This window comes from Candidatus Ozemobacteraceae bacterium (genome assembly GCA_035373905.1).
Classification (GTDB): Bacteria; Muiribacteriota; Ozemobacteria; order Ozemobacterales; family Ozemobacteraceae; genus MWAR01.
Genome location: DAOSOK010000025.1, coordinates 1 through 84,252 on the forward strand (window position 1 = coordinate 1; position 84,252 = coordinate 84,252).

Below are 84,252 nucleotides of genomic sequence, written 5' to 3' on the forward strand. Positions count from 1 at the left end.
AATCAGTCAAATGTCCGACGGAAAACCGCTTGGGTACTCAAAGTGAGAATTGCTGAACCAAACTCGAACCTGCGTTTGCAGGTGAGGGTTTGAACCGGGTGTGCGTAGGGGCGGGTTTGAAACCCGCCCTGCAGAACATCTATTTTGTGAAAGTGATGGATTCGAAGAATTCTTTCACCCAGGGTTCGTCGCGGGCGGGCTGGTCGGTGGCGATGTTGACCTGGTAGTAGCGGTTGGGGGTGACGGCGTAGTAGTTGGTGAAGACGCCGGCTGCGTCCTCGACGACGAACCATTCCGTTCCACCCATCGTCACGGGTTTCGGGGCGCCCAGGCCGAGCATGGCGTAGACCTTCATATCGGCCGGGATGCGCTCGGCGAGCAGGCGTTCGCGATCGGCTCCGGGCACGTCGAAGGCTTTCACCGTAACCATCCAGCTGTCGCGCATGACGTGGCCCTTGATGAAATACCCAACGCCGATTCCCGGCCAGACGACCTTGTCGGCCCGCGAGAAGCACTCGGGAACGGTAAACGCGAAGCCGCCCTCCCTCGACTCGACCCGGTCGCCCTTCGTCGGACTTTTCGATTTCGTGACCTCGGCGTCGGAGATCGGTTTCAGTGCAGTGTTCGTATACGCCGGCACAAAGGCGGTGAAGACGGAAACGCCTTCCACATTCTTGTCAGCGCCGTATCTGAACTCGAGGCCGATGCTCGTCACGGCCTTGACCCCGCCCCAGTCCTTCGCGGCTGAACGGTAGAAATACGTTTCAGACCGGCCGTCGTTCACGGTCATGTCCGGCTTGCGGTAGACCTGCCTGACGCGGGATTTCGGCGTGCCGATGCCGACGCCGCGGCTCGTCATGACCCGGGTTCGTTTCGCGCCGAAAAGATCGATGCGTCCGACGGCGGTCGCATCCATGAACGACTGGGTGACGAGCGCGTCGTCGCCGTATTTCTGGTACTCGGCGAACTTCGGCGAGACGGACGTCGAGAAGAAACTCTCTGCCCGCGCGAGCGGGTCGCCAAGCCGGAGCCAATTTTCCCCGACCAGGATGCCGGCTTCCTCGGGAACGATCAGCAGGGGCTCGTCGGCCGGCGCGGCTTTCCACTCCGGCGGCGACGGGTCGGCAGGCGGAACGTAGGACGAGTAGTCCTTGAGCGACTTCTGGAGCGCCTCCGGGTTGTCGTCGGCACGCAGGGCCCGACGAAGGACGATCTCGGGCATCTCGAAGGATGGCAGAGGCGTTTCCGGCTTTTTGTGCGGGTCGGCGAGGTAGTTCACAACGTCCTGCGGCGTCGGGCGGTCGTACAAGACGACAGGGTGGGTGACGATCTTCCCGTAGAGATCATAATCGAGCCACGCCGTGCCGTTATCGCCCCATTCCGTGCCCCAGGAGTTGTACAGCTTGAGGGCGTGGCGTTTGTCATCATACCCGACGATGACGAGGTAGTGGACCGAATCGATCGTCGTGTCGGTGATCTTCTTCAGGATCGGATTCTTTTTGTTCAGTTTATAGAACTCAGAATATATATCCATCGTGCAGACGACGGGGTCGCCGCCGGCGAGGATCGCCTTGAGCGTCGGAATATCGCCGTACGGCAGGCGCCGGAAGGTGAGGTTGCGGAAGGCGCGCGCGAATGTGCGCAGGTCTTCGGACGGCACCGTCTCGTCATCGGGAATATACGGAAAGAGCGAGAGGGGAACGCAACCGACGTCGATCGAGAGGAAGAGGGCGTTGTGGTCGCGGAACCCGTTCTCGTCAGGGCTCTTGTATAACAGATTCGTGATGAACGTCGGGCTGAAGATGTGATTCGGCCCGTAGTTCCAGCCGTGTTCGAGTTTCTCGTGGTAGCTCTTCACCGCGTAAGCCACCGCCCAGCCGGGGCATGTGTTGTCGAACTGCTTGCCGACCGGAGGAAAGTCGGGCGAGAGGTCGACGGCCGGCGGCAGGTTCACGTCGGGCTTTCCCGACAGCGTCGTGAACTTCCGCACCATCCGGACCTCCTGGATGGCCAGGAATTGTTCGTCCGTCATCGGCACCACGCCGGTGAACTGGGTTGCGGAAGCGGTTGCGCCAAAGGCGGGCATGCCGGGAGCGAGCGGGAGAACCGCCAGTGCGACCGCAAGAAACGCCGTTCGAACCGTTGAACTCATGACAGCCGTCACATTCCTCTCATCCGGATGAGTATATATCAGTATCTACGCATGCGCAACCGCGCGTGAAAAAGCCGTACGCAATGAAAGGGCGGTTCTCGGGTCAGAGTTCTTCCGCGGCCTGAGTTTCGGAGTCGAAGATCGTCGACAGGCCGGAGAGGCCGGTGACCTGGAAGACGTCGCGATACAGGTCTGACACGCCGACGAAGCCGAGGGCGGCCTTGTGGGTCGCGGACAGGTCTTCGGCGACCTCGAGCAGTTTCGTGATGCCGGGACTGTTGATGACCGTCACCCCGGCGAGATCGATCAGCACCTTTCGGGAGCCACGATCGACGGCTTCCAGGAGAAACAGCCTGAGCCTCTCGCAGGTCTCGCCGTTGAGGTACCCGGCCGGGCGAACGATATATATATCACCAGATATTACGAAAGAAAATGCGTTCTCTGTCATCCTTCGACTATATGCTGGGGTGGATGTGAAAGTCAAACATCGAACAGGGCGGGAATGACATACGGGGCTGGTGTAGGGGCGGTTCGCGAACCGCCCCTACGGAAGCATGGCGATCGTCTTCGTGGGGAAGGGTTTCTGGATATCTGTGATTCGGTTGTTGGAAAACTGATGCGGTCCTTTGACAAGTTGTGCGGAGTTCTCTACTCTGAGAAAAACGAGTTTCGACCGAACGGGCGGATGAGAACGTTTTTATCAAAACTGCTGGTGATCTTCATCTTCGGATTTCTCCCGGCGGTCTCGGGGTATATCGCCGTCGGGAAGCTTCTCGAACATGGGGCATCCTCGCGGGTCGACCGACTCGGGAACCGGCTGCGGGAGCGGCTGATCCGGATCGCCGACGCCAGTTCGGACGAGAGTTTCTATTTCACGGTTTTCAACCGCCTGTTTTCGACCATGCGCGCCAGCTCCGGGAACGATGATTCGTCGCTCTCCGCGAATATCGAAAGCGTGCGCAGGCTTTGCGGTGGAGACGTCTCGGTCTTCCGGTTCGATGGGAACGGGGAGTATCTTCCGATTCCCCGATACGCTCCGCCCAACCGATATATCGTGGGCAAAATATGGGACATCCTCGCGGAAACGGCTGCATACCGCGAAGGCGACGAGCAACGATTGCAGAAAAAGATCCAGACGCTCCTCGGCTCAGAAGCAAACGCCGGCGGCATGAAGAAGAGCGAGGGACAGCCGATCAGCCTGAAAAAATCGGGAACGAGCGGCTATTTCTACTGGCGCCGATTCACGCCGCGAAGCAAGGCCGGCATCGCGATCGTCGCGTTTCCGATTCTGAAAACCCACCAGATTCTCGCGCGGCTTCGCGGAAGAACCGGTCCGATGGGCCCGGGAGATTTGAAACTGGCCTACTGGAGCCATGATTCGAACAAGCCTCTTTTCATTTCGGGGTCCGAGGCGAGGTTCTCCATCGTCCGCGACAGCATGGAAAAGAGTTCCGTCGAGACGCTCGTCGAGAACGGCCGTATCTGGAGCCACCTGACGACGGTCTCCGGGGTCTTCCTCGCGTCGTTCCCTCTCGGCGATGCCGGCAAGGGGGTCGGGCACGGCATGCTGAACCTGCTCATGACGCTCGTCATGGGGCTTCTGCTGATGTTCCTGTTCCGGCCCGAGTTCGATCTGAAGCGGATATACCTGAAAATCGGCAACAAGCTTCTCGCCATCCTCCTGGTCGCGATCGCCTTTCCGACCGTCTGCCTTCTGCTGGTGGGCGTCATCGCGATCGACGCGCACGAGCGCGTCCTGCTTACGCGCTTGAAAAAAGACCAGGTCGTCCGGCTTTCGGCGATCGAGGATGATTTCAGAAGCGAGTCGAAAGTATTCGCCGAGAATTGCCGGGCGCTGCTCGGAAAAAGCATCGAATCCTGGTCGCCGGAATCGTTCGCGGCGCATTGCGCGAGTCTGATGGAGGCGGGAGAAGCGGTCAGAATCGAACTGCGGGCGCTCGATGGCGAGCCGCTGTTCATACGTGATACGGGGGGCTGGTTCGCCGGTCTCGAGAAAACACAGGATGCCTACAGCAGGCATCAGATCAACAAGACGCTCTCGGACCGGCAAAAGCGTGAAGGAATCCCGCTGAAGCGGCCACTCGACAACTTTCTGTCGGATGCGTTCGAAACGGAAGGCTTCGGGTTTGAAAGAATCACCAGGGCGCCCGACACCGTTCATTCGTATAAAGTCGGCCTGAACGAGATGTTCTGGTATTGGTCCCCGATCGACGTTCCCGGCCACCCGGCCGCCATGCTGAACATCTTTCAGGCGAAAAACCTCGCGCGCGCCAGGTTTCTGCAACGGGTAGTGCGAAGGGCCGATCCCGACCTCGGTATTCTCGGCGCCTACGATGAGAACCGTCGGCAATGGCTGAATCCGACCATCACGAGACTGGCCGACGTCGATGCCGCGATGCGGGCGGCGATTCTCGAAGGAAAGCCGCGTATGCAGACGATTGCCGGGAAGAACCGTCGATATCACGCGCTGGCATTTCCCGGCACGGTTCTTTCACCGTTCAGCATGATCGTCCTGACCGACGAACGGCTCATCGGCGACAGGATCCGGGCCATGCATCTCTCGCTTGCTCTCGGCATGCTCGCCATTTTCGCCGTGGCGATCGCGATTGCCCGGCTTCTGACGCAGGCATTTCTCGTGCCTGTCCTAGAGTTGGACCGGGGAATGCAGAGGCTCCAGCAGCATCGCTCGGATGCCGCGGTATCGATCGAAGCCGGCGACGAGTTCGGCGAACTGGGCGTTTCGTTCAACCGGATGGTCGAGGATCTCAAGGAGATGAACCTCGCCAAAACCATCCAGGAGTCGCTTTTCCCACAGCAAAAGCAGGACATCCCCGGATACGGCATGGGCGTCTTCAATCTCGCCGCCACCGACCTCGGCGGCGATTACTGCGATTACGTCCGGATCGGCCCCGACCGGTTCCTGTTCCTGATCGGCGACGTCAGCGGCCACGGCACCTCGGCGGCGCTGTGCATGGCGATGGCTAAGGCGGCCGTTTTCAAGGCCGGCCGCGAAGGGCTCGCGTTTTCCGAGATTCCGAAAACCATTTCCTCGCTGCTGCTGCGGATTCTGCGGCGCAAGAAGATGATGACGATGCTGTTCGTGCTGCTCGACACCGCCACCGGCACTCTTGAAATGATCAACGCCGGCCACAACTGGCCCGTCATCGTGCGTCGCGACGGCAGACTCGAGGAGTTCAAGATCATCGGCCTGCCGCTCGGCGTGCGCGAATCCGTCAAGAAAGAGCAGGTTCAGACGGCCGTTCTCGAGCCGGGCGATTTCCTGTTCGCCTACACCGACGGACTCCCCGAGTGCCATGACCCGAAAGGCAACCAGTTCGGCCACGAAGCCATGTATCTGGAGTTGTCGAAACTCGCGGGGCTCGGGCCGGAGAAGGTGATCGCTCGCATGGAAAGCGTGTTTCGGCAGTTTCTGGCCGGCGGTGCCCAGCAGGATGATATGACCATACTGGTGGTCAGGCGCGACCACGCCGTTCCGGAAAGGAGGAGCGATGACTGCTGACATCGCGTCTCCCGCCTCGCGTCCGAAAGGCTCTCTGCTGAGCCGCCTGGCCGGCATTCTGCTTCTGCTCGTCATCCCGACTGCGACGGCGTGGGTTTTCGGCAACGCCGTCATCGCGCAGAAGCTGGCCGACCAGAAGGCTGCGGCGGTCGGCCTTCCAGACGCACTCCCGGCACCGGGAGACGTGGCCGGCCGCCTGGATTCACACCAGGCGAAAGCGGCATTGAATGCGTTCGTGCTCTTCCTGGGCCTCCTTCTCGTCTTGGTTGTCAAGGAAACCGACTTTGGAAACCGGTTTCGCATCGTTTCCGTCCGGTACAAGCTTATCGGCCTCCTCCTGTATGCCGTTATTCTGCCTATCTCCGGGCTTTTGTTCTTCGGCTGGAAATACGTGGCGGAGTTCAGGGAACTCCTGGTTCAGGAGGCATACATCGCCTGCCAGGCGAGCATCAACGACGTCGAAAACGGCTTCGAAAAGGAAAAATCCAGGCTGCTTCAACGGTTCAGATCGTATCGGAATATGCCGGAACTCCAGGCGGATCCCGGATCGTTGTACAAGAAATTTCGCGACCTGGAGCGGAACAAGCAGATGACGTGGATCGAAGTGCGCGATATGAACGCCAACGTTCTGCTGACCACCCAGTCGGACAAGTCGAACAAGCTTTCCATCATCTGCAAGGCGATCGCCCGGCTCGGCATCACCCGGTTCCTCGGCCATCGGCTTGCGATGATGGCGCCCCAGAGACTCAACGCATCCGAAGTGCTGATCCAGGAGTTTTTCGAAAGCCCGCTCGGCGGCTGGGGCAGGGTGTTCGAAAGCCCCAACGAACTGCACAGGGCCAGTTTCGCCGGCCAGGACATTCTGTATTACTGGGACGTCTTTCAAGAGACGGATATCAAACCCGCCTACCTCGTCGTGGATCTGCACATGAAGTATGCGGTCAGATCATATCTCCTCGAATCTCTCGACAAGCGCATTTCGAGCGGTCACGGCGCACTTCGCATGCTGGCCTGGTCGATTCCCTTCAAGACGTTTCTCCAGGAGAAGCCGCCGGAAGACGCGACGATCAAGCAGTTCGTCGATCGCGTCATTCTCGCGAACGCGCCGCTGAATGCCGCCATCCGCTGGCAGAACGACGAATGGCTGGCCGTCGGCACCCCGGGGAAGAAGCTTCCCGAGAGCGTTCTGCAGAGCCTGTACCCGGTTGGCGAAATCGACCGTCAGATCGCGGCCATCAGGTCGGATCTGTTCTGGGGCGTCATTCTCGCGGTGATCATCGCGGTTCTGATCGGCATGCTGTTCTCGCACACGCTCATCAGGCCCGTCGCCAACCTGATGGGCGGCGTCCAGGCCCTGCGCCGTCGCGACACCTCGCACCGGCTCGAGATCCTCCAGAACGATGAGCTCGGAAAACTCTCGGCGCGGTTCAATGCCACCAGCGAAACGCTGGCCGACGTGATCTACGCCAAGGACATCCAGGCGCTGATGATTCCGGAGAAAGCGCCGGAGATCAAGGGATATGCAGCCGATCTGATCAACATTCCCGCTGCCGATCTCGGAGGAGATTTCTGCGATATTCTCCCGGTCGGGCCGGACAAATGGCTGATGGTGATCGGCGACGTCACCGGCCACGGCGTCAGTTCGGCGCTCGTGACGGCGATGACGAAGACGATCGTCTCGGAATACGCGCGGAAAGAGCAACTGGAACTGAGCGACATGCTCGCGTGCCTGAACGACATGCTCTATAGCCAGTTCCAGCGCAAAAAATGCATGACGTTCTTCGCGGCGATGCTCGATACGCGCGACGGGACAATCGAGTGCGCCGCCGCGGCTCATCCCCTTCCGCTCCTTTTCCGCGGCGGGCGACTCGAGGCGTTTCCGAAAATCGGCTGCCCGCCCCTCGGGTTCAGCCAGGATCGGAAGGAGTTTCCCCGGACGACGATCATGCTCGAGCCCGGCGATTGCCTGGTCCTGTTCACCGATATCCTGATCGAGCTGCATGACAGAACGGGAAAGCCGCTCGGAACGAAAGGCTTCGCGGCCATCTGCGAGAGACATGTCGCGCTCGAACCGGCCGCCATGCGCGCCCGGATTCTCGAGGACGTGACCGCCATCGGGGGAAGCGAACTGGACGACGACCTGACCATGATCGTCCTGAAACGGGGAACCGCCGTCGCGACGGCTTCCTGAAGCCTGCGGAATCCCTGCCGTTCGCCCTGCGCCTGTTCAAGGGCGAGAACGTTCGTGCTTCGACGGGCTCAGCGGGAACGGGAATGTGAAATCGTCTGTTGTCGTGCTGGCTAATGGGTGATCGGGAGATAGGCACTGACGGCGGCGCGGTTTTCCGGAAGGCTCTGGAGGTAGACGAAGCGCCTGAAGCCCTGTTCTTCCCTGTTGTTGGGGGGCGTGCCGACCTCGAGGCCCGTCAGCATGACGACGGTGTTGCGGGGAGGGACGGTCAGTCGCCTGAACTCGAGCGAGATCGTCCGGTCGGGAAAGAGAACGTGCTCGCGCCCGCCGGCGGTTCTCGAGACGCCCAGCCGGTTGTCGGTCATTCTATAGTATATCGTATCTATTCCGGCGGTTGCGCCGCTCTCGTCCCATGTCAACCGTTCGAGAATCAATTCGCCCTTCGCCAGGTCCTCGTCGGTCGAGAGGATTGTCTTCGCCTGCCCGAGGTCTTCGAGGAGCTGGCCCATCACGATGTCGGCTGCGAGCAGGTTCGTCAAGTGACCGGTGCCGGAACGGAACGAATGCATCGCACCGACCGTCATCCGGCTTATGACGAGGATCAATAGGGCCGAAATGGCGACAGAGGCGACTGTCTCGACGAGCGTGAGGCCGCGCGATGTATGTCGCATCGTATTATTTCGGTGCATATACGAGTCCCGTCAGTTTCAGACTTCTCGGTCGCGTTTCGGCCGTCCATGTCACGACAGCGGTGACGGAGCGATACCGGCAGGGCCACTCCGAATTGCCAGTTTCTATCGGTTTGACGATCAGTTTCCGGGAGAATCTGGTCGAGTCGATGGAGGTCTGCACGCCGCCGATGTCGATCGACGGATAGTTTAGTCCGTCGTCGCCGGTTTCCTCGAGGCCTTCGAATCCGCGGGCCATCGCGTAATCGACGAGTTCAGACGCATACTGCCATGCCATGGCATCGTCTCGGGTTTTCATGGTGCCCACGTTCGTTCGGGAGAAAAGCCAGAGGATCGGAAGGAGGCCGACGGCCAGCACGAAAGCCGCCACCATCAGCTCGGTGAATGAGAACCCCAATCGTTGGCCCGCGTTTCTCTTCATTTCAGCTCCTGTGGATACTGGTCGAAACAGTAACTGAGCAGACCTTCGTCGCCGGAGCGTTTGTCGTTTCCGGCAGGCAGGGCGGCGAGGGGGGAGAAATACGTGAGTTCCGTCCCCTTGAACCCGGCGGCCTCGTCGCGGCTGGACACGAGTTTTTTCATGGCCAGGGCCCCCCTGATCGATTTCGGGGGGCGCCGGAAGAGGACCCGGCCCTTGCCTGGCTTCTCGGAGTCGGCGATGACGGATGCCTGGACGGTATCGCCGGGATTGCAGTCGAAGATGACGTTCCCGTCGCGGGCGATCAGATAGAGCAGGCAGTTTTCCTTTTCGAGGTGCGGGGTAATCTTCGCGGAAATGACGATATCGCCGTGCTCGACGATCAGTCCCGCGCCGGATTTGTAGGTGAGAGGCCGGTCGATCCGGATGTCCGAGGCGAACGTCACCCATCCGTTCACGGCGAGCGCGTCGTTGAACAGGAGGTTTTGCTTCTTCAGGAACGCCGCGGCGTCGGTGTCGCCCGCGTTTTCGAACCGGTAGGAGATGCGCGAAAGGCTGACCGCCGGGCTCAGGAGATCAGACAGGTCCTTCAGGTCGGCGACGTCGGGATAGATGGCCGCGAAGACGCCGGGGGCCTTGTGGAAGGCGGGAACGCCGGATGTGGGGTTGTTCCCGGGTTTCGCGTAGATGCTGATCGGATCGGCGTCGTCGAATATCTGCGGAGCGTCCGGGTCGTTCGGCTTGTCGATGTACCCGAGAGCCTGGTTGTAAGGGCGATGTCGGATGCGAGGCGAATACTGTTGTATATATTTCGAATAGGATTCATACGATCCGTCGAGAGCGAACCCTTCCCTGAGCGGCGCATACGCGGGCTGGGCGATGAGATCTGCATAGTAGGGCGGGGGCTCGAGAGGAGCTTTGAACGTGAGGTTCTGTAGAATCTGGGGAACGAACGTGCCGTCCGCTTCGACCGAGAGCATCGAGAGGGAGAGAAACCGGGCGTAGACGTTTCCCAGGACGAGGGTGGGCGAGGGACGGCGCTGAACGCCGAACAGGCGGAAGATCGAGGCAAGCTCCATCCTTCCCGTCTCGACGAGGGCTTTCCCGGGCTGGCCCGCAACGATGGGGGCGAGAAACGACCGGCTGCGCGGATCGGGATCGTCAGAGACGCCCTGGTCCATGAGCGAGATGAAAACCTTCTTGCCATCGGCGGTGCGGCCTTCCGGATACGGTGTGTAAAATCCGTCGCCGGTGAGGGGAACGCGGAAAAACTGGAATCCTTCGCCCGAGTTCGCGTTGGGCGCGTTGACGTCGGAGCGGGCAAGGTTCAGGAATATCCTGCCGGTTCCGCCGAGATACACGAGGCCGCGCGCGTCCTCGACGAAGTTTCGAAGTTCGCGCTTCATGGGAAGATTCTTCCTGTCGTCATTGTTCAGAACGAGCGGGACGGGTTTCACGCCCGACTCATCGTGATTTCCCATGCGGTTGACGCCGACCTGGTTGTAGTCGGTTTCGGTATCGCCCGGAGAGAGCGTGGCATCCTCGACATACAGGTTGAACTTCGAAAGAACGGGGGCGTGAACCGTGCAGATCCTGACAGGGCATGCGTAGTCAAAATCGACGGAGGAAACGACATGCTCGCCGTTCACCATTTTCAGATTGATGCTGATCCTGATGTTGCCGGCTTTTTCGCGGGTATACGAGTCACGCGCGGGCCCCGTGGCCTGGAAATCGCTGTTGCAGACGATGACCCTGATCTTCTCGACCGGCTTGTCGGCTTCCGAGTAGCCAGCCGCCGTCATGAGGCTGCCGAGCATCATGCTGAAATGCGCCGTATCGTCCTCGTCGAGCGGCAGGTCGAACTCGTGCAGGGAATCGAACTCGTGCAGGGGCCTGGCGAGATACTCGAACAGTCCCATCAGGGCCGGGCTCTGAGACGGCCGGGAAGGCATGGCCGCGGCAGACGGAAGGATCTGGGACATGAACTGGAGCTTGTGGGCAGCCAGGGTCGCGATGGCCGAGGCCAGTTCACCGAGTTTCTGACGCTTGATCATTTTGTCGGCCATGGCGCTCTGTTTGCTGAGAAAGCGGGAATAGCCGAGAGCGAAAATGAACAGGCAGATGAGCGTTCCGGCCGCGATCAGGAGGATCGAGCCGGCACGATTGCCGCTTGGATCAGCGGCCGGACGGCATCCCGGAGGATGAGGCCGTGTCGTTCTGTTCAAGAAGCCGGCGCCTTTCTTCGAGCATTTTCACGCGCGTCCATGGTTCCGCCTTGAGGACGAGTTCTTCGAGGGGAACCGCGATCGTCGGATTCCCCTGGCCTGTCGAGGGGGTTTCCGGATCGACGAACCTGACGTAGGTGCCGTAGACATACCCGGTCATCGGTGAAGATATCTTGTACCATGCCCCTTCGGTGGCCTCGACCTGGACGAAGGTTCCGTTGATGACGTGGCCGAGAATCGTCGAGTTCGTGTTCGGCCCGTCGCGGACCAGCAGACATCCGTTCCACGGCGTGGCGAGGGGAACGTTCTGAACCAGACCTTTCCGGGGAGTCGCGAGATCCTCTGCGGCAAGCTGCGTCGTGACGCCTGACGCCAGGGCGTAGACGAGGGCAAATGATATTATAGCATGCACGATACTTGTGAACGGCGCCAGGAGTTTCCGGGATGATGCTCGAAGCATGAAATTCCTCCGTCGGACTCACTTTCGGTTTGAGTCTATCAGATCGCTTTCAACGAGACCGTTCGATGTTTTCGTGATTCTGACGCGGGCGTTGTAATGATCGTTTACCAGCTTCAGGGGTCGCTTTCCACACCTGATGAGCACCTTTTTCTGAAACGCCGGGCTGTGAATGACGATACCGTTCTCGAACACCTTCTCGACTCTTCCGAAAACGACGCGTTCCTCGCCAGTTCGGGGGGGCTTCCGAACGGCGGCGAACCTGGCGATTTCCTTCGGCGCCGCCGTTTCAACCGAAAGCGAGAGAACCGGTTGCCCGGATTCATCACCGGACGGCAGGAGGGCGAACATCGCCACGATGCAGATGCAGGCCACAACGGCGTATGGAACCCAGGGGACTGCGGAGAGTCTCATTTGAAGGCCGTGTCCGGCCGTGGGGGCCGGCCGTGAGATCACCCCGGCAAGCTTCGCATTGATGCAGACTTTCACCGAGGTGAGCAGGGCGACGATCTCGGCCGATCTGTCGTTCATCAGCTCGGGAATGGCGGCTCCGAGTTCCTCCGGGTTGATGCGCTCGAGACAGCGGATGGCGCAGTATCTGACCTCCGCCTGCGGGTGTTTGAGAAGGCCTGCCGCTGGTGCGGAGAAGTGGGCGAGGCCGGAGCGGCCGGCGAAGTCGAGAACGACTGGCAGGAGCTCGGAACGCCACGACGACCATTTCCGGCCCTGGATGAGAGGCGCGGCGAGGCGTGCCGCCCGGTCGTGCAAGGAAGAAAGTCCGGCAGCCACTTCGATCCAGTTGGGATGCAGCTTTGCAAGGTTTTTCCGAAGCAGATCGACGGGGGAGAAGCCCGCCTGGCCTGAAAGGGCGCGTCGCAGGGCGAGCGCTTCGATCAGGAACCTGACGAATTCGTTTTTTTCCGACGTCTGGAGTTCATCGAGGTGTTCTTCCAAAGGGTTTCCCCCCGTGGGTACGTTCAGCAGGAGGGCGATCTTTTCGAGGGCGGAACAGGAGCGGAAGGATGAAACGCAGACATCGGTTGCGCGATCCGGTTTTTTCGGCGCCGCCGTTTCGGGGGCCGGCCGGGCGGCGGGCGCGGGGACCCTGGCGACGATTTCGGCCCTGTTCACCATGACGTTTTCGAGCGTGAAATCGGCATTCCGGCTGGATCTGGCGATCAGCTCCGAGATGCTCACCCGCTCGCGAACGCAGAGGCTTTCGAGGAAGGGCAGGCGCGCCTGGTGGCTTTCCGGGAACAGCAGGGATTCCTTCACGAGGGCGACCAGGCCGGCCTCCCCCAGGGGGCGGGGCAGGCGCTCGGCAAACCAGGACAGCAGGTCCGGTTCCTGCTCTCGGGCGAAGGACCGGACCATCAGCGGGAAAGCGAAGGCGCGCTCGAGAAGGGAAAGAACGTGGAACCCCGTTTTCCGTCTCTGTGAAACGGCGGAAAACAGATACTGCTCGAGAAGTTTTTCCGCCTGGACGGGGGATAGGCGCGTCAGGGCCGTCAGGCCGGCGACCTGGACGGCGAGGTGCGGAGAACGGAGGAGTTCCGGGAGATGCGGTCTCAGGAATTCGGGTTCGAGAATCGCAAGATGCTCCGTCGTTGCCGCAAGCAGGGAAGCCGGGAGGTCCGGCCGGAATGTCCGTTTCAGGTGCTGGACGGCCCCGTCGGGGTTTTCAGCGACCAGTTTTCTGAGATCTGCGGCCTGCCGATCGGGGTCTTCGACCTGTTCGTGCCTGCTCTGGCGGCGTCGGACAGCTTCGCCGAGGAGGCGCTCGAGTTCTTCCGCCGGAGATGATTTGACAATGCCGGCTTTGACGAGAAATTCGACCTGCTGTTCGAGAATCTGCCGAAGAACGGGTGCTTTTTCTGGCGTGGCGTTGATCGCGATGGAAGCGGTCACGCGTGCGACTTCGGGATCGGGGTTGATGATCAGGAGGTTTCCGGCCTGAAGCAGGAGGAGAGGCGACTCTTCGCGGATAATGAACCGCAGGATTTCGAGCTTGATCGAGTCGAACGGCAGGAAGAACGCGTTGGCAAGAGCGGCACGCCGGTCGTCAACGAGCTCCGAATCGAGCATTTCCGCGAGATGGTGGGGGGCCTCGTCGGGATACCATCGATACAGGAGGCGGATCGCCCGCGAGCGGATTCCTGGGGATGGGTTCGCCAGGAGCGGCAGGAGGAGCCCCTTGAGACAGTCGGGCTGGATGCGGCTCAGCGCCTCGATCGCGAGGGACATGACGATGGGGTTCCCGTCGGAACACCATGCGATCAGCCGTGGCGTGTCTTCCTTCGTGCCATGTCGCTGGTAAAATCGCACCAGGAGAGGCAGCAGATCCGCGGGGAGCCTGGTCGGATCGAGCCTGCGGATATGCGGAAGAATCTCCGCCGCCGATTTCCTGTCTGCCCGATGCAGACGGTAGAATACGGACACCCAGTCCGGCTCCGGCTGTTCGAGCAGGGAAATGCACGACCGGCTGGCGTCGTCAGGGACCGAGGCCCCCGAGTCAGCCAGCCAGGTTAGATACAGCTTGAGAGACGGGTCGGTTTCTTTTTCGGATGCGGCTTTGAGCCGTGCGGTCAGGCCGGGTTCATCCCGTTTGTCGTGCAGCGTCAGGATCGCATAAAGCCTGATCGACAGATCTTCTGCGGAAAGATCACTGATGAGTGACTCGAGCGATGCCAATCGAGGGATTCCCGGTCGGAAGGATCAGAAGAACTGGCCCAGTGTGATCTTGATGAGCATCATGACTTTTCCGATGAGGTCATCCAGTTCTTTCTGGGAAAGCGGTTCCTGTTTCTGTGCCGGAGCAGACGTCGGGGCGGGTTTCCCGGCAGACGGAGCACCGGAGGGTTTCGTCGAGGCGGGGGGCTTCGTCGCTGAGCCTGTTCCCTGGCCGGCGGAGGGCGTCGGCTTGGTCGTCTGCCCCTGGCCCTGCGTGGCAGCGGGCGTTGAAGGCTTCACACCAAGGGCGTCTTCCACGGAGTAGATGATGCTGATATCGCTGACTTTTCTCTCTGCGAGCTTGACGGAATCCATCCCAGCGTTGCCGTTGATGGTCATCATGGTGTTGCCGTTGATGGACTTGACGATACAATGATGGTAGAGGGGTTGCTTGGGCTTTTCGCCGGGTTTCGGCGGGGGCGCGGGCTTGTCGGTCATGACAACGATGTCGCCGGGAGCGAGCCGGTCCTTTTTGCCATGGTATTTGCAGCCCATGATCTTGGTGTTCCAGTAGACAGGGATTCCGGCGCTGCGCCAGGCCCAGGTGCCGAAAATACCGCACCACTCGTTCACCTTCTTGCCGACGCCCTTGATCAGGGGCATCCACTGGGGCTGGGCTTTTTCGAGGTCGTCGTATCGGTAGGCGACTTCGTAGAACTTCTTGAGATGCTGCCAGCCGACCTTGTTCCCGTCTTCACCGGCATCGTTGACGCGGACCTTGCCAAGCATGGTTTCGGCAATCTCGATGATTTTTCGGCGATACGACTCGACGTCGGTTGCCGGCTCGTTCGTCACCGTCGCGGCCGGGGCGACCGGCGCCTCCTGAGAACCCGACTGCTGAACGGCGGGCGGTTCGTCAGCCGGCCGGTTCTGGATGATGTCTTCGAGAGACTGTGAGAATGCCGGGCTGCAGAGCAGGAACATCAGGGCGATCGCACACCCAAGAACAGACCGGAACAGCGTCTCGTTTTTCATGTCATTTCCCTTCGATGGTTCTTATTGAGTCCTGCATATCAAATACCAGTTTCGTGTCTCCGTTCGTGCTGAGCTTGTCGAAGCACGAACAGCCAGTTGCAGATGATTCCTCATTTCGCCCTTCGACAGGCTCGGGGCGAACGGGGGGCTTTCATTCTGCAGGATTCGATATATCAGTATACCAGAAGAATCGGCGGCCGCATGTCGCAAGCGTCACAAGAAAGGCCAACGGCTCACATGTCCACTAGTCGATATATATCTTTCATTGTATAAAAAGCAATGGAGGCGGAGCATCTCGAGCGACAATGACTGCAGCGCGGACAAAAACGGGCGCGGGAAAAGAACTGACGCCCACGCCCGCACGATGATGGGAAGGTCTGTTCGTTCGTCAGGGCGTCGTCGTCCCGGGGATGCCGGACTCGGAAGGAGTCAGGGGTTGTGTCTGCCCTTCGGCGGATGTACCGGTCGTGGCGGTATCGGTCGTGGGTTTCACGGTTTCCCTGATCGTCTGGTTTTCCTGTTTCTGTTGTTGCTGGAACGCCTGGCGCTCTTTTTTCAGGCCTGAGAAAAATTCCTGGATGGCCGTTTTGCGTTGTTCGGGCGTCATGGTCTGGTCTGAACCGATCCTGCCCATGAACTCCGCGATCTTCTTCTGATTCGCATCGTTGTAGGCGACGGTCTCGTCCTGCTGGGCCTGGAAATGCGAGACGATCTCATTCCTCTGCTCGTCCGTCAGCTTCGGGTTCTGTGCGAGTCGCTCTTTGAGCATGGTCAAATTTTTGGCGCGGCGCTCGGCGTAGAAGGCCTTCTTCTCGGCCAGTTGCTGCTGGTTGAACTGCTGCATTGCCGTTTTGCGCTCTTCGGGCGTTTTCTCTTTCAAAGAGGCTTTGAATTCTTTTCGTTCGGTCTTCTGCTTTTCCTTGAAGGCCTTTCTTTCTTCTTTGCGTTCCTTCCGCTGCTCGGCGTTCCCGGAACCCTTCCCGCCGCCGCTCTTTCCGCCCTTTGCGAAAACCGCAGGTCCGCTCAGGACAAGTCCGCCCGCCAGTACCAACGCCAGAATCGTTCTCATAAACGTCTCCCTCTCATGTATAAATTCGGATGAAAAACCTCCTTGAATGATACTCCGCGGCGACTTCTCCTGTAAAATATCCATGGCGTTGGGTCCCGAGCCGTTCAAAGGGCGGGAGTATTGGTATTTCGACTGAACCAGCACGAACGGGGAACGCTGGCGGCTCGAGAGGCCTGTTGCGTTTCAATAACCGGTGAAGAGGGAAAGAAAGGAGCGCCGGGGCAGGGGAACGGGTTTCCCGTTTTCAAACCGGCATCTCCGGTGCGCCGGAGCCGCGATGCCGTCGATTCGACCGCGAATATCCGCTACGGGAACGGTTTTCAGCGTGCGTCCCCACCAAAGGTAGGCGATATTGTTCGCGGGAACGACGACGGACGTCGTCACCTCAGGCGGTGATCGCCAGGCCCAGTCAGGCATGTAATGGGAGCCGACGGGGGAAAGCGGCATGCTGTATGTACCGATAACGGGCGTTCCGTTGCGGATTATTCCGTTTCCCTCGATGGCAACGGTGTCGCTCGCAATACCGAGAACCCGCTCGCAGAGGGTATTGCTGATCATCACGAGATCGCCGGGCCGGATGCCGGAGGAGGAAACAGGATGAACGACGAGACGGTCGCCTGGGATCAGAACGGGGCCCCACAGATTGTTTCCATGCAGGTAGACGTGATTTCCCAGGTGGCCGATCGGGCCGTAGAGGAGCCATCCAAGAAGGGAAAACTGGAGGCCGAGGCCGATCATAATGACGAGAACCGCCGTCGATTGCGGCATGCATCGTCCAGCCCAGTTCCTCAGACGGGCTCCGGTCGACCAGGCGTGCATGTGGACGATGCCGAGAAAGATTCCGACACAGGCCAGAGGAATGGTGATGTCGGAGTATTCGTCAAGGGCCAGGATGAGCAGGCCGGCAAGGAGCGCGGCCGTCACGGCGAAAAGAGCGACGCCGACGAGGACCCGGCCGAGGTAATACTGGCCGGCGCCCGGAACGGCAAGCGACAGCCAGAGTTCCGGCGATGCGAACAGTCGCTCGAGTCTGTTCGCGAGGGACATGTCGGCTGCCGGGCCGGCACTGAAGAGACGGCCGACGGCCCGGACGAATTGAGAGAGGCGGAGCGACAGGCTCGTCGAAACATCGCGCTGAGAGGCGCGCGGCGGCATGACGCCGCCGAAGCCTGCGTCGGTCGAAGCCTGGCAGTTCGGACACCTGGTCGCGATCTCAGGGACCGACTGGCCGCATTTCGGACATTTCATTCGGGCTTTGCCATGAACGCGTTGATGTTCGTCCGGAGGTCGTCGAGTTCGGATCTGATCTGCGCGTGGTCGAGCTTGCGGCCGGAGGTCAGGTTTCGGACCTGGGAGCGAATCTCGACCTGGACCATGTCGATGCGCTGGACGAGCGACTGGCGGATGAAATCGACGGCGTATTCGACCTCGAGGCAGACTTTTTCGGAAAGGTCGGCTTTCACATCGAGCAGCGTCTCTTCGCTGACGGTGGCGTTCATGAAGAATTCCTTCACCGACCGCTTGTTCGCGATCACCTGGGAGGCGAAGTAGGCGGCACCGGCGAACATGCCGACCGAGACGCCGAAGAAGATCGCGGCGAGATAGGCGAAACTCAGCGACGAGACGATCTTGCCCGGCACGTCGCTCAGATCATACTGGATGCTGAGACTGCGCTGTTCGACGAACCGCTTGTCGTCGAGGACCGCATCGAACGAGCGACCCAGCTCGCCATACAGCTGGTCGAGGGTGCATTTCATTCTTGTCGTTATATACTCGTACAATTCCTTCAGCCGCGTGTTCACGATCGCGGGGTCGCGCTGGAGGCGATTGACCGAGACGAGTTCGCCGATGGTCTTGTCGATCTGCTCTCTGAACGTCTGTTTCAGGTCCGCCTCGGCGGCGGCGATTTTCGTCTCGGCGGTCTTGAGGGTGGCGCGGAGTTTCCCGAGCCGGAACGCGCTTTCCTTCAGGCGGCCCGTCACGGCGGCCTTTCCGACGGTTTCGGCCTCGACGCACTCGTCGAGGGCGTGTTCGATCCGAAGAACGCCGCGCCGGAGAAAATGGTGCAGCGTCGCTTCGATCTCGACGTCGCGTTTCCTGCCGGAAACTTCGATGATGCGTTTCCAGAGTTCGCGGTTCGCTTCGCAGAATGTGCCGGCATGCCTTTTCCCGACGTCGAAGCCGATCCCGTGTGATGTGCCCGAACCGTCGAGCGGCGCCTTCTCCTTCGCGCAGACGGCGAACAGCTCGACGTCCATCACAGGAAGGAACAAGGTTTGGCCGAGGCGGGCATTTATTTTATCGTATGAAGTATTCAATGCCTTGACAAGACTCTGTCTGATATCCGAGATCAGCGCCGGACGTTCGTCCTCGTCGATTTCGTCGATGCGGTTCACGACGAACAGGAGTTTCTTCAGGTCGTCGGCGAGGAGACGCTCTTCGAGGAAGATGCGCTCGGACTCGGAGAACGGCTTGAGCGCCGAGATGACGAACACGACGATGTCGGCCGTCGGAATGAGGCCATACACGATTTCGGCGCGCGATTTCGCGATGTCGTTGATGCCGGGCGTGTCGACGATGGTGAGCGCGGGCGGGACCTTCGGATGCGAGACCCGCACAAGTTCGATACGATCGATGTTCTCGGGAGCGGTCAGCAGTTTCGCGAAGGCGTTCCAGTCGAATTCGCCGCCGGGAATGCCGTAGCCGGGCGTCGAGGCTTTACCGGGTTCGATCTTGATGGGGTCCCTGGTGCCGATCGGTTTCACGTTCACGTTGAACGGGCCGGATTCGAGGATCGTCACCAGGCTCGTCGTCGGGGTGACACCTGTCGGGAGGATGTCTTCGCCGAGCATCGAGTTGACCAGCGATGATTTACCGGTGTTGAACTCGCCCACGATCAGCACGTGAGGCCTCGCATCGATCCGGTTGAGGACGAGGCAATGATCGCCGATATCGACCAGCATCTTCTCGGCGAGTTGTTTGAGCGGGGGAAGGAGCTTCTGAAATCGTTCGGCGGGATTACTGGCGTTCATAGATTTTCCTGAGAACGTAGCGTTTGTCCTCAGCCTCCACTTTGACCCGGTCGTGCGCAGCGAGCGTCCGTTCGAGCACCGCATCGGCGATCAGTTCCTCCAATTTCTGGACGATTCGCCGCATCGGGCGGGCGCCGAACTGGGGGTCGAAGCCGGTGTCGACGGCGAGGGCCACAGCGGAGTCGGAGACGGTGTATTCGATCTGCTTCTGTTCGAGAATGCGCGCCGCGCTTTCAGCCGCGAGTTTTCTGAAGATGAGCCGCAACTCCTCCTTCGTGAAGGGGGTGAAGGGGATGATGCTCTCGATGCGGTTGATGATCTCGGGCCGCACCTGGCGTTTCATCTCTTCGAGAACTTTCGCCTGGATGGTGTCGAACTTCTTCTCGAAATCATGTTGTTCGAGGCCGGCGTAGTATTGCGTGCCGACGTTGCTGGTGATGATGATCAGAGCGTCCCGGAAGCTCGCGGTGTTGCCCTTCATGTCCTTGACGTACCCTTCATCGAGCATCTGCAGGAAGATGTCGAAGAGTTTCGGGTCGGCCTTTTCGATCTCGTCGAACAGGACGACCGAGAAGGGGTTTTTATTCATCAACTTCACCAGCAGGCCGTCCTCGTCGCTGCCTATGTAGCCGGGCGGCGAGCCGACGAGCCGGGCCATCGTATGGTCGTCGTAGAACTCGGACATGTCGAACCGGATCAGGCGGCGCTCATCGCCGAAAAACTCCGAGGCGATCGTCTTCGCCGTTTCGGTCTTGCCGGTTCCAGAGGGGCCGAGAAACAGGAAGCTTCCGATCGGCTTGTTCGGTTTTCTGATGCCGGCGCCCAGCATTTTGAACGAGGAGAGGATCGCCTCCTTCGTGCGGGCCTGGCCTATGATCTTCGTTTCGAACGCCGCCTTCAGCAGTCCGATGCGGCGGGCCACCTCGTCGAGTTGGCGATCGCCGATGACGGCGCCGGTGCGGCGGGCAAGGGTGTTCGAAACATCTTCAGGTGTCAGGGCGGTGTCGAAAAACGTCGCTTTTTCTTCGTCCCACTGGCGGAGCGTCTCATCGAGCCTGTCGATCTCGTCGCGTTCGATGCAGGAGATTTCGCGAGCGAGCACATCGTCGAGGATGGTGAGATCGCGGCGGAGCCGATCGTGACTTTCGCTGAACCGCTTTTCGGCGATGGCTTCCTTCATCAGATCGAGGGCTTTGTCAGGGAAGAAGCGGTCGCGGATATACTGATCCGCCACCGAGATCACGGTATCGATCGTATGGTCGGGCACGACGATGCGGTATCGGGAGCCGATGCGCTTGCTCATTCGCGTGAGAAGAAGTTTCAGCTCGTCGCGGGGCGGTTCGCCGACGTTGATGCGGATGAACCTGCGGGCGAGGGCCGGGTCCGCCTCTTCGATCCAGCGCTTGAACTCGGGTTCGGTCGTGGCGCCGATAACCTGGATGTCGCCGCGTGCCAGGAACGGCTTGAGGTAGTTTGCGAAATCGAATCCGCCGGTGGAGTGGGTACGGGTCAAGAGGTGAAGTTCATCGATGAACAGGATCGTGTTCTTCGACGAGAGGAGTTCCTCGACAAGTTTCTGGACACGCTCTTCGAGCATTCCCCGGTAGATGGTGCCGCTGGAGATTGCGGCAAAATCGATCTGGAAAATGCGTTTTCCCTTGAGTTTTTCGGGAACGCGACCCGCGGTGATTTCCTGTGCGAAGCCTTCGACGATGCATGTCTTGCCGACCCCGGGAGGGCCGATCAGAACGGGGTTGCTTTTTCCCTCGAGCGTCAGCGCATCGGCCATTCGCCGAATTTCCGCCGCTCTGCCGATCAGGGGCTCGAGCGCGCCCATCGCCGCGAGCACGGTCAGATCGCGACCGAATTCCTCTATCATGCCGGGGATCTCCTCTCACCGGTGGAATGTATGGGTCATGGTAACACAAAATGATATTATTGGCCCGTACCCTACCCGACGCCCTGTTTTATCCGTATAATTGACAGCATCGAATCACTATTTATGGAGATAAGCATGCATAAGCGTTCATGGGGACTCTCCGCCATATTCGCCACATTCCTGACCGCTTCCGTCTGCTTCGCCGGCGAGCCGAACGCCTCTCAGCCGATTGATCCCTGCGAACGGGTGCATAAGGAGACCGGCAGACTTCTCGAATCCGTCGAGGCGGTTCATCCCGATGCGTCGCCGCAGATCGTGAAGATTCGCGAGCGGCTCAACTACCTGTATAAGCGAGCACAAAGCGAATCTGCGCCGAAGGATGGGCTCGTTCCCTCCCTGGAGGCGATGGAACGTACGGCCTCGAAGAGAAAGCGATTCAATAGCCGGAGCGAGGATCCGTTTGCCGGGCTCGGGCAGCTTTCGAACGAAGCGCTCGTGGAAGAGCTCAACAAGCGTATTTCAATGAACACCCCGTTCGAGTATTCAGCCTCCCGGCGGATCGTCTTCCTGACCCTCGACAATCTGGACGGATTCGTGGAATGCGTTTACACCGGCCGCTCCGAACACGTGACGCAGATGCCGAACGACCGGGACATGAACATCGAACACAGCTGGCCGCAAAGCCTGGGAGCCACCGGCATCGCCAAAGCAGATCTTCATCACCTGTTCCCGGCCGACAGCAAGGCGAACAGCACCCGCGGAAGCCTTCCATACGGCATCGTGAGCAACCCGAACTGGGAAGAAGGCGGCAGCAAGTGCGACGGCGAAAAGTTCCAGGTGCGGCCGAACTTCTGCGGCAATATCGCCCGCGCGCAATTCTACTTCTCCGTTCGCTACAACAAGCAGATTCCGAACGAAGTCGAAAAAGTGCTGAGAGAATGGCACAAGGCCGACCCGGTCGATGCCCGCGAACTTCAACGAAACAACAAGGTCGATGAAATCCAGCACAATCGCAACCCCTTCATCGATCACCCGGAATTCGTCGACAAGATCGCCGATTTCTGATCGCCAGACACCACGAATATCACGTCAGCCGGCCCAAAAGGCCGGCTGATGGTGTATTCGGGGCTGGCGCATGGCAAACCATGGGATTCGCTTACGGATCGGTTCGGCCGGCTCCAAGAGTGTCACTCTGCGAATTTCGAAAAACTGTTTCGATCAATAGCCGGTGTGGTGTTTGGTGAAGGTACCATTCAAGAGTACCCCGCAGTGGGGAAAAATCAGGGTTTGAAACCTCCCCCTACAGGCGATGAAGGAAGAATCGTGATAAACCCGGTGGGGGAGTTTTGTGAAAATCTCTCATCCTGAGAATTATAGTAGAAGTTTCGGGGCTTTGTTATAATGTGTTCTCGAGCCATGTATCATACGAATTTCGTACACCTTCACGTTCACAGCCATTACAGCATTCTGGACGGTGCTGCATCGATCAAATCGATCATCGAGACAGCCCGGCGGAATCGCATGCCGGCCATTGCCATCACCGACCACGGCAACATGTTCGGTGCGATCGATTTTTATCAGAACGCCATAAAAAAAGGCGTGAAGCCGATTCTCGGGTTCGAAGCCTATCTGACCGGCGGCAGCAGGCTCGATAAGGAGCGGTCGAAAGAGAAACCCCTCCATCACCTCGTTCTTCTCGCAAAGAACCACGCGGGGTACAAAAACCTGGTGAAACTCTCGTCGCTGGGATACACCGAAGGGTTCTATTACAAGCCCCGCATCGATTGGGAACTCCTCGAAAAGTATCACGACGGGATCATTGCGCTCGGCGCCTGCCTTCAAGGTGAGGTTCCCTGGAAGCTGAATCACGGCGACGAGGAAGGGGCGAGGAAAGCCGTCCGACGATATCAGGACGTCTTCGGCCGCGACAATTTTTACCTCGAAATACAGAACCACGGTCTTGCCGAGCAGATTGACGTTCTTCCGAAAATCGTTTCGATGGCTCGTGCCTGCGACGTTCCGATTGTTGCCACGAACGACAGTCACTACGTCGGCGCCGAGGACTGGGAAGCGCACGACGTGCTTCTCTGCCTTCAGACACAGACCCAGATGTCTGATCCCAAGAGAATGCGGTTCGGAACCCGCGAGTTCTATCTGAAGACCTCCCAGATGATGAATGATCTGTTCAAGGAGTTCCCCGACTCGATTACCAATACGCTCCGGGTCGCCGAGCGGTGCAACGTGCAACTCACTCTGGGAAAGTCGATCCTTCCGAACTTCCCGATTCCCGCCGGCAAGACGTCGGAGAGTTATCTCGAAGAGCTGTGTCGCGCGGCCATTCCGGTTCGTTACCCGGAATCGGAGAGGGAAACGGCAACCAAGCGTCTCGATTTCGAGCTGAGCGTCATCCGCCGGATGGGTTTCTGCGACTACTTCCTCATCGTCTGGGATTTCATCAAGCAAGCGCGGGAGATGGGCGTTCCCGTCGGTCCGGGGCGCGGTTCGGCGGCTGGGTCGATCGTCGCGTATCTGCTCTGGATCACGGACCTCGACCCGATCAAGTATGCCCTCCTGTTCGAGCGGTTCCTGAACCCCGACCGCATCAGCATGCCCGATATCGACATCGACTTTTCGGACGAAGGGCGCCAGAGCGTCATCGACTTCGTCGTCCAGAAATACGGCCGGGACAAGGTTTCCCAAATCATCACGTTCAACCAGATGCTCGCGAAGCAGGCGATACGCGGCGTCGGCAGGGTATTCGAAATGCCGCTTCCCGAGGTCGACAAGATCGCGAAGCTGATCCCGGAAAAGCCGGGAACGCACCTGAAAAAGGTGCTCGACGAGGTTCCCGAGCTGAAGGCGATCGTCGAGAACGGAACCGAAGATCAGAAGCGGCTGCTGAAGATCGCGAAAACCGTCGACGGCGTTGTGAGCCACACCGGCATCCATGCGGCGGGCGTCGTCATCTCGCGCGACCCGCTCGACGACATCGTTCCGATGTTCCGCGACAAATCGAACGAAATCGTGACGCAGTATGAGAAGAACGCAATCGAGAAGATCGGTCTTCTCAAGATGGACTTCCTCGGCCTCAAGACGCTGTCGGTCATCCAGCGCGCACTCGGTTTCATCAAGCAGACCCACGGGGTCGATGTCGACCTGAACAGGCGGACGTTCGACGACCAGCCGACCTACGACCTGCTGTGCCGGGGTCTCACGAAAGGCGTGTTCCAGCTCGAATCGGACGGCATGCGCTCGCTCATCATGCGGTTGAAGCCGAGCGTGTTCGAAGACATCGTCGCGCTCCTGGCGATGTACCGGCCGGGCCCGCTCGGGTCGGGCATGGTCGACGATTTCGTGGAATGCAAGCACGGCCGGAAGAAAATCGAGTATCCGCACCCAAGCCTCGAGCCCATCCTGAAAGACACCTACGGCGTGTTTTTATATCAGGAACAATGCATGATGACGGCGAACGTGATGGGCGGTTTCACCATGGGGCAGGCGGATCAGCTGCGGAAGGCCATGGCGAAGAAGATCGCCGGCGAGATGGAGCGGCTCGGCAAGCTGTTCGTGGAGGGGGCGATCAAGAAGGGGATCGATCAGAAGCTCGCGCAGCACGTGTTCGACCTGATGGCGAGCTTCGGCGAATACGGCTTCAACAAGTCTCACTCGGCTGCCTACGCCGTCGTGACGTATAACACGGCCTATCTGAAGGCGCATTACCCGAAAGAGTTCATGGCGGCGGTGCTCTCCTCGGAAATCAACGACACCGATAAAATTGCGGAATATATTGAAGAGTGCGAGGAGATGGAGATCGGCATTCTTCCGCCCGACATCAACAAGAGTTCCGTGCTGTACGGCGTCGAACCGGAAGGGATCAGATACGGTCTCGCGGCGATCAAGGGCGTCGGGACATCCGCCGTCGAAGGGATCATCGCGGCCCGGGCCGACGGTCCAATCAAGAGCCTGAGTGATCTCACGCGCCGGGTCGACACGAAGCTGCTGAACAGCAGGGTGCTCGAATCGCTCGTGAAGGCCGGGGCGCTCGATACGTTCGGCCTGCACCGGAGCCAGTTGCTGGCGATGGTCGGCGACTCGCTCAAGAGCGGCCAGAAGGTGCAGAAGGACAAGTCGGCCGGCCAGGCCACCTTCTTCGATCTTCTCGGGAACGATGCAGCCGAGGTCCTCGAGGCCGAACCGGCGCCGCCGGACATACCCGAAATGGGCGAGCGGGAGCGGCTGGCCGCCGAAAAGGAAGCGCTCGGGTTTTACCTGAGCGGGGACCCGTTCTCCGAGATCGCGCCGATCGGCAGACTGTTCGCCAACAGGCGCCTCGACCAGTTTGAGACGGCCGGCGACGGGGCCGTCCATCGCATCTCGGCGATGTTGATGAACGTCAAGCGCATCACCACGCAGAAGGGCGATATCATGGCGTTTCTGACGATGGAAGCGGAAAATGCGTCCCTCGACGTGACCGTCTTCCCGAAGCTGTATACCGAGACGTCGAAGTTGCTCGTCATCGAGGAACCTCTGTTCATGGTCGTCAGGAGCGAGTTGAAGAACGACGAGATCAAGGTGAACGCCGAGCAGATCCTGACGCTGGCCGATCTGAACCGCGACGGGGCCGCCTCGCTCACGTTCACGATTCCGCCCCATGCGGCGACGAAGGAGACGTACGAACGGCTGTTGAAACTGCTTCGCGCGAATCCCGGACTTATCGCGTTCAAGCTCAAAGTGACGACGCCCGAAAAGGACATCGTCACGATCCAGCCGAAAGCCGGGTTCCGCGTCTCGATCGCGCCGTCCCTGATCAAGGGATGGGAAGACATCTGCGGCAGAAACAGCGTGAGCGCCGAGTTTTTCGGGCTCGTCGAGGGCAAACGAAGCAACGGAAGAAACGGAGCCTGGCGACAGAAACAGGCAGCGGGCTGAGGGGAGACACTCGAGGAAACGGCATGAGTCTTTCTGGAAGGCTGAAGCGGGATGTTTTGCCCGTTCTGTTTTTCGCACTGACCCTCCTGGCCTGTTCGATGCCCGCGGGATCGGTCGAACTCAACGACGTTTATCGCATGAGCGGCACGTATCGCGTGACGACGTGCAAGGGGATCCGGGTATATTACCCCGAACGGTGCCATGCCGTGATGCCGCGGGTCATGTCGACGCTCAGACGAGTCAAGGAGCGTATGACGGCCCAGTTTCCCAGTCTTGCGACGTTCGAGGTCGCGGTCATTCTCATCGATCACGACGATCGCGAGACCAGTGCGGCAGACCCGAACTTCGATACGATCACTCTCGGCCTGACCGAGGAGATCGGCGCCCTGAGCACGCGCGGCTACTCGTTCGAAGACCGGTTCGCCCTTCGGCTCGCTCACATCATGATCCTCCGGACGCTCGGCCCGGCGAAGACGGCGATCCGGCGGCGTCTTGGCGTTCTCTCGATGCCTCCGTGGTTCATCGAGGGTATGGCGCTGTATAACGCGTTTCCCATGGACTCGCTCCATGTCAGCCGTCTCTACGACATGGCCCGCACGGGCCGTATGTATTCCATGAATGATCTGGCGCTCATCAACAGCCGCGAGTCTCTCGTCCGCGAGGAGATGAGTTTCCAGGCGCACGCGATGATGAACTTCCTCCACAGCCGTTCGAAACCCGATGCCGGATACCATCTCCTGAAGCGGATCGCCGGAAACCCGGCCAGGTTCGACGAGATGTTCCGCGAAGCGTTCGGGATGTCTCTGAAGGATGCGTTCCGCGAGTTTTCCGAGTTCGTGAAACTCGAATGCAAAAAGCGCGATCTTCCCGGTTCCGCGGGGACGTCGCCGGGTGAGTTCGGCGAAGGCGGTTTTTACCAGGGACTTCGAAGGCTTCCTGGAAATGAAGGCTGGGTCTGGGTCAGTTCGGCGAAACGCCGCGAGGAGGTCTACGATCTCTGGCGGCTCGGGCCCGGAAAGACGGCCGCGAAAGGCAACGCCCGCGCCGTCCTCGAAAACGTTCATCCAGCTCTTCTCGTCGACCCCGATTCGGGGACGACGTATATTGGCAAATATATCGTCAATGATATGCGCCAGAGGCGGCTCGTCCTCTGGGCGGTGCCCGCGAAAGGCAGGCCGTTCCAGGTCGTCGACGAACCCGGGAGTTTCAGGCCGCTTCGCGTTTCGGCGGGCAGACTCTGGTATCTCAGCGTCGAAAACGGCATGACCCGCGTCCGGTCCGTGCCGGTTCCGGACGTCACAACGCCCCCTCGTGCCGGGCAGCGTCCGCCCTCCCGCATCGAATACGAGTTCGCCCCTTCTCTGAGACCTCTCGACGTCGCCCTCGACGTTCGCCGCGGTCGCCTCCTCTACATCCAGCAGGAAGGGATGATGCGCCAGCTGATGAGCGTCGGCCTTCCCGACGAGGGCTCCGGCGGCCGGACGGCGTCGGAGAGGGGCTCTTCACCGGTCGTGCTGTTTGCGAACTGCGGCATCATGCGGTATCCGAGCGTTCACGGAGACGACATTCTGTTCTGTGCCGAAACGCAGAACCGCACCCTCCAGCTGTTCCGCATTCCGGCCGGATCTTCGACGGCGGTCCGACTGACGCGGCTTCCCGGCGGCGTCTGGGACTACGACCTCATGGAGGATGGAACGCCTCTCGTCATCACGTTACGGAACGGCGGATTCCGCCCCCTCGTCGTCGACTTGTCGGCGTCGCTGGCGCCGCTCATTCCGGAAGCCCCGACGTCCCCCCGCGACGCGACGTGCTCGGCCACCCCCGATATCGCACTCGGCATGTTCGCCCAGGGCGGTGTTTCCGCGGGCGTGGCGTCAGATGACGCCGTTTTCCCCGAAAGTCTCGACAGCCGAATGTATACTCCAGAGTATAGAAGTTCGTTCTGGCTGCCGAAAATGAATCGGGACGACCAGGGAGCCGTGTTCGGCGTGTACAGCTACCGCGCCGACCGGCTGGACCGCAACAGGCTCGAGTTTTCCCCGACCTACGGCTTCAAGAGCAGGAACTGGGGATACGCGGGCAATTATCAGCACCGGTTCGACCTGTTCAAGGTCGGCTTCGCTGCGGAAGACCGCGTCGTGCGGAAGAGTTACCTGTCGAACTCCTACTACGAGCGGATCCGTTCGCAGGATCTCAGCCTCAGTTACCCCTTCAGTCTTTCCACGTCGCTGACCGCCGGAGTGAACATGACGCACCGCGGCATCGCCGAATACCCTGACATTGGCGACGTCCCCACGGTGGGCCGGGATCATTCCCTGTATGCCGAGCTGTATCACCGCGCGATACGGACCGAGCCGTTCTGGGACATTTTTCCGAGAAGGGGGCGCGTCGTCACGGCATCATGGCGCCGCGGCTCGAACATGGCGGGCGGCGAACTCATCTACGATTCGCTCGGCATCCGGTGGAACGAATACGTCCCTCTCGGGAATACCGGGTGGGTCGCGACGTTGCGGGGCTGGGCGGCGGAAGACGACAAGGAAAACGACATCAGGCGGCCGGACGACCTGAATCTCGGCGGCACGGATTTCCTGCGCGGGTACGAAGGCTCGGTCCGTTTCGGCGACTCGCTGCGCGCGGCCGCGTTTCATATCGGGCGGCCGATTCCCGTCGAGATTCCATGGATCCAGTCCTGGGTCCACAAGGAACTCGTCGTCGCCGAGGCGTTCTGGGAAATGGGCGACGTGAGAAACACGGGCCGGAGATACCAATATCTGTTCGACCACGGTTTCGAGATACGGGGCCGGGTGCTGCTGTTGCGCCGTATTCCTCTGACGTTCCGGACGGGCGTCGGCTGGCCTCACGACGGCGGCGAAAAGCACTCGTATGCCACCGTCGACATCACCACCCTGACGGGGCTTCTCCAGTGAGCATCCTTCGCCATCTGACGCCCATGAGGATGTTCGGTATATCGGTTATTATATCATTATCCGGATATTCCTATATCCGGTATGAGATATCGAGGTCGCACAATTCGATCGTCGACTTCGCGATCACCTGCATCGTGTTGCGGATCGTCTGCATCCTCTGCCTTCCCATCCTGAGCGTCGGCGCGTGCCTCGCGTATCTCGAAGATGCCGCTGACCGGAAGTCCGCCGCCCTCCGTTATCTCAAGATGCTGCTGAATCTCTTCCCGCTCGCTGGGATGCTGTATCTGTACAGCACGCTTCCCCGGCACTGATGAAAGGCGAAGGGTTCCAATGACTCACCACGGCGTTGCTGTTCCGAACCGAAACGCAATCGTCCTGCTGACGATTCTGTTCATTCTGCTGCAGTATCAGCCGGCCCCGTGCCAGTCGTTGAAACAGTCGGTGAGAGGCTTCCTCGGCGAACTTTCCCAGGCGGTCGGCGGCGAGGTCGGATCCCTGCCGGCAGGCATCGACAGGATCAACCTTCCGGGCGTAAAAGGGCTTCGCGTTTCTCAGGGAATCGGCAAACTGGATCTGCATGCCTGGAACGGCGAACCGGGGCTTCTGCACCAGTTCAGAACGGCCGTTGCTTCAGACGGAAGCCTGGTCGCCGCGATCAACGGCTCGTTTTTCGGCACGCAGGGCGTTCTCGGACAACTCGTCGTTTCCGGGAAGCGGCCGCCGAACGTCCGTCAGATGCCGGCTTCCTTTTCCCGGTGTTTCATCGCCGTTCTCAAAGGCCCCGGTTTCCCGAGATGGGTTCTCGGCGAGACGGCGGTTCACGGGGCATCTCTCTGTCTTCCCGAGTTCTTCACGTCGAGCCGCTTCAACCGGCCGATCAGGGACAGCGACCGACTCGAGCACCTTCTCGGGGGCGGCGGCTGGATCATCCGGGACCGGAAAGACGTCCACATGGAGGCCTACGGACGGCAGAAATTCCGGTTCCGGAAAGAGGATCAGGACTCCCGGCATTCCGTGGTCGCGATGGATTCCGAGGACAACCTGTATCTTCTCGTGTTCGAAACGGGTGCGAATCTCGCAGCCGTCGCGAAGATGCTGCGAACCAGGCCGGAATTTCGAGATGTGACGGACGCCATCTTCCTCGACGGCGGCTCCTCGTCAGTGATGGTCGCGAACGGCGCGTATCTCGTCCCGCCTTTGTATCTCGTCGACAAGGCCCGCTACACAGCCATCTTCGTGCGGCTGGCCGGCTGGACTCCCGGGAAGCCATGAACGGATCAGGCTATCCTCCCATCTCCGCTCTCGGCAGGATCGACATGCAGGGCCGATCGGGGCCGTTCGATGTCATTCTCGTGAGCGGCGACGCCTACGTCGATCATCCGGCGTTTCCTGCAGCGGCAGTCGCCAGGCGGCTCGAAGCCCTGGGAGCGAGCGTTGCGGTGATCGCCCAGCCCGACTGGAAATCGACCGACGCGTTCACGGTCTTCGGCCGGCCGAACCTGTTTTTCGGCGTGACGGCCGGGGCGATGGACAGCATGGTTTCGAACTACACCTCGATGAAGATGCCGCGCCGCGAAGACCGATTGTCCCCGGGCGGCCGGACGGGGCTGCGGCCGAAACGGGCCGTCCAGGTCTACACGCAGCGGCTCCGCGAGGCCTTTCCCGGCGTGCCGATCGTGCTCGGCGGCATCGAGGCGTCGCTCAGGCGTTTCGCGCATTACGACTTCTGGGAAGACAAGATCCGGGATCCGATGCTCGTCGATGCGCCCGCAAGCCTTCTCGTCTACGGCATGGCGGAGTCGGTTCTGGGCGCCGTCGTCGACTGGTACCGGTCGCAGGCGAGCCGCGAGCGGGGCGCCTGGCCGACGATCCCGCAGACCTGCGTCCGGGTTCCGCACGACTCGTGGCGCGAGCGCCTGAGGGGGAACATCAGGGTGCTGCCGACGGTCGACGCGTGCCGGAAGGAACCGGCACGGTTCATGGAACTTTCGGTCATGCTCGATACGTCAGTTCGTCCCGATGCGCCGATTCTCGTTCAGCCGCACCCGAAGGGCGACGTCGTCTCCTTCCCGCCGTCCCCCGACGGCATGGCGGCCGAACCCGGGCTTCTCGACCATCTCCGGTTCCAACGGCGCACCCACCCGGTCTACGGAGAGCCGGTTCCCGGCCTCGAACCGGTCCAGTTTTCCGTCGTGTCCCACCGTGGATGCCTCGGCGCCTGCGCGTTCTGCGCGCTGGCGGCACATCAGGGCCGTATCATCCGATCGCGGACTCCCGACGAGATTCTGAAGGAAATCCGATCGTTCACGCGCCATCCCGACTTCCGCGGCACCGTTCCCGACGTCGGCGGACCATCGGTGAACATGTATGGCTGGGAATGCGGCGTCGGCGGCTGCGCGACCGGCGTCTGCACCTCCCCGAACCTATGCGGGAACGTCCGCGGCGGTCTCTTCCCCCTCGCTGACCTGTTGCGGAAGGCGCGCGAAATCCCCGGCATCAAGCACGTGTTTCTCGGCTCCGGCCTCAGATACGACCTGATCAGGAATGAAGACTGGCCCGCCTTTCAGGAAATTATACGGCACCATATATCCGGCCAACTCAAGGTGGCTCCCGAGCACGTCGACCGTGACGTCCTGCGCCTCATGAGGAAAGGTGCCGATGCCGATTTCGCGGCGTTCGTCGACAGGTTCAAGCGTGAGACGGCAGCGGCAGGGCTCAGATTGTATCTTGTCCCGTATTTCATGACCGCTTTTCCCGGTTCGGCGGGAAAGGACGGCGCAATCGCCGAAACCGTCCGCAGACTCCGTCTCGTGCACGAGCAGATCCAGGAGTTCACGCCGACGCCCGCGACGATCGGCACGGCGATGTATGCAACCGGCCTCACGCCCGACGGGCAGTCCGTCCGCGTTTCCCGGAGCGTTGAGGAACGCGGAACCGGACGACGTGAAATTCAGTCGGGGAACCGGCGTGACCGAAAACGCTGAACGGCGCCGGGCTTGGCTCGAGTTTCTCGCCGGGCATGAAGAGGCGTTCAACGAAGAGTTCCATCTCCTGACGACTGGCAGAAAACACGTCGAATGCCTGCCGCCTGATGGCGTGCATGCGGGGGCGGGATGGTTTCTCGTGCATGCCGACACGCAGGCCGGCGAATGGAACCTCGCGCACGCGTTCGGCCGGCCGACGGAGTATCTGGAACATCTCCGTCTGTACCCGCCGCAAGTCGAGTTCCATCTGCTCGTTCCGCTCACGGATGCACCCGCCGTTTCGTCATATCTCGGGACCGACTCCATCGAACACCTGACCTGGTTTCGCGACGCGGGAACACCTTGGATGCCTTCCACCACAGCCGGTCATGGTTCTTCCGCCGACGGCCTTGAATTTCTTCACAGGGCGGAAAACGCCGACGGACTCGCCGCCGGGACCGAGGATGCCCTGTACGAAGCCATCTACGCCCGAGAACACGGCTCCGTCGTCGGCCTCGTGAAATGCATCCATCTCACCCCGCATACCGCAGAAGTGTATATCGAAACGTCGCCCGGCTGGCGCAACCGGGGTATCGCCAGCCGGTTGCTCGGGGAAATGCTCAGACGCATGCGCCGCCGCGGTCTGAGGCTTCTCTACGTCGTTTCCGCCGAGAATGCCCCCTCCCTCCGTCTCGCAGAAAAAGCCGGCCTGAAGGCGTTCCAGACGCTGAGCCGCTTCCCCTTCACGAGGCGCGCCTAGGGAGCAATCGCAGACATCCGCCGCAGGGGCGGATGTCGCACCGTCCATCGCGGTTGGAGAGCGGTTATGAAACCGATGCGCCTGCCCTGACTCTTTCCGTTTGACGGAAGTGATGGGGTAGCCTAGAATATGAACCTGACACAGCGCAATAGAAGCTGCAGAACAGGAACGGACTTGGAAAGGAAGACTCGAACGATGAACGCTGTAATCATGGCAGGTGGGTTCGGAACCCGGCTCCGGCCGATCACGTGCAATGTTCCCAAGCCGATGGTGCCCCTGGCGAACATGCCGATGATGGAGCACATCGTCAATCTACTGAAAAAATACGATCTGAAGCAGATCGTATCGGTTCTCTACTTCCAGCCGGAAGTCATCACGAAGCATTTCGGCGACGGATCGGACTTCGGCATCAAGATGGACTACGTGATGGCCACGGCCGATTACGGAACCGCGGGCAGCATCAAGAATTCCGAAGAGTATCTCAAGGGGAAGCGGTTCATCATCATCTCCGGCGACGTTCTCACCGATTTCGACCTCTCGGCCGCCATCAAGTTCCACGAGGAACGCAAGGCGATGGCGACGATCGTGCTGACGAGGGTCTCGAATCCCCTCGAATACGGCGTCGTCATTACCGGCGCCGACGGCAGGATCGAGCGGTTCCTCGAAAAGCCGAGTTGGGGCGAGGTGTTTTCGGATACCATCAATACCGGCATCTATATTCTCGAGCCGGAGATCCTCGAGCATATCCCCTCGAAGACCGAGTTCGATTTCAGCAAGAACCTCTTTCCGCACATGCTGAAAGAGAAACTGCCGCTGTACGGATACATCGCCGAGGGCTACTGGAAGGATATCGGCGACATCAACGAATACCGGCTGGCCCACAAGGACGTCCTGAACGGAAACGTCCAGATCCAGATCCCGGGCGAGCGCCTGAACGTGATCGGCCGGGACGCTTGGGTCGGCGCCAACACGAAGATGGGGCGGCGCGTGAACATGAAGGGCGGTGTCATCATCGGCGCCAACTGCGTGGTCGAGGACGGCGTCGAGCTCGAGAACTGCATCCTGGGCGACGGCTGCGTCGTGAAGGGCGGCTCGAAAATCGTCGATTCGATTCTCTGGGAGCGCGTCTACGTCGGCAACAAGGCCCACATCACCGAGGGCATCGTCGGGGCGGACACGCACGTGCGCGACGGCGCGACGCTCGAGGCGGGCGTCGTCGTCAGCGAGGAGTGCCGCATCGGCGACCACGCGACCGTGCGCAGCAACGTGAAGATCTGGCCCCGCAAGGTTGTCGAGGACGGCTCGACGGTCTTCAGCAGCATCGTCTGGAGCGACAAGTGGACGAAGAGCCTGTTCTCGAACTACGGCATATCCGGCCTCGGGAATCTCGAGATCACCCCGGAACTGGCCGCGAAGGTCGGCGCCGCGTTCGGCAGCACACTGCCCAAGGGCGCGAGCGTAAACTGTTCGCGCAGCAGTCATAAAATATGCAGAATTATAAATCGAGCGCTGATCTGCGGCATCACCTCTTCCGGCGTGAACGTAGCCGACCTGCGGGTCATGCCGAGTCCGGTCGCGCGGTTCAAGCCGACCGCGTTCAGGCGGGCGGGCGGTATCCACGTCGGCATGGTCGCGAATGACCCGAACCAGATCGAGATCCGCATCTTCGACGCCGAGGGCCGCGAACTTGCCCCGACGAGCCAGAAGTCGATCGAGCGGCTGTTCAACCGCGAGGACTTCCGGCGCGTCTCGATGCAGGACGTCGGCGACATCGTGTTTCCCCCGCGGGTCGCCGAGTTTTACAGCAATGAACTGCTCAACAACGTCGACACCGAGATCGTTCGCAAGCGCGCGCTGAAAATCGTGGTCGATTTTGCCTACAGCGGCGCCAGCGGCATCTTCTCGGCCTTCATCGGCAAGCTCGGCTGCGAGGTTATCTCGCTCAACACCTTCCAGGACGAGGAGAAAGTCCACAAATCGGGCGTCAACCCGAAGACCTCGCTCGAGAACGTCTCCGAGATCGTCAAGTCGCTCCGGGCCGACCTGGGGCTGCTGCTCGACTCGGACGCCGAAAAGATCACGATCATCGACGACAAGGGCCGCCCCCTGGTCGGCGAGGTCGCGCTCGTGGCCTGGGTCAAACTGATCCTCGACATGATCCCGAACGCCCGGATCGCCGTGCCCGTCTCGGCGACGGACGCGATCGACCTGCTCGCCAAGAAGACCGGCGGAACCGTCATTCGCACCAAGACCAACGGCCGCGCCCTGATGACTGCCGCGGTCTCGGACAACGTCTCGTTCTGCGGGAACGGTGACGGCTGCACGATCTTCCCGGCGTTCCAGCCGGTGTTCGACGGCATGATCTCGACCGCGAAGCTTCTCGAGATTCTGGCCAGGGCCGGGAAGCCGCTCTCGGAACTCGTCGACGATCTGCCGAAATTTCACACCCGCAGCAAGAACATCCCCTGTCCCTGGGAGGCCAAGGGAAAGGTCATGCGCCACGCGATGGAGTTCGCCAAAGACCGCCAGACCCAATTGATCGACGGCGTCAAGGTGCTTCTTGGCGAGGGCGAGTGGGCGCTCATCCTCCCGGACCCCGACAAGCCTTTCGTCAACATCACCGTCGAAGCCGGGTCGGAGAAGCGCGCCGACGATCTGCTCTCTCGCACCGTGAACGACGTCGACCACTGGAAGGCCGCCGATTCCTGAACACTAGTCGTCCAACGAAATTCAGGGGCGGGCTTGAGGCCCGCCCCTGAATCGTTATAGTGATGTATATATATCAGACGGTCATGGAATTGCGGAATTTTTCGAGTCGGGAGCGGAGGCCGGCGATCGCTTCGACGGATTGGGTGAGGGCGAACCGAACGTAGCCCTCGCCGTGTTTTCCGAAACCGGTGCCGGGTGTCGTCACGATTCCCGTTTCCTCCATGAGTTTCATCGTGAACCCTTCTGATGTCGTGCCGGGTGGACAATTCGCCCAGAGATAAAAAGCCCCGCGGGGCGGATGGAATTTCAGGCCGAACTCGCCGAGAATCGAAACCATGGCATCCCGGCGCCGGGTGTATGTCGCGCGAAGGCTGTCGAGATGGGGACCGACGTGCGAGAGTCCGGAAACGCAGGCAAGCTGAATCGCGTCGAAGACGCCGGAATCGACGTTGGTCTTGATCTTGAGAAGACCGGCGATCAGGGCTGGATTTCCAACGGCGAATCCGACGCGCCAGCCGGTCATGTTGAAGATTTTACTGAATGAGTGAAACTCGATCGCGACATCTTTCGCGCCCGGAATCGAAAGGATGCTGCGCCGGTCGGACGGATCGTACGTCAGTTCAGCGTATGCGGCATCCGAGACGATGATGACTTCGTGTTTCCGGGCCCATTCGACGATGGCGGCGAGCTGCTTTTCGGATGCGACAGCCCCGGTCGGATTATTCGGGTAATTGATATACATCGTTTTTGCCCGCCGCGCGATCGAATCGGGGATTCTCGACAGATCGGGAAGAAAGCCGTTTCGCTCGAGGAGCGGCATGATGTGCGCTTCGCCTCCCGAGAACTCCGTCGTGGTTTTGTATACCGGATATGCCGGGTCGGGAACGAGGGCGACGTCGTTCTCGTCGATGTATGCCCAGGCGAAATGCGCCAGTCCTTCCTTCGAGCCGATCAGGGCCATCACCTCTGTTTTCGGATCGAGGTCGACCCCGAACCTGTCGAGCATATACCTGGAAACGGCCTCACGGAACTGGGCGCATCCCTCATACGCGGGGTATTTCTGGTTCGAGGTGTCTCGCATGGCGCGATCCATCGCTTCGATGACGAAATCCGGCGTCGGAAGATCCGGATCGCCGATGCCGAAATTCAGGAGATTGAAACCCGCGGAGGTCAACTCGCGTTTTCGGTCGTCGATACGCTTGAACACATAGGGCGGAAGCTCGAGAATGCGTCTTGCGGGCTTGAGTTTCGTCGTCATCGTTCGTTCCTTTGGCCTTTCATCGTTTTTCAGGGAGCGGACACAACCGGAGCCGTCGCAGGGATGAGTTCGCCGACGGCCGGCGCGGGAGGTTCGCTCAGATGTTCTGCCGGAAGATGGCCGGAAGCGCCAGACGGAGCGGAGTTCTGCCGGCGGAGCGACTCGAACTGCAGTTTCGTGAACTCCAGAAACTCCTGAATGTCGTCCGCGTCGAACCGGATGAAATTGAGTTGCCATGGTGCGTTTGGTTCCGGCTTGTAGAACGTGAATTCCCATGCCACGGGCATGCGCGGATGGAACGTGAGGAAATAGACCACGAAGTATCGTTGCGTTGAGCCGAACGGCCTGTAGCCGATGAACTCGTGGCCTGTCGGTGTGCCGAGTTTCGTCTTGAGGTTCGTAACGTCGATCACGAACGCATCCTGCGCCTGCTGATTGAGGGGAAATATCGCGAAGAGCGCTTTCATCGCGGTCTGAACGTCGAGCGTCTCGAACTTCGAGAAAAAATCCTCCGCGATGGCACAGATCTCGCTCACGGCCGGGGTGGTCGTTGTGGAGAGGGGCGTCTGCGCATCGACGCAGGGCGTCGTCCAGAACAAGGCGATCGCAACGAGTATAGGTAAATATCTCATGATATTTCGCATCCTCCGACGAAGGTTCGCGCGACCCGGACGGTTCGCAGCTCGCGCGGATCGATTTTGAACGGATCTCTCGACACACAGACGAAATCGGCTCTGAACGACCTGCGGAACCGACCTCGATCGGGGTGGGAGACGGCGAACGCATGGGGCTCAACGATGAAGGCACGCAGTGCTTCGTTGAGCGTCGCGCGCTCGCCCGCGTTGGGGTGATTGAGGAACCCGTGGATTCCGAGAAAGGGGTCCACGGGAGTGACGGGACTGTCCGAGCCGCCAGCGATTCGCAATCCGGCATCGAGAACGGATCTGAACGGGTTCGTCATCCGGTGCCGATCGCCCAGACGAAGGGCATACATCCCGGAGTCGCCTCCCCACAGCACTTCGAAGGCCGGCTGCATCGATATCAGCAGTCCTGCGTCCTTCGCGCGGCGTATCGTTTCCCGGCCCGGCAGTTCGAAATGCTCGATTCTGTGTGGAACGGGGGGCGGGGCCGATCGATCGCGCCACGCAAGGTGGGCGTCGACGAGCGAGGCGATCGCACGGTCGCCGATCGCGTGCATCGCGAGTTGAAGGCCGTGCGTGGCGCATGTTCCGATGAGCGATTCGATGTTCGCGGCATCGCGGTAGACGACGCCGCTTGTCGAGGGATTGTCGGCATAGGGAGTCGTCAGGGCAGCCGTGCGGGACCCGAACGAACCGTCGATGAACAGGCAGCCGCCGAGACGCGGCCAGCCGCGCTCAAGTGCGAGCGAGGGGTCTTCCGTCTGATGATACACGTGGCCGTGGAACCCCGGCCTGGCGAGGAAGTCGGCGATCATCGCCACATCATCTTTCGACGCGCTCCAACCGCCTTCGAGCGCATGAACGGAGGTGACGCCTGCGGACAGACAGTATCGACGCGCCTTTTCCAGTGCCGCCCGTTTCATGGCGGCCGGTAGTGAGCCGATGACGAGCGTTGCAAGACGGTTGTAGGCATCCCTGATGAATCGGCCGTTTTCAGGCAGATACGCGGCATCGATGTTCCGGGCCCATTCCACCGTGGCGGAGCTGGGAATCGCCGAGTGAAGGTCGATGCGCGACAGCCAGAGCTTGCGCGGGCCGACGATGCGGTCGAGTTCGGCGATCGTCGGAAGCCGGCCTTCCTTCAACTGCGTTTCGTCGAGATTCCAGCCGAAGATCCAGTCGTGACCGTCGGTTCTGACGAACGCGGCGAGAGCGTCGAAGACGTCCCGGAGGGACCTGCATGCGTCGAAACAACATCCCATCAGGGTCAGGCCGGTCTGCATGAAGTGCACGTGGGCGTCGGCGAACGCCGGCAGGACCGTCGCGCCCCCGAGATCGATCCGCTCGAGACCTGCGTATGCCGGGTTCGCGTTCAGTCCGGTACCTATTTCGGCGAATACGCCCTCGTCGACGACGAACGAGTCGAACGCGGTCTTCGCATAGTCGGGGCCGTCACGGCCGTCGCAACGAACGAACAGGCGAGGGGAGGAGTTCATCAGGTGCGGAACCGCCGCCGCAAACGGTCAGAAAAAAATGTCATCCCAGGCGGTTTTCAGGCGCCACAACGCCGTCAAGACCCATTGGAAGGGAGGCCAGAGAAGGCCGCCGAAAAAACCGAGCAGCCGCGACAGCCGGGTGACGCGCAGCAGCCACCAGGCGACGATGAACGCCCCGGCGACGGCGCCCGCGAGGCTCGTGTAGAAGAGCCACACGCCATGCTTTCCGGCGGGCCGGCAGACGGGGTCGAGCTTGCACGGCCCCGTCTCGTTGCCGAGCACGCGGCAGGCGACCTGCGCGGGTATGGCTTGTGACACTGGCCGGGCCGCGCATTCCCGATTCAGATGATCGAGTCTGACCATGAGAAAACTATACCAACAACCCCGGAAAGAAGCAAACGCCCCGATCTCATCATCTCGTCGCGAATCTTGGATATGCCGGCAACGATATCGCGGCTGCAGACAATGTTGCTGACCTTCGCGTTCAATTGGGCGTTGGTGCTGAAGTGCTTGTAGCAGGAATCCCAGTGTATCTCGACTGTGAAACCGCCCTTGGGCGTCATTCCCTGGAACGTGTAGGTGATCAGGACGGGCAGGCCGCCGCGCTTGCGGCAGAGGGGCTCCATCGCATCGGCGCCGAGGGTTTTCAGCTTGAGCATGAGCGGAAACTGCTGGGTTCCGAAGATCGGGCCGGCGCCTTCCCTGGGCGGGGCCTGGTCGAGCATCTCGCCGCCGAGATCGTACACGGTGACGAGCGCGCTCTTGAGCTGGAGCGGCGACAACGTGATCTTCTTCGAGGGGTCGGACAGGTTGACCGCGTCCTTTATTGAGTTCTACATATCAAAAACCAGCTTCGTGTCTCCGTTTGTACGGAGCCTGTCGAATCACGAAGGCTCTCGCCCTTCGGGAGGTGCGAGACGATCGGTTGATTTCCATTCTGCAAGGCGCATGACGGTGTTCCCGGCGAAAAATTATCGGGTCGTCGGATCGGAGACCTGTGGTATACTTCCGCGAACCCGTGGGCCGCCCCGCCACTGTATGGGAACAAGCGGGACGGCTCGCACGGCCGGTTTCCAGAGACCCATTCCAAGAGAAGGAAGCATCGATCGATGGATTCGACCCACGAGAAGAAACTGACTCCCGAAGAACTCGAACTGAACTGGTACAGGAACGTGTATCAGGGCGACGACATGCCCCAGCTGACCCTGCGCGCCATTATCATGGGCTCGCTGCTTGGCGGCTTCATGTCGCTGTCGAACCTGTACGTCGGTCTCAAGACCGGCTGGGGCCTCGGTGTCGCAATCACGGCGTGCATCCTCAGTTTCGCGATCTATAAAACGCTCAGAACCCTTTTCCCGACATGGTTTCCGACCGACATGTCGATTCTCGAGAACAACTGCATGCAGTCGACGGCCAGTTCGGCCGGTTACTCGACGGGCGGCACGATGTGTTCGGCGATCTCGGCGTATCTTCTCGTGACCGGCGCCCACATGTCCTGGCCGATTCTCGCCGCCTGGACGTTCTGCCTCGCCGCTCTGGGCGTGTTCATGGCGATTCCGATGAAGCGACAGATGATCAACATCGAGCAGCTCAAGTTCCCGAGCGGCATCGCCGCCGCCGAAACCCTCAAAAGTCTCCATGCGGCCGGCCAGGACGCGGTCGACAAGGCCCGCTCGCTCGGGATCGCCGGCCTGTTCGGCGGCGTGATCGCCTGGTTCCGCGATGCCGCGCTTCCGGCGTCGATGGCGATTCCGAGCCATGCGCATTTCCCCGGCAGCCTTCTCGGCCTGCCGCTCATCCGCTGGACGATCGGGTTCGAGATGAGCGCCATCATGATCGCCGCCGGTTCGATCATGGGCTGGAAGATCGCCTGGTCGCTCCTCGGCAGCGCCGTGATCAACTACGGTTTTCTCGCCCCCGCCATGGTCAATGCCGGCGCGATCGATACCGTGAACACCAGCCTGCCGGTCCTGATGCCCGCCCTGCTCGGAAAGGGCTGGCAGATCGTCGCGACCCTGCCGGTGATCGGCGACTCGATCAACACGGGGATCGCCGCGTTCTGGGCTCCCTGCCAGGACCTCTACGACGTTCTTCTGCTCAAGAAGGCCGGCTTCATGGCCCTGGTCAATCAGACATTCGTTCCCCTGCTGGCCTCCGCAGACGGCGGCGCTGGCGCGCTCAAGCTCGGGTATCGTTCGATCGTGAGCTGGAGCACCTGGACCGGCGCCTCGATCATGGTCGCCTCCGGCCTTCTCGCGTTCGCCCTCCAGTGGAAGACCGTTCTTCGGGCCTTCAGCGGCCTGTTCGACGTGTTCTCCCCGAGAAAATCAGCCACGGAAGATCCTCTTGCCGCGATCGAAGTGCCTTCGTCCTGGTTCGTCAGCGGCATGCTGCTCTCGGGGCTCGGCTGCATGGCCGTTCTCCATTACGCCTTCGACACGACCTGGTCGATGGGCTTCATCGCCGTTCTGTGCACGTTCTTCCTCTCGATCGTCGCCTGCCGCGCGACGGGCGAATCCGACATGACCCCCGTCGGCGCCATGGGCAAGATCACCCAGCTCGTCTTCGGCGTCCTCGCCCCCTCGAACCTCGTCACGAACCTGATGACCGCCAGCGTCACCGCCGGCGCCGCCGGCTCGTCGGCCGATCTTCTCACCGACCTCAAGAGCGGTTATCTTCTCGGCGCCAACCCGCGCCGCCAGTTCATCGCCCAGTTTCTCGGCATCTTCGCCGGCACCCTCGTGGTCGTACCGGCCTTCTACCTGCTCGTGCCCGATGCGAGCATCCTCGGCACCGACAAGTGGCCGGCCCCCTCAGCGCAGGTCTGGGCCGCCGTCGCCCGCCTCCTCGGAAGCGGCCTCGGTGCTCTTCATGAAACCGCCCGCTGGGGCATGCTCATCGGGTGTCTGATCGGCGTCGGCCTCGTGTTGCTGGCCGAATACGCCCCGAAGAAACTCAAACCGTTCGTTCCCTCAGCGACGGGTGTGGGGCTGGCGATGGTCATCCCGTTCTTCAACTCGCTCTCCATGTTCATCGGCGCCGTGATCGCCATGGTCCTCGAAAAGCGCTCCCCGGCATTCGCCGAGAAATACATCATTCCCGTCGCATCGGGAATAATCGCCGGCGAATCCATCATGGGAATCGTCGTTGCCCTGCTCACTGCCGCCGGAATCATCGGTGGATGAGTATTTCCAGAAAATAGACGATCAAGGAGAAGAATGATGCGTATCTGGCTGACCCTTGCATTGATGCTCGCGCCGTTCGCCCTGTCCGCGGCCGAGTCGACCTTCGAACCGCTTCCGGGCGATGCCCGCAGCACCTACAAGTTCGACCTCAAACGCTTTTATGCCGACGAGGCTTCCTGGAAAGCCGAGATGGAAAAAGCCCGCGCGGCCGCCGCAACCCTCGAATCATTCAAGGGAAAGGTGCTTTCGGACGCGAAGACCCTGTTCCAGACGATGGAAGCCAAGCGTGCTCTTCAGGACATCCAGGACGCGCTCGGGGCCTATGCCGGCTTCAAGCGCGCCATCAACACGGCTGACAGATCCGTCTACGAGGCGCAGGAAAAGCTCGACGCCGAACTCGCCGCCAGAACCAGCTTCCTCAAGGTCGAACTGAAATCGCTCACCGAGCAGAAGCTGAAGCAGTTCCTCGCCGCCGAGCCCGGCCTCAACAAATACACGTATTTCCTCAACGACATCGCCAGGTTCGCGCCTCATCTGCTATCCGAAGAGAAGGAAAGCATTCTGTCCGAACTGGCTCCCGATCTCACGGGCTGGCAGAGCGATATGTTCCAACGCGTCTTCGACCGGTATCCCTTCCCCTCGATCGAGTCGGAAGGCAAGAAGCAGAACATCCACATCGGCTTCGAAGGCCTCATGCGAGCCCCCGAGCGGAAAGTGCGCGCCCAGACGTTCCGGATGTACTACGATTTCTTCCGGCGCCATGCCGACCTGCTCGCGTTCGCGCTCCGACGGGAAATGAAGGCCCTGAACGCCGTTTCCAAGATGCGCGGTTTCGAGACGTATTACCACCAGTCCCTGTTCGGCATGTACATGAGCCGCCCCGAGATCGACGCGTTCTACGGCCGGCTCGAAGAGAACCTGCCGCTCTACCACAAGTATCAGAACTGGCGTATCGAGAGCCTGAAGAAAGACCTGGGCGTCGACGATGTCGACATCTGGGACATGGAAATGACCCCCTCGGAAGCCACCCCTCTGCGCCTCACGATCGACGAGGCGTGCGACGCGCTGAACAAGGCGCTCGAGCCGCTTGGCACTGAATATGCATCCGAAGTGAAGAAGCTGCTCGATCCGAAGAACGGCAAGCTCGACGTTTGCGGCGGCCCGAACCGCGACCAGGGTGCGTTCTGCATCGGCAATTTTGGCTACTTCATGGACAACTTCCAGGGCTTCCTGAACGACGCGTCCACGCTCGCCCACGAGGCCGGCCACGTCATTCACTACCAGCTCGTGAAGAACCGCCACAACTCGCTGATGTTCGGCGAAGGCCCCTCGTTCATGACCGAATCGTTCGCCATGTTCAACGAGTGGATGCTGCGCGACCACCTGCTCGCCACGGTGAAGGATCCGTCCGTGCTGGCAGGCATCCGCTGGGACATGGTCAACGAGATGATGTATCTGTGGGAAATCGCGCGCCGCGCAAAGTTCGAAATGGTCTCCTACGACCGCATCGCGACCGGCGAGATCACCGACGAGAAGGGCTTCAACAAGGCCTGCACCGACGTCGGCAAACAGTACGACATCTTCTTCGCGAAGCACCCCGAACTCGACTACCACTGGATCCGCAAGCACCACTACTGGTCGGTTCCCGGCTACTACATCAACTACGTCGTGGCGCATATGCTGGCCCTCAAATACTACTCGATGTATAAGGAAGACGCGGCCGGCTTCGCGCCGAAATACGTCGCCATGGTCTCGAACGGTTTCGATCGCCCCGCGACCGCCCTGCTCAAGGATTTCCTGGGCATCAGCCTCGACGACCCGAACCTGCTGAAGGGCGTCTGCAACGTGATTTCCAGCCGTTTTGAAGAACTTGCGAACCAGGAGAAGTGAGCGATGACGAACACCTGCGGTGAAATCCTGAAAAAGTCCGTTCTCGAGCGGTTCTGTCGCTACGCCTCCCTCGGCACCCAGTCGAAGGAAAACGTCGAGACGCTTCCGAGCACTCCCGAACAGTGGGAACTCGCGAAGATGCTCGAACAAGAGATGAAAGACCTGGGACTGAAGGATGTCAGACTCGACAATCAGTGTTACGTATACGGAACTATACCAGCAAATATAGATGAACCTTCGGCCGAAAAAATCCCCGCCGTCGGGTTCATCGCTCATGTCGACACCTCGCCCGCCGTTCCCGGTATGCTCGTGAAACCCATCGTTCATACGGGCTACAAGGGCGGTGATCTGAAGTTGCCCGGCGATCCGACCGTCGTGATCAGCGCCGAAAAGAACCCGCGGCTGAGTCAGTATATCGGTCGAGATATCATCACGTCCGACGGCACGACGCTGCTCGGGGCCGACGACAAAGCCGGCGTCGCCGCGATCATGGCCGCTGCCGAATACCTGATGGCGCACCCCGAGGTGAAGCACGGTGCGATCAAGATCTGTTTCACCCCCGACGAGGAGGTCGGACGCGGGGCGGACGGCTTCGACGTGGCAGGCTTCGGCGCCGCGTTCGCCTACACGATCGACGGCGAGCAGGAGGGGGAGCTGAGCGACGAAACGTTCAACGCCGCATCTGCAACCGTCACATTCCACGGGAAGAACGTCCATCCCGGCTTCGCGAAAAACGTCATGATCAACGCGCAGTATGCGATGGCGCATTTTTTGTCCCTGTTCGCGATGGAGCCCCGCCCCGAAATCACCTCGGGCCGCGAGGGATACCTGCACCCCTACGATTCGACCGGCAGCGAGGAACTCTCCGTCGTGAAGGTTCTGATCCGCGACTTCGAACTCGATTCCCTCGAGGCCCGCAAACGGCGCATTCAGGAGATGGCCGAGGCGACGCGGAAGGCGTTCCCGAAGGTTCGGGTCGACGTCGAAATCAAGGACAGCTATCGGAACATGAAGGTCGCGCTGGTCGACCACCCGCACGTCGCCGACATCGCCCGCGAGGCGATGACCAAGCTCGGCATCGAGATCATTTACCGTCCGATCCGCGGCGGAACCGACGGGGCAAGGCTGACCTTCAAGGGCCTTCCATGCCCGAACGTCTTCTGCGGCGCCGAAAACGCCCACAGCCGCGAAGAATGGGTCGCCGTTGACGCGATGGCCCGATCGGCCGCGATGGTCCTCGAAATCGTCGGCATCGTCCGGGACAAATACTCCGCGTAACCGCTCCGCCGAATCGATCAAAAAACCGCTCGGATGACCGGGCGGTTTTTTGATCGAAACCTCATGCGTTCAGGTATAGAAAATGAACGGATTTCTCCGATGATAGACTTCGACGAACTGCGAGCGCTCGTCGTTCGTGGTGGCGGAGCGGAGTTCTTCGAGGAACGTGTCGACCGCTTTCTTTCCTTCTTCGCCCTGCGTGGCGCGCTGGATCTCGGAAATGGTGTTCATGACGCTGCCCGTGAGTTCGGTGCGCCTGGCGTTCGTTCCCTCGGTTTTCATGATGTCGGAGATGGACGCCACGAAGGCCGACTGCTGTTCGGGTGTGTTCAGGGAGGTGAGGGTCTTCATAAACGACGTGGCATTGCCGCCGGCGCTCGCGACATGGCCGGCCGTCGCGAAGGCGGAAGCGAACAGGCTGGTATCGTTTTCCTGGAGATCGCGAAGCCCCTTCATGATCGCGGGAGTGTCTGTGCTGTACCAGTTTTTCGTCAACTCGGTCGTGAACGCGCGAAGGCCCGCCTGGGCTTCTCCGTTGGTGCCGAGGGCGTTCGCGAACTGGCTTACCTGCGTTCCCGCGGCCGACAGGGACGCGAGCGCGCCGCCGGACGTGAAGGAGGTTTCGAGCAGGGAACCGGCCTGTGACTGTTGTGCCGGGGAAAGGGACTGGATACTGCCCGAGAGCCGGTTTTGCTGCATGGCGGAACTGCCGCTCAGCGTTGTTCTCTGGATCGTGAGCGTCTCTTTGAGTCCGGTCAGCAGTGATGCCTGTTGACGATACCGTTGGAGCAGAATATTCGTCATCGCATCCATAGAAATTTCCTCTCTCTTCCTATAAATATATGTAAATCCCCACGTCTTGTCTATCCGGGAAGGTAGGAGAATAGGACGAAATCGTACCCGGCGTAAGCCTCAGCTGGGTCGAAATCTCCCCAGAGATCTGGGACGGCAAACGACATGCCAAGGGGGGTGTCCGGAGACCTGACTGAAAGAGTTGCCGAAGTGGCGTGGCAAGAAATTTGAGGGGTTGATATACTGTCTTGGGGCGCCTCACCCTCGTCAATCTGGAACCCGGGGTGCTTGGAGGGCTCAAACGATACAAAACGGACAGTGAGAGGTTGGCATGAGCAACAGAGACGTCATTTCCGGCGCAATTCGTGATTCGGGGCTGATTTTTCTGGTTCTGGGCACGGTCTTTCTCCTCGTTGGAATTCTCCTGTTGATCATCGGAGGCGTCGGTCTCTACGAACAGCACCGCAGCGGTTCCTGGAAACCAGTTCCGGCCGTCGTCGAAAAAGTCGACTGGCACGAGGAAGACAGAGATGACGGAACCGCGTATAGCGTCACCGGGACGTATCGGTACGAGTGGGAAGGCAAGACCTATCGGAGCGAGCGGATCGCCTTCAGTTCCGGGAGTTCCAGCGACAGATCGTCATGGCAGCCCATCTACGATTCCTTCAAGATGAGCAGGGACAGCGGGACACCGATCACCGTCTACGTCGATCCCGAAGCCCCGGCGAATGCGGTCGTCAGCCGCGACGTGACGATGGGAATGATCCTGTTTTCCTTCATCGGATCGATCTTTTTCACCCTCGGTACGGTGTTCGCCGCAGCGGGCGTCTGGAGTTATCTTCAGAAACGGGCTCCGGCGGATCCGCATCGTCCCTGGATCGGCGACGGACCGTGGCAGGGATTTCAGATCAGGAGCGGCGACTGGGTCGATGTCCTGCTGTCCTGGGTGATGGCTATCTGCGTCTCCCTCTTCGCGAGCATCTTCGTCTTCCTGATGCTGAAGGAACCGTCGACGCCTCTGCCGGTGAAAGGATTTCTCGGCATTTTCGTTCTCGTGGCGGCTCTTTTGCTATATAATGCCATGTATATTACTATGCGCCGGCTGAAATACGGCGACTCGATTCTTTTGCTCTCGCAGATGCCGCTCGTGCCCGGCACTCCGTTCGACGCCGTCGTCGTGACGAAGCGGGCGCTGAAGCCGGAAGACGGCTGCAAGGCGACATTGCGCTGTGTCGCGGTCGTGCGAAAGGAAAAATCGACGGGCACGGGCAAAAAGGTGACATACACCGAAGAAATCATGTATGAGAAAAGCGTCATCGTCCGGGTTGATCTGAATGCCGTTCGCGGCGACCGGTCCGCCATTCCCGTTCACTTTGAAATTCCCGGCCATATCCCTCCCCGGATCCTCAGTGTTTATCCTCAGATCCGTTGGAGACTGGTCCTCGAGGCAGAGACGGCCGGAATCGATTATTTCGCCGAATTCGATCTGCCGGTCTATCTCGCTCCGGATCCCACGTTGATCCAGTACAGAACGACCGAAACCTGATTTTCTGCGAAGAGCTCCCCGAATGTGTTACATTGCAGTCATGGAACCGAACGTTGAATCCCGAACCGACGGAACGTGCCCGGACGATTACGGCATTCTTCCGGTCGAATTCCGGCCGGGGTTCCTGAAACAGCTTCTTGGCCGAACCGGATTCACCGTCGGGCCAGAGCATCTCAGCCTGCATGCTGGTTCGGGCGACGGCCGGATTCCATACCGTGACATCCGGGATGTTACGCCCTCTGGCACATCCGTAACGCTTGATATTGTGCGAAATGACCGCTCAGCCAGCATCCGCCTCCGCACCGGAACCTCGCAGGAAGCCGAGAAGGTCGCGGCCCTCATCCGGCGCCTCACGGATGAATCGAAGCGGCTTCTCGAGATATTTGAGGCCGACTTTCCCGTAACCGCCCTCGGGAGCCTGATCGACGAATGCCTCGGCTTTCGCGGCAGTCCTTTCGTCGCGGCAGCCGACGCCCTCCTCGTGCATGCGATGAAGAAGAACGCTTCGGACATTCATCTCGAACCGCTTCCGGGCCATGTTCGGCTCACAGTCCGGATCGCGCGCGAACTGATAGAGGCGGGCACCTATCGTCAGGCCTTTCACGAGGGGCTCTGCTCGAGACTGAAGTTTCTGGCCGGTTGTCATTCGCACCGGACGGGCATCACCCAGGAAGGCGCGTTCAGCCTGGCTGACGGCGCCGGCGAAGCGAGACTTTCCGTGTATCCCGCCGCCGATGGCGAGCGGGTCGCGCTCAGGTTCATCCGGCCGATCGCCTTTCCCGATCTACCGTCGCTCGGCTGGCTGCCGGAAACCGTCGCGGCATGGCGACGTCTGCTCGCGGACGGCCCTGGACTCGCCCTCATCGCCGGCCCGGTCGGCAGCGGAAAAACCACGGCGTTGTATGCGACGCTCGCCGAACTGTCCCGCAGCGATGCTTCCGGCTTGCGGCGGGTGGCGACCATCGAAGACCCGATCGAAGGACGGGTTCCCGGCATCTGCCAGTCGTCGCTTTCATCCGAGACCGGCGCCAGTCTCGACGCCGCGTTCAAGCATCTTCTTCGCCAGGATCCCGACGTCATGGCCCTCGGCGAGATCAGAGACGCAGCATGCCTGCGCGAGGCGCTCCAAGCGGGGCAGGCGGGGCATCTCGTCCTGGCGACGTTCCATGCCGCGGATGCGGCCGGAGCGATCGAGCGTCTGAAGAAACTCGGCCTCGATCCCGGCCTCGTCAACGCCTCCCTGAAAGGCATCCTGTCCGTGCGCCTCGACAAGGGGGCGAAACCCTCCGCAGCCGTCTGGCAACCGGAACTGTCATCGGAGAGGTGACGAGTATCATGGGCATCGATATCATGACCGTCTTCACCTTCATTTTTCAGCCGCAAAAACGAAAGCGGCTCCAGAACGAGTCGATGGGCCTCTTCGCCGTCAATCTCGCGTCGGGCGTTCCCCTTCTGCAAACGCTCGACATTTCTCGCAAATCGATGCCCTGGCAGCCCTACCGCATGGCGATGAACGCGCTGTATTCCGCCCTGGGCAAGGGGCAGCCGCTGATCGAAGCTCTGAAGATGCAAGAGTGCAGGTCCCTTCCGACCTTCGTTCTCGTCATCATGGCATCGGACCTGACCGACGTCGAGAAGGGCAACCTGCTCCGCCTGCGCTATGCGAAAGCCGAAAGCGAAATCCCGTTTCTCGCCGGCTCCCTGGGATATCCCCTCGTGGAGCTCATGATCGCCATTCAGACGTGTTTCGCCCTCGTCATGTTCGTTCTTCCGCAGTTCAAGGAGATTTTCACGGGACTCCACGTCGAGCTCCCGTTTCTGACGCAAATACTGCTGAACGTATCCGACTTCATGGTCAACTGGTGGTTCATCGTGATGCCCGTTTTGCTTTTCATCGTCATCACCGGATTCATTCTCTGTGGTAAACCCGTGGTCAAGCGCATATTCAGGCGGCTTGCCGGCATTCATCATCTGGATTTCGTCGAAATCCTCCGGATTCTCGCCGAAATTCCGCCGGATGACATTGATCGCGTACTCGGAACGATTTCGTTGCCCGTCATCATGCCGTATTCGTCCGACATGGTCGGTGATTTCAAGGCTGCGCTCGGGTCAGGCCAGCCCGTGGACCAAATGCTTGCGCGGCATCATTTCGATCCCCAGGTCGCCTGGATGATCCGCCTCGGCCTTGAAGGGAAGGGAACCCGCGAAAACTTCAGCCTTGCCGCCGATCTGATCGAAGCCCGCGTAACCGGGACCCTGAATCGAAGCATCATTTTGATCAATACCCTGGCGCCTCTCCTGGTCGGAACGTTCGTCGGGTTCATCACGATTTCCGTGTTTCTTCCTATGGTCAATTTGTTGGAGCGCATATAGATGCTTGCCGACGCGAAAAATACAAATCCGTATGCCGACGACCTGATGACATTCACCAGGCTGATGCAGGCAGCCGAGGCATCGAAGCTGAACTTCCCGAAGGCACTTCGGGAACTGGCTTCCAGGCTTCCGGACGGCCAGGCGCAGCTCTGGGCGAATACCCTCTCTGACCGCATGGCGCGAGGTCATTCTCTCGCGGAGGCGGTCAGGAGCCTCGAAGGCATCGACCAGACGCTCGCGGCACTGCTTTCCGTTCCGGGCGGGTTCGGGTTCGAATCTCTCCTCACGGCATATTCGCGGTATCTGCTCCTGTTCGCCAGGCTTGCCGAACAGATCAGGACGGCGTTGCTGTACCCTCTCATCATCCTGTGGATCGCCCTGATGAACGTCGTCATTCTGAACGCGTATGTGTTCCCGGCGATGAAAGCCATGTTTCTCGAGCAGAAACAAACCGTTCCGGTCGTCATCCGGCTCCTGTATTTCCTGGATCCGGCGATGTATCCGTTCGCCCTGGCGCTGCCTCTATTCATAGCGTTTCTCGCAATCACCGGAACGAAAGTCTGGCTCACGGCCCCGGCGCACGAAATCCCCGCGACGTTGTTCGGAAAACTTCTGCTGCTCTCCCAGATTGCACGAGCAGAGCGTATCGGACGATTCCAATTCCTGCTCGCCCTCTTCATTCGGGCCGGATTCCGCCTGACAGACGCCATCCGCTTTTCGGCAGGGCTCGGCACCGGCATCCTCGCGGCCGGGTTGATCGATAAAGCCGAACGACTCGAACGCGGCGACAACGTCGCCTGCGTTGTTGGCGATGACGCCGTTCTCATGCCGATCTGCGGCTGCATTCAGTCGAAAAGCGACCCGGACGACCTCGCCGATCTTCTCGAAACGGCGTCGTCGACCAACATCTCCCACGCGGGGCGTCTGATCGGGCGCATCGAGCGTTTCGGCATCGTCATCGGCCTGGCGATCGCCGCCGTGATCGTTCTGATCATGACCATCGCCTTCTTCGATCCGTATTTCACGTTGATCCGAGGTGCGGTCTGATGAAACGCGGCGCCACTCTCGTCGACATTCTCCTGACGATCTCGCTCGCCGGCCTCCTCTTCGCCGGCGGCTACCGGCTCGTTTCCGCGGAGCGTCGCGCCCTTCGCATCGCCCGCGACAATAATATCGCCCTGTATGCCCTCGAGGGACTTCGCAATAGAATAATATATGATATAATGGCGAACTATTCGTATGACGCCGATCGCGTGGCGAAATACGTGAAGGATTTGGATCTTCCGTATCCCGTCGAGCTGAAAATGGCGGACGGGGCTCCGGAATCCGCATCTCAGAAAAGACTCGAGATACGGATGACCGTTCCCCGGCGCATGTACGACCCTGAACGGACCTATATCCGGGAGGTGATCCTTCCGTGACCAGGCGCATCGGATTCACCCTGATCGAACTGATGATCGTCATCGCCGTTCTCGGCGTTGTCCTGGAATCGTTCTTCGTTCCCCTCCACGGACTGATTCGCGACATCAGGTTCAACCGGACGGAGATTCAGGCGCAGGAAAGCCTGACGACCGGCTTCGTGCTCCTCGAGAAAGCGTTCGCCGCCTCGTCCGGCCTGGTCGTCAAAGGCGATGACGAACTGTCCCTCGTCGGGGGCCCCTGCACGGGCATCAGGCGAATAGAGGACGGGCGAGCCCTCGTCATCACGAAGCAGGGCGCCGAGATGCGGATCGATTTTTCCGGGGGAATCACGTTCGGCCCCTTCCGGCCGGCCGACGGGAAGACGACATGGTGCCTTGCGCATACGTCCGAGGCGCGCTTCCCGATGTTCTGGAGGTGCAGGAAATGAGCGGCATCTCGAAAAACGCTCGTCGCGGCGGCGTCATTTTGCTCGTCGTGATCGGCATCCTCATGATCGCAACCTGGGTGAGTCTCGATCACACCGGGAGGCTCCTGAAACTCGTCTCCTTCCAGCGCGAGACGATGCAGCGGCTGAGATCGTCCGACGTCCCGGCCCGCTCTGAGGTGCAGCCCCCCTGCAAGGCTTCCAGACCGAAATCGTATCACGCCGAACAGGCCTCCGGAACGGAATGAGGTTGTCACGCTCCCGATTCGGGGGTAATATGGGGAACACAACTTCCGGCGGCGGCCCTGCCGAGTCGCAGAAAGGACGAATATGAATTTCGTATTCCTGTCACCTCATTTTCCGCCCAACTTCTACCAGTTCCCGGTCGGTCTGGCGAAAGCGGGAGCCCGTGTTCTCGGCATCGGCGAAGCCCCCTGGGAAGAACTCCGCCCCGAGTTGCAGGCCGCCTTGGCCGAGTATTACCGCGTCAATTCCATGAACGACTACGACCAGGTCGTACGCGCGATGGGCAATTTCATTCATCACCACGGCCTGATGGATCGCATCGAATCGCACAACGAGCACTGGCTCCTGCTGGAAGGCGCGTTGCGCGAGGATTTCAACATTTTCGGGCCCAAGCGGCAGGCGACGCAGACGCTCAAGCGGAAATCCCTGATGAAAGAGGTCTTTCGGAAAGCCGGCATTCCCGTCGTGCGCGGCGAGGTATACCAGGACCCGAAGCATGCCCGCGAGTTCGCGAACAACGTAGGATTCCCGATGATCGCCAAACCCGATATCGGCGTCGGCGCTGCGTCCACCTACAAGATCGCGAACGCTCACGAGCTCGAGGAGTTCATCAAGGGAAAGCCCGACTGCGACTATTTCCTCGAGGAGTTCATCGACGGCGATCTCTTCACGTTTGACGGCATCACGAACAAGGACAACGAGATCGTTTATTATACCTCTCACTATTCAGACTTCGGCTGTTACGAGGCCGTCGCGTTCAACGACGACCTTTGGTATTATTCGCTGCGAAATATTCCCGAAAAGCTGCGCGACTACGGGTTCAAAAGCGTCAAGGCGTTCGACATCCGCGAGAAGTTCTTCCATTTCGAGTTCTTCCGGCGCAGGTCGGACGGCGAATTCATTCCGCTCGAACTCAACTGCCGTCCGCCCGGCGGCTTCACGACCGACATGATGAACTTCACCTCGGACATCGACGTCTACCAGCAGTGGGCGAACGTCGTCGTCCAGGGCCGTTTCACGGCCAGCGTCGAGCGCAAGTATCACTGCGCCCACATCGGACGCAAATACGGCAAGCAGTATCGTCTGTCGCACGAGCAGGTCATCGACAAATACGGCGATCAGATCATCATGTTCACCGAGGTTTCCCCCGTGCTCGCGCAGGTCATGGGGAACATGGCCTATCTCGCTCGATCACCCGATGAGAAGGAAATCAAACATATCGTGAATGATATTCTGGCGCTCGCCTGATATCCCCGATGCGTTTTTCCGGTCTCGCCACCCCCGTTGCGCTCGTCGATGGCCCCATCCTCGAGCGCAACGTCGCTTCCGCCTCCCGGTTCGCGCAACACCTCGGGATCGCCCTCCGGCCGCACGTGAAGACACACAAGTGCGCAGAGATCGCCAGGCTCCAGATGTCCGCGGGCGCCGCCGGCATCACCTGCGCGACGGTCGACGAGGCGGCCGCGTTCGCCGAAGCCGGCATTCGCGACATCTTCATCGCGTATCCCATCGTCGGCGAAGCGAAAATCGAGTTGCTGAAACGGTTCTGCGGCATCGCGAAGGTCGTCGTTGCGGCAGACAACGAGGAGCACATCGTCCTCCTCGAGTCCGCCGCGCCCGCGCTCGAATCGAAGTTGTTCGTGAGAATCGAGATCGACAGCGGCCATCACAGGTGCGGACTGCCGCCGGGTCCCGACGTGGTCCGGCTTGCGCGAAGAATCTCGGCTTCACCGGCCCTGGTTCTTGATGGCGTCTTCACCCACGCTGGACATGTCTACGCCGCGACAACGCCCGGGGAACGCCGCCTGATTTCCGAGACGGAAGGGCGTTCCGTCGTCGACGCGGCGATGATGATCCGGGATGCCGGCATTCTCTGCCCAAACGTCAGCGTCGGATCGACGCCGACCTGGCGCGTCTCGGGTGCCGTTCCCGGGGTGACCGAGGCGAGGCCCGGCAATTACGTATACAACGATGCCATCCAGGTCGGGCTCGGCGTCGCCGCCCCGGAAGACTGCGCATTCACGGTGCTTTCGACCGTCGTCGGCGTCTACGACGACCGTTTCGTCATCGACGCCGGCAGCAAGGCCCTCGGCCTCGACAAGGGTGCCCACGGCATCGAACTTCTGAAGGGATACGGCATCATCAACGCCTCCGACGGAACGATCGTGCGCGAATGGATCCTATCGCGCCTTTCCGAAGAGCACGGCATCGTCCCTCTCGAACCGTCTTTCCCGAAACCGGCTATCGGCGACCGCCTCTCGATCATCCCCAACCACTCCTGCGCCGCCGCGAATCTATATTCAACATTACATTATATCGATCCGAACGGTCTGCTTCAGCAGTATCACGTCATCGGACGCCACGCCTGACCCTCCGCCGACGCACCGGCGATCGAATTTGAAATCTGTTGGAGGGGCGGGTTTGAAACCCGCCCCTCCGTCTGCATCTACGACATTGGCATCGGACTCCGTTTGTGCTGTCGTTTTCCAAGATTCCGGATTCGGCTGGACAATCGGGCGTCGAACGGGTATCGTATGTGTTCGCGCTACGGCACGAACCCCGAGAAACATTCAACACAAGGTGAGGCATCCATGGCAGAATACAAAGATACGGTCGGCAAAGGCGAATTCCTGGGGCACCCCATCGGGCTCGTCGTCCTGTTCTTCACGGAAATGTGGGAGCGCTTCTCCTACTACGGCATGCGAGGCCTGCTCAAGCTGTACATGGTGAACTTCCTGTTCGTGAACCTGCGGCAACAGTTCCAGGGCAACACGGAAATGCTGATCCCGGGCGCGCCTGACGACGTTCTGTTCTGGCCGACCCTCCAGAAACTCATCCCGGGCGAAGTCGGCGCCAAGGCCTCGATGATTTATGGATTGTATACCGGCCTCGTCTACCTGACGCCGGTCTTCGGCGGCATGATCGCCGACAAGTATCTCGGCCAGCGCAAAACCGTCGCCATCGGCGGCATCCTGATGGCGATCGGCCAGTTCATGCTGATGTCGCCCAACCTGTTCTTCGTCGCCCTCCTGCTCTTGATCATCGGGAACGGCGCGTTCAAGCCGAACATCTCGACACAGGTCGGCAACCTCTACCAGCCCGGCGATCCGCGAAGAGACGGCGCGTTTACCTACTTCTATATGGGCATCAACCTCGGCGCCTTCCTGACGAACTTCGTCTGCGGCACCCTGGCCGCCCTCTACGGTTGGAAATACGGCTTCGGCGCCGCCGGCGTCGGCATGCTGCTCGGCGTGACGGTCTACCTGCTCTCCCAGAGCTACCTCGCCCCCGACAACATGATGAAGAGCAAGGAAGAGAAGCACGAGGACGTCGTGCAGACTGCCGAAACACCCTCGGAATCGGGCTCGAGCACGACGCTCACGATCGTCAACGGGCTGCTCGGCATCGACATCCTGATCGCCATCGCGCTTCCCATCTGGGGCTTCATGACCTCGTTCTCCCTCAACATGATCATGGGCTTCCTGTTCACCATCACTGCCGCCTTCTTCATCAATGGCCTGCGGAAAGCGAAGCCGGCCCTCACCGAGGCTGAATGGCAGGGCATCGCGGCCCTCGTCGGCCTGTGCGTTCTCAACATCGTCTTCTGGTCGGTGTATGAACAACAGGGCAACACGATGCAGAGCTGGGCCGACGAACAGACGGTCTGGCCGATCATCTTCGGCTTCCAGATTCCCTCGACCTGGTTCCAGTCGTTCAACCCCGGCGTGATCTTCCTGCTCGCGCCGCTTCTCGACATGTTCTGGGCCTGGCAGAACCGCCGCGGCAAGGAGCCGAGCAGCGTCACGAAGATGGCCATCGGCAGCGTCATCCTTGGCCTCTCGTTCATCGTCATGGTCGTCGGCGTGCGGATGGTCGGCGACACGAAGGGAAGCCCCTTCTGGCCGCTGTTCTGCACCTTCCTGCTGACGATCGGCGAGCTGTATCTGTCACCGGTCGGCCTGTCGCTGGTCACCAAGGTGGCCCCGGCCCGCGTCGTGTCGATGATGATGGGCATGTGGTTCCTGTCCAGCTTCGCCGGAAACTACCTGTCCGGCTACATCGGCACCTTCTACGAGAACAAGACCCTCTCCAAGGAGGCGTTCTTCTGGCTGCTCACCTTCCTCGGCCTCGGAACGGGCGGCCTGATGTTCGCCTTCAACAAGCCTCTCAAAAAGATTCTCGGGTAACCGAACTCCCCCTGAAAAGGGCCCGAAAGGGCCCTTTTTCTTTTGAGAACCGGTCCGCAGATATCGCTGATGGCTTGCCTCGGCGCGTGCCAGCCGAGTATATCTGGGGAGTTTGAGGGACGTGATACCAGATTCTCATGAGTTCTGCAGAAAGCCACTGCGCCACTCGCTCTGAGATTGTCGAAGCCTGACCTGAGCATGAAGATGGGGCCTCTCGTATTTCACAGGCTCATCACGAATGGGAACCCCAAACTCAGCATTCTGCTGCGAAGGATTGCATGATAGAAGGGGTTCGATATCACGTCCCCACAATTGAATGATTCATCTGCTTGCTTCGGCGCGGGATGGCGGAGTATATCTTGATGAATTCACGATTCAGACCACATGTTCGGAAACGATGCCTCATGCATGCTCACACAGCGATGAACCAAGATTCTCGGGTCGGTATCGTCATGCTGACCTGGAACCAGAAGCAGATGACGTTCGAGGGACTCGATGCGCTGCGACGTCTCGACGGGCCGAAACCCCGGGTCGTTCTCGTCGATAACGGGAGCGTCGACGGCACCTGCGAAGCAGTCAGGGCCGCGTATCCAGAGGTCGAGGTGCTCGGACTTCCCGAGAACAAAGGGTTCTGCGCAGCGAACAATCGGGGCGCCGAGCTTTTTCTGAAGGATCCGTCGATCGAATACGTGCTGTTCGTGAATAACGACATCGATCTCGAGCCGGACTGCGTGAACCGGCTCGTCTCCTTCATGGACGCGACCCCGTCCGCCGGGGCCTGCGGACCCCTGATTTTCTACGATTCCCCGCGCGACGTCGTCTGGGCCGCGGGCGGCCGCATCTTCACCGACCTGATGTGGTTCCCGCCGATCCTCCGCGACAGGCCCTGGCGGTGCGGGAACACGCCGCGGCGCGTCGGGTATATCCACGGCTGCGCGCTGCTGGTGCGGCGTTCGGTGATCGAGACGATCGGCATGTTCGACGAGCGGTTCTTCATCTACCACGACGAGGTCGACTGGTGCCACCGCATGGCGAAGGCCGGCTGGGACGTCTGGCTCGTTCCGGCCGCGCGGCTGTATCACAAGGTCTCCCAGGTCGTCGGCCAGCACAGCCCGATGATGATCTACTATACCTCTCGCAATAAATTGCTGTTCTGGTGGAAGCACGGCCGCCTGTCGGACATTCCGAAATTCTACGCATTCCATCTCTGGAAACTGGTCCGCATCTTCGCCCGCGCCGGCTCCCCCTGGGCGCTGGTCTCGCTCTTCAAAGCCCTGCTCGACGCCGTCACCGGCGCCTTCGGCCGCGGCCATATCGAAGCCGCGCGAAAGAAGAACTGAGATGGACCTCGATCCGTTCAAGCGGTGGATGTGGCTGAGGACGCTGTATCTGAAATGGCGTCTTCCCGTCCGATATCCGTTGATTCTCAACATCGAGCCGACGAACCGGTGCAACCTCGCCTGCGCGATGTGCCCGCGCTCGATCAGCGGCCGCCCGGTCGCCGACATGGAGTGGGGGCTGTTCGAGAGGCTCGTCTATGAACTAAAACGGGAAGGGCCGATCCTGAAGGTGTTCCTCCAGAAAGACGGCGAACCGCTCCTGCACCCGAAGATCGCGCAGATGGTCGAGATGCTTGCCGACGCCCGCGCCGCCAAATCGATCGGTATTATAACGAATGGTACACTTCTTAGCGAGGACATGTTTGCCGATCTCGCGGCGGCCGGCCTCGACGACCTGATCGTCAGCATCGACGCCGTCGAACCCGCGGGGTATGAAAAACTCAAGGGGGCGAATGCTTACGAACGCGTCGTGGCCAACGTCGAGAGGGCGATCGCGATGAAGCGCGAGCACAACCTGAAAAAGCCCCTCATCAAGGCGCGCATGGTCGAGCGTCGGGGCCATGAGACAGACGTCGAAGCGTTCCGGCGACGCTGGACAGGAAAAGCCGACATGGTCGACATCACGCCGTATCACACCTGGATCGGCGCGGTCGGCGACGAGCGATGTTACGGCCGCGACGGCCGGTATCCCTGCTCGCTTCTCTGGTATACCGGCATCGTCAACTCCGACGGCCAGGTCTCACCCTGCTGCATCGATTACGAATGCCGCGGCTCGCTGGGCCGGGTGGGGAAGGGCGGTTTCAAGGAAATCTGGAACGGAAAAGCCCTGCATGATCTTCGCATGAAGCATCTGAAGGGCGAATACGGCAGGACCGCGATCTGCGGCAACTGTGAATACTGGCTGATCAAGGAGGACATCGGCGCCTGGCTGCGCCGTATCTATAGAGTATCGAATACACCCGCGACCGGAGGCGGCAGATGAGCAGTTCGACCACCAAACCGTCGGGAACCATCCCGCCCTTGCGGCGCCCCCTGCGCGTCGCCTTCGTCAACCCGCCATTCCTGCCCGACTACTCGAGAGGCCAGCGCTCGCCGGCCGTCACCCGGAGCGGAACGCTGTATTACCCGATGTGGCTCGCAGCCGCGGCTGCGCACGCCATCCGTCTCGGCCACGAAGTCGAGCTGATCGACGCGGTCGCCATCGGCAAGAGCCACGACGATACGATCGCGCGGCTCCGGGCGTTCGCGCCCCACCTGGTTCTCGTCGAGGCCGCCACGCCCAGCATCGAGAACGATCTCGCGTTCGCGGCGCGGGCGAAAAACGCGTGCGCGCCGGCGAGCGTGTTCGTGTGCGGAACCCACGTGTCCGCGCTTCCCGGCGAGTCGCTGGCGCTTCAGCCGTCGATCGACGGGGCAGTGATCGGAGAATACGAGATTCCGCTCGAACAGATTCTGGACTGCCTGGCCGAAGGTCGCGCCGTGGAAGGTGGCGAGGGCGTTCACCTGCCAGGCCGGCCGGCGGCTCCGCGGACAAGGTACTTCGAGAATCTCGATGCGCGGCCGTTTCTGAGCGAGGTCTATCACCGGTTTCTGCCGATCTCGAGATATTTCAACCCGAATGCGCACCATCCGATGGTTTCCATCCTGTCGGGCCGCGGCTGTCCGTTCCGATGCACGTTCTGCGTGTTTCCCCAGACCCTCACCGGCCACGAATACAGGAAACGTTCGGTCGATTCGCTGATCGAGGAGTTCCGCTGGATCGCCGAACACATGCCCCAGGTGCGCGGCGTCTTCATCGAGGACGACACGTTCACGGCAGACAGGAAGCGCGTCGCCGAGTTCTGCCGGAAACTTCGCGAACTGCGACTGCCGCTGAGCTGGACGGTGAACGCCCGCGCCGATGTCGATCTCGATACCCTGCGCGCGATGAAGGGCGCCGGCCTGCGGGGCGTCTGCGTCGGCTTCGAGTCGGGGAGCCAGGAGCTTCTCGATCGTATTCGCAAAGGCACGAGCATCGCCTCGATGGAGCGATTCGCTGCCGATGCCCGCACCGCCGGCATCAAGGTTCACGGCTGTTTCATCGTCGGCCTGCCCGGCGAAACGCGCGTGACGCTGCAGCAGACTCTCCAGTTCGCCCTGCGGCTTCCTCTCGATACGGCGCAGTTCTACCCCCTGATGGTCTACCCGGGAACCGAAGCCTTCGATTGGGCGAAAGCGAACGGCATGCTCACGGCGGATCGGTGGCGGGACTGGTTGTCTTCTGATGGTCTCCACCAGTGCGTCGTCAGGTCCGCCGATCTGACGAGCGCCCACCTGGTGCGCTTCTGCAATCATGCGAGACGGAAGTTCTATCTGCGGCGCTCGTATCTGCTCGCCACCGCCTGGCGGGTTCTCTCCGACGCCGAAGAGCGGCATCGCGTGGTCCGCTCGGCCCGCACGTTCCTTCGGCATCTGTTCCTCGACAGGTGATGCGGCGTCTGCATGATCGTTCCTGAACCCCTGCAGGTGTCGGTTGTCGTTCCGGCGTTCAACAGGCCGGAAACGCTGGCCGGCTGTCTCGAAGCCCTTGCTGCCCAGCAAACATCTCGAACCTGGGAAGTCATCGTCATCGATGATGGCTCCTCCGACAATCTGTCGGACGTCGAATCGAGATTCAAGGAACGAATACCGCTTACCTGGGTGAGGATGCCCGTAAACGGCGGCCCTGCGCGTGCGAGAAATGCGGGCATCGGGAAGGCGAGGGGAGAGATCGTTCTGTTCACCGACGCAGACTGCCGGCCCGAACCGGGCTGGATCGATGCGTTATCAGCCCCGTTCGACGATCCCGGGGTGACCGGGGCGAAGGGCGTCTACAAAACCGCACAGACGGATCTCTGGGCGAAGCTGGCGCAGCTCGAGTTCGAAGAGCGGTTCGAGCTTCTTTCCGGTCAGCCTGACATCGATTTCGTCGACTCGTATTCCGGGGGGTTCAGGCGGGCGGCGCTCGTGGCCGTCGGCGGGTTCGACACGAGTTTTCCCCGGGCGGACAACGAGGACGTCGATCTCTCGTTCCGCATCAAGGCGCTTGGGGGGCGTTTCGTGTTCGTCCCGGGCGCCGTCGTCTGGCATACGCACCGGGAAGGCGCCTGGCGGTATTTTCTTTTGAAGATCGGCCGCGGCTACTGGCGGATGCGCGTCTACCGCCGGCACCCCGGAAAAGCGGGGCGGGACAGTTATACGCCGTTCAGTCTGAAAGCCCAGCTCGTTCTTCTTGCGGTTCTGCCCGTTCTTCTGCTTTCGCCGCGTTACCGCCGGCGTCTTCTGCCCGTCTGGCTGATTTCCTGGGTCGCGACCTGCGTATCGCTAGCACGAATCAGCCTGCGGAGAGATCCCTCGCTCCTTCCCTGGACGCCGGTTCTTCCGTTCGTGCGTGGCGTCGCGCTCATCATCGGGATGGTGAAGGGGATCGCAGCCGCAGCAGCAGAACGTCTCCGAGATTCGTCCCGCTAAAAAAGGCCGGATAGAGCCTGTTTCGCGACTCGAGCCAGGCTGCCGCATCGAAGGTTCGAACGGCGTTCGCAAGTTCCTCGACGGATGAGTTCGCGATATCATCAGACGTCAGAAAACCGCCGGCCGAGGAGGAATTTCCGTCGTGACCGTCCGTTGCAAGCACGGCAACGTCGATCTTTAGGCCTTGTTGCTTCGCTCCCGAAGCGAGTTCGAGAACGAGGGACGTCGCCCGCCCGCCCCGGCCTGGTATTATACCATGAGGTATATAGACTTCCAGTTCTCCGTAAAAGAGCACCCATGCGTCCTCGATTTCCTCGCGGATCGCCCCAAGATGTTTACATAATATTTCTACCCACGATGTTCGTTCGCCCGACATCGGAAACGGGGACAGGCATGCGGGGTGTCCCGAGCCGCGGATGATGTCGGCAAGACGTTCCGCCATCATTCGCGGACTTGCGATGCAGTGAAACCGGTACCGGTTCTCGTCGAACATCCCCGGTTTGAGTGTCTCCTGCAGACGCCCCGCACGGCCGTCGGAGAGGAAGCGGAGCGCATTTTCCGGAAATCCGGCGATTCCAGAGGCGATCTCGAATGCGTCGGCGAAGGTCGTCGGATCGGGCGAGAAGGGGCCGGACCCGATGTCATGCGGATGATCTCCCGGGACATCGGAGATGGCGAGCACCGTCACCACGGCGCCGCGTTCGAGAAGCACGCGAAGCAGGTTCCCGCCCTTGACCGCCGAGATGTGTCTTCTGACGGTATTCACTTCGCCGATAGGCCGGCCCGATGAAACGAGTGATGTATATACTGATATAATATCATCATCTCTTAACGGAGGGACGGGGCTTTCAAACAGCGAAGACGCGCCTCCGGAGATCAGCGCGAGAACGTGTCTTCCCGGCTCCATCCGTTCGGCGGCCCGAAGGGCGTGGCGGGCGGCCTCGAACGATCCGGCATCGGGATACGGATGGCCGGCCGGAAAGAAGGCCGCAGTCACGCCTTCAGGGACGAGCGGTTCGGCGCCAGTTCCGGCGGGAGCGACGCAGATGACGGAACGGGGTAGGGCGATTCCCTCGCGGAAAAGCGCGCCCGCGAGCATTTCCCGGGAGGCCTTTCCGACGGCGATGATATGATCCGGATCGCGGATGTCCCGCGGAAGATGACGACGGACGCATTCGCGCGTGTCCGCGGCTTCGATGAGGATATCCGGCAACTGCCGCAGGAGTTCGGAGCCCTTCCGTTCATCAGCCATGCGGGAGATGATATCAGATGTTCAGAATCCTGCGCGCGGCTCTGACATTATGGTATCTTCGTTGGTGCAACCCAGAACGACGGAATGGAATGACGAGTGGCTGAACAGACAAAAGAACAGAACAACGGAACCGGCTTTCTGATCGGGCTGCTGCTCACGACGATGGTGCTGGGCATTCTCGTCCTGGCCGTCAAGTCGGATTACCGTATCGACCAGAACCTGGCCTCGAACGAGGAATACTATTCGAACGTCGGCGTCGAAGACGAATCCGGCGACGATCGGAACTGACGTGACGACGTTCATCATCCTGACGCTGGCATACGTCGCCGGCATGTCGACGGTGAGCCTGCTCGGCATCGCGGGCGGCCCCTTCTTCCTGCTGCTGGCCGCGATGTTTTTCGCCGCGGCGGCGATCCCTTTCTGGCAACAGCACGGCGACAAGCTTTCCGCCGGCGAGATCGGAGACATCGCGGAAGACGAGAACCCGGTACCCGTTCTTTCGATTCTTCTGCTGACCGGCGCCTGTTTCTTTTTCGGCATGTTCCGCTATGGGACGGCGCTCAACGTGCTCTCGCCGCACCACGTCGACCGCGTCATCGATTCGAGCAACCCGTTTGGAAAATGGCGCGTCGTCGGCCGGGTGATTGAAGAACCGACGCTGAAGAACGATTATCTCGAAGTCATCATCGCCCCCGATACGGCGCAGGAGATCATCTCCACCAGGCAGCAGAAACCGCGCGCAGCCACATCCGGAAAAGGGAAAGGAAAAGGGAAAGGGAAGGGACGCAAACCGTCATCCACCCTCCAGCCCGCTCTCGATTCTCAGGTTGCATCCGAAACCACTGCGGCGACCGACCTCGCTCCCGAAACGCCCCCGCCCGACGAGAAGACCATCGACGACGGCCTGATCCTGGCCCAGGTCTTCGAGGAAAACGATGCGTTCAAGCTTCTGAAATTCAACCAGCGGATCGAGATCAGCGGGCACTTTTCCGTTCCGTCGGCCGCCCGCAACCCCGGCAGCCTCGATTATCAGCGGTCTCTCCGGAACCGCGGCATCTTCCGGACCGTCCGGATCGCCGGTCGCGGCGCCCGCCTCGAGATCATCGAGGACGACCCGAGCGGCTCGCCCTGGTACCGGTTCGCCCTGTATCTTCGCACCTCGATTCTCGGCGTCATCAAGCAGACGATGCCGTACCCGGAATCCTCGTTCCTCGGCGGCGTTCTTCTCGGCCTGAGAGGCGGCCTCCCGCCGCAGGTGACGACCGAATTCCGCAAGACCGGCGTTTCGCACGTTCTCGCCGTCTCAGGCCTTCACGTCACGATCATCGCCGGCATGTTCTACGGGTTGTTCGTGATGTTCGGCGTTCCGCTGCGGATTTTCTCGCCGATCATCGTCTTCTTCCTGTTCACTTTCGCGCTCATCGTCGGCTGGCCGAGCTCCGCGGTTCGCGCCGCCCTCATGAACAGCCTCTTTCTGCTGTCGCGCGCCTATCTCGGCGACCGCGGCTTCCGGGCGTCGATCATCTTCGCCCTCTCCGTCGCGGCGGCCTACATCCTGACCGTCAACCCGCTCCAGCTCACCGAGCCGAGCTTCGTTCTCTCGTTCATGGCGATCTACGCTCTGGCGATGTTCTCGGAACCCGCCGAAAAACTGCTTCGCGAATGCCTGCGCGGTCCCGGCCTCGCCTTCGCGTTCGGGGCTGTCGCGCTGCTGTATCTCGTCGTGGTGCTGAAGCGCGATCTCGTGCTCGCGCCGTATTTTTTTCCAGGTATTGCCTTATATATACTAGCATCAGTTATTGTATCGCGGCGCTTTTCACGGGTTTCCGGCTTCCAGAGTTTCAGCTTCGAAATGCTGCCGCAGTGGCTGATCGGCTTCACCTCCTCCCAGATCGCGATTTTCCTCGCCATGATGGGCCCGCTCTCGGCCTACTATTTCGGCTCGATGTCCCTCTCGGCGCCGATCGCGAACATGATCGCGATCCCACTCATCGGCGTCATCGTCCAGGTCGGCCTGATCGCCGGCCTCATCGGCTCGTTCGTTCCTGTCGTCGGCCTCCACCTCGCCCTCGTGATCAATGCGGCGAACTGGCTCGCGGTCAAATTTTTCCTGGGCATGGCCCACTTCTTCGCCCTGGTCATCCCGTTTCCCCGCGTTTCTCAGCCGGGCATCGGCCTCCTGCTCCTCTACTACGCCCTCCTGCACCTGTATTTCTTTTGGGACGAACTGTCGACATATGCATCGGCGCTGTGGGCCGCCGTCGTCGACCTCTGGGAAGACCCCGACTACAAGTGGGGCCTCGGCCTCATCGCCGCAGGCGGCATCGCCGTCTTCGCCTTCCTCGCCGTCTTCGGGGTCTCGCGCGTCGAAAGTCGGCCGTCGATGCGTCTCACGATGCTCGACGTCGGGTTCGGGGCCTCGCTTCTTTATGAAAAAGACGGCAAGACGCTCCTCGTCGATGCCGGGTATCGAGACACGTTCTCGGGGTACGACGTCGGGGAACGCGTGATTCAGCCTGCCCTTTCCTCGAAAATGACGAACGCCCTCGACGCCGTCGTCCTCACGTCTGCGCTCCCGGAACGCATTTCGGGCCTGCTCTCGGTCCTCGATAATTACCGCGTGCGCGCCATTTACGCCCCGTTCGAGATTCCGACCGACGGGAAGCGCGTTCCCTTCGGCGAATATGTCCGGCGGTTTTCCCTCGCCGACATGAAGGTCGAAGGCGATTACAAGAAGGGCATCTACCTCTCGTCCCCCCCGAACTATTATTGGGAACAGGCCGCGGACTCGTTCAACGCGTTGGTCAAGGCCGTGAACAAATACCGCATTCCCGTCCATCCCCTCGTCGCGGGCGTCCGCATCGATGGGTTCGGCGATTCCGTCGAGATCCTCGCCCCCGCGACCTTCACACCTCGCTTCTCCTGCTATTACGACGGCGCCGCCCTGCTGTTCAAAGAAGGCGGCGACCGTATCGCCTACGCACCGGGCAACGCGTATCTCTTCGAAAAAGCGCTTCCCGCCGAACTGAACGGCCTTCTTCTCGCCGATCTGCCGTATCCCTACGAAAAGTTCGCCGAGTATGTCCGCGCGACGAAGCCTGAATGGGTCGGCATCAGCTTCCGTAAGCCTTCCTCCTGGCTGATGGAACGATATTACATGCAAAAGCTCCTCGACGGCCGCTCGATCCAGTTCAACCGCCGCAGTCGCGACCTGCCGCTGCCGGTGTATCGCACCGAGCGGTACGGCGCCATCCAGGTCACGGCGCGCCAGGGAAAATTGTATACGAAAACATATATCAATCCCGTAAGCGAGGAGGCCAGATGATGCGTCTGACGACCCTCGAAAAAACGACGTTCGGCATGATGGGCGGTATGATCGTCCTCGGCGTCGTCCTGCTCATGTTCCAGATCGCCCGGGAGCGCAGTGCGAACCTTCATACGCTCGGCGCCATCGACCGTATTTCCCGGCTGACGGAGCGCGAGGTCCCCGAAAAATCCCAGGAGCACGACGAGCCGGAGGAAGAAGACGGATTCGGCAGTCTTCCGAAGCTCAATCTGAATACCGCGACGCTCGCCCAGCTCGATGCGCTTCCCGGCATCGGGAAGGCGATGGCCGAGCGCATCATCGACCTGCGCAAAACGAAAAAGGGATTCAAGAGTCTGGCGGAGTTGAAAGAAATCAAGGGCGTTTCCTCGAAAAAATTCGCCCAACTGAAGCGGGTGCTGACCGTCTCCGCCCCCGGCGCCGGAGAACCGCGCCGGCTGAACCTGAACTTTGCGTCGCTCGACGAACTCGAGGCCCTTCCCGGCGTCAGCCCGAAACTCGCCCGGGCCATCTATGACGCGCGGAACGCGATGGGGGGCTTCAAATCCGTCAAAGATCTCGAAGACATCCCCGGGCTAACCGAGAAGAAATACAAGCTCTTCGAAGCCCTCGTCGAAATCAAGTAACCGGAACAGGCCATGACAGACTACGGATTCGAGCAAACATCGTTCAAGAGCACCGCCATGAAGGTCTGGTTCGTGATCGTGTTCCTGATCATGGTCTCGGTCTGGGCGATGGTGCTCAGTCCCGACCACGGCGGCATCGGTCCGTCCGCCATGAACCCGAAGCTTCGCATCGACTTCGTGAACGTCGGGCAGGGCGATGCGATCCTCGTCAGGACGCCGCGCGGCAGGGTGTATCTCATCGACGGCGGCATGAACGTCTCATCGACGCAGGCGGTCCGCGAGAACCGCGACCTGATCCAGAACTACCTTCGCACGAAGCGCATCCGGCGTCTTGACGGCATCGTCGTCACGCACAACCACAACGACCACCTCGGCGGCATCATTCCGGTGCTCAAGCTGCTCAAGGTCGATCGCATCTGGGACTGCGGCAGCGTTGCGAACACGCAGACCTACAAAGAATATGCCGAACTATGCGAAAAGAAGCGCATTCCCCGCATGACCGCCAAGGCGGGCGACGTTCTCGACTGGGGTTCCGAACTGTTCGTCACGGTCCTTCATCCCGAATCGGTCTCGAAATCGCAGGAATTCTCGGACCAGAACAATATGTCCGTCACCCTGCTCGTGCGTTACGGGAAGGTAACGACGCTGCTCTGCGGTGACATCGAGATCGCCGCCGAAGAGGAGGTCGCCCGCTACGGCGATGCGATCCGCGCCCAGGTCGTGAAGATTCCTCATCACGGCTCCGACACCAGCATCAACAAACGGTTCTGGAACCTCGTCAAACCAGCTCTCGGCATCATCCAAGTCGGCCGCGACAACCCCTTCGGCCACCCGAAACTCGAGGCGCTCGACCTGTATCGAAGCATGGGCGTCGACCTGAAACGAACAGACTCGAACGGCACCGTCAGGCTTCTCGTCGGGGGCGAAACCGAACGCGACTACACGGTCGAGGTTGACCGAAACCTCTAGCGTCTCTATACTTATTCAATAATTTTCCCATCCTCACATTTTTTCCCGAAAGGAAAGGTATGGAAGCAGCCATTCTCAAGAACCTCCCCACCAACGTCGAAGATTATCAGGCTCAGTGGCAGGCACTCAAAGCCGCCGACGCGGGCCTTGCAAAAATTGTCGAGGCCGTCTCGAAGCCCGAGGGCACGGCCCTGATCTTCAGCCACGACGACCCCGACGGCATCACCAGCGGCCTCATCTTCAAGCGCATGCTCGTGAAAAAAGGCTGGAAGGCCGAACTGCGCATGCCCGCCGGCTTCCTTCTTCAGCCGCAGCAGTGGGAAGACGCATTCCGCGAGATACCCGACGTAAAAGCCGTCTTCATGCTCGACAAGGGCACGCTGATGCCGTATTCCGAGTTCGGCAAGAAGGCGCCGCTCTACATCGTCGATCACCACCCGACCCCCAAGGCACCGACCGACTGCGTGATGTTCAACCCGAGCCTCGAGAAATACACCCCGTGCTCGACCTCGATCCTCGCGCACGGCATCGCCACCCTGAGCGGCACCCGCGACCAGTTCGACGATTTCCTGTGCCTCATGGGCCTCAAGGGCGACTGGGCGATCGAGCCCGTCACCGGCGTGCTCGTCGATTTCGCCAAGCCGTTCATCGCCACCTACGGCGTGGCCTTCAAGAACATGCTGACCCTGCTGCGCGAGCGGCCGACCATGTTCGACGCCTCCCAGCGGGAAAACACCTGCCTGCTCTCCCGCGTGACCGAGTTCGTGCATGCGACGGGCGGCGGCGGCTTCCAGTATTTCTACAACGACCGGGAAGAAGCGCTCAAAAACGTCGATCACCCCGCGCTCATCGCGAACGCCCTCGAGGCGCTCGCCCCGCAGGTCGAGGCGCTCACCCGCATTTCGACCCTGCAGAGCTTCGTGCAGATGATTCCGCAGGAGTTCAAACAGCCGCTCGACAAGATCTTCCGCTACTTCCTGCAGGACTGGGACAGCGCCGACAAGTTGCTCAACTCCTCCGTGCGGGCGCTCAAGCTCGAGAACACCAGCATCTACCTGTTCGTCGGCGGAAAAGTGCCGCTGCTTCCCATGATCGGCTCGATCAAGCTGTTCGATCTCAAGCAGACGGCCGGCGACAAAGATGCGCAGATCATCATGGTCAGCTCGGTCTCGCCCGACTACACCCACGTTTCCGTCCGCGGAACCGGCGATCGCGTCCATTCGGGCAAGATCTGCGGCTCGCTGCAGGATGCCCTCCAGGCGAAATACGCGAAGTACAAAGACAAGATCAGCGGCGGCGGCCATCCCCGGGCGGCCGAATGCACGGTGCGCACCGCCGACGTCACGTTCTTCAACGTCCTCAGCCTGCTGATGACGCACCTGAACGAGATGAACGAGATCGACCAGAAGTTCGCCGAAGGCAAGCCCAACAAGGGCCTCGCGAAGCGGGCGAAGGAGCTCGGTCTCGAATATCTTGCCACGGCCGGCTTCTGAGGCAGTGGCGAACGAATGACATATAAGGAAACCGATTTTCCCGGCCTTCTCCGCTACCTGAAAACCGTCGCGACGGAAGAGAGCGACCCGTTTCTGCTCAAACAGGTCGTTCTCCAGCTCGTGAAGCTGTATGACGAGGTTCCGGTGTATCCCGGGATCGTGAACATGTGCCTCGGCAAGGTTGTGAAGACCGTTCCTGCCGCCGATGTCGAGGTCGGTCAGAAGATCCACGTGAAAAACCGTGAGGACTGCTACACAGGGATCGTCGCCTCGAAGGATGAGGACGGCGTCACCCTGAAACAGGTCCGTCAGATCGTCACCGAAGACGAGCTCGAGCTCGAGTTCGGCGAGATGGAAAAAGTCTCGGTCATCAACGACAGGGCGCTCGAGGAGCTGTGGCCTTCGCTGGTATTCCCGAAAGAGAAAGGTATTTGATGAACTATACGATCGAACGGGATGAAAACCACCTGCTGGTCGGGCCGGCGAAGTTCACGGTCGTCTCGGGAGCCGTCGAGGTCATCGCGGCCAAACTCGGGGCCGGGAAAAGCCTGACGGTGCCGGTCGGGAAGCGCGTTCCCATTCTCGGTCTCGAGAAATCGCAGCTCGAGATCGAGGCGGGCCCTGACGCCGTCACGAAGATGGAAGCCGGCTCCATTCCCGCGGAATGGGACAAGCTCGCGGAAGAGATCGCGGCGGAGCACAAGGCCGGCCTGCTCTACACGGTGATGGTTCTCGGCGAGGTCGACACCGGGAAAACCTTCTTCAGCACGTATCTGGCGAACCGCCTGATCGGCAAGCTGGGCCGCACCGCGATTCTCGACTGCGACACCGGCCAGTCCGACATCGGCCCCTGCGGCTCGTTCGGCATGCTGGTGATGAAAGAGCCCTGCGTCTTCCTGACCGAGGAGCCGCCGACGCACCTCTACATGCTCGGCGCCCACTCGCCGAACCTGCACCTCGTTCCCGCGCTGACGGGCCTCGCGGCCATGATGAAGAAGGCGCGGCAGGAAGCGGACGCGCTGATCATCGACACCACCGGCTGGGTGCAGGGCGACGGCGGGCGGGCCCTCAAGAAGGCCAAGCTCGACATCGTCGAGCCGGAAAAGGTCGTGCTGATGCAGCGCGGCACCGAGCTCGAGCACCTGGTGAAGCACCTGCCGCCCGAGCGGATCGTGCGCCTGCCCGTATCGAAGAAGGCGTCGTCGACCTCGCAGATGGAACGCAAGCACCTCCGCGAACTGGTGAACGTCAAATACTTCAAGGACGCCCGGGTCTTCGAAATACCGTTCCGCCAGGTCATCACCGACCGCTGCTTCTTCATGAGCGGCACGAAGATGGAGCTCGAAGGCACCTTCTGGGCCGAAAAGCTCTCGGGGTGGGAGGGCACCTTCGTCGTGACCTCGGGCCCGCTCATGGTCGAAATGACCAAGAAGTGGCCCAAAGACCTCGGCATGGTGCGAAACTTCATCTCAGGGGAAGAGAAAGGCCTGATGATCGCCCTTCTCGACGCGAACCAGGACGTCCTCGCCATCGGACGCCTCGAGACGATCGACTTCCTGAACAACGCCTTCCGCATCCGCGCCCCCTTCAAGGGCGACACCGGCAGGATCCGCTGCATCCAGATGGGTTCCCTGAAAATCACCGAAAAAGGGGAAGAAGCCGGCTTCCTTGAACCCGGCTCCCTCTGATCTATTTTGTAACAATCTCTATACAACCGGCCCCGGTGTCATCCGGGGCCGGTTTGCAATTTCGCGATGTCAGGGCGAATTTCAAATCCGCCCCTCCGGGGGCATCGAAATGTTCATGAAAATGCAGAACCAATCGGAATAAATCGTTCCGTATACAAAACACCGCCGAGTCGGAACCCGGCGGTGTTTTGTATCCTATGATCTTTTATTTCTGGAGGGTTTCGGCCTGGCGGAGCGCGGAGGCTTCGCGGAGGAGCTTCATGCCGGCCTGGCTTCCGCTGTTCTCGACGGCGATCGAGAGGGCGCGGAACTCGCCATCGTCGAGGCCCTGGCAGCGCAGGACGAGCGAGCGGGCGAGGGGAGCAGCGAGCGGGGAGACCTGCTGGACGCCGACGAGGGCGACTTCGGCGGAGAGAGCGCGGTCGTAGGCGGCGAAGGCGGCTTCCAGCGAGGAGGTCTCGAGGACCTTCTTGATGCACTCGACGGCGTCGAAGCGGCCGGAGCCGAACTTGTTGTCCTTGCCGGCGGTGCCGAGGTCGATCGAGGTGGATTCGGCCAGGCTGCGGACCTGCTCGATGGTGAGCTTCGGGTTCGCCTGGAGCATCAGGGCGACGAGGCCGGCGACGTGCGGGCAGGCCATCGAGGTGCCCATGTTGGAGACGGTGCCGTTGCTGGTGTTGCAGGAGATGACGCCGTAGCCGGGGGCGGCGATGTCGGGCTTCACGAGGGTCTGGCCGTCCCAGACGACCGGGCCGACGCTGCTGAAGTAGGCGATCGTGTCATCCTTCTTGGTGGCGGCGACGGCCCACGAGTGCGGGAACCCGCCAGGCGTGCCGACCTTGCCGGAGGGGCCGTTGTTGCCGGCGGCGAACACCGGAACCATGCCGGCCGTCACCCAGGCGTTCACCGCATCCCAGAAGACGCGGTCGGTCGAGTCGTCGGAACCCCAGGAGTTGCTGACCAGCAGGGGCGCGTCGTTGGTTTCGGGGTTGCCGTCGGGATCCATGACCCACTGCATGGCTTGCAGCAGCCAGGCGTCTTCGGCGCCGCCCTGTTTGTCGAACACCTTGGCGACGATGAGGCGGGCGCCCGGAGCGACGCCGAGGCCGTTGCCGCCCGCGATGGTGCCGGCGGTGTGCGAACCGTGACCCTGGTCGTCATAGGCTTCGGGCTTGGCGGCAGGGGTGAAATCCTTGAACGCGATGACCTTGCCCTTCAGAGCAGGGTGCGCGGCGGCGGCGCCGGTGTCGAGGTGGCCGACGACGATGCCGGAACCGTCGATGTTGTAGTCCTTCCAGACTTCGGGAGCGCGGACTTTCACGATATTCCAGACGGGGGCCGCATCCTCGCGAATGACGCGCGTCGCGGGCCGAGGATCGATCCATTTCTTGTACTCGACCGGCTTCACGAAAGCGACGTTGCCGAGGCTCTTGATGGTTTCGAGCTCGGATTTCGAGGCTTTGACGACGGCGCCGTTCACGTTCCAGAGAGGCGTGATCGAGTCGCCCTTCTTGGCGATCTTCTGCTGGAGCAGATCGATGTTCGATTTGTTGGCTTTCTGAAGCCCGCGCACGACCTGCGCGTGACTGCCGCTCTGAACGGCCTTCGTCGACTTGAACAGCACCAGATACTTGCCCGGAACGACGTCCGCGAACGCCGTTCCGCCGGCGACGAACGTCGCAAGGGCGATGGCCAGAGAGCTGAGAACCTTCTTCATCTTGTACACTCCTTACTCAATTCTCATAAGAACTTCCTCAATGGTAGCACCACCGGGGAGAAGTCAACAAGGGGAAAAATCTCCAGTATCAAAATCAAAAAGCGGGCGGATCACGATCCGCCCCTACGACAGTTGGTTTTGCAAATGGGATGTCTGGGCGCATCGCGATGCGCCCGGATCGCACCGGCGTATCTTATATCCGCCATTTGGAATGATGTCGAACGGGTTCAAATGCGGTATACTATGGCCGTGAAATTCGTCGGATTGGTTGTCTTCGCGGTTCTGCACGGGTATTTCGCCGCCTGGCTGGCGGTCTGGATGCTGTTTTATCCCCGCGAACCCCGCTATCTGGGAAAGTGGCGCCTGCCGTTCACTCCCGGCCTTCTGCCGTCCTCGCGCAAGACGCTCGAGATCGCGATCGCCGAAGCCGTTTCCACCCAGCTTCTCCGGCCGGAGATTCTCGAGGAATCGGCGATCAGGCAGGGATTGCCGCGCCTTATCCGGTCGGCGCTTCCCGAGCATCTCGACGACCTTTCCAACGACACGGAGTTCCAGGAAATGCTGTCGCAGGGCGTCGCGCAGGCGGTGAAGGAGTATCTGCGGTCGAAGAGCGGGTTGAAATCAGAGCTCAGGAACAATGCCATGGTTCCGTTCGGAAAAGTGGCGGGAGTCACCCTCGACGGCATTCTTTCGGCGCTCTGGACGCATCTCGAGGCGACGGTCGACCGGTTGTGCCGCTCGAACCGGTTCCGCGATGCCATGAAAGAGTCTGTCCGCAAGCTTTCCACCGAACTGAAGACCGACGGAACGCCGGTGGCCGTGAAAGTCGAGACGATGGCCGGCCGGATGCTGGGCGCAGCCATGAATTCCCTCGACGTCCGGGCGATCGTCATCGAACGGCTGGGCTCTCTTTCGAACGAGGAGATCGAGAAACTTGTACACCTCACGGCCGGCAGGCATCTTCAGTCGATCAAGAACGTCGCGGCCGTGATCGGCGTGCTCTTCGGACTGCTCTCTGCGCTTCTATTCGGATGATTTTCGCGCAAAAAATTTTTGCGCAAGGGCACAGGCCGATCGGCATCTTCTACAATCCCCAAACCCGCATGGGATGCACATAAAAAAAGTTCCCCCCCCCCCTTGCGCGAACCCCGTCGGTCGTGGTGTAATCTTATCCGGTTCGGTCGTCCGGTTCAAAAGACACCGGGCCGCAAATTCCCTCGAAACAAGCACCAGGCGGCTTTTTGCTTCAGATGCAAAGATCACCGTCAAGGCTCTTTCTGTCTCTGAAACAGGATCACCCAGTGCACAGTTCGGTGGAAAAATCATCAGAAACCTGACAACGCGTCGGTTGTGACCGGCGACAGACATTACCGTTACAGGATCGGGAGCGAGGCAGCATGAAGCAGGGGCGGGAACTGCAGTATATCGTTGGTCGTGATGGCGTCAAGAAGGCGTTCGATCCGGAGCGCATCCGTTCGGCGATCGAGCGCGCCGGCAAGGCGACGGGCGAGTTCGGGTCTGTCGATTCGGCCCGCATGGCGAGCCAGGTCGTCAACGTTCTGGCTCATAGGCACCAGACAGGCATTCCGACGGTCGAAGAAGTCCAGGACGTCGTCGAGCACATTCTCATCGCGAATAACTACCTCCAGACGAATCGCTCGTATATCGTCTACCGCGAGCAGCACAAGCATATGCGCGAGGGCAAGCGCAGCTTCGTCGACGTCGTCAGCTCCATCAACGAGTATCTCGGCCAGCAGGACTGGCGGGTCAAGGCGAACGCCAACCAGGGCTACTCGCTCGGCGGCCTGATTCTCAACGTTTCCGGCAAGGTCGTCGCCAACTACTGGCTCTCGAACGTGTACACCCCCGAGATCGGCGAAGCCCACCGCAACGGCGATTTCCATATTCATGATCTCGACATGCTGTCCGGCTACTGCGCCGGCTGGTCGCTGCGCATGCTGCTCCAGGAAGGCTACAACGGCGTTCCCGGCAAGATCGAGGCCGGCCCGCCGAAGCATTTCCGCAGCGCCCTCGGCCAGATGGTCAACTTCCTCGGCACGCTCCAGAACGAATGGGCCGGTGCACAGGCGTTCAGTTCGTTCGACACCTATCTGGCGCCGTTTGTCAGGGTTGACAAGCTCACCTACAACGAAGTTTTCCAGGGTATCCAGGAGTTCATCTACAATCTGAACGTGCCCTCGCGCTGGGGCACGCAGACCCCCTTCACGAATCTGACCCTCGACTGGAACTGCCCGGAAGATCTTCGAACGCAGACTCCGCTTATCGGCGGCCAGCCGGCCGATTTCACATACGGTGATCTCCAGGCCGAAATGGACTTGATCAACAAGGCCTTCATCGAAGTGATGTGTGCCGGCGACCGGGCCGGGCGGGCGTTCACCTTCCCGATCCCGACCTACAACATCACGAAGGACTTCAACTGGGACCACCCGAACTGCGATGCGCTGTTCGAGATGACCGCCAAATACGGCCTGCCGTATTTCCAGAATTTCCTCAACTCCGACCTGCAGCCGAACATGGTGCGCTCGATGTGCTGCCGCCTCCAGCTCGACCTCCGCGAGCTTCTCAAGCGCGGAAACGGCCTCTTCGGCTCGGCCGAGCAGACCGGCTCGATCGGCGTCGTCACGCTCAATCTCGCGCGCCTCGGTTTCAAACACAAGGGCAACTACGACGCTCTCATCAACAACCTCGACGAGCTCGTGAACCTGGCCGTCAAGAGCCTCGAAATCAAGCGGAAGATCATCACTCGCCTCATCGATGGCGGCCTGTTCCCCTACACCCGGCGGTATCTCGGAACCCTCCGAAACCACTTCTCCACCGTCGGCGTCAACGGCATGAACGAGTGCATCCGCAACTTCACCGACAACACGATGGATATCACGTCGAAGGAAGGCGTCGAGCTCGCAACCCGCATCATGAACCACATGCGCGAGCGCATCGTGCAGGCCCAGCAGGATACCGGCCATCTCTACAACCTCGAAGCGACGCCGGCCGAGGGAGCGACCTACCGGTTTGCCCGCGAAGACCAGAAGCGTTTCCCCGGCATCCTGCAGGCCGGATCGCCGAATGCGCCCTATTACACCAACTCGACGCAGCTTCCGGTCGGGTATCAGGGCGACCTGTTCGAGATCATGGGCCACCAGGAACAACTCCAGCGCCTTTACACCGGCGGAACCGTCCTGCATCTGTATGTCGGCGAGCGGATCCCCGACGCAGGTTCGTGCAAGCGGCTGATCAAGAAGTCCATGAGCCAGTTCCGGCTTCCCTATATCACCGTCACCCCGACATTCTCGGTCTGTCCGACGCACGGATACATCGCCGGCGAGCATCAGTACTGCCCGACCTGCGACAACGCCGAAATCACCCGGCGCCGCGCCGCGATGATGGAAGCGAATCCTGACGCCCCGGTTCCCGAGCGGATCGAACTGCCCGTCGAGGCGCGCACGACATGCGAAGTCTGGACGCGCGTCATGGGGTATTACCGCCCCGTTTCGCAGTTCAATGCCGGCAAGAAGAGCGAATACACCGAGCGCAACGCATTCGACGCCCAGGAGCTTGTTCGCACCGTCGTCTGATCCGAAGGGATACCATGAAGCAGACCTGCACCGACATCCATGTCGGCGGTCTGCAGCCCTTCACGCTGATCGACTTCCCCGGCCTGATGGCCGCGGTCGTCTTTCTCCAGGGCTGCAACCTCCGATGTTCCTACTGCCATAATCCCGGCCTGCTCGACGTCAGGCGGCCAGGCGACATCACCTGGCCCGAGGTCATCGAGTTCCTGGAAAAGCGGCGCGGCTTCCTCGAAGGGGTCGTGTTCAGCGGCGGCGAGCCCTTGATGCAGCCCGGCATCGAGACGGCCGTACGGCGCGTTCGTGAGATGGGCTTCGAAGTGGCGCTTCACACGAACGGCTTTTTCCCGGAGCGGCTCGAGGCGCTCCTGTTCAAAAACCTCATCTCATATATAGCGATGGATATTAAATCGAGCTCGGACGGCTACAGGTCAAGCTTCGGCGTCGACACGACCGACCCCGTCGTTCGAAGCGCCCGACTGCTTGCCGGCAGCGGCATCAGTCACGAGTTCCGCACGACCGTTCATCCCGAGATCATCACGGATGGCGACATTCTGCGGGTGGCCGACATGCTCCAGGGCATCGGCTGCGACCATTTCATCCTACAGAAATTCAGGCCGGGCAACGTTCTCGACCCGGCGCTGAAGGAATCGGGGGCCGACTGGGTGCGCGCCGCGACGGTTCGCGAGCTGGCGAGGCGCTTCCGGCACTTCGAAGTTCGCGGAGACCCCGTGTTCGAGGAACTGGCGAGGCACCCGAAGGCTGCATAACCACGTGTTTTCCGGAGCATCTCCGGTTCATCCTCAGAGACAGGCGAAAACCTGTCTCTTTTATTTTTCCTGCGTTTCTCTCGGGCCGATGGCACGCCAGACGGCGTTCAGCGGCACGAAAAAGCTGACCATCAGGAGGAACAGCGCGGAAAGGATGCTCCAGATCTCGATGAGCGCCGTCTGGATCCAGTGTTCCAGGCCGAGGGCCGACGGAACGACCCAGACCAGCACCATGACGGCGATGTTGATGCAGAGAATCACCCGCGTTTTCGCATCCATTCCGGCCGAAACGGACAGGCGCCAGGCAAGCAACGCGACGGCGACGATGATGCAGCCGCACATCAGCGGAACGGACGCGACGAGTTGTTCCCACAGCGTTGCCGGGGGAGGGTTCTGCATGTGTTCGGCGAGCCTGAGCGCCGCGTAGAGCGGGAGCAGGCCGAGCAGGTTCGAAAAGGCGGTCAGCAGCAGTGCGTCGAGCATACTTTGGTCTTGACATATTACTCCACGATCAGTAGTAAAGACAAAGTATGCGGCGTTTCGGCGCCGCCGACAAATCGAGGCGAGGGGAAAAAGATGAACATCGAGCAGAAGGATTTCATCGTCAAGGAACTGGGTGAGCCGCAATTCAAGTCGCCGCTCGAGCTTTCGAAAGTCGACGGTGATTATCTCACGAACTACGTTCCGAACGATGAGCGGGTTCTCTACAACGTCTCCTGGAACGCCGTCCAGAAATGCGTATCGGAGAACAGGCAACCGATCACCTTCGAGCGTGCCGGTCCGCGTGAGAAGATCTTCTTCGACCCTGCGAAAACCAAGATCGGCATCGTGAGCTGTGGCGGTCTCTGCCCCGGCATCAACGACGTCATCCGCGCACTCGTGATGCAGCATTCATACTGGTACGGCATCAAGACGATCTACGGTTTCAAATACGGGTTTCAGGGGATGGTGAAGGATTACCACCTGAATCCCGTCGTGCTCGATCCCGACATGGTTTCAGAGATTCACGAGATCGGCGGCACGATTCTCGGCTCGTCGCGCGGGCCGCAGGATGTCAGCAACATGGTCGACCGGCTGATGGATTACGGCATCGACATCCTGTACTGCATCGGCGGCGACGGCACCCTGCGCGGGGCGCTCGACATCCATAACGAGGTCACCAAGCGCGGCCTGTCGATCGGCGTCGTCGGCGTTCCGAAAACGATAGACAACGATATTAATTTCATCGAGAAGACGTTCGGGTTCGAAACCGCCTTCTCGCTGGCCGTCGAGTCGATCCGGGCCGCCCACGTCGAGGCGAAGGGGGCCATGAACGGCATCGGGCTGGTCAAGCTGATGGGCCGTGATTCCGGGTATATCGCGGCGAACGCGGCCATCGCATCCCTGGACGTGAATTTCTGCCTCGTCCCCGAAATCCCGTTCGATCTCGAAGGGCCGAACGGTCTCTACGAGAGCGTGAAGAAACGTCTGCAGAAACGCGGACATGCCGTCATCGTCGTCGCCGAGGGCGTCGGGCAGAAACTCGCGAAGAGCGACGTGAAAGATATATCAGGCAATATTAAATTTAATGACATAGGCACGTATCTCAGGGACAGTCTCAAGACGTATCTGGAAGGGCAGAAGGTCCCGGCATCGATAAAGTATATCGACCCGAGCTACATGATCAGAAGTTCGAAGGCCCTCCCGTCGGACAGCGTCTACTGCACGATGCTCGCCCAGAACGCCGGCCACGCCGGCATGGCCGGGAAGACAGGCCTCGTCGTCGGCATCTGGAACAATCAGTTCACGCACATCCCGATCGAGATGGCCGTCAAGAGCCGCAAGGTCATCGACCCCGAGAGCACTTTCTGGCTCAACGTCCTCGAAGCCACCGGCCAGCCCCGCTCGATGCTCAACAATCCTCCACACGCCGGCTGAAACCCGATCGCGGGGGGATACCCCGAGATGCGTCGTCCGACTTCCCGGACCATGCATTCATCCGAATCAGTGTTGACTCATCGAAAAGACACGGGTATGTTCGATACAGATCTGGCGAAGAAGGCAGGAAAACACGGTGACGGACAAAACATCAGGATCGGAAAATCCCGTTCCGGGAGCGATCGTTCTTTCAGAATATGAACTTTTCCCGGTGATCAGCATCAGCGGGTATTGGGATATCGGGATCATGCATGCAGTTCAGCAGCAGGTAAAAGAACTTTTACGTGCCAAAAGAACACGCATCATTATTGATGTCTCCCATTGCCGCCTGGCAAACAGTCCTGCAATGGCCGGCTTTCTGGAACTGCTGATGCAGATCGTCCATGATTTTTCCGGAAAGGTCGCCCTTGTGGGAGCTGCCGGAACTTTGAAGCGCATCATGAACATGATCGGCGTGTTCCGCTTTGCCATGGAAGCCCCTACCGTCGATGCTGGAGCCGCCCTCCTGGAACGCGAATAAAACCGTTACGCGCGGTCGCGTTCGATGACGACGAGAGAATAATCGTCCGGCAGGGGAACAAGATTCTGAACGGGATGTGAAGCCAGGACTTCGCGGCAGAAGCCATCGAACGGAATATTTGTATATTTTGATATATGTTGTTCCCAAAGGAGAAACGCATCGACGCCGGTTCTGGTGGCTTCAGGGTAACTTTCAACCAGTCCGTCGGTGAAGAGAACGAGCCTTTCCCCGGGTTCCAATACCAGCGAGTGGGGAGACACGACCGGCCGCCTGATTCCAAGGGGCGTGCCGGTCGTCTCGATATTATGAATTATTCCCCGCCGGTCGATCAAGAGCGGATACGGATGGCCGCAATTGAATATTCTTATTTCCTGCGTCGTTGCATCGACATGACACAGACAGAGCGTCATCGTGTGGGGCAGCCGGCCCGCAATCTCGGTGTTCAGGACATTGTTCAACCGAATCAGCGAGGGCTCGATATCCTCAGGTTCGGTTATCAGCGCGGATAGAACCGCTTTTGCCATCGAAATGATGATGGCGGCGGGAACCCCATGGCCGCTTGCATCTCCGAGAAGCACGATGAAACCACGCTCGTTCAACCGACGAAAATCATAGTAGTCGCCGCCAAGCGTCGTTGCGGGCACGGTGACTCCGTGAACCCGGTATGGCCCGGCAGCTTGAACGCGTTGCGGGAACAGGCTTTTTTGAACCATTCTCGCCACAGACAGCTCGGACATCTGTTCCATCATGGTGTTGAAATGATTTGCCAGTTGTCCGAGCTCGTTCTTTTGCGAAATGGCCATTCGAAAAGAAAATTGAGAGTTTTGAACGGCATCGATACCGAGGCGGATCTGGTCGAGAGGGGTGATGACCTGCTGCGAAAAAAACCATCCGATCAAGCTCGAGTAAAAGAGAATGAACAGCGCGAAGAACGCCAGGGTGCTGCGAATGTCCGCAGAAGAAGCACCAGAGCTCAGGGGAGCTGCCGCAGCGATGTAGGTGTTGAAAAGTTTGTCGCCCGGTTGAATTGCCAACAGCCACTGGGATGCGTCAGGCGCGAGATAGGCCTGGCAGACAAATCGGTTGTTTCGTTTACACCTGGCGAGCAGCGCGGGCATGATCGAGGGGCCCGTTGAGGGGGAAACGATGAGACGTTCCGTATAGGGGAGGCGATAAGGATTCCGGAGAACCTTTTCTGAAGGGGTGTATCTCGTAAAACAGTTATTGATGATGAACACCTTGGCGGTTCGTTGAGTAGGATCATCCGAAACGAAAAAACGCATACAATGCCTCACCAGCCGGACCTGTTCCCAGATCAGGAAGGCAACATGTGTTGGTTCGAGCGTTCCAGCATGACGAATGACTTCGAACAGAAGATAATATTTCCATTGATTGATCGTATGAGAAAAAAACTCTCCAATGTGACCGACGGCATCATCGACAACGTTCGGGCCAACTTCAGAGGCAAGATCGACGATCTGAAATGTTTGATCGGCGGGCGACGAGGTCCGACGATGCCCCGGTGCAATACGGTCGAGGATTTCCCCGATGATCGCTTTCACGAACTGGGCATCAGGCATGAGGCCGGCGCTTGGCAATCCGTAGGTGATCATGTTTCCGGAAGTGTCGTAAATTTTGACGCTGTTGAACCCATAGCGGGCTTGAAGATGTGAGAATTTCTGGTGAAACAGCAGGCATGACGATTCCGAAGTCAGATCCGTCTCTTTGAGAATACGAAGAAACTCTTTCTTCCCGTTTCGCACGGCAATATCAACTTTGCCATCAAGATGCAATAAATGCAGTCGAAGATTTTCCCGAACTCGATCTTCCGAATATTTTTGTTGTTCGATATAGACGTAATGCGAAAGAATGATGAGGAGTAACAACGGAATGCCGCTGATGATCGCCATCATCGTGGTGAGCTTGATTTTCAAGCTGATATACGGCTCGACGCCGAAGCGAATGTATTGATATACGACAAAAGCCAAGCCGAGAATGAGCAGAAGCATGATGTTGCGAAGGTCGCTACGCATTTTTAACGGTTGATATATCTCGGCTGAAGACATATTAGCGATCAACCGAAACTGGTGATTCAGGGAAAGGACGGCCCAGACCCTGTCTCCCATCTCGTAATGATTGTCGGTTTCTCTGTCGAAGAGCCTTCCCACCATCCGGGCATCGGCATCAGCGCTGGGGTTCTTCGGCCAAACACGTTCTTCCACGGCATCGTAGAGATAGACGCGATCTCCGGCAGAAGTTCGTCTCACATGTTCCTTCAAGAATTCATACGGGCGCAGTCCCTCGCGATGGATATTCACAAGAATGGTGAATTGGCCGCTCAGATAGTAAAAAAACCATGTCCGCCTCGGCATGTTCGAAGTCTGCAGCCAGCAGGTCCCGTTTTCCAGTCGAAGAAAGCGCCGTGTCGCGCCAATATACGACCGGAACGCGTTCTGATCCTCGATCCTCGGTGATGCCGACGGATCGCGAAAAAATTGCTTGAGATACGTGGATAATTGCGAGGCAATCGTCCGGCTTATCGTGGCTTCGGAAACCCACACCGCCCGATCTTTGGCATCAAGAACGCACATCGAAAATGCACGCGGATACCTGCTGGTCAGCAGCTTCGCATCAGCGAGGAGGCTTGCCTTCCAATCATGGGCAGATTCGGCTCTCCGCACCACTGCGAGAAGTTTGCGCCGAAGGACCCAATCGATGTTCGAGTATGGCTGAACGCTCTCCAGACGCTGATCGAGCCGCCGATACAATTCCTGACGCCGGTATTCCGTTTGGCGCTGGGCGAGGATGCCCATCTGATAATCGATGATGAAAAAAGGTCCGCCAAAGAAAAAAAGAATCGCAAGAACCAGTTTCAGGGTTCGATTCAGGAGCGAAAAGACGGGCATCGCTGAATGCTATTTTCCTTGTTGGGTTGCGGTAATTTTTTGCTGAGCCATGCGAGCAAGGAAAGAATCATCGTTTTTACAAAGATCCACGACTCGCCGATAGATCTCTTGAGCCTCATCCAACTTGCCCGCATTCCGCAAACTATCCGCATACAGGAGCATTTTCGCAAGGGTCTGTTGGCTGTCCTGCTCGTCGGCCGGGATCAATTGCAATCGCTGCCCCTGGCACATTGCCGCTTCGGGCCAGCGGTCGGTCTTCTCATAAGCGATCGCCAGGCGCTGCAATACATCGTCTTTGAGGTCGTCAACCGGGTATTTCTCCAGCATCAGGGAGAGAATTTCAATGATCCCGTCATAGTTTGGTTGATCGTTCATCATATCCCAGGCATACAAATACAGGTTGGACAATCGCCAGCAGACTTCGGGAACGTACCTCGACTGCGGACATGTCTCGATGATCCGGCGGTATCGCGTTTCGATCGCTTCCAAATTCCAGTCATCAATTTCTGTGACTTCTTCCAGAATCTGCAGAGCCATTTTTTCCTGATCCTCGGGGCTGAGAGCCGTTGCGGGTGAGGGCGAAACGATATCTGCTCCTGCATGCATGTCAGGATCACGCACTTGTTTCGTCTCGGAGACTGAATTCACGGCATTCGATGAGCTCGCCGTCGAAGATACTCTGCTGATCCATTCCCTGGCGAAGCTGTTGTTCGGGTCAATTTCAAGGCATCTCCTGAACGAGGAAAGAGCTTCCGAAGGACGCCCCCTCCTGTGCATCAAGAGACCGTGCAAGTTCAGAAGGCCGGTGCTCGACGGATATTTTCTCAATCCGGTCACGGCAACCTGAACGGCATCATCGACGTTTCGACTTTTTCCGAGATACCCGGCGAGAGCCTTGAAATCGGCTTCCGTTCCACCCTCCTGAACCGCTTTCTGGAGCACTTCCAGTTGTTTCGTTTCGCCTGCATGCGATGGTCCTGCTCCGAGCCAGGAAAGGAGACAGACAACACAAAACACGCATACCAATGCGAGAATCTTATGACGGGCTTTCACGAAACTCTCCCTTCAGCGACGTTCTTTCGATGATTCAGCGCCAAGTGTATCACGATTTTGCTGGGGCATTGGAAGAATCCCTTCCCCGAGAAATGTCAGGTCGGTCTGCCGACATCGACTGACAAGGCGGCAGGGAACGGTGAGAAACGTCGGCTTTCCCTCGCCGGGGGAATGAGCTTTGATACGAACCACCATGTCCAGATGGCGAAAGCGCCCCTGCGCATCGCGGACGGCATCGAAAAGCAATTGATCGACGGCAACCGAGCTTTCGAAAAACTTTGTTTTGAACGATGTTGGAGATACGGATTCGGTGCGAGAGATCAAACCCAATTTTGGGTTCCAAGAATACTGTATGGTGACGATCCGGGAAAGCCTACTCACCGTGAAAACGATCTCGTGATCGGAAACGGAATCCATTGACCGGAGACCGCGAATGTCCGAGTTTATTCGACTGATGAATAAATTGAGAAAGGACTGAACGGATAAAAGATCTGTTGATTTTTTATAGAATCTGGTCGTTCGGCTCACCACGTAGAGGACGCTCGACAACAACATGCTGGCAATAGCGGCAACGAAAACAGCTTCGACGACGGAAAAGGCACGTCGCCTCAACCGTCGGTGAACGGGGCTGGTGGCCTTACTCTCGTCGAGTTTCATGATACTTGATTGCTTCCAGAGTAATTTCCTGACGGGTTTGCTCGATGTTGTCACGGAGAGTCCAGGTCACCGTAACCCGAACGAGAAACATGAGCCCTTTCTCTCCCTGATCGGTCGGTTCAATATATTCCATGCGATATCGAAAAGATCGCAAATCTCGGCCGGTATCGGCGGCAATGACGCCTGCAGCATCCTTCAGTTTCGGATGGCTCAAGAGTTTCTGGAAAAAATCTGGAGAATCGAGAACGGCATGGTCCCCTGCGCCTGACTCCGCTATTCGTTGTCGAGCAACATCAAACTCTTCTGCGACAATCGAACTGAGAATGCTTTCGGCGATTATTCCAGCGAGGAGATGATGAGATATCGAATAGGCATCGCTGGTTTGATGGATGCTCGCAACCATCAGCGGAGTCAGGAGCGCTCCGAAGAGCAAGACGGCGACCAGAATTTCGATCAGCGAAAGCCCACGCGCACCGGCCAAAGGCCGAAATCTATTCCACATAGCTCACTTTGATATGACCGATGAAGATCGGTACGTGTAATTGATTTGCTGGAAGGA

At 60.0% G+C, this 84,252-nt stretch carries 64 protein-coding genes; 39 read left to right on the top strand and 25 right to left on the bottom strand.

What is annotated here, in order from left to right:
* Positions 1–139 precede the first annotated feature (139 nt).
* Both PLU72_12980 and PLU72_12985 read right to left on the bottom strand, forming a co-directional pair.
* Positions 140–2,152: a C1 family peptidase gene (locus tag PLU72_12980; GenBank protein HOT29091.1), complete on the bottom strand. Its 2,013-nt coding sequence runs from the start codon at positions 2,150–2,152 to the stop codon at positions 140–142.
* Between the two features lie 103 nt (positions 2,153–2,255).
* Positions 2,256–2,600, bottom strand: coding sequence for an STAS domain-containing protein (locus PLU72_12985; GenBank protein ID HOT29092.1), 345 nt, complete (start codon positions 2,598–2,600; stop codon positions 2,256–2,258).
* A 237-nt stretch (positions 2,601–2,837) separates the two neighbouring features.
* Between PLU72_12985 and PLU72_12990 the strand changes: the two genes are divergently transcribed.
* Both PLU72_12990 and PLU72_12995 read left to right on the top strand, forming a co-directional pair.
* Positions 2,838–5,693 (top strand): SpoIIE family protein phosphatase, encoded by a 2,856-nt coding sequence (locus PLU72_12990; protein ID HOT29093.1) that lies wholly within the window; start codon positions 2,838–2,840, stop codon positions 5,691–5,693.
* The gene (locus PLU72_12995) at positions 5,683–7,884 is read left to right on the top strand and encodes a SpoIIE family protein phosphatase (protein ID HOT29094.1); all 2,202 of its coding nucleotides are present in this window, start codon (positions 5,683–5,685) and stop codon (positions 7,882–7,884) included. Before PLU72_12990 ends, PLU72_12995 begins: the two co-directional genes overlap by 11 nt.
* A 110-nt stretch (positions 7,885–7,994) precedes the next feature.
* On the opposite strand, the gene PLU72_13000 is transcribed toward PLU72_12995, so the two are convergent.
* The 10 genes from PLU72_13000 to PLU72_13045 all read right to left on the bottom strand — a co-directional run bounded on the left by PLU72_13000 (position 7,995) and on the right by PLU72_13045 (position 21,358).
* Positions 7,995–8,555, bottom strand: a complete 561-nt coding sequence (locus PLU72_13000) for a hypothetical protein (GenBank protein HOT29095.1) — start codon at positions 8,553–8,555, stop codon at positions 7,995–7,997.
* A 4-nt stretch (positions 8,556–8,559) separates the two neighbouring features.
* Positions 8,560–8,994, bottom strand: coding sequence for a hypothetical protein (locus PLU72_13005; protein ID HOT29096.1), 435 nt, complete (start codon positions 8,992–8,994; stop codon positions 8,560–8,562).
* Complete coding sequence (locus tag PLU72_13010) at positions 8,991–11,216, bottom strand: hypothetical protein (protein ID HOT29097.1); 2,226 nt, start codon at positions 11,214–11,216, stop codon at positions 8,991–8,993. Before PLU72_13010 ends, PLU72_13005 begins: the two co-directional genes overlap by 4 nt.
* The gene (locus tag PLU72_13015) at positions 11,167–11,676 is read right to left on the bottom strand and encodes an SH3 domain-containing protein (GenBank protein HOT29098.1); all 510 of its coding nucleotides are present in this window, start codon (positions 11,674–11,676) and stop codon (positions 11,167–11,169) included. Before PLU72_13015 ends, PLU72_13010 begins: the two co-directional genes overlap by 50 nt.
* 18 nt (positions 11,677–11,694) lie before the next feature.
* A complete protein-coding gene (locus PLU72_13020; GenBank protein ID HOT29099.1) occupies positions 11,695–14,364 on the bottom strand; it encodes a HEAT repeat domain-containing protein in 2,670 nt (889 codons plus the stop codon).
* A gap of 24 nt (positions 14,365–14,388) precedes the next feature.
* A complete protein-coding gene (locus PLU72_13025) occupies positions 14,389–15,378 on the bottom strand; it encodes a hypothetical protein (GenBank protein HOT29100.1) in 990 nt (329 codons plus the stop codon).
* A gap of 388 nt (positions 15,379–15,766) precedes the next feature.
* The gene (locus PLU72_13030; GenBank protein HOT29101.1) at positions 15,767–16,447 is read right to left on the bottom strand and encodes a hypothetical protein; all 681 of its coding nucleotides are present in this window, start codon (positions 16,445–16,447) and stop codon (positions 15,767–15,769) included.
* 183 nt (positions 16,448–16,630) lie between these two features.
* Positions 16,631–17,695 carry a hypothetical protein gene (locus PLU72_13035; GenBank protein HOT29102.1) on the bottom strand — a complete coding sequence of 355 codons (1,065 nt, stop codon included), beginning with the start codon at positions 17,693–17,695 and terminating at the stop codon, positions 16,631–16,633.
* Positions 17,692–19,479, bottom strand: coding sequence for a dynamin family protein (locus tag PLU72_13040; protein ID HOT29103.1), 1,788 nt, complete (start codon positions 19,477–19,479; stop codon positions 17,692–17,694). Before PLU72_13040 ends, PLU72_13035 begins: the two co-directional genes overlap by 4 nt.
* A complete protein-coding gene (locus PLU72_13045) occupies positions 19,466–21,358 on the bottom strand; it encodes an ATP-dependent Clp protease ATP-binding subunit (protein ID HOT29104.1) in 1,893 nt (630 codons plus the stop codon). Before PLU72_13045 ends, PLU72_13040 begins: the two co-directional genes overlap by 14 nt.
* A 135-nt stretch (positions 21,359–21,493) precedes the next feature.
* On the opposite strand from PLU72_13045, the gene PLU72_13050 reads away from it, so the two are divergent.
* The 8 genes from PLU72_13050 (at position 21,494) to PLU72_13085 (ending at position 35,646) form a co-directional block, all read left to right on the top strand.
* Positions 21,494–22,423: an endonuclease gene (locus PLU72_13050; protein HOT29105.1), complete on the top strand. Its 930-nt coding sequence runs from the start codon at positions 21,494–21,496 to the stop codon at positions 22,421–22,423.
* A gap of 351 nt (positions 22,424–22,774) precedes the next feature.
* Entirely contained in the window at positions 22,775–26,287 is a 3,513-nt protein-coding gene (dnaE, locus tag PLU72_13055) for a DNA polymerase III subunit alpha (protein ID HOT29106.1), read from the top strand.
* 23 nt (positions 26,288–26,310) lie between these two features.
* Positions 26,311–29,214: a hypothetical protein gene (locus PLU72_13060; GenBank protein ID HOT29107.1), complete on the top strand. Its 2,904-nt coding sequence runs from the start codon at positions 26,311–26,313 to the stop codon at positions 29,212–29,214.
* Positions 29,211–29,525, top strand: coding sequence for a hypothetical protein (locus tag PLU72_13065; GenBank protein HOT29108.1), 315 nt, complete (start codon positions 29,211–29,213; stop codon positions 29,523–29,525). The genes PLU72_13060 and PLU72_13065 overlap by 4 nt, the downstream gene beginning before the upstream one ends.
* A gap of 19 nt (positions 29,526–29,544) precedes the next feature.
* On the top strand, positions 29,545–30,486 hold the full coding sequence (locus tag PLU72_13070) for a phosphodiester glycosidase family protein (protein ID HOT29109.1): 942 nt from the start codon (positions 29,545–29,547) through the stop codon (positions 30,484–30,486).
* Entirely contained in the window at positions 30,483–32,198 is a 1,716-nt protein-coding gene (locus PLU72_13075) for a YgiQ family radical SAM protein (protein HOT29110.1), read from the top strand. Before PLU72_13070 ends, PLU72_13075 begins: the two co-directional genes overlap by 4 nt.
* Entirely contained in the window at positions 32,182–32,937 is a 756-nt protein-coding gene (locus PLU72_13080) for a GNAT family N-acetyltransferase (GenBank protein HOT29111.1), read from the top strand. The genes PLU72_13075 and PLU72_13080 overlap by 17 nt, the downstream gene beginning before the upstream one ends.
* A 195-nt stretch (positions 32,938–33,132) precedes the next feature.
* Positions 33,133–35,646, top strand: coding sequence for a sugar phosphate nucleotidyltransferase (locus PLU72_13085; GenBank protein ID HOT29112.1), 2,514 nt, complete (start codon positions 33,133–33,135; stop codon positions 35,644–35,646).
* 73 nt (positions 35,647–35,719) lie between these two features.
* On the opposite strand, the gene PLU72_13090 is transcribed toward PLU72_13085, so the two are convergent.
* From PLU72_13090 to PLU72_13110, 5 genes are read right to left on the bottom strand one after another with little or no spacing between them, the layout of a single operon-like run.
* Positions 35,720–36,904 carry an LL-diaminopimelate aminotransferase gene (locus PLU72_13090; protein HOT29113.1) on the bottom strand — a complete coding sequence of 395 codons (1,185 nt, stop codon included), beginning with the start codon at positions 36,902–36,904 and terminating at the stop codon, positions 35,720–35,722.
* A gap of 29 nt (positions 36,905–36,933) precedes the next feature.
* Positions 36,934–37,536, bottom strand: a complete 603-nt coding sequence (locus PLU72_13095; protein ID HOT29114.1) for a hypothetical protein — start codon at positions 37,534–37,536, stop codon at positions 36,934–36,936.
* Complete coding sequence (locus PLU72_13100) at positions 37,533–39,041, bottom strand: amidohydrolase (GenBank protein ID HOT29115.1); 1,509 nt, start codon at positions 39,039–39,041, stop codon at positions 37,533–37,535. The genes PLU72_13095 and PLU72_13100 overlap by 4 nt, the downstream gene beginning before the upstream one ends.
* Before the next feature lie 27 nt (positions 39,042–39,068).
* Positions 39,069–39,359, bottom strand: a complete 291-nt coding sequence (locus PLU72_13105; GenBank protein ID HOT29116.1) for a hypothetical protein — start codon at positions 39,357–39,359, stop codon at positions 39,069–39,071.
* A 23-nt stretch (positions 39,360–39,382) separates the two neighbouring features.
* Positions 39,383–39,823 carry a hypothetical protein gene (locus PLU72_13110; protein HOT29117.1) on the bottom strand — a complete coding sequence of 147 codons (441 nt, stop codon included), beginning with the start codon at positions 39,821–39,823 and terminating at the stop codon, positions 39,383–39,385.
* Between the two features lie 327 nt (positions 39,824–40,150).
* Between PLU72_13110 and PLU72_13115 the strand changes: the two genes are divergently transcribed.
* Genes PLU72_13115 through pepT form a run of 3 tightly spaced genes read left to right on the top strand, consistent with a single transcriptional unit; the run spans position 40,151 to position 45,394 of the window.
* Positions 40,151–42,226, top strand: coding sequence for an OPT family oligopeptide transporter (locus tag PLU72_13115; GenBank protein ID HOT29118.1), 2,076 nt, complete (start codon positions 40,151–40,153; stop codon positions 42,224–42,226).
* 33 nt (positions 42,227–42,259) lie between these two features.
* The gene (locus PLU72_13120; GenBank protein HOT29119.1) at positions 42,260–44,116 is read left to right on the top strand and encodes a M3 family metallopeptidase; all 1,857 of its coding nucleotides are present in this window, start codon (positions 42,260–42,262) and stop codon (positions 44,114–44,116) included.
* Between the two features lie 3 nt (positions 44,117–44,119).
* Positions 44,120–45,394, top strand: a complete 1,275-nt coding sequence (gene pepT, locus PLU72_13125; protein ID HOT29120.1) for a peptidase T — start codon at positions 44,120–44,122, stop codon at positions 45,392–45,394.
* Positions 45,395–45,463: 69 nt separating this feature from the next.
* On the opposite strand, the gene PLU72_13130 is transcribed toward pepT, so the two are convergent.
* On the bottom strand, positions 45,464–46,207 hold the full coding sequence (locus tag PLU72_13130) for a hypothetical protein (GenBank protein ID HOT29121.1): 744 nt from the start codon (positions 46,205–46,207) through the stop codon (positions 45,464–45,466).
* Positions 46,208–46,517: 310 nt separating this feature from the next.
* On the opposite strand from PLU72_13130, the gene PLU72_13135 reads away from it, so the two are divergent.
* The 14 genes from PLU72_13135 to PLU72_13200 all read left to right on the top strand — a co-directional run bounded on the left by PLU72_13135 (position 46,518) and on the right by PLU72_13200 (position 61,213).
* Positions 46,518–47,732, top strand: coding sequence for a DUF3592 domain-containing protein (locus PLU72_13135; GenBank protein HOT29122.1), 1,215 nt, complete (start codon positions 46,518–46,520; stop codon positions 47,730–47,732).
* Between the two features lie 40 nt (positions 47,733–47,772).
* The gene (locus tag PLU72_13140; protein ID HOT29123.1) at positions 47,773–49,059 is read left to right on the top strand and encodes an ATPase, T2SS/T4P/T4SS family; all 1,287 of its coding nucleotides are present in this window, start codon (positions 47,773–47,775) and stop codon (positions 49,057–49,059) included.
* Between the two features lie 8 nt (positions 49,060–49,067).
* Positions 49,068–50,105: a type II secretion system F family protein gene (locus tag PLU72_13145; protein ID HOT29124.1), complete on the top strand. Its 1,038-nt coding sequence runs from the start codon at positions 49,068–49,070 to the stop codon at positions 50,103–50,105.
* The gene (locus PLU72_13150; GenBank protein HOT29125.1) at positions 50,106–51,152 is read left to right on the top strand and encodes a type II secretion system F family protein; all 1,047 of its coding nucleotides are present in this window, start codon (positions 50,106–50,108) and stop codon (positions 51,150–51,152) included. It abuts the gene before it with no gap.
* The gene (locus tag PLU72_13155; GenBank protein HOT29126.1) at positions 51,152–51,526 is read left to right on the top strand and encodes a hypothetical protein; all 375 of its coding nucleotides are present in this window, start codon (positions 51,152–51,154) and stop codon (positions 51,524–51,526) included. Before PLU72_13150 ends, PLU72_13155 begins: the two co-directional genes overlap by 1 nt.
* Positions 51,523–51,954 (top strand): type II secretion system protein, encoded by a 432-nt coding sequence (locus PLU72_13160; GenBank protein ID HOT29127.1) that lies wholly within the window; start codon positions 51,523–51,525, stop codon positions 51,952–51,954. The genes PLU72_13155 and PLU72_13160 overlap by 4 nt, the downstream gene beginning before the upstream one ends.
* The gene (locus PLU72_13165) at positions 51,951–52,199 is read left to right on the top strand and encodes a hypothetical protein (GenBank protein ID HOT29128.1); all 249 of its coding nucleotides are present in this window, start codon (positions 51,951–51,953) and stop codon (positions 52,197–52,199) included. The genes PLU72_13160 and PLU72_13165 overlap by 4 nt, the downstream gene beginning before the upstream one ends.
* An 82-nt stretch (positions 52,200–52,281) precedes the next feature.
* Positions 52,282–53,445: a carboxylate--amine ligase gene (locus PLU72_13170; GenBank protein ID HOT29129.1), complete on the top strand. Its 1,164-nt coding sequence runs from the start codon at positions 52,282–52,284 to the stop codon at positions 53,443–53,445.
* 8 nt (positions 53,446–53,453) lie between these two features.
* Positions 53,454–54,566: an alanine racemase gene (locus tag PLU72_13175; GenBank protein ID HOT29130.1), complete on the top strand. Its 1,113-nt coding sequence runs from the start codon at positions 53,454–53,456 to the stop codon at positions 54,564–54,566.
* Positions 54,567–54,788: 222 nt separating this feature from the next.
* A complete protein-coding gene (locus PLU72_13180) occupies positions 54,789–56,384 on the top strand; it encodes a peptide MFS transporter (protein HOT29131.1) in 1,596 nt (531 codons plus the stop codon).
* A 422-nt stretch (positions 56,385–56,806) separates the two neighbouring features.
* Positions 56,807–57,724 carry a glycosyltransferase family 2 protein gene (locus tag PLU72_13185; protein HOT29132.1) on the top strand — a complete coding sequence of 306 codons (918 nt, stop codon included), beginning with the start codon at positions 56,807–56,809 and terminating at the stop codon, positions 57,722–57,724.
* 1 nt (position 57,725) lies between these two features.
* Entirely contained in the window at positions 57,726–58,706 is a 981-nt protein-coding gene (locus PLU72_13190) for a radical SAM protein (protein HOT29133.1), read from the top strand.
* Entirely contained in the window at positions 58,703–60,193 is a 1,491-nt protein-coding gene (locus PLU72_13195; protein HOT29134.1) for a radical SAM protein, read from the top strand. The genes PLU72_13190 and PLU72_13195 overlap by 4 nt, the downstream gene beginning before the upstream one ends.
* 12 nt (positions 60,194–60,205) lie before the next feature.
* Complete coding sequence (locus tag PLU72_13200) at positions 60,206–61,213, top strand: glycosyltransferase (protein HOT29135.1); 1,008 nt, start codon at positions 60,206–60,208, stop codon at positions 61,211–61,213.
* Here the strand turns inward: PLU72_13200 and PLU72_13205 are convergent.
* A complete protein-coding gene (locus PLU72_13205) occupies positions 61,149–62,465 on the bottom strand; it encodes a DUF4147 domain-containing protein (protein ID HOT29136.1) in 1,317 nt (438 codons plus the stop codon). The two genes, PLU72_13200 and PLU72_13205, sit on opposite strands and share 65 nt — an antisense overlap.
* Positions 62,466–62,561: 96 nt before the next feature.
* On the opposite strand from PLU72_13205, the gene PLU72_13210 reads away from it, so the two are divergent.
* From PLU72_13210 to PLU72_13240, 7 genes are read left to right on the top strand one after another with little or no spacing between them, the layout of a single operon-like run.
* A complete protein-coding gene (locus PLU72_13210) occupies positions 62,562–62,753 on the top strand; it encodes a hypothetical protein (GenBank protein ID HOT29137.1) in 192 nt (63 codons plus the stop codon).
* A 1-nt stretch (position 62,754) separates the two neighbouring features.
* Positions 62,755–65,790, top strand: a complete 3,036-nt coding sequence (locus PLU72_13215) for a ComEC/Rec2 family competence protein (protein ID HOT29138.1) — start codon at positions 62,755–62,757, stop codon at positions 65,788–65,790.
* A complete protein-coding gene (locus tag PLU72_13220) occupies positions 65,787–66,416 on the top strand; it encodes a DUF655 domain-containing protein (protein ID HOT29139.1) in 630 nt (209 codons plus the stop codon). The genes PLU72_13215 and PLU72_13220 overlap by 4 nt, the downstream gene beginning before the upstream one ends.
* A 12-nt stretch (positions 66,417–66,428) precedes the next feature.
* Positions 66,429–67,385 (top strand): MBL fold metallo-hydrolase, encoded by a 957-nt coding sequence (locus PLU72_13225; protein ID HOT29140.1) that lies wholly within the window; start codon positions 66,429–66,431, stop codon positions 67,383–67,385.
* 59 nt (positions 67,386–67,444) lie between these two features.
* Positions 67,445–68,878, top strand: coding sequence for a hypothetical protein (locus PLU72_13230; GenBank protein HOT29141.1), 1,434 nt, complete (start codon positions 67,445–67,447; stop codon positions 68,876–68,878).
* A gap of 15 nt (positions 68,879–68,893) precedes the next feature.
* Positions 68,894–69,313, top strand: a complete 420-nt coding sequence (locus PLU72_13235) for a hypothetical protein (protein HOT29142.1) — start codon at positions 68,894–68,896, stop codon at positions 69,311–69,313.
* Positions 69,313–70,566 (top strand): Clp1/GlmU family protein, encoded by a 1,254-nt coding sequence (locus PLU72_13240; protein ID HOT29143.1) that lies wholly within the window; start codon positions 69,313–69,315, stop codon positions 70,564–70,566. Before PLU72_13235 ends, PLU72_13240 begins: the two co-directional genes overlap by 1 nt.
* Positions 70,567–70,771: 205 nt before the next feature.
* Here the strand turns inward: PLU72_13240 and PLU72_13245 are convergent, their stop codons facing one another.
* The gene (locus PLU72_13245; GenBank protein ID HOT29144.1) at positions 70,772–72,283 is read right to left on the bottom strand and encodes a S8 family serine peptidase; all 1,512 of its coding nucleotides are present in this window, start codon (positions 72,281–72,283) and stop codon (positions 70,772–70,774) included.
* Positions 72,284–72,526: 243 nt separating this feature from the next.
* On the opposite strand from PLU72_13245, the gene PLU72_13250 reads away from it, so the two are divergent.
* The 3 genes from PLU72_13250 to PLU72_13260 all read left to right on the top strand — a co-directional run bounded on the left by PLU72_13250 (position 72,527) and on the right by PLU72_13260 (position 76,640).
* Positions 72,527–73,318: a DUF445 family protein gene (locus tag PLU72_13250; GenBank protein ID HOT29145.1), complete on the top strand. Its 792-nt coding sequence runs from the start codon at positions 72,527–72,529 to the stop codon at positions 73,316–73,318.
* 362 nt (positions 73,319–73,680) lie between these two features.
* Entirely contained in the window at positions 73,681–75,876 is a 2,196-nt protein-coding gene (locus PLU72_13255; GenBank protein ID HOT29146.1) for a ribonucleoside triphosphate reductase, read from the top strand.
* 14 nt (positions 75,877–75,890) lie between these two features.
* On the top strand, positions 75,891–76,640 hold the full coding sequence (locus PLU72_13260) for an anaerobic ribonucleoside-triphosphate reductase activating protein (GenBank protein HOT29147.1): 750 nt from the start codon (positions 75,891–75,893) through the stop codon (positions 76,638–76,640).
* A 60-nt stretch (positions 76,641–76,700) separates the two neighbouring features.
* Here the strand turns inward: PLU72_13260 and PLU72_13265 are convergent, their stop codons facing one another.
* Positions 76,701–77,123 carry a hypothetical protein gene (locus tag PLU72_13265; protein HOT29148.1) on the bottom strand — a complete coding sequence of 141 codons (423 nt, stop codon included), beginning with the start codon at positions 77,121–77,123 and terminating at the stop codon, positions 76,701–76,703.
* A 93-nt stretch (positions 77,124–77,216) separates the two neighbouring features.
* On the opposite strand from PLU72_13265, the gene PLU72_13270 reads away from it, so the two are divergent.
* Both PLU72_13270 and PLU72_13275 read left to right on the top strand, forming a co-directional pair.
* Positions 77,217–78,557: an ATP-dependent 6-phosphofructokinase gene (locus PLU72_13270; protein ID HOT29149.1), complete on the top strand. Its 1,341-nt coding sequence runs from the start codon at positions 77,217–77,219 to the stop codon at positions 78,555–78,557.
* 136 nt (positions 78,558–78,693) lie between these two features.
* The gene (locus PLU72_13275) at positions 78,694–79,077 is read left to right on the top strand and encodes an STAS domain-containing protein (protein HOT29150.1); all 384 of its coding nucleotides are present in this window, start codon (positions 78,694–78,696) and stop codon (positions 79,075–79,077) included.
* 5 nt (positions 79,078–79,082) lie between these two features.
* Here PLU72_13275 and PLU72_13280 read toward each other — a convergent pair whose 3' ends face one another.
* The 4 genes from PLU72_13280 to PLU72_13295 are packed head-to-tail and all read right to left on the bottom strand — an operon-like array spanning position 79,083 to position 84,174.
* Positions 79,083–81,983 carry a SpoIIE family protein phosphatase gene (locus tag PLU72_13280; GenBank protein HOT29151.1) on the bottom strand — a complete coding sequence of 967 codons (2,901 nt, stop codon included), beginning with the start codon at positions 81,981–81,983 and terminating at the stop codon, positions 79,083–79,085.
* Between the two features lie 9 nt (positions 81,984–81,992).
* Positions 81,993–83,036 carry a tetratricopeptide repeat protein gene (locus PLU72_13285; GenBank protein HOT29152.1) on the bottom strand — a complete coding sequence of 348 codons (1,044 nt, stop codon included), beginning with the start codon at positions 83,034–83,036 and terminating at the stop codon, positions 81,993–81,995.
* A 12-nt stretch (positions 83,037–83,048) separates the two neighbouring features.
* Positions 83,049–83,693, bottom strand: a complete 645-nt coding sequence (locus PLU72_13290; GenBank protein HOT29153.1) for a hypothetical protein — start codon at positions 83,691–83,693, stop codon at positions 83,049–83,051.
* Positions 83,674–84,174 carry a hypothetical protein gene (locus tag PLU72_13295; protein ID HOT29154.1) on the bottom strand — a complete coding sequence of 167 codons (501 nt, stop codon included), beginning with the start codon at positions 84,172–84,174 and terminating at the stop codon, positions 83,674–83,676. The genes PLU72_13290 and PLU72_13295 overlap by 20 nt, the downstream gene beginning before the upstream one ends.
* Positions 84,175–84,252 lie beyond the last annotated feature (78 nt).

Excerpts from the sequence above, each read along its gene's own strand:
- PLU72_13225 (HOT29140.1), top strand. The coding sequence starts at position 66,429 with ATGACAGACTACGGATTCGAGCAAACATCGTTCAAGAGCACCGCCATG.
- PLU72_13145 (HOT29124.1), top strand. The coding sequence starts at position 49,068 with ATGGGCATCGATATCATGACCGTCTTCACCTTCATTTTTCAGCCGCAA.
- PLU72_13025 (HOT29100.1), bottom strand. The coding sequence starts at position 15,378 with ATGAAAAACGAGACGCTGTTCCGGTCTGTTCTTGGGTGTGCGATCGCC.
- PLU72_13050 (HOT29105.1), top strand. The coding sequence starts at position 21,494 with ATGCATAAGCGTTCATGGGGACTCTCCGCCATATTCGCCACATTCCTG.
- PLU72_13195 (HOT29134.1), top strand. The coding sequence starts at position 58,703 with ATGAGCAGTTCGACCACCAAACCGTCGGGAACCATCCCGCCCTTGCGG.
- PLU72_13190 (HOT29133.1), top strand. The coding sequence starts at position 57,726 with ATGGACCTCGATCCGTTCAAGCGGTGGATGTGGCTGAGGACGCTGTAT.
- PLU72_13280 (HOT29151.1), bottom strand. The coding sequence starts at position 81,983 with ATGCCCGTCTTTTCGCTCCTGAATCGAACCCTGAAACTGGTTCTTGCG.
- PLU72_13240 (HOT29143.1), top strand. The coding sequence starts at position 69,313 with ATGAACTATACGATCGAACGGGATGAAAACCACCTGCTGGTCGGGCCG.
- PLU72_13030 (HOT29101.1), bottom strand. The coding sequence starts at position 16,447 with ATGAGAACGATTCTGGCGTTGGTACTGGCGGGCGGACTTGTCCTGAGC.
- PLU72_13040 (HOT29103.1), bottom strand. The coding sequence starts at position 19,479 with ATGAACGCCAGTAATCCCGCCGAACGATTTCAGAAGCTCCTTCCCCCG.
- PLU72_13115 (HOT29118.1), top strand. The coding sequence starts at position 40,151 with ATGGATTCGACCCACGAGAAGAAACTGACTCCCGAAGAACTCGAACTG.
- PLU72_13070 (HOT29109.1), top strand. The coding sequence starts at position 29,545 with ATGACTCACCACGGCGTTGCTGTTCCGAACCGAAACGCAATCGTCCTG.
- PLU72_13250 (HOT29145.1), top strand. The coding sequence starts at position 72,527 with ATGGCCGTGAAATTCGTCGGATTGGTTGTCTTCGCGGTTCTGCACGGG.
- PLU72_13060 (HOT29107.1), top strand. The coding sequence starts at position 26,311 with ATGAGTCTTTCTGGAAGGCTGAAGCGGGATGTTTTGCCCGTTCTGTTT.
- PLU72_13085 (HOT29112.1), top strand. The coding sequence starts at position 33,133 with ATGAACGCTGTAATCATGGCAGGTGGGTTCGGAACCCGGCTCCGGCCG.
- PLU72_13155 (HOT29126.1), top strand. The coding sequence starts at position 51,152 with ATGAAACGCGGCGCCACTCTCGTCGACATTCTCCTGACGATCTCGCTC.
- PLU72_13135 (HOT29122.1), top strand. The coding sequence starts at position 46,518 with ATGAGCAACAGAGACGTCATTTCCGGCGCAATTCGTGATTCGGGGCTG.
- PLU72_13150 (HOT29125.1), top strand. The coding sequence starts at position 50,106 with ATGCTTGCCGACGCGAAAAATACAAATCCGTATGCCGACGACCTGATG.
- PLU72_13290 (HOT29153.1), bottom strand. The coding sequence starts at position 83,693 with ATGAAACTCGACGAGAGTAAGGCCACCAGCCCCGTTCACCGACGGTTG.
- PLU72_13175 (HOT29130.1), top strand. The coding sequence starts at position 53,454 with ATGCGTTTTTCCGGTCTCGCCACCCCCGTTGCGCTCGTCGATGGCCCC.
- PLU72_13005 (HOT29096.1), bottom strand. The coding sequence starts at position 8,994 with ATGAAGAGAAACGCGGGCCAACGATTGGGGTTCTCATTCACCGAGCTG.
- PLU72_13100 (HOT29115.1), bottom strand. The coding sequence starts at position 39,041 with ATGAACTCCTCCCCTCGCCTGTTCGTTCGTTGCGACGGCCGTGACGGC.
- PLU72_13235 (HOT29142.1), top strand. The coding sequence starts at position 68,894 with ATGACATATAAGGAAACCGATTTTCCCGGCCTTCTCCGCTACCTGAAA.
- PLU72_13270 (HOT29149.1), top strand. The coding sequence starts at position 77,217 with ATGAACATCGAGCAGAAGGATTTCATCGTCAAGGAACTGGGTGAGCCG.
- PLU72_13095 (HOT29114.1), bottom strand. The coding sequence starts at position 37,536 with ATGAGATATTTACCTATACTCGTTGCGATCGCCTTGTTCTGGACGACG.
- PLU72_12995 (HOT29094.1), top strand. The coding sequence starts at position 5,683 with ATGACTGCTGACATCGCGTCTCCCGCCTCGCGTCCGAAAGGCTCTCTG.
- PLU72_13245 (HOT29144.1), bottom strand. The coding sequence starts at position 72,283 with ATGAAGAAGGTTCTCAGCTCTCTGGCCATCGCCCTTGCGACGTTCGTC.
- PLU72_13230 (HOT29141.1), top strand. The coding sequence starts at position 67,445 with ATGGAAGCAGCCATTCTCAAGAACCTCCCCACCAACGTCGAAGATTAT.
- PLU72_13255 (HOT29146.1), top strand. The coding sequence starts at position 73,681 with ATGAAGCAGGGGCGGGAACTGCAGTATATCGTTGGTCGTGATGGCGTC.
- PLU72_12985 (HOT29092.1), bottom strand. The coding sequence starts at position 2,600 with ATGACAGAGAACGCATTTTCTTTCGTAATATCTGGTGATATATATATC.
- PLU72_13200 (HOT29135.1), top strand. The coding sequence starts at position 60,206 with ATGATCGTTCCTGAACCCCTGCAGGTGTCGGTTGTCGTTCCGGCGTTC.
- PLU72_13035 (HOT29102.1), bottom strand. The coding sequence starts at position 17,695 with ATGAAATGTCCGAAATGCGGCCAGTCGGTCCCTGAGATCGCGACCAGG.
- PLU72_13090 (HOT29113.1), bottom strand. The coding sequence starts at position 36,904 with ATGACGACGAAACTCAAGCCCGCAAGACGCATTCTCGAGCTTCCGCCC.
- PLU72_13205 (HOT29136.1), bottom strand. The coding sequence starts at position 62,465 with ATGGCTGATGAACGGAAGGGCTCCGAACTCCTGCGGCAGTTGCCGGAT.
- PLU72_13130 (HOT29121.1), bottom strand. The coding sequence starts at position 46,207 with ATGGATGCGATGACGAATATTCTGCTCCAACGGTATCGTCAACAGGCA.
- PLU72_12980 (HOT29091.1), bottom strand. The coding sequence starts at position 2,152 with ATGAGTTCAACGGTTCGAACGGCGTTTCTTGCGGTCGCACTGGCGGTT.
- PLU72_13120 (HOT29119.1), top strand. The coding sequence starts at position 42,260 with ATGATGCGTATCTGGCTGACCCTTGCATTGATGCTCGCGCCGTTCGCC.
- PLU72_13140 (HOT29123.1), top strand. The coding sequence starts at position 47,773 with ATGGAACCGAACGTTGAATCCCGAACCGACGGAACGTGCCCGGACGAT.
- PLU72_13220 (HOT29139.1), top strand. The coding sequence starts at position 65,787 with ATGATGCGTCTGACGACCCTCGAAAAAACGACGTTCGGCATGATGGGC.
- PLU72_13015 (HOT29098.1), bottom strand. The coding sequence starts at position 11,676 with ATGCTTCGAGCATCATCCCGGAAACTCCTGGCGCCGTTCACAAGTATC.
- PLU72_13260 (HOT29147.1), top strand. The coding sequence starts at position 75,891 with ATGAAGCAGACCTGCACCGACATCCATGTCGGCGGTCTGCAGCCCTTC.
- PLU72_13075 (HOT29110.1), top strand. The coding sequence starts at position 30,483 with ATGAACGGATCAGGCTATCCTCCCATCTCCGCTCTCGGCAGGATCGAC.
- pepT (HOT29120.1), top strand. The coding sequence starts at position 44,120 with ATGACGAACACCTGCGGTGAAATCCTGAAAAAGTCCGTTCTCGAGCGG.
- PLU72_13180 (HOT29131.1), top strand. The coding sequence starts at position 54,789 with ATGGCAGAATACAAAGATACGGTCGGCAAAGGCGAATTCCTGGGGCAC.
- PLU72_13000 (HOT29095.1), bottom strand. The coding sequence starts at position 8,555 with ATGCGACATACATCGCGCGGCCTCACGCTCGTCGAGACAGTCGCCTCT.
- PLU72_13265 (HOT29148.1), bottom strand. The coding sequence starts at position 77,123 with ATGCTCGACGCACTGCTGCTGACCGCCTTTTCGAACCTGCTCGGCCTG.
- PLU72_13170 (HOT29129.1), top strand. The coding sequence starts at position 52,282 with ATGAATTTCGTATTCCTGTCACCTCATTTTCCGCCCAACTTCTACCAG.
- PLU72_13165 (HOT29128.1), top strand. The coding sequence starts at position 51,951 with ATGAGCGGCATCTCGAAAAACGCTCGTCGCGGCGGCGTCATTTTGCTC.
- PLU72_13185 (HOT29132.1), top strand. The coding sequence starts at position 56,807 with ATGAACCAAGATTCTCGGGTCGGTATCGTCATGCTGACCTGGAACCAG.
- dnaE (HOT29106.1), top strand. The coding sequence starts at position 22,775 with ATGTATCATACGAATTTCGTACACCTTCACGTTCACAGCCATTACAGC.
- PLU72_12990 (HOT29093.1), top strand. The coding sequence starts at position 2,838 with ATGAGAACGTTTTTATCAAAACTGCTGGTGATCTTCATCTTCGGATTT.
- PLU72_13045 (HOT29104.1), bottom strand. The coding sequence starts at position 21,358 with ATGATAGAGGAATTCGGTCGCGATCTGACCGTGCTCGCGGCGATGGGC.